The organism is Antarcticirhabdus aurantiaca, assembly GCF_009765365.1.
Lineage (GTDB): Bacteria > Pseudomonadota > Alphaproteobacteria > Rhizobiales > Rhizobiaceae > Antarcticirhabdus > Antarcticirhabdus aurantiaca.
In genome coordinates this window covers 1-101,956 of record NZ_VTOM01000024.1, presented here as the reverse complement: position 1 = coordinate 101,956, position 101,956 = coordinate 1, and the positions used below count along the sequence as shown (strand labels likewise).

Genomic DNA, 101,956 nt, shown 5'->3' with positions numbered 1-101,956 from the left:
CCTCGAGGCAGGGCGGGAACAGCGTCGCCTGATCGCGATCGGCGCCGACAACGAAGCGTCCCATGCCATCCTCCAGACCACCCTGAAGAAGATAGCATGAGCAGGGTTTTGACACAGCCAGGGTCGAAACCAGTCCGTCATCCGTCAGGGTCATGCGAGTCTAGCGGATCAGCGAATGCTCAAATCCGAGAGGCAATCGGCATCCAGCCTTTGATCGGCTTGAGTGAGGTGTTGAATGCGGCGAGACCGGGGTCGCTGACGTGCCCGAACCTGGCGCGATGCTCCGTGGCCGCGAAAGCGGGCGCGTGCTGATCGAGCGTGCGCTGCCCTATCAGCTCGGCGCCAAGACGACCTTCGAACTGGGATCTGACGGCGTTCGCTGCACGATCGACATACCGTTTCAATGACAGACTGAGGACAGGAAGCACTCTGGGCAACCTGGTGGCGTATGGATTGAATACAGAGCGGACGCACGGAGCCCGCCGTAGAATGTTCGGTCTCTGCGGCAAACCCGATGCATTCGATGCCCGGCAGGCGAACGGCGCCGCCAAGATCCATCTGCCTCGGAAGACAGGTATGGAATTGGGTCGCATGTTCTTGTATTGGCTCTACAACCTTTGTGCGATCGGCTTCCAAGTATCGCGGGCACAGTGACTTCAGAATAGGGTGCCAACCAATAGGTATTTGCGAACCACCGTAACGAAAACTTATCCCGGCCGTGTTGTGGTGGGCGACCTCAGAAAGTCGCATCCATGCATACCCATGCCGCCACCCGTTCCCGAGACCTCAAGCGCGTCGGAGCGCTGACAGCGTTGAGGGCCCTGGAGGAGCGTGCGCAACCCTCCCTCGACCGGCTCTGCGCCCTGGCGGGCAACATCTTCGGCGTCCCGATCTCCTTCGTGTCCCTGATCGACGCCGACACGCAGTGGGTGAAGGCCGCCAGCGGTATCGCCGCCGCACGGCCGATGCCGCGGGCGCAAACCTTCTGCGACCATACCATCGCAGCGGACGGGATCCTCGTCGTTCCCGACGCGCGAGAGGACGCGCGCTTCAAGCACCTGCCGGTCGTGACTGACGGGGTGGGGATCCGATTTTACGCGGGCGCGCCCGTCAGGGCCGAACCCGGCCTGCCGGTGGGGGCGATGTGCATCGTCGACCTCGTTCCGCGGGAACTCGCGCCGCACGAAGCGGCACTGCTCGAGCGCCTCGCCGAGGTCGCGGCCGAGGAGATCCGGTGCGGCAAGGAGGCGCTCGACGCGGCCGACGAGAGAAAGGCGCTCGAGGAGGCGAGGCTCGCGTCCGAACAGCGCGACCGGGATATTGAAGCCCAGCGCCAAAGGATGTCGCGTGCCGAGAGCTTCGGCATGTCGGGGAGCTGGGAAGCGGACCTGGCCACCGGCCGGCTGACGTGGTCCGAAGGGCTGTTCCGCCTCCTCGGCCTCGAACCCGACTGCGGCATCGACCCGGCGACGGCCTTCCGCGAGCGGGTCCATCCCGACGATATCCACCTCCTCGACCGCTCGATCGAGCTCGTCGCCGAGGGACAAGGCTTCTCGCACGAGATCCGCATCGTCACGTCCGACGGCGCCGTGCGCCATCTGGCCAGCCACGGCGACACGATGGACGGCCCGGATGGACGCCCCGCGAAGATGGTCGGGGTCCTTCTCGACGTCACCGACCAGCGACGCGCCCACGAGGAGGCGCGCGAGGCGCGTGCTCAGCTCGAAGCCGTTCTCGGGAGCACCACGGACTGCGTCCTCGTCGTCGACCGCGACTGGCGCGTCACGTACATGAACGAGCGCTGCCGCAGCTTCATCGAGGCGCAACGCTCGCTGGAGGTGGGCGACTACTTCTGGGACGCGTATCCCGAACATCGCGGCACGGAGTTCGAGATCCAGTACAACAAGGCCCTGCAAACGGGCGTTCCCTCGAAGTTCGAAGCCTACCTGCCCTCCCATTCCGCCTGGGTCGAGATCGGCGCGTTCCCGAGTCCCCGCGGCCTGTCGATCTTCTTTCGCGACATCACCGACCAGAGACTGGCCAGGGAGAAGCTCCTCCACCTCGCGCACCACGACCCGCTGACAGGTCTGCCCAACCGGACCAGGTTCAAGGCCGAGCTACGTCGAAGGCTGGCGACCGGGGGTGACGCGGCGGTGCTCCTCGTCGACCTCGACGGCTTCAAGGACGTCAACGACACCCTCGGCCACCACGTGGGCGACCAGCTCCTGCGGGAGGTCGCCGATCGCTTGCGGCTGGCGGTCGGGTCGGAGGGGTCGCTCGCTCGGCTCGGCGGCGACGAGTTCGCCCTCGCGACGAACGCCCACGCGGACGACGAGGGCGTGATCGCCTGCGGCGAGCGGATCGTCGACTGCCTGCGCGCGCCGTTCTCTTTGGAGGGGCAGGAGGTGCCGCTCGGCGCGAGCGTCGGGGCCGCCGCGGCTCGGACGGTCGGCACGGTCGCGGGAGAGCTCTTCAAGGCGGCCGACGTGGCGCTCTACCGGGCCAAGGCGGACGGCGGCGCGGCTGTTCGGTTGTTCGAGCCTGCTATGCTGGAGCGGGTGCGCGCCCGCCAGTCGCTTAAGGTCGACCTGGCCGGGGCGCTCGAGCACGGCGAGTTCGCACTTGCCTACCAGCCCATCCTCGACCTAGCATCCGGCCGCGCCTGCGCCGCCGAGGCCCTCCTACGCTGGAACCACCCGGTGCGCGGATCCGTGTCCCCCGCGGACTTCGTGCCGCTCGCCGAGGAGACGGGCAGCATCGTGGCCATCGGCGAGTGGGTGCTCAAGGAGGCGTGCAGGGAGGCACTTGAATGGCCTCCGCACACGAGCGTCGCCGTCAACGTCTCGCCCGTGCAGTTCAGGTCGGGAACGCTCCCGCTCGCTGTCGCCGCCATCCTCGTGCGGAGCGGCCTCGACCCGCGGCGCCTCGAGCTTGAGATCACGGAAAGCGTGCTCCTCCGCGACAGCGAGGCCAACCTCAAGGTCCTGCACGCGTTGAAGGAGATCGGTGTCCGGATCGCATTGGACGATTTCGGCACGGGCTTCTCGTCGCTCTCCTACCTGCGGTCCTTCCCCTTCGACAAGCTGAAGCTCGACCGCTCCTTCGTCAGCGAGATCGGATGCTCGCCTCAGTCTGAAGCGATCGTCCGCGCGGCGGGCGAGATGGGTCGCGCCATGTCGATGACCACCACCGCCGAGGGAGTCGAGACGTCCGAACAGCTCCGATGGCTTTTGGCCCACGGCTGGTCGCAGGCGCAGGGTTACTTCATCGGCAGGCCCAGCCCGGCGTTCGAGGTGCGCTCGCACCTGCGACGTCCAGCACAGCGCCCGATCCTGCAACGGGCGGGCTGAACCCGACGAACGGCCAACTTAGACCTTCGGCGCCGCGGCGCCGGCGGATCCTCGATGTCGTTCGGGTTGGCGAGCGGGGACTGCGCCTTGACCCGCTCGCCGCGAGCATGGAGCCGGCGCAGCGGACCGACAGGGGCTTGCCGCTGCCTGGATCTGCGATCGGCGGATCCGAAAGACGCGCGGCGGATCTTCCGCAACCTGGTTAGCGACCCTCCACGACATCGACGTCCTCCCACGCGGCGGCCGAATCGGGCGCGCTGCGCTCCGTACCCAAGCGTTCGCCCCCTACTTCACGGGCGAGTTCAAGCCTAGCGACGACGCGTGGGAATACTACATCCGCGGCGACGCCGGCTAGAACTAGTACATCTGTGAGGCGTGCAAGATGGGCATCGATTCGGCCGCGGTGTTAACGCTGGAGCTATCCGTGATAGGCGTCGACGGCCTCAGGGTGATCGACTACTCGATCATACCGCAGATCCCGAGCGGCAACACCAACGCCATCAGCTTGGCGACCGGTGACAGGGGCGCGCCTCGTCGCCCGCGGCACACCACGCGCGTCAGATGGCCTGGCCGAGCATCCGCATCCCGTCGCCCGGCTCCGTGCCTTGCGCCAGGCCTGTGACTCCCGACGATCCGGCTTTTGCCGGCAAAGGGAGAGCCCGAGGCTGAAGGCTCGCCTCGGCGCTTGGAACGCGTTCGCTGCCGGGGGTACGAACGGGCGCTCGGGTCTCGATGGGCCGCAGGCCGCCTGCCATCGCAGGAGATCGGTGATGGCCCAACGGTCCTCGTTGTCGTCGATCAGAACCGGCTTCTCAATAAACGATCCGTCGCGTGCATCGTCCCAGGTGGCTCCGCCCGCGAAGAAGCGCGGTGATGAAGCCGCTCGGCGTACATGCATGCCCGTGTCACCTGCATGACGATGGCTGGCTTTGTCGCCGAAGCGTCGGCGCGTCTCGCGCGGCGATCCGCTTCCAGAATCCTCCTCATGCAGGCTGCGCAATTGCTCTGATTGGGGAGGTGCGGGTTCCCGTCCCATGATCGGCGATGCCGGGTCGAAACTCGTCGGAACGCTTCCAGGCACCGGCTTCATCGGCGCAGATCGGCTCCGGCTGGGTGGAAAGAGGACCGTTCGACAGTTGGGCTTAGTCTCATAAAGCCACCTTCAGCCGGAGATGCAGTTGGCCGCGTCGGCTTCAGATCTTCGCGGCGAGATCCTCAAGCAATCGTTTGTCGTCGTTAAGCTGTAGGACGAGTTCCGCTCGCCTCATGGCTAGGCGTGAGTGGCGGCGTGCCGCCTCGGCAAAATCCGGATGGTCGAGCCGGGAAAGCGTATGCAATGCCTTCTGGAGGCGTGTGCCGACCTCAACGACGTTCGCGCCGTCCCGCCCAATCGCCAGAAAGGCGTCGTCGAAGAGATCATCCACGCGGAGCGGGGGAACGAACACGCCGGCAATTTCCGTTGCATCGGCATCTGCGGGCTCCGCCCAGGCGGCCAGGACGCGCACGAGGCGCCCAATCACGTCGACCGCTGTCCCCAAATCGTTGGTCGCCGGCGAGAGGGCGCGGCTGGCGACCTCGGTCAGGACGCAGATCCCGAAGCGCGGATCCTGGTCGAAGGAACGCCGGTCGCCGATCGTGAAGCAGCCGCCAAGGGCCGCGTCGTCGACCGGGCCGCCTTCAACCGCGATGATCGCCTCGGTGGTGTCGGCCATCTCGCCGGGTAGCCGCAGAACAAAGAGGCGCGCGCTTGCTTTGGCAGCTAGCAAGCCCAAAGCCTCGACGTCGATGTGCTGGACGTAGCCAAGGGCGGGCGCGGCGACGCGCCGGGCGCCGGCCGGAATGCCGTTGGCCCGGTCTCGAAGCGGCCGGCAGCCGAGATGCGGGCGGCGGCGTCTGTCGCGGATCGCCTTTATGGCTGCCTCTTCGACGCGCTGGGTGGTTTCCGTGACGCGGCCGAGCCGTGACAGGTGGTCGATCCAGCGCAGGAGCGTCACCAGGATGAAGCCGATCACCAGGATCGTCACGCCGAACAGCACCACGCGCCCTTGTGCCCCGTAGGTGCCGGTGGACAGCGCGATGATGCCGACCAGGCTGAACAGGAACGAGCCGATGAACGTCGACAGAACGTTCTGCGTGGTCGAATCCTCCATGATGAGGATGTTGGCGCGGGGCGTCACGTTGCTCGTCGCCGCCGAGTAGGCGGAGACCATGGTGGACAGTGAGAAGGTCGTCACCGTCAGCATGGAGGAGGCGAGGATGCCGAGGATGTTGTCCACGGCATCGGCGCCGATGGTCGCCGACAATTCGAGCGAGATGTAGGGGCTCGCCCATGCGCCCACCAAGGCTGTGGCGACGGCGAGCAAAGAGAAGAGCCCGGCGCGGAACCAGATCCGCCGGGTGACCTGCCGCAGGAGCCAACGCCAGCGTCCGCGCGTCACGCGCCCATCTCCATCCGGTCGGTGCGTGGGTGGCGCAGGATGTCTGCGACGTAGCTGCGCGACAGGCCATGGTCGAGCCTCTCCGACCAGAACACGAACTGGCGCTTCAACAGCCGCTTCGAGATCCAGACAGCGCGCGAGCGCCGCACCGTGAGCGTGCGTGCAAAGCGCCGCCGTGGCGACCAGGGGAGGGACTTCTTCATCAAGCGGAACCACGCTGCTGGGCAAAGCCCGTGATGAGGACGTGGAGTGGCCTTGTCGAGCCATATCTAAGGTGCCGGAACGATCGTGTGCGGCCTCCTCAGTAGCCGTAACGACGGAAACACCTCACGTTCCTCACAGCGGCTTACAGGGTCATTTGCGGGTGCTCTGGTCCGAAGCGTCCGCTTCTGCGGCTGCAATCGATGGGCAAGGGTGGTTTCCTGCCTGTCCGCTTCTGAACCGATGTTCAACGAAACAGACGTTCCTCAGCGCAGCGGCAGATCGATCGTGCAGCGCACCCCATCTCGCGCCAGTTCATAGGTCGTCGTGGCGTCTAGCTGGTAGGGCAACGCCCGCTCGATCAGCATGCGCCCGTAGCCGCCTCCACGCGGCGGATCACCTTCCTCAGGCATGCCGGAGACACCACTCTCAATCCACTCGACGTGAAGCCGATCAAGCCCGGTTTCGTCCTGGCCGACACGCCATGACACTCGAAGTCGGCCGTTCTCGTCGGATAAGGCCCCGTACTTGACCGCATTTGTCGCGAGCTCGTGGATCGCAAGCGCAAAGGTCTGAACCGTTGCTGAGCGCAGACGCACGCCCGCAGGCCCGTCCAGCACCACGCGTTCGTCTCCGTCGCTGTCGGGAAAGCCCCGGGCCGCAAGTTCCGTCCGGATCATCTCGTCGAAGACGACGCGCTCGCCGTGATCCAACTTCGACAAGAGGCTGTTGATGCGAGCCAAGGCATCCAGGCGACCGCGGAAGCTCGGCAGGAACGCCTCCATCGACGAGACGCCGTCGGCGGTCCGATCCGCGATCGAGCGCACCACAGCGACCAGATTGCGGGTGCGGTGCTGGAGTTCAGCAAACAGCAGTTCCTGGCGCTGTTCGGCTTCGCGACGAGCAGTGACATTCTGACCGATCTTGATGAAGCCAGATGCGCTGCCTTGCCCGTTTGCCTGCAAAGGTCGGGTCGATCCATCGATGAAGATGCGCTCGCCACCTTTGCGCACATGCCAGCGGATATTCAGAGCATGCCCCTCGTCGCGTGCAGTGGCGCGCTCTTGTTCTGGGATACCGTTCTCGCGATCCTCAGGGGTGAAAGTCACGTCGACGAGTTCGCCCATGACCTCCTCGGCGCTCCAGCCAAACACCGCCTCGGCTCCAGGTGGCCAATTGTCGATCCGCCCGTCCGCATCGGTCGTGAAGATCGCGTAGTCCAGCGCGCTCTCCAGGATCAAACGGTGCCGCTCCTCGCTTTCGCGCAGCCGCTCCTCGGCCTGCCGTCGCTCCGTGATGTCGCCGGCTGCTCCGAACCACTCGGTGATCTCGCCATCAGGTCCAAACAGCGGGACGGCGCGCGAAAGCGTCCAGCCCAAGCTGCCGTCGGAACGGCGAACGCGGTGCTCGTATTCGAAGGTGCTCTTTGCGCTGATCGCCCGCTCGACCGCGTCCAGAACATGAGCTTGATCGTCGGGATGGATGTAGTCCTCGAGCCAGTTCGGGTTTGGTCGAACGGTGTCGGCGAGGAATCCGCCGCCGGCAATTTCGCGCAGCTCGGACCAGTCCGGCCCCATGCTGTAGAGGACCTGGGAGGATGCGGTGACAAGGGCGCTCAAGCGCTCCTCGCTGCGGCGAAGCGCCTCCTCGGCTTCATGTCGAGCGGTCAGATCAACCGTGACAGCGAGAACGCCGGTTGAGCCATCGAACATCGACAAAGGCGTGAGGCTGCTGTTGGCGGCCACGAGCTCGCCATCCGGACGGCGGTAACGCTTGTCGAGCGAAACGGTCTCGCCCTCTTCAAGCGTCCGGCGCATGGCCGAGATGGACGGCTCCACATCAGGCGGATGCGTCACGTCGGCGACACTCGATGAAAGGAGCACGTCCCTGGGGCGGGCGAGGATGCGCTCCAACTCCTTGTTGACGCGCAGGAAGCGCCCGTCCGGACTGACCACCGACAAGCCCACGGGTGCGGTCTCGAAGATGCGCTGGAAGCGGATCTCGCGTTGGCGATGTCGCTCTTCGGCTTCCTGAAGGCGCTTTGTTTGCCGAAGGCGATCGATCACGGGCCCCAGGACGGCGGCATAGGTCCGCAGGAACTGGATGTCGTCCTGCGTGAACTGCCGGGGCTTGGTGTCGTCCACCTGGAGGACGCCGTAGGCATGGCGGCCGGGCAGGAAGATGGGCACGTTGGCGAGCGCGCGGACGCCCTCCTTCCGCATGAAGTCGGGAAAGCGAAAGCGCTCTTCCTCGGCGATGTCGCGACAGATCACCGGCTCCCCGACAACGATGGCGTATGTTTCGGAGGAGTGCTCGTTCATCGACAGGCGCAAGTGGCCGACGACGTTCGAGTTCCAGCCGACCCCGGCGCGTACCAACAGCTCCCGGGAGGCCTTCTTGATCTTCAGGATCTTGGCGCGCTCGGTGCCGAGCGCGTCGGCGACGAGCCGGCAGGCTTCTGCTAGAACCTCGTCCAGATCATCCGATCGGATTGCAAGGTCACCGAAGTCGGCCAGCACCTTCTGGCGCTCAAGAAGCTGCTGCTCGCGTTCGGTCATGCCATACTCCTTTGCCGCGCAACAGCTACGGCAGAGTTCAACACGTCCTGCAATCGCATCATCATTGGCCAGATGGATGTTCATCCTCAATGACCCTGCTGATCGCGGAAAGCAGACCGGATGGTACAGCGTCATTCAACGGCAGGCGCGTCAACAGTTGTCCGACACCACACACATCATGTTGGCTCTACGTCCACTTTCAGGAGATCGGTGCAGGTGGCGGATGGGCTGGAAGGGGTCGGAAGCGGATGCACCGCTTCCAGGCGTCCGTTCGCCCACAGATCGAGACCGTACGGGATGGTTAGCTGCCTGGCAGCTTTCGAGCAGAGTGGCTGGAGAAGCTGACATGTCTACGAGGTCCAGACGACGACGCCAACGATCAAGCGGTTCGCTAACCCAGCAGCTCTGCTCGGAACCGGTGGCCTCAGGATCGAACTCGCCGCGCTGCGCGCCATCGTGGAGCCCATGGCATGACCTCGCGTCCGGGCGGATACGGGATGTGCTGCGCCACCCCGGTCGACGGTGGGTCAGCCGCAGGTTCGGCCGGACGATGTCCCTGCCGTCGCGAGCGCCGCACAGTCCGTCTCCGATCGTGCGATCGAAACCGAACGCTTCGGCCAACCCGCAGAGCATGGGCTGGGGCAGCCCGTCATTCCCAGGACACCGCAACGCGATGACCAAGTTGAGACCAGGACGAACCATCCTCATTAACGTGCGCTGGATGGAGTTCTACGCCGGCCCGGAGAAGGACCTGCCGCCCTCGAACTTCCGCTTCCTGAAGGCAACGGGTGCCGAGGGCGGGGAGCGCCATAACATGCAGGAGTTGGAAGGCCGCTGCTATGCCTACGTCCCGTTCAACCGGCAGCTCAAGCTGACCCGGATCGACCCGGATGCGAGCGGGGCGGAACGGGTCGAGGGCGTGACGGCCGTGATGACGGCCGCGATGCCGGGCGGGGGGACGTGCATCGTCGGCTGGTACGAGAACGCGACTGTCCATGCCGACGGCATCTGCCGCCCGAACGGTGGGAAGACCCCGTGCAAGGTGGTGGCGGCGGCAGCAGACTCCTACATTGTCCCTATCGAGGATAGGGTGGTCGCGTACCGTAGGGGCGAGCGCGGAATGCCAGGCACGGCGGCGGTTGCCTATGTGTCCGACATCAACCCCGCGCTCGAACGATCCGTCCTCGCTCGCATCAACGCGTCCAAGAAACGCCGTCTCGAGCCCGTAACACGCTCTCGTCCCGCGGAGCGCCTGAAGGAACGGATCTTCCAGGCGGCCCCCGAGCTGCGCATGAAGGTCGAGCGCGCGGCCGTCCGCTTGGTCGGATCATACTACTCGGAGCCGGAGCGCTACGGCAGCGCCGCGGCGCCGGATCCGTGGACGTCTGTCGAGCGAGAGAACCGGGGATGGGACCTCGTGACGACCAGTGGGCTGCGGATCGAGGTGAAGGGCCGTCATGCGAGGTCGTTCACCGCCGAACTCACCCCAAACGAGTACAAGGCCTTCATCGCGGCGGAGACAGACCCCGCAGCCTCGGCCACATATCGCCTCGCGATCGTTGCGGGAGCGCTCGACGGGGATCCGGACCTTGCGGTGTTCGGGTACGCGGACGGCGCGTGGCGGTGCGAACGTAGCGGTCGGCTCCTAGGCTACGAGGAGCGTCCCGGCGCGCGCGTGGCGTTGGCGGAGTAGCGTTGACTCAGACGGTTGCGTCAGTCGGCGGCAGCGATCACGGAAGAGCATCGCCAAGGTTAGTCGCGAACGCTCCATCGCTGTGTACTCGCGCTAAGGTCGGAAGCGTTGGATGTTAAGGTAAGGTGACGTAGCCTCAGTCAGCCTGACCTGACCGGCTGGCTTTGGGCCGGGCTGATTGAGAGGATCAGCCAGGACCGAAGGAGTCGGACATGCGTCGAGGACAGAAGACGAGCGCGGAGCAGGTCGTGCTGAAGCTGCGCCAGATCGAGGTGCAGACGGCCCAGGGCAAGAGTTTGTCGCTGGCGTGCAAGGAGGCGGAGATCTCCGAGCAGAGCTATTACCGCTGGCGTAAGGAGTACGGCGGCCTCCAGGTCGATCAGGCCAGGAAGATGAAAGATCTGGAGCGCGAGAACGCGCGGCTGCGGCGGCTCGTGGCCGACCTGTCCCTGGAGAAGCAGGTGCTGGCGGACGTCGCCTCGGGAAACTTGTAGCCCCCGAGCGACGCCGGCAGGCGGTCGACGGCATTCGGGACAAGTACGGTCTCTCGGAACGTCACGCCTGCCGGATCGTCGGTCAGCACCGCGGCACGCAACGCTACGTGCCGGCCGTGCTGGCCGACGAGGATGAACTGACCCGCGCCGTTATTGCTCTGGCGTCCGAGTACGGGCGCTATGGCTACCGCCGCGTCACCGCGCTGCTGCGAGCAGACGGTTGGCAGGTGGGCAAGGACCGGGTTCAGCGCATCTGGCGTCGCGAGGGGCTGAAGGTCCCAAGCCGACATAGACCCCGCAGCCGCCTCTGGCTCAACGATGGCTCGTGCGTGCGGCTGCGTCCGCTCCACCGCAACCACGTTTGGAGCTTCGACTTCGTGCAGGCACAGACCCACGACGGGCGAAGCCTGCGCATCCTGACGCGGATCGACGAGCACAGCCGGGCGTGCCTTGCGCTGAAGGTGGCGCGGCGCATCAACAGCCTCGGCGTCATCGAGGCGCTGGCCGACGCCATGTGCCTGCATGGCATCCAGGAGCACATCCGTTGTGACAATGGCCCTGAGATGATCTCGAAGGCACTGCGCAAGTGGGTCGCCAAGATCGGCCCGCAGATCCAGTACATCGCGCCGGGTTCGCCGTGGGAGAACGGGTATTGTGTCAAGCGGCGCCATGCCATTACCTCTTCGATATCAGCACGCTCAACAGGTTGGTGCGCCGATCGGCATGGAAGCCGCGCGCTGATGCACACCCCAAGACCGCCGATCGTCTCAAACTGACGAAGATGCGACAGGGATCCCGGCAGCTTGGAACCAACGCGCTTGAAGATGCTCTTCCCGTCGTCCAGCGTCACCGCAACGAATTTGCCCTCCCATCGGTCGAGGTCGGCCGCGGACAGTTCGGCGCCGCCGAGGACCGTCTGGCCTGGCAGCACCAGCGGCACGGCGCTGTCTTCCTTCACGCGGTAGGCGATCTGCACGCGGTGGAGCTCGGGCACGTCATCGACAGGAGCCGCCTCGTTGCGCGCGCCCTCCGGCGGCGGCATGTCGGTGAACATCGCTCCGACGATGCGGTGCAGGCGGACCTTGCTCTCATCGAACGTCATTGTCGCGCGGCTTCGGCGCGGATCCGGCATCTGCGCGGACAGGGACACGCCGGTGCCGCCGGGCGCCCTCACCATGCGCCGCGCCATCAACTGGCCCTTGGTCTTCGCAACGACCAGGTTCTGGTCCCGGCCCGGATACGGCTCGGCCTCCACGATCACCACCGATCCGGACGGGACGGCAAAACCGAGCGAGTCGCCGCGTACGTAGAATAGGGCCTTGCCCTGGAACCAACTCCCGTCGACCGTCTCGGTCGGGACGTCCTGCGACCCCTCTGGGCCGAAGGATCCGGAGAAGGCCGCGAGGTCGGGGCACACGGACACGGAGAAGGCCGGCCGAGGCATGGCGGGAAACGGGACAACAGATCCGGTGCCGCCCTCGGCCGCATCCAGGGGTTCGCGCCACCTATGCAGCCGGAATTGCTCGTGCACCTTCTCCACCTCGGTTCGCAGGCGGTGGAAGTCGCCGCGCACCGAAAGTACATCGGCGTAGCCGATCGACGCCTTATCGTGATGGGACTGGTTGAGGATACGGCGCGGAGCCGCGCCTTCAGCGAGGGCCGGATCCTCCGCGAACCGCCGTATGACGGGATGGGTGAACAGCTCGCCGTCTCCTGACGCAACGAACGTGCGCAAACGGTCCGCGAGCGTGATCAGCGTCGGAGCCCTTGTCGATCCCGCGTGGGCCGGATGGACCGCGTTGTCGAACAAGTCGCCGAGCCGCGCCTCGATGAACACCCGCAGGTCGGAAGCGTAGTCCTGTGCGTCGCGTGCGGAGTCTGGGTTGGCATCAAAGGCCTGCCGCTTCCGGTCGACCTCCTCGATTGCGGGCGACAGGGCGATGGTGAGCCTGTTGGCGTTCACTGGATGGACGGACAGGTGCTGAACGTCGTCCTCGCTCCGGCACTCGGCGACCAGCGAGCGGGCGAACTTGCGGTCGTGTGTCGTCAACAGGACCTGCGCGCCGTCAGCGGCCAGCGAGGACAGGCCACGTGCCAGGCGTTCCTTGTTGTCGTTGTCGAGGAGCTCCTGCGGGTCGTCGAGGCACAGCAGCCTCAAACCGCCGCGAGTCGCTAGAACGTGCTCGCGGAAAGCCATGAAGAAGCCGAGGATGGCGACACGTAGGGAGGACGCGTTTGAGACGTGCTGGGCGGGCGCGGTGACGCCGAGGCGCCCCGCCTGCAACGCCAGTATCCCGCGCGCGTCCATCCGCGTGTCCGCGAGGGAGGGCGAGAAGGTCGTCGGGTCCATGAAGAACATGCGGCGCCAGTGGTCGGCGCGCCGATGCAACCGCTCGCGCAGATGATCGACTTGCGCCTGCGCGAGCGTGCCAAGCGGCACGAGTTCCCCAAGCGCGGCCGCCGTTCGTTCACAGAGTTCGATCCTGTTCCGCTTCGCCTCGTGGTTCGCCTGGATCCTGGCCAGCCGGCCGACCAGGTCGATTGCAGAGCTGAGCGGGACGGCATCCCGCACCATTTCTTGCAGAGCCGTCAGTCGCCGGCCAATAGCTCTCGACGGCTCATCCGCACCCTCGGTTCCATCCCGAATGGCGATGCAGGCCGATCGCACCGCGGCCGTGTTGGTCCCGAGCCAGTCCACGAAGGCCAATGCGCGCACGATCGCGTCGACAGACTTCTGCAACGTCGTGGCGCGGCCCGCCACCGCCGCCGGTAGTAAGCGTCGCGTCGGCTCGGCAAACGGCGGAAGCGCTTCTAGGCATTCCTCCACGAGGACGGCGGTGTCCGTCCGCAGCGGGGAAAGGACACCTCGGAAGCCCTCGGTCGCGAACAGCTCGTCGATGAACCCCTTGTGCAGGAGTTCCGCGGGCGAGGCGGGGAGGGACTTTTTCGCCTCGGACGAAAGTACTTCCGGCAGCCTGTCCGCCAGCGCACCCCGCCAGTGGTCGACCCAGTCTGCCACGGCATGAGCAAGGAATTCCCGTTCCGCCTCCGCGAGATGTGACCCCACCGCGGCGCCGCTCTCGGGATCGGTGACGCCGTCTAGCGATCGGATGCAGACGGGGCACGTGTCGCCGGCGTGCCCGTGCTCGCGCATCCACGATGAGACGCGGGCATAGAGCTGCGCCCTGCGTGCGCGATCGGGGCTCGCCGTCATCTCGTCGATGGCCGCCGCTTGGCTCTCCAGTTCCGAAAGCAGAGCCAGCGTCTCCTCGCGTGCGGACTCTTCGACCTTCAGAGACGACAGGCGCTTGATGGAGGGAAGGTCCGCGAACCTGGCGACTTGGTCGGCTGCCGGGCCCACGTCCTTCTCGAGCCCGTCCCGGTTTGCCTTGCTCTCGGGATCGAATCCCTCTCCGAGGATGCCGCGGGCGTTCCCGAAGGCGGCCGCCTTTAGAGAGCCGAAGAACCCGGCGGCCGCGGTGAGGCGATCTCGAGCGTCAACGTCGGCCGGCTGCGAGAGGCCTCCCCACCGTCGCATCGTGGGCGACCCTTCGACGATCCTGTCGAGGTCGCCAGCAGCCTCGGCATGGTGCCGCGCAGTCTCACCTAGCTCCTTGGACAGCTCCCTGACCATCCTCCTGCCTGTGCGTTCGGCAGCCTTCTCAGCATGCCTGGAGAGATCAACGAGCGCGGCGAGGCCAGTAAGGCGGGCGACAGCCTCGCCCAGTTCCGACGCGCCGCCGACGGCGAGGTGCGGTATGAGGGCGGGCATCACCGTCGGGATGCGCCAGGCTACGGGGTCGAGGCCGATCGCCTCGAGATCGGGCTCCTCCTCCACAAGCTTTCCGCGGGAGTTGCGCTTCTGCGTCCTCCGCAAGGGCGCGAGAAGCTCGCCGTCCCCGTCCTCGAACGTCACTTCGACCCAGGTGTCGGCGGGCAGGGGTGCCCCCTCGGCGGGCAGCGTGTCCACGGCCCTCGGCATCGGGGTGACCGACGAACACAGGTGGGTCGTGGTCGTCCCGCCGCGATCGACCTCGCAGGGGTATTCGGCCGTCCCCGGCCCCGGTTGTCGCTGGGACCGGATCAAGTGCCCTGTCAGGCACCACATCACGGCGTTGGCGATTGATGTCTTGCCCGATCCGTTGACGCCCTCGAGTAGGGTGACCGGCTTGCCGGGCTCGAACACGAACTGCGTGTCGTCGCCGGCACACCCGTACGAGTGAAGCCCCGCGAACCGATGCGCGCGGACCCTGACGAGCTTGAGTACCTTTGCGTTACGGGCAGACCCAGCGACACGTTCGGCCCGGGCCAGCGGCGGCGGCGCACCCACGGCGTCCACGATCGCCTCCGCGTCCTCGCCCCGCAGGTTGCCAGACCACCTGTCTCAGTTGCGGCGGTACCAGTCGAGCGCCGAGCGCGGATCGTCGCCGAGCGACAGCGTCAGACCGTCCGCCAGCGCCAAGGCCCGCCCGCCAGTCAAATCGTCCAGCACCGCCTCGATAGTGAGAAGGTGGAGGCTGCCTGCCGGCTCCTGGACGTCGTTCATGCGGATCACCCTTTCAAGGTGCATCTTCGACCTCGGGTCGCCTTCGTGTTCAACGTGCCAAGCGTGGTCCGCACGCGATCCGCACGTTACCACCGCGGCAGGGCGGCCGATCGTCCGCGGACCCTGCTCGTGGTCACCTCAAGTATCGAACCTGTGGCAGGAGTCTCTGTGGATCGCGTTCAGATTGCATTCTCTGGAGCAATGCGATCTAGTCGGAGAAACTTGCGCGCTGCGAAGATTTGATGTCCGACGCCGAGCCTGCCTCGATCTGCCGCCGCGATGACCACCTTCGTTTTCGCGTCTGCGTCGTAAGCTTTCACTCCCGAGCAGAGAGTCGGCGGAATAGTCAGGATCCTGAAACTAACGATCGGGAACTTCCGCGGCATCACCACGCTCGCATGCTCTCGGCGGCCCGCACCCGCTCTACGAAGGGGTTCACCCTGACGACCCACGTCCTGGCTGCCGACAGCGAATGGCCGCTGGACTGAAGTTAACGAGCGGGCTCGCCTAATTCATGATTCGTTCCCTGAAGTATTCCTGCGCGACCTTAGTCGCGCAGGGCATTGAAGTTGTCGGTATACGTCGCCGTGCAGCAGCCTGATGTAGTCATCGAGTGCAGGTTGCGCGCGCCTCAGGCCATCCTATGGGCGTGCCAACATCACTTGTAGCTCCGAGCAGCACCGAAATCTGGTCCAAGTTTGAACGACGATTGGCTCATCTTTCATGCCGCTGGTATAAGGGGCACCTAGGTTTGCCTCAGTTCGACCTGTAAGTAGTTGATTTAACTTGCTGCGGGCTACCTCACGGCATCAAGATCGACCGAGATGGCACCTTATCAGTGCCTCAGTTTCTTGCCGGCGAGCAGCTCCAGGCAACAAAAAACCCCGCCTTTCGGCGGGGTCTCGGCATCTCCAAGATCCGACAGGAGTCAGCCAGGTGGCATCTCGATCGATGCGACCGCGTCCCTCCGAAAGACCGTCGCGGGCACTTCCGAGAATCTCGGATCGGGCTCGACCCCGTTCGCAGACAAGTGCTTGTTCAGCCGACGGAAGTGGACTCCGCATTCGCGAGCAAGCGTCATGAGGGTCACGTAGGTCGCGTCGAATTTCTCGAGGTCGGCGGGCAGCACGATCCTCTGCGGACAGCGGTTCACCGGATTGACGCCGACCGACGAGGGCAGGTGACCTTGATCGACCAGCGCTTTCACCAGTCCGTCGGACCAGCATTGCCGCTTCTGCACCTCGACCAGTGAAAGACCGCCGTGATCTTCGCGACGCACGAGAGGTAGCACTTCCGCGACGTCAACGAGGACCGACAGGTACCCGCGAGAGTCGGGATCCACGCCGACCCGCGTCAGTCGACCGTCGATCAGCAGGGCGACGATCTCCATCGCTCCGCAGTTCGTCATCTTGGCCGCACGCTGGATCGAATGTCCTTCGACACGCCTCGGATCGGCGGCGGCCAGCAATTTCACAAGAAACGCGTCCAAGCTCGTCTTCGAGATCGCATGATCCTTGAAGACGTCGGTGCCGCCCTGTACGGCAGGACGAATATGGCCTGCTTTCAGGAGAAGTTGCTCGTGAGGCCGGGGGACGTTGAGATACCAGGCCGCATCCGCAAGCGACATCGTATCCGAAAGCATTCTCATGAATTCGTTGGCGCGATCGGCCTCGACGAGCACCCGATCGTCGGACTTTATCATGTCCGGCGCCGATATCAGGCCGGCGGTAGCGAGGAGCTTGCGCAGCCGCTTGGGATGGACGCCGTGATCCTGCGCGAGCGAATGCACGGAATGTACACGGCGGGACGCCACCTCCTCGCCGAAGACACTGAACCCAGCTCCGATCGGCATCGTCTCCGACACGTGACGCCGCACGATCTCGCGCACCGGATCGTAGGCCCGATCCTCGTTCTCGTAGGCGAGCCATTCGTAGAAGCGGCCGAAGAGGTCCTGCAGGCCCCAAGCCGTCCTGCGCGCTCCGAACCGCTCCTGCAGACGTTCGAGGGCGGTCCGGACGCCATGCTCGCCTTCGGCGACGAAGGAGAAGCCGACGGCGGCCGCCTCGTGACGACGGTCGTCGTCGAGATCCCCGAGGCGAACGTCGTCTCCGAAGCAGACGACCGCGCCAAAATTCTCGCAGAGCCTCGGGACGGCGTAGAACGGCAGGGTGTCGGCAAACGCCGAACCCTCGGCTCCCACCTGCAGCCTACGGCTCAGGTAGACCTCGAGGTCGGACGGCGGGCGCCGGAGCGCTTGCCCGGCGAGCGTCTGCAGATCGCCGAGACGTGGCACCACGAGCGCCGCGAAGTCGTGCATGACATGCGGGCTACCCGCATCCGCGATCCGCACCAGAGCGGCGCCATGACGGTCGCACGTGCGGATGCCGGGCACCTGCCATACGGCGCGACCAAAAGGACGCGCCTCAAGGTCGATGGCCTCGTTTCCGAGATCGTCATCGAGGCAGGCCGGACAGACCATGACGTGCGAGCGCGTCATGGCGCGACGACCGAGGTCCTGGCCGCGCATCGACGCCGAACCGGCTGCGTCGACGCGCGTCGACCAGGAGACCAGGCGATCCGGATCGCAGCCCCCGAGATGGACCAGATGGTCCAAGCTTTCCGGCCGGCCGGCGACGACGCCGTGGAAGTCGAGGCGGACGTCGAGGGCGAAGTGGCGCACGAGGTCGCGGCCATTGGCTCTGGCGAGGCGCGAGGCGTAGCTCGGCGGACTCTCGCCGTCGAAGAGCGGTGCGGTGATAGCGAGCTTCGCCATCGTCAAATCTCCCTCTCCCTGTTGCGACCGCGGCGACCGTCGTGCTTGGCGTGACGCTCCGCGATGGCTTTCATGACGCGCACGCGGGCGAGTTCCTCCTCCTGAAGCAGCGCATTCATCGGCTCGATCTCGCGCCACGCCCGGGCGGTGACGATGTTTTGGTCGGGACGGCAGCCGGAAAAGGCCGCGTAGGACGTCGCAAAGTGCCTTCGTCCCACCACATTCGCATCCACGTCCTCGACGAGGACCCGTTCGATAGCGCCCCTGACGATCTGCGTGACCGCCCCGAGCTGGCTGTCGGCGCACCGGCAAAGCCTGCCCAGGAAGTCGTCGTCGAGCGGGAACTCGAAGCTCATGCCGGCGTGATCTTCGACGATGGTCTTCGTCATCCACCTGAGCAGTTCGAGGTCACGCGGCATCGCGAGATTCTCCAGGTGGATCGTGTGGCTACGACGCCTGAGCTGCCCGTGCATCGCGAGGAAGTCCGCCAGCTCGGGCAGCCCCGTCAGGATGACGCTGACCGGCCACTCGTCGTCGTCGACCAGCATCTTCAGCGCGTCCGACACCCTCTCCATCGCGGCACGATCGGTCATGACGACGAGGTGCTGGGCCTCGTCGATGTGCATGAACCGGACCCGCCGCGCCTTGAGCTGGCGCCTCAGCATCTTCCAGGCCGGTCCTTCTTTGAGCGGCCGGTCGCAAGGGTACCCGAGTTTCTCCAGGGCTTCTTCCGCCAGGAGCTTGAGCGAACAGGGGGACGGAGCCTTGAGGCGGATGATCGGTGCCGTGACGGTCATACCGGTCTCCCGCGGCTGCAGCTCCGGCCGGCGGCGGATCGCCGTGTCGATGCTCGTGCTCTTTCCGGCACCGGTCGCACCGATGAGGCAGAGGCAGTTCCGCTCCGTCCGGCGGCCGTCGGCCGACACGGCGGCCGCCTCGACCAGGAGCTGCAGCTCGGCGTCGATCATCCGGTCGCGGCCGGTCTTCAGATAGCGCCCGTTGATCCGCGCCATCCGCTCGGCGCGCCGGATCGACGCCTCATCCATGAACGCCGCAAGATCGGCGTCGGTCTGCACGTCTCCCGGGAAGACGTCGCTCGCGTGTTCTTCCATATCGATCACCGTGCTCAGTTGGAGGACCAGTCTTCGGGCGACCCGAAGCTCGCGTCGTCGAAGACGCTCTCGTCGAGGCCGTCCGCGGGTTCGTCGTTGGTGGCGATCCGCTCCGGCGTCAGGTCGAGGATCGGCCCCGCCTCGACGAGCGGGGAGGGGAGCACGAGGTCGTCGCCGAATTCGCCGTCATCGGCGAAGGTCAGGCTGCGAAACACGTCCGCCTCGAGCTTCTCGAAGTACTTCGCCGTCAAGACCGGCGAGCGGATCTCCGCCCTCCGCACCGCTTCCTGGGCGACGTCGCTCAGGTGCGTCACCGCCGCCAGGACGGTGCCGCGGCTCAGCGCCGCCGAGTCGGCGTGACGCTGCCGAAGATCGCGAACGGCTTCGGCCCACTGCCAGATGCTGACACCTTCGAGGCCGCGGAAGCGGGCCGGAACGGTGATCCAGCCAGTCTTAGTCTTCACCGAAACGGCCCACAGGTCCAACGGATCGACACGCACTTCCGCGGGGCGCTGGCGGATCTCGCGGCGGTATCTCTGCAGTGCTTCGCTCTGGTAGCGGATCCCGGAGAAGCTGACGCCATGAACGCCGATGCGACGCTCGCAGGCGACGCCCATCACGTGCCTCAACACGTCGCGATGAGGCGGCGGCGGAAGACCCCGCTCGCGGCTCAGGCGACGCATGCAGTTCCACGGCGTCTCGCCCGTCAGCCCCTCATGTGGATGATTGTGATAGAGGTCGAGCACGCCCTTGAGGAAAACCGCGTTCAGTTCGTCGATATCCAGGCACGCGTTGCCTTCGGCGTCGTAATCACCGCGATCGACCACGTTCGCGAAGGTCTGACCCGGAAAATGCGACAGGATGCGCGTTCGCAGCGTGAGGAAGATCCTCTCGATGCGTCCGCGCATCTCCGCCAGACCAGCAGGCGGGTAGACCGCGGCGATACCCAGCGTCGAAAGGCGTTCGAGCACCGCGTCCGACGTCAGGTTCGTGCCGTTGTCCATCGCGACGGAGCGAGGCTTGGCGTGGATGTATGTCGGGCTCGTGCCCAGGTGCCGGGACAGGCGCGACTTGTCGACCATCGCCGTCTCGATCGTCGCGAGCGCGCTCTCGACGCAGGGAGCCGTGTCCAGGAGCCGCATCGCGACGATCATCCGCGTCCGTGCGTCGATCGCGGCCGACAGCCACACCCGAGACCGCTCGACCATCGCCTTCTGTTCCTTGGAAAGCTTTTCCCAAAGGCCGGCGTCGACGAGGATCTTCATGAGGCTGACGCGCCACTCGTCCAGCTCGATACGCTCGAAAGGACTCTCGACGTCGAGGCCGGTCGTGTGCATGCCCCATTTGCGCAGAGCCGCCTCTCGCCCTTCGCGCCCGGCGCAGACGAAAAACGGGTCGAGCGCGTCGATCATGCGCTCGAACGCCTTCCTCTTGAGCCTGCGCATCGGCGGCCGACCGGCCGCCGCACGAGCGGCGTCCTCGTCGTCGATCGCGCCTTGCAGCAGCAGGAACAAAGCAGCTTTGGTGGGGCGGGTGTTCGACGCGTACCGGACAGCATAGTCGTGGTGCATCGCGTACGTGTCGGCGTCGAGCGTCAGGCGCGAACCGGGGCCGAAGTACTGGTCGATCAGCGAGTCGCGCTCGTAGCCCGACCGTTCGTACCGCTTCAGCCAACGACGGAGCTGCGTGGGCGTCGGATCGCGCATTTCGGCCGTAAGCGCCTTGCCGCCGCGGGCCTTCCTCCACTCGGCACTCTTGCGCCTGTCGCGCATCATGTCGGCGGCGATGTCGGCGATGGCGAGTTCGATTTTCGCATCCGACCTGCGAACGCGCCGGTCTTGCGACTCCGCGGCGATGAAGCGCCTGCACCAGTCTTCCTTGAAGCGCACCTTCCGAGCTTGCGCTTCGGTGAGTTCCGCGAAGGTCCTGCGGCCATAGGTCAGCCGCAGCTCCGCCTTGGCCCGCGTGAAGAAGCCCTCATCGATCTTGATCCGTGCGTCGGCGATCAAGCTCGCCATCTGGCCGTGCGTGAAAATCTCGGTGACGGCGAGGTCGTCGACGCGGGCGAGGGAATGGCCGTCGGGGAGACGCCGATTGTACGAGTACTCGACCCCGTCGATCACGACGCGGCTCTCGCCGGGAATGTCATACACCGGCATGAAGCCGTGTGCCCGATCGTCGGTCTTGATGATGCTCATGATCTGATCCTCAGTGCGCGGTGGATGGACGGGAGGCGGGGCGCAGGAGCGTCGTGGCGCCGAGGCGCTCCCGGTGGACGAGTTCGAGAAGGCCGTCGTCGATCAGGCAGATCAGCGCGACCCGGCCGCGTGGGCCGAGGCCCATCGCCTCGACGAGGGCGCCGAGCATGACGGCGCCGCGCAGGCGCGAGACGAGCACGGCCGCCGCGGCGACGTCCGCGTCGTTGCGGGCGGCACGCGCTTCGAGGATCTCGACGGCGTTGCGCGTGCGGGCTTTCGTGACGAACCGTTCCGTCACGATCAGAGCTTCGTCCGCGAAGCCGGTCAGGCTCTGCCGGCGAATGCACTCGACGGCTGTCGTCAGCTTCTCGTCGACGTCGACCGACGGGCGTACGGCGAACGCGAGGCGAAGGCCGTCCGGCTCTTCCACGAGGAAGTCGAAGGTGTGCGTGGCGGACCGGCCGTCCGGCAGGACGTAGCTGCGGGCCGGCGGTTGGTCGTGAATCCGCCGACGGCGGTCTTCGGCGCGCTGGATGAGCCAAAAACCGTATTCGATCATCGACTCCGCGACGACGGCGCGCTGCTCTTCCGCGTCGACGTCCCGGATGCGGAAGCTCCGCTTGGTGCGCCGGGCGATCTGGCGCGAGGCCGTCGACGGGCCGGCGCCGACCCAGACGACCTCCTCCCGGTCCTGGCCGGTCGGAACGCCGCCCTCGAAGAGGCTGCCGTCCTGCCGCACGAAGCGGCCGGGGTACGGACGGTCCGGCGCGAGGTAGACCGGCGTTTCGGGAAGGGGATGAGCGTACGAGCTGACGCCCGCGAGCCGCTCCTGCATGTATTGGATGACGTGCTTCTCGTTCATCGACAACAAGTCTCCGGTCCTGCGGTCGCAAGGCGACGCAGGTTCGAGTGTGGTGGGCTGGTGATCGGCATGGCTCCGCCGGTGCCCTCGACGGCGAGAGCAAGACGACTTCCATGTCGGTGGGAGGCGGCGACGTCGGTCGTCGGCCGCGGCGGTCAGGTCAGGTGGACAAACGCATCATGGGAACTCCTCTGCGCAGTCACGCCGAATCGCTTGACCGCGGTGAAGCGATCGGCGATCGTCGCGCTACTCGGCTTTCGGGCGTCGTGCCCGAACTCACGGTGCGGGTTTTCGGGCGGCGTGCCCGAACTCGTGGTTCAAGCGATCCTGACCTTACGGTCTGGTCGCCAGTTCTCTGCTCTGCTCGAGCGAACTTGAATCGGCGCGTTCGACCTGGCCGTCGGACGCGCTTTTTCGTTTCTGGACCTTCGTCGGCGAATCACTCCTTGAAGAATCGTCTGAGCGACGACTCGCCGATTCGCCGTGCCCGATCCAGACGTCCAAGCGCAAATTTCCCTTTTGACTCCGGGCGGAAAATGGAGTCCGAACAAGGTGTTGCCGCAAGCCGTTGACTCAACTCGTTAAAAAAACGTGACCGATTCGTTCTGCCCGTATGGGGCGTCAATCGGATCGTCGATTTTTTGCGCGAGAGTTCTCGTCGGCCCGGTTTCAGGCATGCGATCCGAAGCCATGGACGACGTGCCGCGCCGGCCCGAGCCGCCAGAGCCGGTTGCTCGACCGCATCCAAGCATGAGCGCGGTCGATGGCGTGGACTGGCGACGTCGTGCCGGGACCGGGGCCGACGTGCGGGTGGCCGGTGACGATGCCGACCAAGCGCAACACGCCAGTGCCGGGCACGGCCGCCCAGTCCGACAGGAGTGGCGCCCCCGCGAGTTCGTCCGCCGTCGGGCCGCCCTCGACCTGGAAGCGGAGCAGGTCGCGCGTGAGAGCCTCGAGATTGTGGAGGGCCACGTGCTCGAAGCCGTGCCTCACGCCAGGCATATAGAAGCAGATCGTCATGGGTCTCCTCTTGGGTGAAGTCGAGCGGCGAGCGTCGCCGCCGAGATTGGAACAGGGGCTGCGGTGAGGACGCGGGGCGTCGTCGACCACCCCGCGCCGCGTTCCTCATGCCGGGCGGGCGGGGACGCCCTCGTTCTGCGTCGCGACGTGGAGGGCGGCGTAGGCGCGGAGGTCCGCCTCGTTCAGGGTGCGGCGCTCGAGCAGCATGGACGCGAGCGTCTCGACGGCGTCCTGCCGCCGGATCATCAAGGCGGTCGCGGCAGCGTAGGCGGTCTGGAGGATCGCCTCGACCTGCCGCCGCTCCGGCGTCGGATCGTAGACGAGGCTCTCCATGCCGAGGAGTCCGGCCATGATCGTCGCCGTTCTCGTGGCGACGGCGAGGTCCGAGTCCGTCGATCCGCCGCTTCCCGCCGACACGCGACCGAGGACCACCTCCTCCGCGGCGCGACCGGCCAGGGTGCGGACGACGTCCGCCTCGAAGGTCTCTCGCGTCTGCACGATCGTCGTCCGCGGCGGATAGAGGACGATTCCCTGCATCCCGGGCGACATCTGGATGCTGACCGACACGGGGACGACACCCTGCGAGAGCGCGGCGACGACGTGACCCGCTTCGTGGACCGCGATCGTCCGCCGATCCACTTCCGACCGCGTGTCCGCCGGCATGCCGGCGGCCTCGACGTCGGCCGCCGACACCTCGCGTGACTCCAGACGCGAGAGGCGTCTCGCGTTGCGGGCGATGGCCTCGGCGTCGGCACCCGTGACGCGGCCGGCCAAGGCGGACGAGACCGCCATCAGCTCGGCCGGCGCCACCGTCCCGTCGAGCTTGGCCGACAGGATCTGGGCGAGAGCCGCGGCGTCGGGCAGCCCGATATCGATCCGCCGATTCAGGCGGCCGGGTCTCGTCAGGGCCGGGTCAAGGCGGCCTGGGTGATTACACGCCGCGACGACGACAACGCCCCGCCGACCCTCCTGGCCGTCGAGGTGCTCGAGCAGGCTGTTGACGATGGGCCAGTACCAACTGCCATTACGGTCGTCGCCACCCCTGGCAGGCAGCGCGTCCAGTTCGTCGATGAACAGGATGCAAGGTCTCTTCACGGCGGCTTTGGCGAAAGCCGTCTGCAGGCCCTTCAAGACTTCTCCGAGGTGACCGTCTCCCGTGCGCTGCCACTCGCTGTACGAAGTCGGCACGAGGGGCACGCCGACCGCGGCCGCGAGCCGGCGGGCGAACGTCGTCTTGCCGGTGCCGGGCGGACCCGATAGGAGCACGGCCGAGTCGACGTCGCGCCACGCCAGCTTCCCGTCACGCCATGCCGGCAGCTCCTCGGCCAGGCGCCGCGCCCAGGCTCCGGCTTCACCGTAGCCGTGGAGATCCTCGACGGTCACGACCTCGGAAGCCTCGTCCTCGTCGCCCATCGAGGACAGCACGTCCAACGCTTCCGCCGCCGATGCCGCCCTGGCGCACGCGACGTCCAGCGCGGGCAAGGTCAAGCCGAAGGGCCACACGAAGCCGGGGGGCACGGCCGCGTCGTCGCCGAAGCGGCGCCGAAGAGCCGCCTCGACGTCGGGCCCGTCGAGGCGCGTCAGGTCGACGGTCCAGTCGACCATCCGCGCCGACGGCCCGACGAGCCGGTCGGTGCGCACGGTTACGAGGAGATCGAAGGAGCCGAAGCCCGTCGCCAGCGTCGCTGGCGCCATCCTGCCCGTCGACGCCTTGCCGAAACCTTCCAAAACGTCGAAGTCGATTTCGGCGCCGGTCTCCAGGGAACGGGCCTTCAGGGTCCGTGCCACGGTCATCTCGACCAGCCGTGTGTCGGCCTCCTGCACGACGACCTGGAGCAGGGCCTTGCGACCGCTCGGCAGGTCTCCGACGGTAGCCAGGATGCGGTGCCTGGCGGCGAAGCCCGCCGGTGTGAGGGCGCCGACCAGCTCGGCGGCACGTTGCGCGTTGGTCATCTCCGCCGGCAGCTCAGCCTCGTGCGACGGCGGCGGTTCGGAATAGGCGAGGACCTGCAGGGCGCCGAAGTCGCTCATCGCGTCGCCTCCCTGGAGCTGCGGTGGCGCTCGGCCCACGCCGCGGCGACACGCGAGGCCGGGTCGCCTTCGGCCGCTTTGGCGGAAAGGGCGAGGCACAATGCGTCGAAGAGGGCGCCGTCATGGTCCCCGCGACGCACGGCACGGATGGCGGCGCCGATCGTGACGGCAGGGTCCATGGCGAGGACCGTCGCAGGAGACGTCGCACGATGGGGCGGTGCCGGACGCTGCGCGTCCGACTTGGAGGGAATGGTCATGGGAACTGGCTCCGTCGGCGCGTGGCGCCCTGGATGAGGAGGGTCCTGATCGATTTCGCTCGAGCGACGGTCGATCAGACGCGGCGGATCACAACCTCGCGGTCGATCCAAGGAGCCTCGATGTAATCGGCCGCCAGGAGGCCGCGATTCATGCCCACGACGATCTGGAGGTAGGGCGCGGAATGGTGGCGCGAGACGATGGCGACCGCCTGGTCCAAATCCAGGACGTCGCCGCTCTCCGGCAAGGCGTCGAGGAGGGCCTGCAAGCCCGCCGAGGTGCAGTGGGGCGGCTCGGGGTTAACCACGTCGCCGAAAACATAGTTCTGGCGGTTGCCGGCGCCGACGGGCGCTGCATAAATCAAGTCGGACATGATGGTGCTCCAGAGGTGTCGTCGGTCTTCGGTCCGGCGAGCAGTTGCAACCTGCTCGCCGGCCATTCGTCGGAAGTCGGGAATCTCGGTTGCGGCGCCCTGAACGGACGGCTCGCCGATGGGGAAGCTGCAAGGCAGCGTTCCTGCACGCCGTCATCGACGGCGGCTCGTGACCCACGTCTGGATGGATCCCGACGTGGTGACGGTCGGGCCTGACGTGGACGTGGACGTTCAACCTGCTCCGGACCGGACCGGACCGCGCTCCATGAAGAGGCGTCCCGACGGCTGGGCGGACTGGGCTACGTCGCCGAACGGACGTAAGCGTCGCTCGACGAGATCAACATAAACGCGAATCCTCCATTGACTAGAGCCATTCGGATTCGTCGAGCGATCGTCGTTAATGTCGAAGTTGTGGACGTCCAGGGATTCGATTCGAGCTTGATCTGCAGAATCGGTGGGTCTCGAATCCGCACCTCGGGGTTGCGGTGTCGATCGCGTCGACCACCTCATAGGTGAACCTGAGCCCCTTCACCAGGATACCTTCCACCGGCCCCCAAGGTTCGCTCGCCACGTTCAGGACGATCTGGACGATCTCGACGTTCCTCGGCACGGGAGAGCCGTCCTTCTTGGCACGGTCCTCGAGTGCGCGTCTGACGCGGGCGTCGTACTCCAGCATCCAGGTCGCCATCGCGGGATGCGGGCCGGACCGGCTCTCGACGTGGAAGAGGCGGCTGTCGGCGGCTTCTCCGAGGAAAGTCGGCCCGCCATTCCCTCGCGGCGTTCATCTCGGTCGGCAGGGTACGTGTCGACGGCACGGCGAGTTGCTTCAGCACACCTCTGCCGCCCTCCTGCAGGACCGACTTGATCGTGATGTCTTACCGGCCCATCGCCCGTGCATCGCCTCGGAGACCAGGATGCTGCCGACGACCCTGGCAAGGCACGACGCAGGAGAGGGAACGGCGTCTCCGCCCAGGCCCCGGACACGCACGGGCACGGGTCCGACGCAGGTCCATCCGCCGACGGTATCCGTCGGCGGATGGACCTGCCGGCCGAACAGGCCCGACGATGGACGACGTGCCGGCCCGACCGAGTAGGATGGCCGAAGAGCCTCGGCCGGCAGGCGGTCGTCAGCCGTGATCGCCCAGGCACTGTCCGTGATCGCCGAGCACCTCGATCACCCGGCAGTCGGCGACGGACCCGTGCTCGCATTCCGTCATCCTGGCGACTTCCGTCCGAAGGGCGGAAAGGCGGGCGATCTTGTGGTCGATGTCGGCGAGGTGGGTGCGTGCGATGCGGTCGGCGTCGGCACAGGGTCGATCCGGCTCGCCGGCAAGGGCCAGCAGTTCGCGGATCGGCTCGATCTCGAACCCCAGCTCGCGGGCGTGTCGGATGAACCGCAGGCGGCGCATGTCCCCGTCGTCGTAGAGGCGGCGGTTCGTGTCGGTGCGGGGAGGAGCGGGCAGGAGGCCGATCTGCTCGTAGTATCGTATCGTCGGCACCTTGATGCCCGTGGCCTTCGACGCCACGCCGATCGGAACGCCGCCCTGGCCCATCATCCACCTCCTCGAACTGGTGTCCGCATCGTCATCGGCCACCGAAGTCGCTCCGGTCAAGGCGCGGCGCGGCGGAGGTCGAGCCGACGTCACCCGAAACCGGCCAACCATTGCCGGATTGCCAGGACCGTCGCCTGGATAGCACAACATCCGGGAAGGGACTCGGGCCCGGCTCCTCATGTGAGCCGAGAAGAGGATGATCATGATCGACCGGCGCCGGTTCCTCGTCGGGATGGCCGCCGCGGGCATGCTCGCGAGCGATGCGCAAGCCCATCCCAAGTTCCGGCTCGCTCGCCGCTTTCGACCGCAGAGCGTCCGCTTCGAGGGCTACCTTCCTGGTACGATCGTGGTCGATCCTGCCGAACGCTTCCTCTACCTGGTCACGGAGGAAGGCACGGCCCGGCGCTATGGGGTCGGTGTCGGCAAGGCAGGACTGGCGTTCCGCGGATCCGCCGTCGTCGGTCGCAAGGCCAAGTGGCCGCGCTGGATGCCGACCGCGAACATGATCGAGAGGAACCCCGGGAAGTACGGCCGCTACGTGGACGGGATGGAGGGAGGGCCGCGCAACCCGCTCGGCGCGAGGGCGCTCTACCTCTACCGGAACGACCGGGACACGCTCTACCGGATCCACGGCACCAACGAGCCGTCGACGATCGGCAGGGCCGTCTCCAACGGCTGCATCCGGATGATCAACGATCACGTCGTCGACCTCTACGACCGCGTCGACGTCGGCACGCGCGTCGTCGTGCTCTGATCGGTCACCAAGGATTTCCGGTGTGGCGCCTCTTGATCCTCCAGCCGCTCGAGGATGTAGGGACGTCTCCGATCGAGATTCGAGCGGAGACGTCCCATGCGCAAGACCCTGCACGCCTTGGCCATCGGCCTCGTCACCGTCGTGTACGCGTTCCTCGGGCTCCTTCTGGGTGTCTGCACGGGTTTCCTCGTCCTCAAGATCGTCCAGATCGGCTTCGCCCCGCCGGACCACGTCATGGTGGTGCTCCAGTGGTTGGTCCTCGGCTGGTCGGTATTCGTCGCCGTCGGGGGAGCCGTGGCCTACCTCCGCTCGTCCAGAGGCGAACGGTTCGTGACCTGAGGTCGCGGAAGACGGTCCGACGCGACGCCGGCGCGGTCGCAGCCTCGAGAACCGGCATCCGAGAACCGTGTGGGTATTAACCATCGTCCGAATCGGACCCTTCACCGAAGATCTTCGCCGACGTTAAGCTTTCGTTAACCAGCCGCCCGAGCGCGGCCGGTCGTGATCGCGGCGGGGCGAGGGGCGGATGATGCGGAACGTCGGGCGGGCCCTCGGTGCAATGGTGCTCACGGTCTGCGGCGTGATCTCCGCTCCACCGGCGCAGGCCGGCACGCCGATGCCGACGGCGGGGCCCACGTCACAGCCGGTGGGCCACCACGACTTCTGCGGCCGCGAGCCTGCGCGTTGCCGAGCCAACGACGTCCGAGCCGTGGTGAAGCTCACGCCGGCGGTCTGGCAGACCTTGCAGCGCGTGAACTACCTCGCCAACGTCCGCATCGAGCCGCGCACCGACGAGGAGATGCACGGGGTGCCGGAGCTGTGGTCGTATCCGACCATCGAAGGCGACTGCGAGGACTACGTCCTCTACAAGCAGCGGGAACTGGAGAACGGAGGCCTGCCCGCGTCCGCCCTGCTCGTCACCGTCGTCCGGCAGCCGAACGGCGACGGGCACGCCGTGCTGACGGTGCGCACGAACCAGGGCGACTTCATCCTCGACAATCTCGACGACCGGGTGCTGGCCTGGGACGTCACCCCCTACACCTACCTGAAGCGACAGTCTCAGGCCCATGCCGGGCGCTGGGTCACGGTCGAGGACGTCCGCGACCTGCTCGTCGGCAGCGTGAGGTGAGGCGGACCCTTCACGCGCCGCCTGACGAAGGCGTGATCGGCACGTGCTTGATCCTCTAGCCGGTCGAGGATGTACGAAGCCGGCCCCGCCTATGGGGCAGGAACGGGCGATCGAACGGAAAACGGGGGTTTCGGAGCCATCTTCGGACGCGGATCGCGATGGGACGAACTCCCTCGGCCGGCCGACGATGAACCGGACGTCCACCATGTTCGAATAACCCGGCTCCTGATCGTCGTCGCGTGTCAGGAGTCTCCATACCATGCCGTCGAAGAGCGCCCGGCGCGCCGCTTTCCTCTTGGCCCTGCCGTTTCTCGGAGCCTGCTCGACGATCTCCCGGGACGTCGACGTCCTGGCGGTCTCGGTGCAGCCCGCCCCGCAGCCGCCCGTCGATCCACGGATCCTCGCCTATTACGGTCAAGTCGACGACGGCGCCTTCGTCATCCCGGCCATCGATCCGAAGATCGTCTCGCAGCGAAACATCCGGCAGGTCGTCGACTTCCCGACCCCCGAGCCCGTCGGCACGGTCGTCGTCGATCCGTACAACCACCATCTCTACCTCGTCATGGAAGGCGGGCAGGCGATGCGCTACGGCATCGGCGTCGGCAAGGCCGGCTTCGCTTTCGCCGGCACGGCGACGGTCGCCCGCAAGGCCTCCTGGCCGCGCTGGACGCCGACGCAGAACATGCTGAAGCGCGAGCCGGAACGGTTCGGTCCGCATGCCGGCGGTGTCGAAGGCGGTCTCGGCAACCCGCTCGGAGCCCGCGCCCTCTACCTCTACCGCGACGGTCGCGACACGCTCTACCGCATCCACGGGACGAACGAGCCCTGGACCATCGGCACATCGGTCTCGTCGGGCTGCATCCGCATGTTCAACCAGGACGCCATCGACATCGAGCAGCGTGTGCCGGTCGGATCCCGCGTCGTGGTGCTCGACGCGCCTTACGGATCACGGGCCATCGCCGGCATCGGATCCGACGCTCGTCCGCCGGTCGCATCGGCGACCGACGTCTGACGGAGCGTCCACGTCGTCCGCGAAGGCGACGAGTGGGGGCTCCTTCGTTCGGGCGTGTCCGGAGGTGACCGGGCTCGTCCTCACCATCCGACAGGCAGCATCGCGGACGGCGACGACCCGCCGTCCGCGTGTCGCGCCGGCCCGGGTGTCGACACCCGCACCGACGACCGATCCGTCACCTCGTCCGCGTCTCGCCTGCCGCGAGGGCTTCGATGACCCGGCACTCGGACACTCTCCCCCGACCACATTCGGCCACCATGCGCGACAGTTCCCCCCGTAGGCGGAGAAGGCGTGCGATCCGGCTCTCGACCGCGTCGAGCTGGTCCTGGGCAATCCGGCTCGCGCTCTCGCAGGACGCCTCCGGTCGTTCCTGCAAGGCCAGGAGCGCTCGTATGCTCGACAGGTCGAAGCCAAGCTCGCGGGCATGGCGGACGAAGCCCAGACGACGTGCGTCCGCTTCGTCGTACCTGCGACGACCGTTGGCCTGACGGGCAGGCTGGGGAAGTATCCCGACCCGCTCGTAGTAGCGGATCGTCTCGACGTGGACGCCCGACCGCTTCGAAAGGTCCCCGATCTGCATTTCAGCCTTGCTCCTGTAGCCGCTACAGGTCGTACCATGTCCAGCATGACAGACCGAACATCCACCACATGACGGCCGCCGCCGACATCCGCTACCACGTCACCGGCATGGACTGCCCGTCGTGTGCGGCCAAGATCGAAGAGGCCACGCGAAGGGTCGAGGGCGTCGTCGACGTCAAGGTTTCGCTCGCCTCGCAGACCATGTCGCTCGCGGTCGACGATCCATCGGCGCGGCTCCCCGCCGTCGAACAGGCGGTCACGAGCCTCGGGTATCGGCTGGCTCGCGTCGAGGGGCGGCAAGGCGACGACGAGACCCCCGACCTTTCCCATGTCACGCCCGCCTACAGGCGTGCCCTCTGGATCGTGGTCTTCCTCAACGTGGGCTACGGCATGGTGGAGATCGCCGGCAGCCTCCTCGCCGGGTCGCAGGCGCTGCAAGCCGACGCGCTCGACTTCGTCGGCGACGGTGCGATCTCCTTCCTGGGGCTGATCGCCATCGGCTGGGGGCTCGCGGCTCGTGCCAGGGCGGCGTTGCTGCAAGGCGTGTTCCTCGGTCTCCTCGGCCTCGGAGTGATCGGCTCGACGTTCTACCGGGTCTTCGTGGACCACGAGCCGCAGACCCTCCTGATGGGCGGCTTCGCGCTCGCGGCTTGCGCCGTCAACGTCGCCGCCGCGTCGGTTCTGATCCCGCATCGCGAAGGCGACGCCAACATGCGTGCGGTCTGGCTGTTCTCGCGCAACGACGCCCTCGGAAATCTCGCCGTCGTCCTTGCCGCCGTCGCCGTCTGGTGGCTCCAAAGCCCCTGGCCGGATCTGGTCGTCGCCTTCGTGGTGGCGAGCCTGTTCCTGCATGGAGCCTGGTCGATCGTCCACGATGCGCGACAGGATCTCGCACGGGCGAGGCGCGCTTGAAGACCCTTTCGTGCACGATCGTCGTACTGGCCGGCGCGGCGCTCGACCTGGCCTTGAAGGCGTGGGCGCGAGCCGGTCTCGAACCTTACGGCCCCTCGACCGACTTCCTGCCGTTCCTTTCCCTGCGTCTGACCTTCAACGAGGGCATCTCGTTCAGCCTGTTCTCGGCCGACCATGGAACGGGCAGGCTGGCCCTGCTCGCGGTCACGGGACTGCTGACGACAGCGTTGGCGGCCTGGGCCTACCGGATGCCGCATGGGGGCGCCCGTGCCGCGCTCTCGCTTGCGATCGCCGGAGCTTCGGCCAATCTCGTCGACCGAGCCGCCAATGGCGCGGTGACCGACTACCTCGATCTCCACTTCGGGGATTGGCATCCGTTCGTCTTCAATCTGGCCGACGTATACATCACCGTCGGCGCCGTGCTTTTCCTGTTCTCGAGGCGGTCCGGCGGCCCCGGGGCTCCCAGGCCCGGCGACGCGATTTCGTGACCGCGTCCGGTCGACCGGCCGGTCCGCGTCGTCCGATCGGTCATGCCGGTCGGTGCGCGTCGGCGGATCGGGACGCGAACCACCATCTGTCCCCTTCGTCGGGACGCGCCGACCGACGAGAGGCCTGCCGGGGTCGGAGCTACGTCCGTCATGCGCCACATCGGGCGTCGTGACGGCGTCCGGGAGGCCGCTGGAACGATCGCGAACCCGTGATCGATTATTCGCTTGCTCCTCTAGCCGCTCGAGGATGTAGCGAGAACGGCGACACACGAGGATCCGTCCCATGAGCGCTACTCTCGATCGTTCCCGCTACAGCGTCGCCGACATGGATTGCGCGTCCTGCGCATCCAAGATCGACAAGGCCGTGCGCGGGCTACCAGGCGTCGAGGACGTGTCCGTCTCCGTTTCCACCGGATCGATGACGGTGATGCACGGGGCGGCGTTCGACGAAGAAGCTATGACCTCGCGGGTCCGCGCCCTCGGTCACGTCGTCCGACCGATCCCGCAGCCGACCCGGGCGACGCACGACGGCGACGGGGACGGGGACGGCTCCGCGCATGTCCATGGTTCCGGTCGCGACGCAGGTCACCACCACGGACACGAACACGACCACGCCGAGGGCGGACCCGACGGCGTCGGTGCGCCGACGGGACCGACGCGTTCCCGCTACCGCGTCGGCGGCATGGACTGCGCCTCCTGCGCGGCGAAGGTCGACACGGCCGTCCGCAGGCTGCCGGGTGTCGAGGACGTTTCGGTCTCGGCCTCGACCGAGACGATGACCGTCGTCCACGGACCCGATCTCGATCCCGTCGCCCTGGAACGACAGGTCAGGAACCTCGGCTACGGCTTCGCGCCGGCACCGCAGAGGCCGACCGGCGGCCGGGCTGCGACGGGGCCGAGGGGACCGACTTCCGAGACGCACGGGTACGCGGGGCACGATCGTCCGGGCGGCATCCAGGATGCCGCGTCCTCCGGACACCTGCATTCCCATGCGGAGGAGGCGGGCGGCGCCGCCTGGTGGAAGACCCGCAAGGCCCGCCTGACCGCCGCCTGCGGCGTCGCGCTCGTCGCCGCATACCTGGTCGGGCATCTCTTCCCGCAGGTCGAGGAGCTTGCATTCCTCCTCGCCCTCGCGGTCGGCCTCGTGCCGGTGGGATGGCGGGCGATCACGGCGGCGCGTTACGGCACGCCCTTCTCGATCGAGACGCTTATGACCATCGCCGCGGTCGGCGCCGTCGTCATCGGCGCGCAGGAGGAGGCGGCCGCCGTCGTCTTCCTGTTCCTCGTCGGCGAGATGCTGGAAGGTGTCGCCGCCGGCCGTGCGCGCCGGAGCATCCAGGGCCTCACCTCGCTCGTGCCGAAGACGGCCCTCGTCGAGGCGGACGGCGAGACACGCGAGGTCCCCGCCGAGAGCCTTGCCGTGGGAGTCACGATCCTCGTGCGTCCGGGCGACCGGATCGCCGCCGACGGCACGATCGTCGAGGGCTCCGGCGCCGTCGACGAGGCGCCGGTGACGGGCGAGAGCGTGCCGAAGCGCAAGGCGAGCGGCGACTCGGTCTTCGCCGGCACGATCAACACCGACGGCGTCCTGCGCGTGAAGGTGACGGCGGCCGCGGCCGACAACACCATCGCCCGGGTCGTGCGCCTCGTGGAGGAGGCGCAGGAGGCGAAGTCGCCGACGGAACGCTTCATCGACCGCTTCTCCAAGGTCTACACCCCCGCCGTCCTCGTGGTCGGCGCGCTCGTGGCCGTCGTGCCGCCGCTCCTGTTCGGCGGAGCCTGGGGCGAGTGGGTCTACAAAGGGCTGGCGATCCTTCTCATCGGCTGCCCCTGCGCACTCGTGATTTCGACGCCGGCCGCCATCGCGGCGGGTCTCTCGGCCGGCGCCCGGCGCGGGCTCCTGATGAAGGGCGGCGTCGTCCTCGAAGGCCTCAGCCGGATCACCGCCGTCGCGCTCGACAAGACCGGTACGATCACCGAGGGCAAGCCCAAGGTGACGGACGTCGTGGCCGCGGGCCGGTCCGAGCGCGACGTGCTCTCCATGGCCGCCGCCCTCGAACGTGGATCGAGCCACCCGCTCGCGCTCGCGATCCTCGACAGGGCCAAGGCGGATGGTGCGCCCGTGCCGCCTGCCTTCGACGCGCAGGCGATCGCGGGCGAGGGCGTGTCGGGCAGCGTCGGCGGGTTGAAGGCCTTCCTCGGATCGCCCCAGGCGGTGGCGCGTCGGACATCCATCGCCGATTTCGAGCCGCGGATCTCGATCTTGAACGACGAAGGCAAGACGGTGTCGATCCTTCTCGCCGGCGAAGGGGTGGCAGGGCTCCTCGCCATCCGCGACGAGCCGCGGGCCGACGCCGCCGCCGGGCTCTCCGCCCTCAAGGAGGACGGCATCCACGCCGTGATGCTGACCGGCGACAACCGCCGCACCGCGCAGGCCATCGCCGGCAGCCTCGGGATCGAGGCCCAGGCCGAACTCCTGCCGCAGGACAAGCAGCGGATCGTGAAGGAGCTGCAGGGTCGTGGCTTCGTCGTCGCGAAGGTCGGCGACGGCATCAACGACGCGCCGGCACTGGCTGCGGCCGACGTCGGCATCGCCATGGGCGGAGGTACGGACGTCGCGTTGGAAACGGCGGACGCGGCGGTGCTCCACGGCCGGATGCGCGACGTCCCCGACATGATCGCGCTCGCCAAGAGCACGATGGGCAACATCCGCCAGAACATCACCATCGCGCTCGGGCTGAAGGCCGTGTTCCTCGTGACGACCGTGATCGGCGTCACCGGCCTCTGGCCCGCGATCCTCGCCGACACCGGCGCGACGGTCCTCGTCACCGCCAACGCCATGCGGCTCCTCGGGTGGAAGCCGCGATGACCGGACCGATCGACCTCGTTCTCATCTACGCTCCCCTGGTCATCCTCGGGACGACGTGCCTCTGGCTCCTGGTCGCGACGCGCCGCACCTCCGCCGCCATCGGTCGGAACGCTTACGGTTTCGGTGGAACGCCCCGCCAGCGCCTCGCACAGATCCTGTTCCGGCTTGCGGTCGCCGGTGGCCTCGCGGCCGTCGCGTGCCACGCGGCAGGTTTGTCGTGGTTCGCGGTCCGGCCGCTCGACGGAGAGACGCTGGGGCTCCAGCTCGTCGGCGTCGTGGTGGCTCTCGCGGGGCAGGGGCTGACGATCTACGCGCAAGGCGACATGGGACGCCGCTGGCGCGTCGGCGTCCCGGACGTGGCGCCCGACCGGCTGGTGACGACGGGGCTCTTCGAGTTCTCGCGCAATCCCGTCTTCCTCGGGATGCTGGCGATGGCGGCGGGGCTCGCCGTCGCGGTGCCGTCGCCGCTGATGATCGCCTGCGCCCTGGCATTCTGGGTGGCCTGCGAACTTCAGGTACGCGACGAGGAGATCTTCCTCGAGAGCGCCTTCGGCCAGGACTACCGCGACTACAAGCACGCCGTGAGGCGCTGGATATGACATTTGGAAAGGACGCGACGATGATCGGCAAGCTCGGGGCCACGACGGTGGCCATCCTCCTGTCGGGCTCCGTCATGGCGGCCGCCGCCGAGCGGGTGGAGGTGTTCTCGACGTCCGGCTGCGGCTGCTGCATCGGCTGGATCCGACATCTCGAGGAGGCCGGCTTCGAGGTGACGAACGAGAACCTCGCCATGGCCGACCTCTACGCGAAGAAGACCGGCGCCGGTCTGAAGCCGGGTCAGACCTCGTGCCACACGGGCTTCGTCGGCGGCTACGTCGTCGAAGGTCATGTTCCCGCCACGCAGGTGAAACGCCTGCTCGCCGAGAAGCCGGACGCGGTCGGAATCACCGTGCCCGACATGCCGGCCGGCTCTCCCGGAATGGGAGAGAGCGACGAGCCCTACGAGGTGCTGCTCGTGGCCCGGGATGGCTCGACCTCGGTGTTCGCGCGTTATCCGCTCGCCGAGGATGCATCCCGATGAGGGTCGCCTTCGCCGTGACGGTGTCTCTCTGCCTGACGGCGGCGGCATCCGCGCACGACTTCAAGGTCGGCGACCTCGTCGTTGCCCATCCCTGGTTGCGGGCGACGCCGCCAGGGGCGAAGATCGGGGCCGGCTACGTCGCCGTCACGAACACCGGCACGGAGCCCGACCGGCTGATCGGCGGCTCGACCGCCGTGTCACAGGGTTTCGAGCTGCACGAGTCGCAGGTGACCGACGGCGTGGCGCGCATGCGGCCGCTCGAGGAGGGTCTCGAGATCGCGCCCGGCCAGACCGTCACGCTCGCACCCGGCGGTACCCACGCCATGCTGACCGGCTTGTCCGCGCCCATCCGCCAGGGGGAGCCGTTCAAGGGAACCCTGGTGTTCGAGAAGGCCGGCCCCGTCGAGGTCGAGTTCGCCGTGGAAGGCTTCGGTGCGGCTCCCGAGCCGGAGGGTGACCACGGAGGACATGGCGGATGACGCTGCGCACGATCCGCCGCGTCGCCTGGCTCGGCGTCGCGGTCCTCTGCCTGGTGGTCGGCGTCGTCGCCGGAACGAGCATCCTCCAGGCCACGAAGCCGGAGCCGGACCTTCTCGCGACGTCGACCCGGGCCATCGCGATCGGCAGCGAGTTCTCGCTCGTCGATCCGGAAGGGCGCATCCGGACGTGGAGCGAGTTCCGCGGCCGTCCGGTCGCGCTCTTCTTCGGCTTCACGAACTGTCCCGATATCTGCCCGACTACGCTCGGTGAGCTGTCCGTCCATCTGGCGGGCCTCGGATCGCGGGGGGACGAGCTGTCGGTGGTCCTGATCTCGGCCGATCCCGCCCGCGACACGCCCCAGGCGCTCGCCGCCTACCTGCAGTCCTTCGATCCCCGCATCGTGGGGCTGACCGGCAGCGAGGAGGCCGTCGCGAAGACGTTCTCGGACTTCAACGCCTTCCGCAAGGTCGTGCCGCTGGAAGGGGGCGACTACACCGTCGACCACACGGCGGGCGTCTTCCTCTTCGACCGCGAGGGCGGCTTCGCCGGAACGCTCGACCTTCACGAAAGCCAGGAGGTCCAGCGTGCCAAGCTCGAACGCCTGCTCGACGCCTGAACCCTGCGCACGACGCACGATCACCACCAGGATGCACCGCCCATGAAGCGCCTCTCTCTTCGCTCGTCCCTTGTCGTTCTGTCCCTGACGCTTCTCGCGGGCTGTGCGACATCCGGATCCGACGAAGCCGCCACGGCCTATGCGGAGGCGACGCGGCCCGTCTCCGCGTTGATGGGAGACCAGGCGTCGAGCGACCTCTACTACATCGAGTTCCGCGCCCGTTCGGCGGAAAGCTACGGCCACACCTTCGCGATGTTCGGAAAGCGCGACAGGGCCGGCAACATCCTGACCCGGGAAGTCGCGGGCCTGCACCCGGCGTCCACCAGCGACGTGCCGTACGTCCTCGGTCATCTCGTCCCCGTGCCCTCCGAAACCGGGCCGAGCGACGGCGACCTGGAGGACCAGTACATGACCGCGAACTGGCGGATCGACCTGGACAAGGCCCAGTACGACGACACGATCGCCTACATCCGTCAGCTCCAGGCCAACTCTCCGGTCTGGCACGCGGTCTGGGCGAACTGCTCGGGCTTCGTCGGCAAGATCGCCCGCCACATGGGGTACCGGGCGCCGAGCCCGATGCTGTTCCCCGAGAACTACATCAACACCCTCAAGGAGATGAACACCTGAGACCGGCGGGCGGGGAGGGTGCGGTGACGACGTCGCGACTCGTTTCGGTGGACGCCCTGCGCGGTCTCGCGATCCTCGGCGTCGTCGCCTATCACCTCGTGTGGAACCTCGCCTTCTTCGGCCTGGTGCCCGAAGAGTGGGCCATCGGTACGTCCGTGATCGTCGTCGCCCGCCTGGGCGCCGGGCTCTTCCTGTTCCTCGTCGGGGTCGGCCTCGTGCTGGCCCACGGCGAGCGTGTCCGACCTAAGGCGTTCGCCATCCGCCTCGTTGCCATCATCGCCGCCGCCGTCTCGATCTCCGTCGTGACATACGTCCTCTTCCCCGACAGGTTCATCTACTTCGGCATCCTGCACTGCATCGCTGCCGCCTCGCTCGTCGGCATCGTCTTCGTGCGCCTGCCCTCCGGGGCGGCCCTGCTCGGATCCCTCGTGCTGGGAGTAACGCCGTTCCTCGTTTCGACCGAAGCGTTCGACACGAGGACGCTCGCGTGGACCGGCTTCGCCGAGACGGCTCCGTCCTCGCACGACTTCTTCCCCTTGCTGCCTTGGGCCGGCGTGACGCTCGCCGGAGTGGGCATCGCCTCGTCACTCCGAGGACGAAGTGCCCGCGCCCGCTCTGCCAAGCCTCCCGGCCCGACGATCCGCGCTCTGGCTTGGGCCGGGCGTCGGACGCTGGCCATCTACCTCCTGCACCAGCCGATCCTCTTCGGCGCGGTCGCCGCCGCGGCCCGCCTGGCGCGCTGATCCTCACCTCAACCGTCGACGGAGCCACCCCATGCGCAACTTGCCATCCTTCCGCATCGCCCGGTCCTCGTTCGCGACCGGGGCGGTCCTCCTCGTCGTCGGCAGTCTCGGCGGATTTTCGGACTCCGACATCCGGGCGGCCGCCGAAGGGACGACCGCGCCCACCGTGGCCGGGGATGGCCGTCCTCCGGTCGTCGCGCCCGAGCCCGAAGGCTCGGTCGACGTCGCCAAGCTGATGCAGCCGCACGGCGTCGAGGATCGCGTCGTCGGCGACCCGGATGCTCCGGTCACCATCGTCGAGTACGCCTCGATGACCTGCGACCACTGCGCCCGGTTCCACAACGAGTCCCTTCCGACGATCAAGCGCGACTACATCGACACCGGCAAGGTGAAGATGATCATCCGCGAGTTCCCGTTCGATCCGGTCGCGCTCGCCGCCTTCATGCTCGCCCGGTGCGCGCCGAACGACAACCGCGAGAAGATGATCGAGGTGCTGTTCTCTCAGGGCGAGACCTGGGCACACGCGGACAATCCCTCCGAGAAGCTTCTCGGCATCTCCAAGCTCGCGGGCTTCACGGACGAGTCGTTCAAGGCGTGCCTGTCCGACAAGGAGATGCAGAAACGGATCGTGGAGACCAAGGAGCGCGGGCAGTTCACGTTCGGCGTCGACTCGACGCCCACCTTCTTCATCCAGGGCGACAAGTACCGCGGCGCACTGCCTGCCGGCGAGATGGCCGCGGTGCTCGACAAGTACGTCGCCGCGGCCGACTGAGGCGGCTGGAAGAGGGAAGGACGCAATCATGGCCGGTCATCGTCACGATCACGGAGCCGGAGCAGGCGACCGGCGCGTCCTCTGGGCCGTCGTCGTCAACGTTCTCCTCACCTTCGCCCAGATCGTCGGCGGCGTCGTCTCGGGTAGCCTGTCGCTGATCGCCGACGCGATCCACAACTTCAGCGACGCGGCCTCTCTGATCATCGCCTTCGGAGCACGCCGGATCGCCCGTCGACCGGCGGACGAGACGATGACCTTCGGCTACGTGCGTGCGGAGATCGTCGCGGCGCTCATCAACTACACGACGCTGATCGTCATCGGCCTCTACCTCGTCTACGAGGCCGTCATGCGGTTCTTCGAGCCCCAGGAGATCGCTGGCTGGACGGTCGTGGTGGTCGCGGGCATAGCCCTCGTCGTCGACGTCGTGACGGCCATCCTGACATACGCCTTGTCGAAGGAGAGCATGAACATCCGGGCTGCCTTCCTCCACAACGTGGCTGACGCGCTCGGGTCCGTCGGCGTGATCGTCGCCGGCTCGCTGATCCTTCTCTTCGGCTGGCAGTGGATCGATCCGGTCGTCACGCTGATGATCGCCGGATACATCCTGTGGCAGGCCTTCTCGGAGATCGGCGGTTCGATCCGGATGCTCATGCTCGGTACGCCTCATGGCGTCGACGTGACCCGCCTCGCCGAGCGGATGAGGACCATCGAAGGGGTCGAGAGCATCCACCACGTCCACGTCTTCGCCATCGACGAGGAGACGACGGCGGTGGAGGCACATGTCGTCTCGTCGGCCACGACCGGCCCCGCGGCTGCGGCGGTCCGGAGCGGGATCCGCGCTCTTGCGCGGGAGGAGTTCGGCATCGCGCACGCCACGCTGGAGCTGGAAGAACCGGATGACGCCTGTTCCGGACCTGCCGCCGGGATCCTCGCTCACGGCGCGCACGACCCATCCGACACGTCGCCGGAACGGTTTGTCACGCGGACGCCGTCCTCCCATGCTTAACGGCTTCTTGACGAGGTCGGACGTATCCTCGGGGGAAGGTGCGCGATCCGCGTGCGGCTCCGTTCCCGCCGCGATCCTCGACGCTCGCCATCGACAGCCTATGGAAGACCAGACGTGCTGCGAAGACTGAAGTCCGCCCTCTCGGCCGTCGCCCTGACCCTGGTGCTCGGCGGCTGCGTCAACGTCATGGACGATGTCCTCGATCCGGCGCCGCACCTCCAGCCGATCCCGGCGGCGCTCATGGCGCAGATGCGGGCCAAAGGCATGACGCCGTCGAGTCCGATCCTGGTGCGCGTCTTCAAGCAGGAAAGCGAGTTGGAGGTCTGGAAGCAGGCGGCCGGCGGCCGCTACGAGCTGCTGAAGACCTATCCGATGTGCCGCTGGTCGGGAAAGCTCGGACCCAAGGTCAAGGAGGGCGACCGGCAGGCGCCGGAAGGCTTCTACACGGTGACGGCCGGCCTCCTGAACCCGAAGTCCCAGTACTACCTGTCCTTCAACCTCGGCTATCCGAACCGCTTGGAGCGGGCACTCGGGCACACCGGCGATTCGCTGATGGTGCACGGCGCCTGCGCCTCCGTCGGCTGCTTCGCCATGACGGACGAGGCGATGGGCGAGATCTACGCCCTGGCGCGGGACGCGCTGGCGGGCGAGAAGAAGTCCTTCCAGGTGCAGGCCTTCCCGTTCCGGATGACACCGGAGAACATGGCGCGCTACCGCTCCGACCCGAACATCGCGTTCTGGCGGAACCTGAAGGAAGGCTACGACGCGTTCCGCATCCGGCGCCAGGAGCCGAAGATCTCCTCCTGCGGACGGCGCTACGTCTTCGACGTGCCCGACGAGATCGCCAAGACGCTCGACCCGCTGGCGGAATGCCCGCCCTCGGTGACGGGCGGGACACCCGATCTTCTCGCCGTCAGCGCGGCCGACGAGGAAGCCGTGAAGGCGATCCTGTCGACCCGCCAGCCCTCGAAACCCGTCGCCTACGTCGACGGCGGCATGCATCCGAGCTACCTCCAGACCCTGCGCAAGCTCGGTCCCGAAGGCCTCGCCCGGGCCTCCTCCATGAAACGCGTCCCGATCAGTCGCCCGGACGTGCTTCTCGGGGCCGCTTCGTCTGACGCTCGCTGAAGCGCCGAAGCGCGCCTTCAAGTCCGACCGTCGACGATCGGAATGGCTTCGAAGGGAGCATGGCGTCCCGATCGTCGTCCGCATCCCGAGGATCGGAACGCAGGACCGTCGCGCTTGACGTACGGAACAACTCGTTTGGACGAGACGGTCCACCTCGACAGCCGTAATCGGCTGGCCGATACCTGCGGGATGGCGGCGGTGTCCGGATAACCCCGGAGCACCACCCTGCAAGTTCAACGCTATTGGGCGGGAGTGTCCTGCCCGGTCTGCTGAGCGGGCTCCTCTTCGGCCGGAGAAGCGCCTGCCGTCTCGGCATCCGTTCCACTCGGCCCGGAGCCGGCGCCGGCCGCTCCAGTGCTCGCCTCGGCTCCGGCCGCTCGGGGCAGGCCGGCCGCGTGCGCCATGACGTGGTAGATGAGGTTCTGCTCCACGACGCCGTGGAAGGCGTGGGCCGACGGACCCCATGCGAAGACCGCCACGTCGTCGCCGCCGTGGGTCTCCGAGGACAAGGGTACCAGGGACTGCTGCTTGAAGTCGACCGCCTTCGTGTCGACGCCGGTCAGGTCGGGACGTGTCACGGCTTCCGCTTCCGTGCCTTCCTGAGCATCCTCGGGCAGGGCGGGCATGACGCTTCCCGGACCGTTCGAGTAGCTCAAGGTCGTGTACGGCTTGCCGTCCTTCGCCATCGAGGTCTCGCCCTCGACATCGACGACGAGCCCCAGCAGCTCGTTGCCGCGCCTCGGATAGCCGTTGATGTTCATGGTGTGGCTGTGGTCGGCCGTGACGACGATGAGCGTGTCCTCGCGCTCCGTCATCTCCAGCGCCTGCTTGATCGCCGCGTCGAAGGCGACCATGTCCTCCATGGCACGGGCGGCGTTGCCGTCGTGGTGCGCATGGTCCACCCGCCCTGCCTCGACGAGCAGGACGAAACCGTCCTCGTCCTGCTGCAGACGCGTGATGGCCTTCTGCGTCAGCTCCGCCAGCGAAGGCTCGCCGCCCTTGTCGGCTCCTCGATCCGCCTCGTACTTCATGTGGCTGCCCTCGAAGAGGCCGAGCACCTTGGCGCCGGAGGCGAGATCGACGGCGTTGAGGCCTTCGGTGTTCCACACGAAGCGATGGTTGTTGCTCTTGCGGGTCCAATCTTCGGTGAGGTTGCGACCGTCGCCGCGCCGGCCGGTCTTTCCCTCGTCCTCCGGATCGGCGACCGAGGCCGGCAGGAAGTAGCTGCGCCCGCCACCGAGCGCGATCTCGAAGCCGTCGCCGAAGGGCCAGCTCACGAGCTGGTCGGCGATGTCCTTGCAGGCGCCGCCGGGCGTGCCGCCGTTGTCGGCGAGCGACTTGTCGTCTTCCCAGTCGCGATTGGGAACATGCGCGTAGGTGGCGGCCGGGGTCGCATGGGTGATGCGGGCCGTCGACACGATCCCCGTGGCAAGTCCCGCGTCCTCGGCCATCTCGAAGATGGTCTTCACCTCGTGCCCCTGCGCGGCCGCGCAGTCGCCCACGGGAACGGTCTGGTCGACGCCGATGACGTCGTTGCGGGTCTTCACGCCTGTCGTCATCGCGACGGCGGTCGGCGCCGAGTCCGCGACCTGAGCGTCGTGGGTATAGGTCTTCACGAGCGCCGAGTAGGGGAAGGTGTCCATGGCGAGGTTGTTGGACTCGCCGTCGACGCCCCGCTTCTGGCCCTCGTAGATGCGTCCGGCCGTGATGGTCGGGATGCTCATGCCGTCGGCCACGAACAGGATGACGTTCTTGGCGGGGCCGGTGATCGGCTGCGTGTTCAGGCGGCTCTGCAGGTCGCCGGCCGCTGCCTGGAAGTAGCTGTCGTTCTGCTGGGGCGGGGCGGCATCCTGCCCGTTCGCGCCAGCCGTCATCGTCAAGGTCGAAGTACCCAGCAGAAGCAGTCCCGCCATGCGGTGCATGTCCAATCCTCCCAGAATGGATCGGGCCGGCCCCTCGGGACGACCCTAGGCCGGTCGTGCGGCTCTCGTGTCGACCTCCGATGACCTAGGATCGACACGACTCCTGGGAACGGCAACTGTCCCCTTGCGAGATGCGGCTACGGAAAGAACCTGACCGCCACTCGTCATCTGCATCGACGATTCCTCCGAGGCGTAGAGAACTCGCGATGGAGCAGCGACACCTGAAGGCCTGAGGTACTCGCTGATGCCCGCGGCCGGTTCGCAACGGTCGGTATCGTCACGCTCCACAGGATGACACGCGGATCGGCGTGCAAGTTCGCCGCGGATTCACCACCGGACCGGCAAGGCTCGGATCGACGCGCAGCGAAAGGCCTTCAGGCCGTCCGCGGTGCAAACAGGATGACCGCCATCCCCAAGAGACAGATGGCGGCGCCGGTCAGATCCCAGCGGTCGGGTCGGAAGCCCTCTACGCTCCACAGCCACATGATCGATGCCGCGATGTAGACTCCGCCGTAGGCTGCATAGGCACGGCCTGCCGCGTCCGACTCCACGAAGGTCAGCGCGTACGCGAAGACGATCAGCGCGACGATGCCCGGTGCCAACCACCAGACGCTCTTGTCCAGTCGTACATGTGCCCAGAACGCGAAGCAGCCGACGATCTCGGCGAGCGCTGCGACGACGTAGGCTGCGGCGGTCTGCAATGTCGTCTCCGGGGCTCCTGCCGATGGCTTCGCTTAGCCTGGCGGCTGCCGGATGCCCAGCCCTGACCGTGTCTGCCACGGGGAGCGTCGTGGAAGATGCCCGAAGTCCGCGGTGACACCCCGACCCGGCGCTACGGGTCGACCATCCGATCCGACGCCGTCCATCTCGGCGGACCGGCGGGTCAATCGAGAGGATACATGATCTCGTCCAGCCGGGAGATCGCCCGGCGCACGACGCTGCCGGCGGCGCCCTTCGGGTCGCTCTCGCAGATCGTCAGGCAGGTTGCCGCGAGCTTCAGGATCTCGGTCGCGCGTTCCGCCGGACCGTCCGGGTGAGCCTGGAGGCAACGACCCACGTCGAGGGCGTCCGCCAGGGAGGCGACCTCGAAAGTCGCGCCGGCGAGGATCGACGCCAGCAGCGTGTCGCACCAGGCGCCGTTGCGTTTGAACGCGCTGCGCTTCCCTTCGAGCGAGTCCAGGAACAGCTTCTTGCGACGGGGTGGCGCCGTGGTCGCCTCGATGAAGGACCTGGCGCCCGACAGATCCATTCCCGCCTTGGAGGCGAACATCCGGAAGGGCAGCCATTCCCCGGCGCAGCCGTCGACGACGAACCCGAAGTAGCCCTCGGGATTTCGGACGTCGTCCTGCCGCAGGAAGGCTTCCAACACGTCCTTTCGGGAGATCGCTCCCTTGAAGACGGCCGGCTGCGCCGCCCCGACCTGAACCTCTCCGACGAGACGCAGCGCGGGTGCGCCCGAAACTTCGTCGAACTCGCCTTCCTTGATCAGCGCGATGCCGGCGAGCACCTTCTCGTCGATGTGCAGCGACACGCGCCCGTCGGAAAGGATCCCCTCGGTCAGGTCCGCGATCATGGCCCGCTTCGGTCCCAGCGCCAGCAGGCGCTCGACCATCGGGAGGATCTGCTCGCGGGCGGCGGCGTCGCGACGGTCGAGGATGGCCCGAAGGTCGCTGTACTTGATGCGCTGCGAACGGCCCGGATAGCGGTAGAAGATGTCTCCTTCGCGGAGATCGCCGTCCAGGGTGGTGCGTGCGATCACGGGGCCGCCCGGGTGAGGGCGGACATGGATGACTCCGACGCGCTTGCCGCCGACGTCGAACGAGCGGTGGGTGAAGTCCGGCGTCGGGTCGAAGGCGCTTCGGACCGCCTCCGAGAACCTCGCCGCGTCGGCCTTGTCGAACTCGTCGTTGTCGAGGCCGACGATCTCGTGCGTCTCGTCGTCGACACCGAAGAGGATGTAGCCGCCGCGATTGTTGGCGAGGGCCGCCATGGCCCTCAGCCACTTGTGGGAGTGCCTGAAGCCGAAGCCCTTCTTGCACTCGTGCATGTCGGATTCTCCGGCATGGAGAAACCGGGACCCGGTGGCGCGCTCGCCGAACATCCGCAGGATGGTGCCGTCGGCGAGAGGACCGTCGTCGGCGGTCGCTTCCCGGGCTGGCCCAGCTCCGCCCGGCGTCGTGCTTCGGCTCGCCAGGAAGACGTCGAGAACCGCGTCCGCCGCCGCCGGGATGTCCGCCGAGTTGCTGTAGGTTCCCTTGGCGATCGTTGAGATGCGGCCGGTGTTCACCGCACGGTCGGGACGGTTGAACAGGAACTGGATGTCCTTGTTGCGCATCCCCCTGGCGTCGAGCGCCTTGATGAGCGCGATCTCGTAGTCGGTGATCGACCTCCTCGGCATGCGTCCCCCTTTCGCCGTCTCAGACGAGGGTCGCGGCCGGGGGCCGGAAGCGCAAGCGGGTCCGCGGACATGTCCGCAGGTTTCGGACGCAGCCGTCCGCGGGCGTCCGCGGCCCGCGAGGACCGGAGGGTCGCGCCTTCACGGGACGCGACCTCAGTGCGAGCGCGCTCCGAGGACGAAGTCGAACAACAGCTTGACGTTCAGGAGCGCGATCGTGACCGCGATCACCAGCGCGAGGGCCGACAACCAGCGCGGTGCGACGAGGGCGCCCATCTTCGAGCGGCTCATGGTGAACATGACCAGCGGGAAGACGGCGAAGGAAAGCTGCAGGCTGAGGACCACCTGCGTCAGCACCAGGAGCTGCGCGGTGCCGGAGTCGCCGAACCAGATCGTCACGGAAGCCGCCGGGACGATGGCGATGATCCGCGTGATCAGGCGCCGGAGCCACGGCGCGAGCCTGATCTCGAGGAAACCCTCCATGACGATCTGCCCGGCCATGGTGGCCGTGACGGTCGAATTGATGCCGCAGCAGAGCAGTGCCACGCCGAACAGGGTCGGGGCGATGGCCGCGCCCAAGATCGGCGCAAGGAGGCTGTGCGCCTCGCCGAGTTCGGCGATCTCCACACGTCCGGTGGTGTGGAAGGCTCCCGCCGCCAGGATCAGGATCGAGGCGTTGACGAGGAGAGCGAAGCAGAGCGCCACGGTCGAGTCGAGGGTCGCGAAGCGGAGCGCCTCTCGCTTCTCGGGGAGGGACGTCCCGTAGTTGCGGGTCTGCACGATGCCGGAGTGGAGGTAGAGGTTGTGGGGCATCACCGTCGCGCCGAGGATGCCGAGGGCCAGATACAGCATGTCGGGATTGGTGACGATCTGCGTGGTGGGAGCGAAGCCGGCGATCACGGCTCCCCACTCCGGATCGACCATGGCGATCTGCACCGCGAAGCACACCGCGATGACGCCGAGAAGGGTCACGATCAACGCTTCGACCCAGCGGAAGCCGAGCCTCTGCAGCCAGAGGATCAGGAAGACGTCGACCGCCGTCACGAGGACGCCGATCTCGAGGGGGATCCCGAACAGGAGGTTCAGGCCGATCGCCGTGCCGATGACCTCCGCGATGTCGGTGGCGATGATGGCGATCTCCGCCAGGAACCAGAGCGGTAGGGCGACGTACGAAGGATAGGCGTCGCGGCAGGCCTGGGCGAGGTCGCGCCCGCTGGCGATGGCGAGGCGCGCACAGAGCGATTGCAGGACGATCGCCATGATGTTCGAGAGCAGCGCGACGAAGAGCAGCGTGTAGCCGAACGCCGAGCCGCCGGCGATCGAGGTCGCCCAGTTGCCGGGATCCATGTAGCCGACGGCGACGAGGTAGCCCGGGCCGAGGAACGCCGCGGCCTTGCGCCATGGCGGCCCTGAGCGCCTCACGTCGACCGTACGGTGCACGTCCAGGAGAGAGCCGTCGCCCCGATCACGGCGCCAACCGCCTTCGTCAGATTGGAATCCCGCTTCCGCCGTCATGACGACCCCCGATGTGAGATGACGAAGGATTGCTCTCGGCCGCCAGTTTTGTCCAGAGACAAACTTTGACGTAGAGGGTGATCCGATACATCCTCGAACAGGTCGGTCAGGAGGTCGGATTGACGGGAAGACGGGACGGCGAAGCGTCGATCGAAGCCGCGGCGGAGCGTTTCGCCCGCGTACGTGAAGCCAACAGGTCGGAGGTTGCGGAGGATTACGTCGAGATGATCGACGACCTCTTGGCGCAGCACGGCGAGGCCAGGTCGGCGGACCTCGCCGAACGTTTCGGCGTCTCGCCGGCGACCGTTGCGCGCACGATTCAGCGTCTCGCACGTGCCGGCCTGGTGGAAAGCCGCCCCTACCGTTCGATCTTCCTGACGCCCGAGGGCAAGCGGCTGGCGACGACCATCCGCCAGCGTCATCAGGTGGTTCTCGACTTCCTGCTGGCCATCGGCGTCGATCCGGCGGCTGCGGAGGCCGACGCGGAGGGCATCGAGCATCATGTCGGCGAGGGGACGCTGGAGGCGTTCCGCCGATTTCTCGACGCGTCCGGAAGAAGTGGCGTCTGAACCACGACGGCCATTCCGCGTCGATCGGACCGAGGTCCGGCCGACCCTTCAGCCTCTCCGCCCGTGTCCATCTCCCGAAATCGTGACGCATGGAGAGCCGTCTCGGGGTGGATGATCCCGGTTTTCCCTTGCTCCTCCAGCCGCTCGAGCATGTATCGCTCCGTCAGTGACCGGCCGGAGGATTCGTCATGCAGGAAGCACCGTCGACGATACGCTCGACAGATGCGCAAGGGGCGCCGTGGCCGCTCTCCGCCGCTTGGATCGTCTCGCTGGTTTCGACGCTCGGCGCTCTCTTCGTCGGCGAGGTCATGGGGCAGGTGCCCTGCGAACTGTGCTGGTACCAGCGGATCCTGATATTCCCGCTGGCGGTCGTGCTCGGCATAGCGGCCTTCAAAGGCGACCGGGGCGTGCGGGTCTACGTCGTGCCGCTTTCGGTCCTAGGCGCCGCCGTCGCCGGGTTCCACAGCCTCCTCTACGCAGGCCTCGTGCCGGAAAGCATCGAGCCGTGCGGACGCGGACCGTCGTGCGCGAGCGCGGACATGACGATCCTGGGCGGCCTGCCGCTGCCCTTCCTCTCGCTCGCGGGCTTCGTCGTCGTCGCTCTTCTCCTGACCCTTCCCCGCAAAGGATCCTCCGCATGAACCGCCGGTTCTTCGTGGCCTCGACCGCCGCCGTAGCCTTGTCCGTCTTCGCTGGCGCCGCCTTCTGGTACCGGTCGAGCCGGATCGGGCCGGCGCCGCTCGCCGCCGACGGCGACAGGCTGGTGCGTCCTCATTCGCCCGTGGTCGGCAGGAGCGACGCGCCGGTGACGCTGGTCGAGTTCTTCGACCCGTCCTGCGAGGCGTGCCGGGCATTCCATCCGATCCTCGGCGACATCCTGGGGCGTCACCCGGAGGATCTGCGGCTCGTCCTGCGCTACACCCCGTTGCACGAAGGGTCGGACGAGGCCGTCCGCATCCTCGAGGCTGCGCGGCGTCAGGAGAAGTTCGAGGTCGTCCTCGACGCGCTCTTCGAGCGTCAGCCCGAATGGGCCGTGCATGGCGCTCCCGACCTCGAGAAGGCTTGGGCCGTCGCCGGCGCGGCCGGACTGGACCTCGAGCGGGGCCGCCGCGACGCCGCTCTGCCCGAAGTCGAGGCGGTTCTGAAGCAGGACGTCGCGGATCTGGAGACGGTCGGGATCGAGCGGACGCCGACCTTCTTCGTGGACGGGCGGGAACCGGCGGAGTTCGGACCGCGTCCCCTCTACGAGTCGATCGTCGCGGCCATCGGAAGGAGCAGGGCGGCTTCCTGAGGAGTTCTTCTCCTCGGCTTCCTTCCGCGGCTTCCCCGCTTCTCCTCGTTCTCGGCTGAAACGGAGCTTGCAGGTCCCGACGGACGAGCCCCCGAGTGCGCTGCGCGCCTCGGGTCGGGCATGCGGCGGGCCTGTCGATCGGAGGCGCTCGTGACAACCGCGACGTCGGCGCGTTCGACGGTCCGCCGGACGATTGGTGCCGAAGCCCGACCCGAGGCGTGCCGGCCCGTAGCGATGTCGGCCTGATCCGACAGGGCAAAACATCCGCCCCTGCTCGGCACGTCCGCTCTCGTCGGCGAGAGCTGTCCGGTCCTCCGAACCAACGGCTTCACGCGGTACTTCGACACCTGTGCCGCGTCCACGTGCCCCAGCCCTGGACGGTCCTGGAACACCACGGCGACGGCGACCTCCGCCAGCTCGTCCGGCAGATGCCGGCGCTGACGAAGATGAACGTCGACGACGCCTCCTTCTCCGAAGGGGAGCCGATCACCCTCGGCTTCTCGCAGAAGGTCGGCGAGATCCTGCGCCACATCGGATCCGAGGTTCCGGTCCGGCCCCAGTACCGATTCACCATGTAGGATCCGGCGCTCGGCCGACGGGATCGAGACAAGTCGACGCGACGTCGGACGGTCACGGAACGCTTCGCCGCGCCCGGTGGGGTGTCACCGCCGCCACCACGGATGCGACATCGGCGGCGCAAGACCTTTCACCTGTCGCTCGTTCCACCGCCACGCAGGTGGTTGTGGATGTCGGTGGCGGCTACGGCTGCCTGTCCCCAGGCCACGGCAACCTGGTTCAGGCTGCTCGCCACGTCTCCGGCGGCCCAGAGACCGGGAACGCTTGCCCTCTGGTGCTGGTCGACGACGATCGCGTCGCAGGCGCCGTCCAGCTCGGCGCCGAGCTGTGCCGCGAGAGCGGACCGTGCCCGCGAGCCGAGCGCCGCGTAGATCGTGTCGTAGCGCAGTCGGTCACCGCCGATTGTCCGAACGATCATGCGTTCGTCGTCTTCGCGCACGAGCGCCGCCACTCTTCCTTCCACGACGCCTATGCCGTGGTTCGCCAGCTTTGCCTGATCTTCCGGCGACGAACACCGGGCGCCCTCTGTCAGGAGGAGGGTGACCCGGTCGCTGTAGGTCCGCATGAAGATCGCCTCAGCGACGGCGCCGGCCCCGTCGCCGAGGACGGCGATGTCGTTATCCATCGCCTCGAAGGCGTCGCACACCGGGCAGATCCGGATCAGACCCGCGGAGATCGCCGCCGCAAGGTCCGGCATGTCCGGCTCGTTGTCCTGGACGCCCGTGGCGAGAAGGACGGTACGGGCTCGCATGGTGGCTCGTTCCCCGTTCTCCGCGGCCACCAGGCACGCGAAGCCTTCGCTCTCCGCTTGGAGTGTGTCGACGTCGCCGACCCTCGGGACGATGCCGTAGACCGCCGCCTGCTCGTTGTGCCGTCGCAGGATGTCCGGGCCCGTGATCCCGTCCGCGAAGCCGGGAATGTTGTGGCTCATCGGGATCCTGGAAGCCCTGCTCGTTCCCGTGTCCACGACGACGACGCTGCGTCGGAAGCGGGAGAGGTAGACGGCGGCGGTCAGGCCGGCGGGGCCGGCTCCGACGATCAGGCAGTCGTATGTTCCGTCCAGCGACAAATGCTTGAGTTCCAACAGGTTGACGTCATCCGCCAATGCTTGCCACCTCCTTTGGTTCTCCCCGGTTCCCATAGCCGCCTCGGCGCCGGATACCTGCTGCTCCTGCGATGGACGATCGGTGCAGGCTCGATGTCATCGGCCTGCGCCGAAGGACCTCGCCCTTCTCGCGCAGGATGCCGCGGCGGAGCACGGGCAGGGGTGGAGGAAGCCGGTCGGCATCCGGTGGGACAGAAGGCTCGCTGCACACCAGATGGTGCGAGGCACGCCGCCGGACCGGTAGATCGTTTCGTGGCAGGGTTCGGTGATCACGGAACAGGCCTTTCGCAGGCGTCGAAAATCGGCCCTTGACCTTCCAATGATTGGAAGCACCATCTTGCGTTCCGACACCAGATCGGAGGCGCCGCCATGAATCGGATGATCGCCAGCAAGGATCTCGAACCGGCGGAACGGGTCCGCTCCTTCGAGATCGAAGGGATGAGTTGCGCGTCCTGCGTCGGACGGGTCGAACGGGCGATCCGGAACGTTCCCGGCGTCGAGGCGGCAGCCGTCAACCTCGCCACGGAACGGGCGGAGGTCACGTTCGGGTGGGACGCGGACGAAGCGTCCGTCGTCGCCGCCATCGAAGGGGCGGGATACGAGGTCCGCACCGCCAGCATGGAGATCGGCATCGAGGGCATGACCTGCGCCTCGTGCGTGCGAAGGGTCGAGCAGGCCCTGGCGGCCGTGCCCGGCGTGCGCTCGGTCGCAGTGAACCTGGCGACCGAGCGCGCCACGATATCTTCCGGCGGCTATGTCGATCCCGTTGGCCTGGAGGCGGCTGTCCGCAATGCCGGTTACGAGCCGCGGCGGCTGGAGGCGGGCGGGTCGTCCGGCGAGGAGCGCGCACTCGCCAAGGAGCGGGAACTCGCCGCCCTGAAGCGGGATCTCGTCCTCGCCGCCGTCCTGACGCTGCCCGTCTTCGTGCTGGAGATGGGCTCCCACCTGATCCCGGCCGTCCACATGTTCGTCATGGACACCGTTGGGATGCAGGAGAGCCGTCTCCTCCAGTTCGTCCTGACCACGCTCGTCCTGTTCGGGCCGGGGCGACGCTTCTTCGCGAAGGGCATCCCCGCGCTCGCACGTCTCGCACCGGACATGAACTCCCTCGTCGTGGTCGGCACCACCGCCGCCTGGACGTATTCGGTCGTCGCCACCTTCGCACCCGGACTGCTACCCGTCGGGGGAGACGCGATCTACTTCGAGGCCGCGGCGGTCATCGTCACCCTGATCCTGCTCGGCCGCTTCCTGGAGGCGCGGGCCAAGGGGCGGACCGGCGCGGCCATCGCCCGGCTCGTGGGGCTGAGGGCGAAGACGGCTCGCGTGCGACGGGACGGCCGCTTCGTCGAGGTGCCGCTCGAGGACGTCGTCGTGGGAGACCTGATCCAGGTCCGCCCGGGCGAGAAGCTCCCGGTCGACGGCACGGTGGTCGAAGGATCGTCCTTCGTCGACGAGTCGATGATCACCGGCGAACCGGTGCCGGTCGAGAAGGGCGTCGGCGCCGGTGTCGTCGGGGCGACGATGAACACGACGGGCAGCCTGACCCTCCGGGCCGAGAAGGTCGGCGGCGACACGATGCTCGCGCAGATCATCCGGATGGTCGAGGCGGCGCAGGGCGGCAAGCTGCCGATCCAGGCGCTCGTCGACCGGGTGACGCAGTGGTTCGTGCCGGCCGTCATGGCCGTCGCGGCCGTCACGTTCGTCGCCTGGCTCGTGTTCGGACCCGAGCCGGCCTTGTCCGCCGCCCTGGTGCATGCGGTCGCCGTCCTCATCATCGCCTGTCCCTGCGCCATGGGCCTGGCGACGCCGACCTCGATCATGGTCGGCACGGGAAGGGCGGCCGAACTCGGCGTGCTCTTCCGGAAAGGCGAAGCGCTCCAGACGCTCCGCGACGCGGACGTCGTGGCGCTCGACAAGACCGGCACTCTGACGCTCGGCAAGCCGGTGCTGACCGACCTCGTCGTCACCGACGGGTTCGCCGAGACCGAGGTCCTTTCGCTGCTGGCCGCCGTCGAGGCGCGCTCGGAACACCCCGTGGCCGCCGCCGTCGTCGCCGAAGCCGAACGTCGGAACGTGCCGGTCGCGGACGCCACAGGCTTCGAGGCCGATCCCGGCTTCGGCGTGCGGGCGCGAGTCGGAGGCCGCGAGGTCGTCGTCGGCGCCGACAGGATGATGGCGAAGCTCGGCATCGACGTCGCACGCTTCTCCGACGTGGCCGGCCGTCTCGGCGGCGAGGGCAAGTCGCCCCTCTACGCGGCCGTGGACGGGCGGGCGGCGGCGGTCGTCGCGGTGTCGGATCCGGTCAAGCCGACGACCCTGGAAGCGATTCGTGCGCTCCACGACATGGGCCTCGGCGTGGCGATGATCACCGGCGACAACCGCAGGACCGCCGAGGCGGTGGCGGCGTCGCTCGGCATCGACGAAGTGATCGCGGAGGTGCTGCCCGCCGGCAAGGTAGAGGCCGTGAAGCGGCTTCGGGAGGGTGGCCGCAAGGTCGCCTTCGTCGGCGACGGGATCAACGACGCGCCGGCCCTGGCGGAAGCGGACGTCGGATTGGCCGTCGGCACGGGTACGGACGTCGCGGTCGAGAGCGCCGATGTCGTCCTGGTCGCGGGCGACCTGAGGGCCGTCGCGAACGCCGTCGCCTTGTCGAAGGCGACGATCCGGAACATCAGGCAGAACCTCTTCTGGGCCTTCGCCTACAACGCCGCGCTGATCCCGGTGGCGGCGGGCCTTCTTCAGCCGTTCGGAGGCCCGACGCTCTCGCCGGCACTCGCCGCCGGCGCGATGGCCCTGTCAAGCGTCTTCGTCCTCGGCAACGCCATGCGTCTGAAGCGCTTCGCGGCGCCCGCACGCGAGCAGGCCCAAGGGTCGGCCGCCCCCGACGTGCCGGCGGCTGCATGACGGACCGCGGCGGTCGACTTCACGATCCTTCGGACGGCGGCCTACGCGTGTCGCCGTCCGCAACCCCGAGGAGATCCACGATGAACATCGGGCAGGCCGCGGAGGCGTCCGGCGTCAACGCCAAGATGATCCGCTACTACGAGAGCATCGGCCTCATCGCGCCCGCCGGGCGGACCGCGGCCGGTTACCGGGTCTACTCCGAGAGCGACGTCGCCACGCTGCGCTTCATCCGCCGCTCGCGGGACCTGAACTTCTCGGTGGAGCAGATGCAGGAGCTGCTCGCGCTTTGGCGGGACCGCGACCGGTCGAGCGCGGACGTCAAGCGCCTCGCGCTCGAACACCTCGCCGTCCTCGAGAACCGCATGCGCGAACTGCAGGCGATGTCGGACACGCTCCGCCATCTGGCGGACCACTGCCATGGGGACGGTCGTCCCGACTGTCCGATCATCAGCGACCTGGCAGGCGCGCCCGGCTGCGCCTCGGACGGCCGGCGGCGGCGGACCGCCAAGGGCTTCGAGACCGTCAGGTAGTGCCGGACGAGGCGACCCGAGGAACGGCGACGCGGGTAGGGCGGTGGGTGGCGGAGCCGATGCCGCACGTCCGGGATCCGCGAAGCTCCGGATGGACGGTCGGGTCTTGACCTTCCAACGGTTGGAAGCCCCATCTTCTCGACACATGGCAACGGAAGGAGCTGTCCCATGCTGAAGCTGAAGGTCCAGGACATGAGCTGCGGCCATTGCAGCGCGACCGTCACGAAGGCGGTCAAGAGCGTCGACCCGGCGGCGGACGTCGCCGTCGACCTCTCGTCGGGCGTGGTCTCGATCGAGAGTGCGGGAGACGAGGCCCGCATCGCCGACGCGATCCGCTCGGCCGGCTACGCCAACGAGAAGCTGGCAGCCTGATGAAGGGCCTCCACGGCATTCCGGCGGTGGATCCGCCGTGGAGGCGTCCGCCCCGCCGAGCGGCCGTCCGGCCAGGGGTGTCGGCAGAGGCTCGGACGATACGTGTCGCTTGCGCGGCGTCGACGAGCCTGCATCGTCTCGTGATTCTGTTGGCGTTGCTTCTAGGCGTCGGCATGCAGCCGACGTTCGCGGCGGTGGGCTTCGTCGCCCACGGCCCGAGCATCCTCGACCACGCCGCGGAACACGGCTGCCCCGACTGCGAGCAGGAAACGGCGCCCGCGGCGTGTGCGGCCGCGTGCGCCGGTCTCGCCACGCATGCCACGCCGACCGCCGTGGATCGCGGCCGCCCTCGTACGATCCATCCGTCCGCCACCCACCCGCGGCTCGTCGGCGAGGATCCCGCACCCGACCCACAGCCTCCGAGATCGCCGGTCTGACGCCGGCCGGCGTGCCGCCGATGCGATGACGCATCCGACGCCGGACAATCGTGACCTGCCCCGCCGGAGCCGATCCCAGGCTCGGCGGGCGATCGATCCAGATCATCGGAAGGCATCATCCATGAAGAACCGGAACACCATCCTCGCCGCCACCGTAGCGGCCGCCGTGCTCGCCGCGACGTCGCTCTGGGCGGCACAAACCCGCACCGTGCCCTTGTCGGACCTCACCCACGTCCACGGCGTGGTCGTGGATCCCGAGGACGGCTCGCGCCTCCTCCTCGCCACCCACCACGGCGTCTGGCGCACGTTGCCCGACGGACGTGCGGAGCAGGTCTCCGACAACGCCGACGACTACATGGGCTTCACCGCCCATCCGAAGGATCCGGCCCTCTTCTACGGCAGCGGGCATCCGGCCACCGGCGGCAACGCCGGCTTCCTCGTCTCGCGGGACGGTGCTCGCACGTGGGAGCAGGTGTCGGCCGGCGCGGACGGCCCCGTCGACTTCCACGCGATGACCGTCAGCGCTGCCGACCCGAACGTGATCTACGGGCTCTACGGGGGTCTCCAGGCGAGCCGCGACGGCGGCCGGACGTGGGAGGTCGTCGGGAGCCCTTCCGGGGAGGTCTACGACGTCGCGGCGTCCGCGACCGACGTCGACACGGTCTACGCGGCGACCGAGGCCGGACCGTCGGTGAGTTCGGACGGAGGCAGGACCTGGGCCGATGCCGGCGCTCCCAGGCGGCCGACGAGCCTGGTGGAAGTCGGCAAGGACGGCACGGTCTACGCCTTCGTCGTGGGTAGCGGGCTCCTGAGGCTGACCGTCGCGGACGAGGAATGGCAGCGCGTGTCGGAGACTTCGCCCGACTGGATCCCGCTGCATCTCGCCCTCCATCCCGACGATCCCGCCCGCCTCTTCGCGATCACGACGGAGAGCCGGATCATGGCCAGCGAGGACGGCGGCGGGACCTGGCGCCAGCTCGGCTGATCGACGTCGCCCGCCCTTTCCGGCCGGCAAAGCCGGGTGGGGTGGGCGACCTGTTCCCGGCCCGAAGGCGCGTCCGGCCCTCGTCTCAGTCGGTCGTGGCGGTCACGGCCGAACCGTTCGCCGGGGGCAGGTCGGTCGCGCCGGACGCCGGCGGGTCGGCCTCGAGGTCGGCGATCAGCCGCTCCATCTCGCCGATCTCCCGCACCTGCGCCTCGATGATCTCGTCGGCGAGCTTGCGGACCCTCGGGTCGCGGATGTGGGCCCGCTCGCTCGTCATGATGGCGATCGAGTGGTGCGGGATCATCGCCTTCATGTAGGCGACGTCGTAGACCGTCTCCTGGCTCCGCACGAGCCAGAGCGCGCCCGCGAAGACCACGACGCTCGCCGCAAGGATGGCGGCGTTGAGGGTCCTGTTGCGATACATCGACCACATGAAGCCCATCATGATCAGGGCCATGACGGCCCCCATGACGACCGCCATCCAGGTCCGCGTCTGGCTGTAGAAGACGTGGTCCAGCGCGTAGGTGTTGAGATACATCAGGCCGAACATCACGACCGTGGAGGTCGCGATCATCGCGGCGAAGCGTGCGTAGGACATCTGTTCGACTCCGGGTTTCCCCCTCGCGGACCGCGAGGGGGATCGGGAAGCGGTCGAGGCCGCTCCCTCACGTCGTTGCGGGGATGGCGATCAGCCGGCGTGCTCGGAAACCCACGCCGTCATCTCCTCGATCTCCTTCTTCTGGTCGTCGATGATCTTCTGAGCCATCTTCTTGGACTCCTCGTCCTTGCCCATCTTCAGCTCGACCTCCGCCATGGCGATGGCGCCCTGATGGTGGGCGATCATCCCGCAGTTGAAGGCGAGGTCGGGATCCTCGATCATCATCGCCTGCATCATCGGCATGTGCATCTTCATCATGGCGTCCATGTTCGCCTTGACGACCTCGCTCTTGCCCTCGCCGGACATCATGCCACCCATGGCGCCCGACATGGACGACATGTCCATGGAGCCGGCCGCCTTGGTGCAGGCTTCGGGAAGCTGCACCTGCTCCTGCGACATGGACGAGCCGCCCGAATGGTTCTGCATCGACGAGCCGCTTTCCTGAGCGGTGGCGGCGCCGAAGGCGAGGGTGGTCAGGGCGGCCGAAAGGATGAGGGTCTTGCGCATTATCGTTCTCCTTGAAGAGTCGCGGATCCTTCGGGATCCCCGTCGCGTCCGGCATGGGAAGCCGCGGCCGGACTTCGCGGCTCTCTGGTCCGGGACGGCCTAGGCGGCCATCCTGTGGCAGCTTTCCGCACAGCGGCGGCAGGCCTCCACGCAGTCCTGCATGTCGCCGACCCTTTCGCAGTCGGCGGCGCACGCGTCGCAGATCTCGGCGCAGACGGCGCAGGTCCGCTTGTGGTGGGCGCCCCCGATCAGCATGAAATGGGCCGAGGTGCGGCAGATCTCCGCGCACTCCGCCATGAGCGTGAAGTGCGCCTTCTCGACGTGTGGCCCGCCTGCTTCGAGGCAGTGGTTCATCGCCATGGACAGGCAGGTCCGATAGCAGGCAAGGCACTCGTCGATGCAGGCCTGCATCTCGTTGGAGAGATGGTTCATCTCGTTCTCCTCGGTTGGACGTGTCCGCGGCGAGGTACGGAACCGCGACTGCGGCCCGACCCCGACACGGCGACGCCTCGTTGGTACGTGTGACGGAAGATGGCAGTGCGTCGGTCCGGCCGCGCCGGCCTGCGCCGGGCCCGAACTTTCACCGGAGATCGGAACAGGGCTCCGGTTCCGGCTCTCGGAACCCCGAACGCTTCAGGCGGCCCGTGGCGGCCGCCGCGGGCCGGCGGGCTCGATGCCTTCGCGTTCGACAACGGTCGGGAGGGGAGCGAGGCGGATGGTCGCCTCCGACCTCGCGTCCGGGCCGAGCGGGAACGGCAGTATGGAGGTACAAGACTTTCCGCAGCAGGACATGGATCCGTGCTTCGCGGCTTCGCCACCCGTGCCGTGGTGGTCGCCGCCCGTGTCTTGACGGTCGCCTACGTCGTGATGCGGAGAGGCGGCGCGGTCGTGGTGCCCCGCTGCCGGGTTGAAGGAGGCCGGCGAGCGGAGATCCATGCCCGCCATCGCCGTGCCGTGACCCGCGAAGGCGGCCACGGCAACGAACGACAGGATCATGACCATCTTTCGGATGAGCGTCGCCGACATATCCAATTCCGCATCCGGACGTTGGGAGAAGTAGTCAGGATTCGGGAAGTTCCACCCATGTCGCCACCGTTTTGTGGAACGGCGTACCATTGCGCCACCGAAGGACGACACCTTTCACAAGGCTTGGTCGAACCTGCCGAAACCGCGGGAGAAATCCGACAGTGGCGTGCTTGACCTTCCAACGGTTGGAAGCGGCAATCTGGGGGAAATCGGCGTCGGACGACGGGCCGACCGGGATCCGTTTGGCCGAGGCGCCACGACGCGACCCGAGTCCGGCAAGATCGGCCGACAAGCGGGGCAGGTGAACCATGACCGACCACACACCGCATAGCACCAGCAGCGACGGGGCGCGGGGCGCCCATCCGCATCACGATCATGGTGGACACGGGCACGGCGCTCATGCGCGTCACCGTCCCCCACACGGCGGTGGCGGCGAGGCAGATGCCGCCCGGCAGACCGGACCGGCGACAGCGAGCGTGCGCGATCCGGTCTGCGGGATGGAGATCGATCCGGCCATCACGAGTCACCGGGCCGAATTCCACGGCCAGACCTACCACTTCTGCTCCGACGGGTGCCGGACGAAGTTCAAGGCCGCTCCCGATCGCTACACGCAGCTCAAGGAGCCGGTGGCGACCGACGTTCCCGAGGGGACCATCTACACCTGCCCGATGCACCCGCAGATCCGGCAGGTCGGACCCGGAAGCTGCCCGATCTGCGGCATGGCGCTCGAGCCGGAGATCGCGACCGGCGACGAGGGGCCGAGCGAGGAGCTGCGCGACATGAGCCGACGCTTCGTCGTCGGCCTGGTCCTCGCCGTTCCGGTCGTCGCGCTGGAGATGGGCGGCCATCTCCTGGGATTGGACGCCGTGGTCGGCCCGGCGCTTTCCAACTGGCTCCAGCTCCTGTTCGCCACGCCCGTGGTCCTCTGGGCCGGATGGCCGTTCTTCGTGCGCGGCTGGAACTCGCTCGCGGCACGCTCCCTCAACATGTTCACCCTCATCGCGCTCGGCACGGGCGTCGCGTGGATCTATTCCGTCGTGGCGACCCTCGCTCCGGGGATCTTCCCGGCGGCGTTCAGGGGACATGGCGGCACCGTGGCGGTCTACTTCGAGGCCGCAGCCGTCATCACGGTCCTCGTCCTGCTCGGGCAGGTGCTGGAGCTGCGTGCGCGGGAGCGGACCTCCGGTGCCATCAAGGCGCTTCTCGACCTCGCGCCCGCGACCGCCCGGCGCATCTCCTCCGACGGATCGGAGGTCGAGGTGTCGCTCGATGAGGTGAAGGTCGGCGACCGTCTGCGCGTACGTCCCGGCGAGAAGGTGCCGCTGGACGGCGAGGTCGTGGAAGGGCGCTCGAACGTCGACGAGTCGATGGTCACCGGCGAACCGCTGGCGGTCGTGAAGTCGGCCGGGGCGAAGGTGGTCGGCGGGACGCTCAACGGGCAGGGTAGCTTCGTCATGCGCGCCGAACGGGTCGGCCGCGACACGATGCTCTCGCAGATCGTCCAGATGGTCGCGAAGGCCCAGAGGTCACGCGCACCCATCCAGCGCCTCGTCGACACGGTCTCGGCATGGTTCGTGCCCGCCGTGATGGCCGTGGCGTTCGTCGCGTTCCTGGCCTGGTCCGTCTGGGGGCCGGAGCCGGCGATGGCCTACGGGCTCATCGCCGCGGTGAGCGTCCTGATCATCGCCTGTCCCTGCGCGCTCGGCCTCGCGACCCCCATGTCGATCATGGTGGGCGTCGGACGCGGGGCGCAGGCCGGCGTGCTCATCAAGAACGCCGAGGCGCTGGAGCGCATGGAGAAGGTCGACCTCCTCGTGGTCGACAAGACGGGGACGCTGACGGAGGGCAAGCCCCGCGTCACGGTCGTCCGACCGTCCGGATCCCTCTCGGAGGAGGAGCTTCTCGGGCTCGCGGCCAGCCTCGAGCGGGCGAGCGAGCATCCCCTGGCGGCGGCCGTCGTCGCCGAGGCCGAAGCGCGGCGACTGCCGTTCCAGCCCGTCGAGGACTTCGACTCGCCGACGGGCAAGGGCGTGGTCGGCCGGGTCGCCGGACGGCGGATCGAGATCGGCAACGCGCGTTTCCTCACCGAACTCGGCGTAGACGCGGCGGCCCTCGAGGCGGACGCCGACACGCTGCGCGCCGACGGGGCGACGGCGATCCTGGTCGCCGTGGACGGTTCCCCGGCGGGCGTGCTCGCCATCGCGGATCCGGTCAAGGAAACGACGCCCGCGGCGATCAAGTCGCTCCATGAAGCGGGGATCAGGATCGTCATGCTGACCGGCGACAACCGTACCAGCGCCGAGGCCGTGGCCCGCAGGCTCGGCATCGACGAGGTCAGGGCGGAGGTGCTGCCCGAGGACAAGGGGGAGATCGTCGCCGCCTTCAGGAGCGAGGGCAGGGTCGTCGCCATGGCCGGAGACGGCGTCAACGACGCGCCCGCGCTCGCCGCGGCCGACGTCGGCATCGCCATGGGCACCGGAACCGACGTCGCCATGGAGAGCGCGGGCGTCACCCTCCTGCGCGGCGACCTGACGGGCATCGTGCACGCGCTCAAGCTCAGCCGGGCGACCATGGGAAACATCCGCCAGAACCTCTTCTTCGCCTTCGTCTACAACGCGCTGGGCGTGCCGGTGGCCGCCGGCCTCCTCTATCCGGTAGCGGGCATTCTCCTGTCGCCGATCATCGCCGCGGCCGCCATGGCCCTTTCGTCCTTCAGCGTCATCGTGAACTCGCTGCGCCTTCGGGCGGCGAGGTTTTGAGCGATGGCAAGGCAAGGCGCGGATCCGCGGGAATGGCGGCCACGGCAGAGCTGTCCAAGCGCGACGCGGCGCCGGACGCACGGTGACCTGGGATCCCGGCCTGGCATCGGCGCTTCTCGGCATGTTCTGGGCCGCGTTCCTGTCGGCGACCGTCCTGCCCGGGGCCTCGGAGGTCCTCTTCGCCGGCCTCCTCGTCTCGGGCGCGGTGGAACTGCCGACGCTTCTCGCGGTCGCGACGACCGGGAACACGCTGGGTTCCGTCGCGAACTGGTACTGCGGCCGGTTCCTCCTCCACCTGAGCGGACGCAGGTGGTTCCCCGTGTCCGCGAAGCAGCTCGACCGGGCGGGCCGCGCCTTCGCGAGGTTCGGGACGCCCTCGCTGCTGTTCGCCTGGGTGCCGGTCGTCGGCGACGCGATCACCGTCGTGGCGGGGATGTCGAGGGTCGATCTTCGGGTGTTCGTGCCTCTGGTCGCCGTCGGGAAGCTGGCGCGCTACCTCGCCATCGCCATCGCGGTTTCCCGCACGTGACAGCGGCCGGCCGACGACGCGTTCTCCCGTCGCCAGGGTGCGCTTCCCCTCCAAGTCGCGAACTGGCATGATGTCGTCGTGAGAAGAGCGTCCCGCCTCAGAGGTTTCCTCGCGAGCATGATCGTCGCCGCGCTGGCTTTCATGCCGGTCGCCGACGCCATGGCGTCGGCGGAGCCTGGCGCCGTGGCGACCGCTTCGTCTTCCGCGGACGTGCCGTCCATGGACATGGCGGCGATGGACATGCCCTCGACGGATGGGCAGGCCATGCAAGGCATGGCCGTGCCCGGCGCGATGCCGTGCTGTCCCGAAGCCGGGGATGAGGCTCCGGCTCCCACGTCGAAGCCGACGTGCCGGTGGACGACCGCCTGCACGACGCAGTGCATTCCCGCCGGTCCGGCGATCAACTCGGACCTGACCCGGCCGGACTGCGCCGCGACGTCCTTCCGCACCGGGAACGGTCCGGCCCTCGTTTCGCTCGACCGAAGGCCGCCGCCCCGTCCTCCGAGAACCTGACCGTCCCACGGCGGCCTCCCGCGCCGCCCGAATCGTCTCCTGGATCCCAGGACACATGGAACGTCACGGCATGCGCCGTGCGGCCGTGCGGCTCGTCGCCCCGGCCGAAGATCAGGATCTCGAACACATGAACGATCTCAAGAAGCGCGCCGCGGCCGCGGCGCTCGCGGCATGCCTGTGGACCGGTCTCGCGGGCGGTGCGTCCGCCGCGATGTCCGACTACGAGTTCCAGCTCGTGAACGACACGGTCGCGACCGGCCAGTCGGTTCCCTTCCGCGTCAGGCTCGTCGACAAGCGGACGGGCGGGACGGTTTCCGACGCGGTCATCTTCGAGACCCGCCTCGACATGGCGCCGGACGGCATGGAGACGATGACGGCGCCCGTCGAGGTCGTCCCGTCCGGCGAGCCGGGCGTCTACGAGCTGAAGGGCAACTTCGTCATGGCGGGCGGCTGGCGGATCTCGCTGGGCGCCAAGGTGCAGGGCGAGGAGGGAACCCTCCGCGACGAGCTGGTCCTGAAGGCCGCCGACTGATGAGATCCCTTCTCCTGGGCCTGTCCCTCGCCGCGGTCGCCGCGGCGGGGGGCGGAGGCTATTGGCTCGGCCTCGGTCGTCCGGATCTCGCGGTGCTCGCCGCGACGCTGCCCTTCCTGGCCGACGACATCGTCTCCTCGCCCGCCCCGACGACGGCCGCGGCAGCGGGAACCGACGCGTCGGCCGAACCGCCGGACGTCGCAGCGGCGGCAGGTCCGGTCGCGTACTATCGCGACCCGGACGGCAAGCCCTTCTATTCCGCGGGACCGACGAGGACCGCGGACGGTCGCGACTATGTCCCCGTCCCCGTCGGAAGCGACGGCACCGCGGCGGCGCCCGAGCCGGCGAACACCGCGACGGCGGCCGAAGCCGCCGCGAGGAAGGTCCTCTACTACCGCAACCCCATGGGACTGCCGGACACCTCCCCGGTGCCGAAGAAGGATTCGATGGGGATGGACTACATCCCGGTCTACAACGGCCCCGAGGAGGACGCGGGGATCGTCAGGATCTCGCCGGGACGGGTCCAGAGGACGGGAGTGCGTACCGAGGTCGTGGAACGGCGGAGCGTCTCCCGGCCGCTCCGCGTTCCGGGCGTCGTCGAACTGGACGAGCGCCGGATCTCGGTGGTGACGACCCGGGCGGACGCCTTCGTCGAGGAGGTCGCCGACGTCACCACGGGGGGCGCGGTGGGGAAGGGCGCGCCGCTGGCGAGGCTGTACTCGCCGGAGATGGCGGCGGCGGGCGCGCAGCTCGTCATCGAGCTGAAGAGCGGGGCCCCCAAGGCCGGCGGAGGAGCGAGGCTGCGCCTCGAGAACCTCGACGTTCCCGAAGCCGCGATCCGCGAGATCGAGCGGACGGGCAAGGTGCCGCGCTCGATGGTCTGGACCGCCCCGCAGGACGGTGTCGTCCTCGAGCGGTCGGCGGTGCGCGGGATGATGGCGAAGGCCGGCGACGTCCTGTTCCGCCTCGCGGACATCTCGACAGTCTGGGTCGTCGCCGACGTGCCCGAGAGCCAGGTCGCCGACGTGCGCTTGGGCTCGGCCGCCGCGATCATCCCGACGAGCCGGCCGGGCACGACCCTCGAGGGCGTCGTCGACCTCGTCTACCCGCAAGTCGCCGCGGCCACGCGCAGCGTCAGGGTGAGGATCGCGGTCGACAACCGTGACGGACTGCTGCTGCCCGGCATGTACGCGGACGTCGCCATCGACGGCGGGTCCGCCGCGCCCGTCGTCGCCGTGCCCAACGAGGCGATCCTCGACTCCGGCAGCCGCCGCGTCGTGATCTTCGACCGGGGCGAGGGCCGCTTCGAGCCGCGGGCCGTGGAGGTGGGCACGCGTGGGGAGCTTTTCACGGAGATCGCCGAAGGGGTCGCGGAGGGCGACCGCGTCGTCGTCGGCGCGAACTTCCTGATCGACGCCGAAAGCAACCTCAAGGCCGCCTTGGCCACGCTCGCGGCGCCCGCCGGCGAGGGGGAGGTCCGCCCATGATCCCCGGCGTCATCGCCTGGTCGGCGCGCAACGTCGTCCTCGTCCTCGTCGGGACGGTCTTCGCGATCCTCGCGGGCCTGCACGCCCTGAGGACTCTGCCCCTCGACGCGATCCCCGATCTCTCGGACGTGCAGGTCATCGTCTACACCGAATATCCGGGGCAAGCGCCCCAGGTGGTCGAGGACCAGGTGACGTTCCCGCTCACGACGGCCATGCTGACCGTGCCGAAGTCGAAGGTCGTGCGCGGCTTCTCGTTCTTCGGCGTGTCCTTCGTCTACGTCATCTTCGAGGACGGGACCGATCCCTACTTCGCCAGGAGCCGCGTCCTGGAGTTCCTGAACGGGGCCGCCCGCCGCCTTCCCGCGGGCGTCAGCCCGACCCTCGGACCGGACGCGACGGGCGTCGGCTGGGTCTACCAGTACGCCGTCGTCGCCAAGGAAAGGACGCTCGCCGAACTGCGCTCGCTCCAGGACTGGGTAGTGCGCTTCGCGATATCCGACGCCGACGGGGTCGCCGAGGTCGCCAGCGTCGGCGGGTTCGTGAAGCAGTACGCCGTGGTGGTCGACCCCAACCGCATGCGGGCGCAGGGCGTGACCCTCGACATGATCCGAAAGGCGGTCGCGGCGAGCAACAAGGACGTCGGCGGCCGCACGATCGAGCTGACCGAGACCGAGTACATGGTCCGCGGCCGCGGCTACCTGCGCGGCGTCGAGGACATCGGCGACGTCGTCCTCATGAGCGAGGCCGGCGTCCCGCTGCGCCTTCGCGACGTCGCCCGCGTCGAGACGACGTCGGACGAGCGCCGGGGCATCGCCGAACTCGACGGCGAGGGCGAGGTCGCGAGCGGCATCGTGCTCCAGCGCTACGGCGCCAACGCCCTCGACGTCATCGACGACGTGAAGGCGAGGATCGCAGAGGTGCTCCCGAGCCTCCCCGAGGGCACCTCGATCGTTCCCGTCTACGACCGCTCCCAGCTCATCGGCCGTGCCATCGAGACCCTGAAGGGGACGCTGCTCGAGGAGAGCCTCATCGTGGCGCTGGTCTGCGTCGTGTTCCTCCTGCACCTCAGGAGCGCGCTCGTCGCCATCCTCATGCTTCCCGTCGGCATCCTCATGGCCTTCGCCGCCATGAAGCTGACGGGGCTGGGCTCGAACATCATGAGCCTGGGGGGCATCGCCATCGCGGTCGGCGCGATGATCGACGCGGCCATCGTCATGATCGAGAACGCCCACAAGCACCTCGAGCGGGCACCGCCCGGGAAGCCCAGGCTGGAGATCCTCGTCGAGGCCGCGAGCGAGGTCGGCCCGGCGCTGTTCTTCAGCCTCCTCGTCATCACGGTGTCCTTCCTGCCGATCTTCACGCTGGAGTCGCAGGAAGGCCGGCTCTTCGGCCCGCTCGCCTTCACCAAGACCTTCGCGATGGCGGCGGCGGCGCTCCTGTCGATCACCCTCGTCCCGGCGCTGATGGTGCTGTTCGTGCGCGGCCGGATCGTGCCCGAGCACCGGAACCCGGTGAACCGAATCCTCATCGCCCTCTACCGTCCGGTCATCGCGCTGGTCCTGCGCGCCAAGGTCCCGACGATCCTCCTCGCGGTCGGCATCCTCGCCGTCTCGGTCTGGCCGGCACGCCAGCTCGGCTCGGAGTTCATGCCGGACCTCGACGAGGGGACGCTGATGTACATGCCGACGACCCTGCCTGGCCTGTCGGTCACCAAGGCGGCCGAACTCCTCCAGACGCAGGACCGCATCATCCGGTCCTTCCCCGAGGTCCAGTCGGTCTACGGCAAGGCGGGACGGGCGCTCACCGCCACCGACCCGGCGCCGACGGAGATGTTCGAGACGCTGATCGACCTGAAGCCCCGCGAGGAGTGGCGGCCGGGCACGACGCTCGAGAGCCTGAAGCGGGAGATGGACGCCGCGCTGCAGTTTCCCGGGGTCTCCAACGCGTGGACGATGCCGATCCGCGCCCGCATCGACATGTTGTCGACGGGCATCCGCACGCCCGTCGGCGTGAAGGTCTTCGGCACCGATCTGACCGAGATGGAGGCGGTCTCCCGCCGGATCGAGACGGTCCTCAAGACCGTGCCGGGCACGTCGAGCGCCTACGCCGAGCGGGTGATCGGGGGCTACTTCCTCGACATCGTGCCGGACAGGACCGCGCTCGGCCGCTACGGCCTGTCGGTCGGCGACGTCCAGGACACGATCGCCACCGCGCTCGGCGCGGAGACCGTCACGACGACGGTCGAGGGCAGGGAGCGGTACGCTGTCGTCGTCCGTTATCCCCGCGAGGCGCGCTCCGACCCGGTGTCCGTGGCGAGTAGCGTCCAGGTACCCTTGCCCGGCGGCGGGAGCGTCCCGGTCGGCGACGTGGCGAAGGTGGAGACGACGCGGGGCGCGACGTCGATCCGGACGGAGAACGGCCAGCTCGCCGTCTACGTCTTCGTCGACATCGCGGGGCGCGACCTCGGCGGCTACGTGCGCGAAGCGCAGGCTGCCGTCAGGGACCAGGTGCGGCTGCCGCCGGGCTACCGGGTCGCCTGGAGCGGCCAGTTCGAATACCTCGAGCGGGCCGAGGCGCGCCTCGCGGTCGTCGTTCCGCTCACGCTCGCGATCATCTTCCTCCTCCTGTACCTGAACTTCCGGGCCCTGACGGAGACGCTGATCGTCATGCTGTCGCTGCCCTTCGCCGTCGTCGGTGGCGTCTGGCTCATGTGGTGGCTCGGCTTCAACATGTCGGTCGCCGTCGCGGTCGGGTTCATCGCCCTGTCCGGCGTCGCCGCGGAAACGGGGGTGATCATGCTGGTCTACCTCCAGCACGCGGTGGCCGAGGTGAGGGCGGCCCGGCTGGCCTCGGGGCGGCCGTTCGACCGCGAGGCGCTGCGCGAGGCGATCATGGTCGGCGCGGTGGAGCGCGTGAGGCCGAAGATGATGACGGTGGTCGCCATCATGGCGGGGCTCCTGCCGATCCTCTGGAGCCACGGCGCCGGGTCCGAGATCATGCAGCGGATCGCCGTGCCGATGATCGGGGGCATGGTGTCCTCGACCGTTCTGACGCTGGTCGTGATTCCCGCGGTCTTCGGGCTCGTGAAGGGGTGGAACCTGGCTGCAAGCACGTCGGCGACCGAGGGATCGGGCGACCATGCGACCGGTCGGGAGGTGGAAGCCACGTGACCGCGCCGCACGTGTGTCGGTAGCGGATCACGGGCGGCCCCGCCGCTTCGTCCGGGGAGCTTGGAAGGATCTTCTCGGACCGCCCGCGGTGCGAGGGTTCGTCCGCCCGCGAGCTACAGGCCCCTCGCGGCACCCGTCGATGACTGCTCGAGCCCTTTCGGGCCGAGGACCTCGGTCCAGGCATCGCCGTGACGGCAAGCCGGACGGATTCCGCCGTCGTCGCGGAGGAGGAGGGAAAAGCGATGCCTGCGGACGTGGACGGCGCGTGCCGCGGAACGGGCTCTCCCGAGGCCGGATGCGTTTTCCGCCCGGCAGCGGGCTGGGGACGCGCCCCGCCGATTGGTTCGAAGGGAAGCTCCTGCCATGCCACGTCGCATGCAGCCCTCTCCGATGGCCATTCGAAGGTAGGCTACGGCGAGGCTCGGCATGACGGGCCTCTCGGACGGCCGATTCAGAATCCCGGGCGGATCGTTTCGACGGCGGGTCCGGCCGGTAGGGCGTCGTCAGGACCTTCGGCGGGCGGGGCCTCCGTGACACGCCGACGCCGGCGTTCCGGTCGCTTGGGAACGGGCCGCCGCACCAGCGTCCCCTCGATGGCCGACCTGACCTCGGCGACGAGGTCGACGAACCTCGACACGGTGCCGGCGGTCGCTCCCGCGGCGAGGATCTCGTCCGCGGCATGACGGGTCAGCTCGAAGGCGTCATCCACGATGGACCTCGCGGTCGGCGTCGGGAGGCGGAACGATTTGCCGAGTTCCAGGAGCGCCTCCGCGAACCCGTCCGGCAGCCGGGGGCCGTAGAACCTGAAGTTTCCGAACGTCACGGCGGTGTGCATGTCGACCCCGCCGAAGAGCCGCATGGGCGCGGGATCGTAGACGGGCGACAACCGCGCCGCGCCGCGTGGCCCGAGGATGGACAGGTTGCGAAGATGCAGGTCGCCGTTGGCCGTCAGGAAGGAGAGGACGATCCTGGTGTACAGGTCGCGGCAGTCCGCCGCGACGTCCACGGTCATCCCGGTCCTGGGGTTGGCGAACGCGGCCGCGACCATCTCGAAGTTCGGCTCCGTCCCGTACACGCGGGTGAAAGGGTCCGGGAACGCCTCGGGGGCGTAGGACTTCAAGACCGAATACACCGACTCCATCGGCACGCAGCGTCCGGCCATCCGATCGAACCGCTCGGTTGCCAGGACGTGGTTCCCCTTCGGGTCGCGGAACAGCGCACGCCTCGGCACCGTGAGCCCGATGCGCTCGTGGACGCCGTAGGCCCAGTCTTCCAGGAGCAGGAGGTCGGGACGCTTCCCGTCGACGCGCTCGAACTTCACGATCGCGTCGACGGCGGCCTCCGAGCCCGGCCACACGATGCGGTGCATGATCTTCGGCATCGCGCCTCCCGGGGAGGGGGCGCGTCCCACGGCCTCGATGACCCGGTCGAGCGCGATCGGATCGTGCCCGGCGGCCAACGCGTCGAGCGCGAGCGTGACGATCTCGCCGTCCGCGAGATCCGCCGGCTTCGGCATCTCTCCGCGGTACCAGCGTATCGCCTCCGCGTCCGTCTCGAAGACGTCCAAGTGCCCGAGGGAGCCGTGCCCGAGGAAAGGCAACATGAGCCATTCCTTGTGCAGGGTGTCGCGGGTGAAGCCGAGCGCCTTCGCGGCGATCCTGTATTGGAGATTGGTGGCGTCGCAGGGCGGGACGAGCGACATGAAGATCGGATGGAGGGGTTCGTCGTGCGTGGCGGTCCACGGGATCCTGTGGCCGACCAGCCTCTTCGGGTCGTAGGCCAGCCCGATGCCGGGCAGATCCGCGGCCTCGCGGTCGTACTCGAACACCGACCTCTCCCCGTCGAACTGGAGACGGCCCAGCCGACGCGGTTCATCCTCGGCGAGCGTCCAGACCGACAGCGTACCCAGCATCAGGCCCGGCTCCGGTCGTCGGACGGGAAGTCGAGGATCCTTCCGGAGAGGAGGTCCGCGGCGAAGTCGTCGTCCGGAACGAGGGCGAGGCGCATCCCGACCGCGGACGCGAGCCGCTCCACCGTTTCCAACCTCGCTCCGTTGGTGCCCGACAGAAGTCGCGACAGCGCGGGATGCGTCAGACCGGCCCGCCGCGCAAGCTCGCCTTTCGACAAGCCTTGTCGCTTTGCCCGATCCACGATTTCCAACACCAGTTCCGACACCATGGATTTGATGTTTTCAGCAAAAACTGGCGGGCGTCAAGCTGTTTTGACGAAAAGTGCAAATCTTCCTTGATTTCGGGCCGGCTCGCGTCGCCGCGGATCGGCTGGAACGGCGGATGTCGCGGTCGTCCGACGACCGCGGATGGGTTCGCGGACATGGTCAGGACATCATGCGCTCGTCGAGGATGCCGATGATCGTGACCATCTCCTCGTCGGAACTGCGATAGTCGTGCTCGATGATTTCATGACGGTCGGCACCTTCGGTGGCGAACCACGCGTCGGCTCCGATCCGACTGGCGTACCGACTTTCCGGTTCGTTCGGATCGGCGAGCGTCCGGCCCGCGGGACTCTCCGGATCGACGTCGGTGCGCAGGCGCCACCATCGCGACAGGTCGGCCGGAAGGTGGATCGGCATGGTATGTTTCGCAGAAGGCTCTTGACCTTCCAACACTTGGAAGCCGCAGAAACGTCACGAAGACTTGCTTGGTCTTGAGCGGGGCTGGAACGTGTGTCCGTCGCGCAATGGACGTCGGAAACCGGTTGGGGTAGGCATCGGGCATGCTGTTCGGGACGATCGGATCGACGGGATTGGGGAGGCTGCTGTCGGCGGTCCTCCTGTGCCTGTCCGTCGTCCTGTCGCAGATGGCGCATGCCGCGCCGGCGCCGGCGGCGCCGCACGACGCCACCACCGTACAGGCCGCCCACGTCGACGGCTCGGCGGAGGCATCGCACGACGCCCACTCGCATGCCGGCAAGGCCGAGCATCCGTCGGCGGACGACGACCATTCCGGCCCGTCCGACATGAAGTGCGCCAGCCACTGCCCTTCGCTCTTCGTGCCGGGAACGGTGCCGGGCGCGCTCCTCGGACGCGCCGGCTCCGACGTGGTGGCGCTCGCCCCGGGCAGTCTGAAGGGCCTGCCCGCCGGCACGACGGATCGGCCCCCCAGAACCTGACCTGACCGCGGCGCTTCCCTGCGCCGCCGGGATGCGGACGCGCCTCCGACGCGCGTGAGCCATCCCACGAGGCCCCGAGCGTCCCGTACCGCGCACCGTCGCGGACACGCTCCAGACTTCCTGCCCTGAATCCGCCGGCGGGCCGCGAGCCCGCACGGACAGGCGCGCCTCCTTCCAGGTCAAACGATGTTCCGCATGTTCCTTGCGGGTCTGTCCGGGCTGCTCCTCGCGGGCTGCACGGCGACCCGGCCGGTCGGCCTGTCCGACCTCGGCACCCACGCGCCCCAGGCCGACCCGGCCGTCGCGGTCACGACCGTCGCCTACGGATCCGTCATCGGGTCCTACACCCACCGCACCCCGACCGATCCGGCCGGATGGCGCGGCACGGGCGTCGAGATGGCGCCGGTCGCCGGCGCCGCTCCACCGAGCGAGGACGCCGCTCCCGCCGGCGCCGTCCCGGCGGACGAAGGCGAGTCGACCAAATGACCCGTCTCGCCCTCACGCTCCTCGCCATCGCCTCGCCCCTCGTCCTCGCCGGCTGTCTCGCCCGCGACGACGCCTTCCTTCCCACCGACGGCATCCAGCCGGTGGCGCTCCGGTCCGAGGCGATCCTCGGCAAGCGCACGGCCTGGGTCCAGAACCGCCAGCAGGCCGCCGCGGTCGACGCGCAGGTCCGCCAGCTCCTGAACGCGAAGTACGTCGGCGCGGACGCCGCCGTGCAGATCGCGCTCCTCAACAACAAGGGTCTCCAGGCCGCCTACGCGGACATCGGCATCTCGGTCGCCGACCTTTGGCAGGAGAGCCTGCCGCCGCTCAACCCGACGATCTCCTTGAGATACGGGACCGTCGACTTCACGCGCACCGTGGAGGGGCTCGTCGTCACCAACATCGTTGCCCTCCTGACCCGCGAGAGGCGCCTCGCGGTGGCGGAGAGGAACGTCAACGCCGCTCAGCTCCAGGCGGTCCTGGCGACTCTCGAGGTCGCCTCGCAGACCCGTCGTGCCTGGATCGAGGCGGTCGCGGCCTGGGAGCGGGTCTCGTACCTCGCCCGGGCAAAGGTGGCGGCCGACGCCGCGGCCGAACTCGCCACCGAGCTGAACCGGACGGGTTCGATGCCCAAGGCCGACCAGGCCCGCGAACAGGTCTTCTACGCCGAGCTGACCGCGGACGTGGCAGAAGCCCGGATGGAGGCGCGCCTCGCCAAGGAGCGGCTCGTGCGGGTCATGGGCCTCTACGGCCGGGGCATCGACTTCGAGGTGCCGAACGCGCTGCCGAGGTTGCCCCGCTCGGTGCAGAACCGCTCCGGCATCGAGGGCGAGGCACTGCGCAACCGCGTCGACCTCCAGATCGCCAGGCTCCAGCTCGAGACGCTGGCGCGCTCCTACGGCCTCACCAAGGCCACCCGCTTCGTCTCCGACCTCGAACTCGGCGCCGGCGTCGAGATCGAGGAGGAGATCGAGGAGGAGGAGGGCGAAGAAGGCGAGGAGCCCAAGGAGGTCAGGAAGACGAACCTCTCGCCGACCTTCGAGGTCGGCTTCACCATCCCGATCTTCGACAGCGGGCAGGCGCGCCTTCGCAAGGCCGAGTTCGAATACCTCAGGTCGGCGAACCTCCTCGCCGAACGTGCGGTCAACGTCCGCTCGGAGGCGCGGTCGGCCTACCAGGCCTACCGGTCGAGCTACGACATCGCCCGGCACTGGCAGAACAGCGTCCTGCCCCTCCAGCGCACGCTCGAGGAGCAGGCCGTGCTCACCTACAACGGGATGATCACGTCCACCTTCGAGCTGATCACCGACACGCGCGAGCGGATCGAGGCGAACGTCTCGGCCGTCGAGGCCCGGCGCGCCTTCTGGCTCGCCGACGAGGCCCTTTCCAGCACCGTCTTCGGCGGCGGCGAGGGCGGCGGCATCGAGGTCGAGACCGCCGAAGCCGGCGGCGACGAAGACTGATCGACAGGAGCGAGAACCATGGTTTCCAGAAGACAGTTCATCGGCGCGGGCGCCGCGCTGGCCGGGGCCGCGGCATGGTCGCGGACTTCCGCGATGTCGCTTCCCGAGGCGCCGGTCATGGAGGACGCGACGACGCAGCCGCCGCTGATGCCCTCAGCGGGTCCGGAATACAATCCGGTCGTCACCCTCAACGGCTGGTCGCTGCCCTTCCGCATGAACAACGGCGTGAAGGAGTTCCACCTCGTCGCCGAGCCGGTCGAACGGCAGATGGGCGAGGGCATGACCGCCTACCTGTGGGGCTACAACGGCCAGTCGCCGGGACCCACGATCGAGTGCGTCGAGGGCGACCGCGTGCGCATCTTCGTGTCGAACAAGCTGCCCGAGCACACCACCGTGCACTGGCACGGCATGCTGCTGCCCTGCGGCATGGACGGCGTCACCGGCCTGACCCAGCCGCCGATCCCGCCGGGCAAGACCTTCGTCTACGAATTCGACATGAAGAAGAGCGGGACCTTCATGTACCACCCGCACGGCGACGAGATGGTCCAGATGGCCATGGGCATGATGGGCTTCTTCGTCGTGCATCCGAAGGACCCGACCTTCATGCCCGTCGACCGGGACTTCGTGTTCCTCCTGTCGGCCTACGACATCGATCCCGGCACCTACATTCCTCGGGTCATGGAGATGACCGACTTCAACCTGTGGGCCATCAACAGCCGCGTCTTCCCGGACGTCGCCCCGCTGGTGGTGCGCAAGGACGACCGCGTGCGCGTGCGGGTCGGCAACCTCACCATGACCAACCACCCGATCCACATGCACGGCTACGACTTCGAGGTGACCTGCACGGACGGCGGCTGGGTGAGGCCCGAGGCACGCTGGCCCGAGGTCACGATCGACATCCCCGTCGGCGCGATGCGCGCCTACGAGTTCGACGCGGTCTACGAGGGCGACTGGGCGCTCCACTGCCACAAGTCGCACCACACCATGAACGCCATGGGTCACGAGATCCCGACCTTCATCGGCGCCGACAAGACGGCCGTCACGCGCAAGCTCAAGCAGGTGCAGCCGGAATACATGCCGATGGGCACGAAGGGCATGGCCGACATGGCCGAGATGTCCATGCCAATCCCGGACAACACCATCCCGATGATGACGGGCTGGGGGCAGTTCGGCTCCCTCGAGATGGGCGGCATGTTCACCGTCGTGAAGGTGCGCGAAGGGATCGAGCCCGGCAACTACGACGATCCCGGCGACTACCAGCATCCCCCGGGGACGGTCGCCTACGAATGGACGGGCTCCCTGCCGGAAGCCGCAGCAGCGCCCGCGTCCAGCGAACAGGGAAGCGCCCTTCCGGCGACGCCCGTACGAGATGTCACGCCGACCGGCGGACATTCCGGCCACTGACGGCCGGAACAACCTCACAGTCACGACCAACCATCCAGGAAGCATGAACCTATGCGGAAGAAACTGATGCTGTCGGTGGCCTTCGCCGCCGCCCTTCTCGCCGGCCCGGCCTTCGCCACCGGCAACCACGCCGGCGGGCACGACGAGATGGCCGTCGGCAAGCCCGGAGACGCCGGACACGTCGACCGCACCGTCCGGATCGGCATTAAGGAGACCGACGACGGCCGGATGCTGTTCGAGCCCTCGGAATTCTCCGCGAAGAAGGGCGAGACGATCCGCATCGTCGTCGTCAACTCGGGTCAGATCGACCACGAGTTCGTCATGGACGACGCGGCCAAGAACGCCGAGCACAAGGCGCTCATGGAGAAGTTCCCCGAGATGGAGCACGACGACCCGAACGCCGTGCGCCTCGCGCCGGGCGAGGAGGGCGAGATCGTCTGGACCTTCACCAAGGCCGGCGAGTTCGAGTTCGCCTGCCTCATCCCCGGTCACTACGAATCCGGCATGCACGGCCCGCTGACGGTCGCCGGCAAGTGAAACCTCATTCAAGGAGAACCGACATGAAGAAGTACGCCGCCGCCCTCGTCGCCGCCCTGAGCCTCGCAGCCGTCGCCGCACCCGCGGCCGCAGCCGAGTTCACGAAGGGAACGGTCACCAAGGTCGACACGAAGCAGAAGAAGGTCACCGTGGACCACGAGCCGCTCGCCAATCTCGACATGCCGGCCATGAAAATGGTCTTCAACGTCGCCGACGAGGCGATGCTCTCGGAGGTTTCGGCCGGCAAGTCGATCCAGTTCGTCGCCGAGCGCGTGAAAGGCAAGCTGACCATCGTCGACATCAAGTGACCCCGCGGCGGGGCTCCCCCCGCCGACTCATGGAGACCGGGCGCCTCATCGCGGCGTCCGTCCGACAGGCACCCGGAGCGCGACCGCTCCGGGTGCCGCACGAGCGACAGGAATGCCGGATGGTGGCGATCGATGCGGCGAGCGGGGATCCGGTCAGGATCATGTCCGACGTCGAGACGAGAAGCGAGCTGCGGACCGCTCTCTGGAGGTTCGTGACGCTCGCGGTCTTCGCGGCGGTGGTTTGGCTGGAACCCGACGGCGCAAGCCATCCGGTCCATCTCGCCCTGTTGGCCGCCTACGCCGCCACGTCGCTCGCCGCCGTCCTCCTCGTCGTGGCCGGCCTCTACCGCCCGGCGATGAGCTGGATCTACGTGAGCGTGGACGCGGCGCTCGTCGTCTACCTCGTCGCCGAGCACATGTTCGTGCCGGGCGTCGGCTTCGCCGAAGCGCTCGCGACGCCGAGTCTCGCCATCGCGTTCGTCCTGCTCGCCCATGCCGGGTTGCGGATGCGCGCCGGGATGGTCGCGGCCTTCGCCGTCCTGGTCGCGCTCGGAACGGCGACCGCAGGCGCCGCCGCATTGTCGGTCGGCCCGAACGCGGGGAGCCTCGCCGGCGAGGACGCGAGGGACGTCGGAGTGCGGGCACTGGCCTTCGCGGCGGTCGCAGCCTTCCAGACCATGCTCGCGGTGGACATCCGGCGGCTCGTCCGGACGGCCGTGTCGAGCACGTCGGAGAAGACGAACCTTTCGCGCTTCTTCTCGCCGGACACGGCCGAGAGGATAGCTGCTTCGGGCTTCCAGATGGGACTCGTCCGTCAGCGGGCCGCGATCCTCTTCGTCGACATCCGCGGGTTCACCGGGCTCGCCGAGGAGATGGAGCCCGAGGAGATCGGCAAGCTCCTCACGGACTACCGCAGGCGGGTGGTCGAGACGGTCGCCGAATGGGAGGGGTCGGTCGACAAGTTCATGGGCGACGGCGTCATGGCCGTGTTCGCGATCGAGGACGAAGGCGGTGATCTCGACCGTGCGTTCCGCTGCGCCCGGGATCTCGTCCATCGGCTGGAGACCTGGAGCGACATGTGGGCGAGCGAAGGCAGGCCCGCGTTGACCTTCGGCATGGGTCTGCACGTCGGCCCCGTCGTCGGCGGGGTCGTCGCCGGCGGAAGTCAGGGCGAGCACACGGTGCTCGGCGACACCGTCAACCTGGCTGCCCGTCTCCAGCAGATGAGCAAGTCCCTCGGGGCACGGCTCGTCGTGTCCTCGGCCGTGGTACGCGGTCTTCCCTCCTTCTCCGGAGATGGCTGGCGGCTGCGGCGGAACATGGCCGTCCCGGGCCGGAGCGAGCCGGTGGACGTCGCCTTCCTCCCGTATTCCAGCTTCGCCTGACGGCTCGGACCGACGATGCGGCAGCTCTTCCCCCACCAGGCATGGCCGACAGACCTCTCGCCATGGCGCCCGGCCCGCACGGGTGGCTCGGATGTATTCCGCGTCCCTGCGAGACGTCGCGGACGACACGGCGGGAACGGACACCTGTCCGCATGGACCATGACGCCGATCCGGATCCTTCTTGTCGTCCTGTTCGCCATTTCCGTCGTCGCGGGTGGCATGCCCTCCGCTTCGACGCCGCCGCACGGGCCGCCGGCGCGGTCCGTCGCGTCCGCCGCAAACCCTGCCGAGATCCGGGCCGCCGAGGTCGTGTCAGCCGCTTCCGAGCAGGCGTCCGTGTCGAGCGGTCGGTCTTCCGGTCACGAGGCCGTGCCGCGCTCGCACTGCGACATCCACTGCCCGCAGTTGCGGGTCGACGCCTCGGACGAAGCCCGGGAGCGCGACTGGCGGATCGTGGATCAGGCAGGTTCCGCGGCCTCTCCCATGGACGGCATCGAACCGCCGGTGCCGATCGGTCCTCCACGCTCCTTGTGATCGTCCCTTCCGAGGCCGGCTGCGACCGGTCCGAAGGGATCGAACCGCACGACCCGTGCGGGAAGCGCAGACCGACCGGGCGATCCTCGAGTCCGACGTCCTCCGACGCGACGCGTCGGCGGCCGGAGGCTGCGCGGAAGCCCGAACTCCACAGCGAAGATGCGCCGGCAGGTCCGTACGACCGGGCGCACTGGAGAATGAACATGAAGAACCGAATCGTCGCGACGGCCGTCCTCCTGGTCCTCGGAACGGCACCGGCCCTGGCCGGCGGAACCGCGCTCAGGTCCGAATACGGCATCCGCCAGCACGAGGAGGCCGAGCGTCGCGCCGTCGCGTCGGGCGGCCATCTCGCCTCCGACCGCGACCACAGCCTCGTCGTCCACCAGCCCCGAACCTTCGGCTACGCCGACCCTGCCGTCGAATCGCGGCCGACCTTCGGCCTCGTCGGCTCCGAGTCGAGCTTCCGGGCCGCCGAGGAGGCGAGCCGGGCCGCGGTCGCGTCCGGGACGTTCGCGGGCGCCGCCGAAGGCGCTCCGAGCGCAGGGACCGAGGTGGTCCGTCCGTTCGCCGTTCCGGGTTCGGAGACGAGCCGCCGCTACGGCGAGGAGGCGGCTCGCGCCGCCGTCGCGCAGGGCACCTTCGCCGGAGCCGGCGCCGCATCGATGCGCGACGCCTTCTGAGACGAAGCGCCGCGAGGATCGGCCGGACGCGCATCGCCGCGGCCCGGCCGACCTTCGTCCAAGCGAGCGGTGGCCGGGTCGGCCGCCGCCCATCGTCACGAGTGCCGGTCGATCGCCGGCGGACAACGGGATCAGCAACATGCTTCGCACCATCGGGACGACGTCCGTCCTCCTCGCGCTCGGCCTCCTCGCGGGATGCGTCTCGGCAGACGAAGGGAACCTCGAGGCGGCGTCTTCGCCGGCCGTGCGGACGACCGCCTTCGCCGAGTCGGAAGGGACCGTCGACGAGGGGCTCTACTACATCGAGTTCCGGGCCCGCTCCGCGGAGAGCTACGGCCACACCTTCGCGATGTTCGGCAGGCGCGACCGGTCGGGCAAGATCCTGACCCGCGAGGTGGCCGGCCTTCATCCGGCCTCGACCAGCGACGTGCCCTACGTGCTGGGTCATCTCGTGCCGGTTCCCTCGGAGACGGGGCCGAGCGACGGCGACCTCGAGGACCGGTACATGACGGCGCGCTACCGCATCGATCTGAACCGGCGGGAATACGAGGACGTCGTCGGCTACATCCGCCGCCTCCAGGCGAGTTCGCCCGTCTGGCACGCCGTCCTCTACAACTGCAGCACCTTCGTCGGGAAGATCGCGAACCACATGGGGCTGAGGGCGCCCAATTCGCTGCTTTTCCCCAAGACCTACATCGAGACGCTGCGGGCGATGAACACCTGACCCGCGGTGGCTTCGCCGGCTGAAGGAACCGGATCTGGACAGCCGGCGTGGATGCGCCATGATGGATGGGCAAGCGTTACATCCTTGCCTGAAAGCTCACGCTCAAGCTCCGCCCGGCCGGCGCCGGGCGGAGCTACCGGAGATCGTCTCTCCGCAAGGGGCTTCGGCTGTCCCGAGCGTGGGCGTGAGCTTGATCGCCTTCCAAGCCGGCCGCTCCGACAGGAGGTGCAAGCTGGGAATCCGTCGGCTCGCCCGCGTTCGCGAGGATGTTCCGACCGGTTGGCGACGCAGGTGTGGGCGCGGGGCCGCGTGCGAAGCGGGCGACGCCCGCCGCGTGGGCGCCGACCGGCACCTCGGTCAGGACATCATGCGTTCGTCGAGGATGCCGATGATCGTGACCACCTCGTCGTCGGAGCTTCGATAGCTCTGCTCGACGACCTCGTACCGGTCTGCACCCTCGGTCGTGAACCAGGCGTCCGCGCCGATCCTGCTGGCGTACCTGCTTTCGGGTTCGTTCGGATCGGCCAGCATGCGGCCCGCCAGGCTTTCCCTGTCGACGTCCGTGCGAAGGCGCCACCACCGCGACAGGCTTGGCGCTCTCGCCGCCCAATGCCGCCCGTCGGGACGACTGCAGACGACGGCCATGGGGAAGCGGTCCGACCGGGCGATGGCGATCGCGATCGACGTCAGGCTCGTCTGGAACCGGCCGCGTAGTTCCCTCAGCGTCCTCAGGTCGACCTTCTTGTAGTCCCGAAGCCCGGCCTTGAGCATGGAAGGCGGGATGAGGAGATCGGCGGCGTAGGCGTCCGCCTCCTGCTCGAGTTGCTTGCCCGAGCCCCTCGCGATCTCGTCGGCCCGGCAGATCAGATGGCGTCCGCGGTGGTGATGCCAGTGCCCCAGTTCATGACCGATCGAGAAGCGTCGGCGCTCCGGGCTCCGGGTCTCGTCGACGCAGATCACCGCGTGCCGTTCGTTTCCGACGATGCAGGCCTCGCAGGTCGTGAGGGCGACGGTCTTGATCGTGACGCCCAGGTGCCAGGCGACGAGTTCGAGGTCGATGTCCTCCGGCTCCGTCATGCCGAGGTCGCGCAGCACGCGCTCTCCGGGGGACGGAGCCGAGGTCCGGACCATCAGTCTTCGCGCGCCGCGAGTTCGGCGAGCGCCTGCGCGAGGACGTCGGCGTCGCCGGAGCCGTCGCTCGACTGCTTGCGCGCAGCCATCGTCAGCTTGCCGCCGTCGTCGTTCGCGATCGACAGCCGCGCCAGCTTGGCACGCGCGTCCGCCACCTGCGCCTCGCCGACCACGCCTCTGGCCTTGTGGGCGGCGAGACCTTCCCGCGCCCGACGACGTCGCTCCTGAGCCGCTCGCGCCTCGGCGGCGGCGAACGCGGCGCGGTACATCGCGCCCGGCTCACGGCCTTTCGGGTCGGCGGGGGCGTCGTCGTCGGCGGCGAGGATGTCGGCGATCAGCAGTTCGAAGTCCTTCTCGGTCCCGGTCATGGCAGGATGGTCTCTCGTGGTGGCATCTCGTCCGTCAATCGATCTGGTGTGGTAAGGCATCGGTCACACGACGGACGGCGCGTCTCAGGCGCGTGAGGATCGTTGGAAGACGGGTCTGGTCCACCTGCAGCTCCTCCGCCAGCGCGGCGCCCCTGAGACCTTTCTCCTTGGCCTGGTAGAGGCGCAGGCATTCTTCGTCTTCCGCCTCGAGAAGCGCGGTCTCCAGAGCGTCCTTCATCTCGAAGAGTCGTTCGCGACGGGCGGCGTCGACGAGTTCGCTCTCGTCACGTGGATCCGTCATGACTTCCTTCGGAACGAGCACCTCGCCGTTCTCCTCGGGAAGCGGCACGTTGCGACGATCCTTGCGCACCTCGTTCCAGAGGATGCTCCTCATGCTCCCTGCCAGGAACGCAACGGGATCCACTCCGCGCCTGCAAGTCCTGTCGCCGAGCATGATCGCGCAGAAGGCCTCCCCGATCAGTTCGTCCGGGTCACGCCCGCCGCCCAGGCAAAGGTTGCGGGCGTACCGCTCGACGCGCCGCATCTGCTCGCCGGTCAAGGAGCGCAGCGCCTCCGCCATCTCCTCGCAGGGGATCCGCTCCGGTTCGTCCGGCTCGGATCCCGCACTTCGCGCAGCTTCCTCCATCACGCTCCTCGCGTCGTCGTTGGCGCCTACCGGTAGTGCTCGGACGGTCGACGATTACGACACCGCGATCTTCCCACGTCGCGATTGAACCCGTCGTGAGCATTTCAGGCAAGGGCGCTCGGCGCGACGGTTCGGAGAAAGAAGATGAGCTTGGTTCCACGTCAATTCCCGAACGAAGGGCGAGATCCATTCGAGCACCGATTCGACGCGATCCTCGCGGAGATCGCGATCAACGTGCAGCTACCGCCGGGCCTGCACGCTCTGGCGGTGGCGCGCTACGAGGCCATCCGCAAGCACATCGAACGAGACGGCAGCCCCCTCCAGGACCTCGTGCGGATCTTCTACCCGCAGGGCTCGATGGCCATCGACGCGACCATCTCCTCACGTTGGACCGACGAGGACTACGACCTGGACGTCGTCGCCGACCTCCACGTGTCGACGGACTCGGATCCGGACGCCGTCCTAGACCTCCTCTACGAGGCGTCCAAGGGCTACAACGTGAAGAGGGTCGTCCGGCAGACCCGCTGCGTGACCTTCGAATACTCGGACGGCATGCACATCGACGTGACGCCGGCCGTCCGGCTCGCCGGGACGCCGGAGCGCGAGAGCGTCATCTTCCACGCGAAGGAGAATTCGCCCGCGGCGACGCACATGGTCGTCGACATGAACGCCTGGGGCTTCGCCCGCTGGTTCACGGGCCGCACGCCCTACGAACGCAAGTTCGCCGACGCCTACAGCCGCCGCCTGCGTGAGGAGCGCGGCTGGCTGGCGGAACGTGCGGACGCAGAGGTTGAGGACGTCCCGCCGCAGACGGCCTTCGAGATCAAGAACAGCGCGGTCGTCGCTCTGCAGCTCCTGAAGCGGATGCGCAACGTCGTCTACGGGGAGCGTCCCGGGCGCATCCCGCCGTCGGTGATGCTGTCCTGCTTCGCCGGGCACGCGGCCTCGCCCGACCAGAAGCTCTCGGACATGCTCATCCGCCTCTGCCGCTTCGTGAAGCGCGACCTCGACGCCGCCACGGCCGAGGGCAGGCTGGTCCACGTCTGCAATCCAGCCCATCCCGACGACGTCTTCACGGACAGGTGGCCGGAGACCCTGACGCAGCAGCGTGAGTTCTCCGGGATCCTCGGGCGCTTCGTCGCCGATCTCGAAGCCATCCGCGACCGCGACATGCCGTTGGTCGAGGTGACGGACCGGCTCCGGACCTGGTTCGGCAAGGGAGTGGTCGGGCGGGTGATCGAGGATCAGATGCGCCGTACCGGCAAGGTCGTCGCGGACGGAGGCCACTCGTACTTCAGGCACGGAGGGCTTCGGCTCCACAAGGCGCCCGGCTTGCTGACCGGCGTCGCCGCCGTGACGCCGGTCGCGGCCCGTCCGCACACCTTCTACGGGGATCGAGTGGGATGACGTTCCTTTCCATCGAGGACCAGTTGTCGGGCATGAGGGCGCGGTGGCCTCAGCTCCGCGGCCGCAAGCTCGATCCGAGGTCGGCCGTTTGGAGGGGCTTGCTGCGACCGTCGTTCCAGGACTTCCTGGTCCGCGTCGCCTACCAGGTGCCTCTGACGCCGGAGACGTTCGATCCTCTGAGGGATCAGCCGGTGGTCACGGTGATCAGGCCGCGGCTCCTCAGACGGGAGGGGAACGAGGAAGGACCTCTTCCCCACGTCTACGGGGCTCTCCGCCCTCGGCCGGAGCTTTGCCTCTTCGATCCGGAGACGGACGAGTGGACACCCGCCATGCCGCTCGCCGAGACCACCGTCCCTTGGACGGTCGACTGGCTGACCTTCTACGAGTTCTGGACGGTCACGGGGATCTGGTCGGGCGGTGGTCGTCACCCGACAGGCGACGAGGACACCCGGAGGGCGATGCGATGACGCCGGCGCCTCCCAGAAGATCCGACGGGACCATCCATCGGACGCGCCAGCGCCAGCCGTGGCTCGAAGGCCGCCCCTTCAGGATCCTGAGCATCGACGGCGGGGGCATCCGCGGCATCCTGCCGGCCGCCATCCTCGCGCAGTGCGAGGACCGCTTTCTGGAGGGCAGATCGGTCGCGCCGTGCTTCGACATGATCGCGGGCACGTCGACGGGCGGGATCATCGCGCTCGGCCTGGGAAAGGGCATGACGGCGAACGAGATCCTGAAGTTCTATCTCGATCGGGGCGACCACGTGTTCCCGCCGCCCGCAGGGCCGGTCGACCGCATTCTCGGCAAGGTCCGCCGGTTCGTCCGCTCCAAGCACGACAGGCGGAACCTCGAGGGCGAGCTACGTCGGGTCTTCGACGACACCCTCTTCGGCGAGGCGACAGCTCGACTAGTCGTTCCGGCCTTCGAGGGCGTGCACGGCGAGCCCTACATCTTCAAGACGCCGCATCATCCGGACTACAAGCGCGACGGCAAGGAGAAGATGGTCGCCGTCGCCTGCGCGACGTCCGCGGCCCCGACCTTCCTGGGAACGTTCGACCTCAACGGCCACGTCATGGTCGACGGAGGCATCTGGACGAACAATCCCGTCATGAACGCCCTCGTCGACGCCCTTGCATGTTTCGAGATCGACAGGAGCGACGTCCAGATCCTCAGCATCGGATGCGGGCAGGCGCGCTACTCGATCAGCGGGCGTCAGAAGCACGGTGGGCTGTTCGACTGGCGCGGTGCACTCGAGGTCGCTTCGCGGGCGCAGTCGATGGATGCCTTGGGGCAGGCGGGTCTCCTGATCGGCCGACAGAACCTCGTGCGTCTCGACGCTCCGGAGAGCGACGACCTCATCCCGATGGACGACTTCGCACGGGCGAGCGTGGAGCTGCCGGGCATGGCGCGCACGATCATGGACGGAGCCGGAGACGGCGTGCGTCGGATGTTCCTGTCCAAATGACCTGGACCTGCGAACGACGGCTCGTCGTAGCCGGCTCGCGCAGCCTGTGCCGAGCGCCGGCGAGGGGCGTGTCGTCGAGCCGGCGAGTCTGGGCCGGGGCATGCCCCAGGTGGCGCTCCGACGCGGCGTCAGTGGATTTGGTCACGACAGCCTGGGGCTCGGCGACACTTCCGATGTCGTGTCCGGTTCCGGCACCCGAGCGTCGGCGACGGGCGTTCGAGGTTCCCATTCCGGTTCCGACCCGAACGGACGATTCATCACTGTCAGGATCTCGTCGGCCGCGAAGATCCTGTTCCTGGCGAAGCCGGTGCGTTCGCGAAGGATCCCCACTTCTTCCAACTGGCGCACCGCTATCGCCGCCTGCGCGAAGGTGACCTCAAGAAGGGCGGCCAGACGGTTGATGGTGACGACCGGGTATTTTAACAGGATATCGAGTGTGCGTGCCGAGGCGGAGTTCCTCCTGAAGCGACGTCTGGTCTCCCAGTCGGCCCTGATCGCCGCGACGCACTCCTGGGTGACACGCAACTCCGCGACGGTCTCGACGACGGCCGTCGACATGAAGCCGATCATGGACGCCCAACGACCTCGTTGCTGGGCGTCCTTCAACGCGTTCGCGTAGTCCGTCTTCCGGTCCTCGATGAAGGACGAGAGGTAAAGTGGGACATGTCCTTCGGCCGCCATCATGAGGGGCAGCAAGAGGCGGCCCACGCGTCCGTTTCCGTCGCGGAACGGATGTACCGCTTCGAAGTGGGCGTGGGCGACCGCCATTCGCCCGACGATGCTCTGATGCATCATGTGCATGTCCTCGCCCCGCATGTAGGAGAGGGTTCCCTCGAGGCTCGGCACGACGTCCTCGGCCGGTGGCGGGTTCCAGATGGACCTCGAGATGTCGCCGGTGCCGCCGATCCAGACCACCCGGTCGCGGAACTCGCCGGGCGCGTCCCCGTAGTCGGGATCGTGCCGCATGACGTCCCGATGAAGCCTGCGGATGAGATCCAGGTCGAAGATCGACTGACCTCGGTCTCGAGCCTCCGGGATCAGGCTCTCCAAGGCGATGGCGTACTCGCGGACCTGCCTGGCGGCGGAGGTGACCGTTTCATCCTCGGGATCGTCCGCCCGCAACAGTTCGTCGAGCGTGCTGTGGGTTCCCTCGATCGCGGATGAGCCGAGCGCCTCCTGACGTTGGAGCAGGCGGTTGAAGATGAAGCTGTCGGGAATCGTCGTCGCGGTCGTGTCGATCTCCGCCATGGCCGCCAACGCGGCCGCGTGGGTCGCGGTCAGTTCGGCGAGAGGGATGCCGTCTACCGGCGGCGGGGCCACGACTACGCCGTAGTGGTTGTCGTAAGGCGGCGGATACCGCTTCAGCCTCTGCTTCACGGCTTCCGACAGGTCGTCCCGGCGCATCTGAAACCCATCACATGATCGTACACGGCCGCGTATATTATGGTTTATTCGAAAAAGCCATAACATGAATGGCTCTGCTTGCGCTTGTCATGGTTTTGCGACGTTGGAGAACGTTGACTGCTCGTCTGTACGACCGCTTCCGCCATCGTCCGGACGAGAGCTTCCTCGTCGTTGGGCTGATCGATGGCGACCCCCTGCATGACAGCGCTCATCTGGACCGGCCGTGGCGACCTGAACCGGGACAAGGTCCCGGACCGATCGAGATCCTCTTTCGTCGTTTCAGGACCAGAACCCGGTTCTCTCGCAACGAGGTCACGAGCCGCCGCTGCCGGACCGTCCAATGGCCCTCCAAGACCTATGGAGGCTGCGATCGGTCTCGTCCGCCTTCCGGCGGCTGGTGGCCGGCGGCTTGCAGCGACACGTTCTACCACCTCTGCGAAGGGGAGCTGAGACGCGGTAGGTCGTCGACGACCCTCGTCGTGGTGAAGTCGGGACGGTGTCCTGACGTGTTCAGGACATTGCCCCGGAATCAGCCAACTCGGCGCCGGTCGCACGAGACAACATCTCGACCTGACTGGGACGAAGTCTCGACCGGCTCGAACTCGAGGTCGGTGGAACCGGGACGATGTCCCGACGTGATCGGGACGAAGTCTCGACCGGCTCGAACTCGAGGTCGGTGGAACCGGGACGACGTCCCGACGTGATCGGGACGATGTCTCAACCGGCTCGAACTCGAGGTCGATGGAACCGGGACGACGTCCCGACGTGATCGGGACGATGTCTCGACCGGCTCGAACTCGAGGTCGGTGGAACCGGGACGACGTCCCGACGTGATCGGGACGATGTCTCGACCGGCTCGAACTCGAGGTCGGTGGAACCGGGACGACGTCCCGACGTGATCGGGACATCGTCCCGAAGAAGCCGAAGTCGAACCTGCACAGGCCGTGACGCCGTCCCGGTCGCGTTGGAACGGCGTCATGAAGAGCTTGGTACAAAGTCTCAGATGTGCACGACCTCGGATCCCCTCGTTCCCACGTGCCGGTCGGGAATGCGCGGCGTGCGTTCGGCGCCGATGCTGAACGCGGTCGAAGGTCGGCTGATCGGCGCCACGATGAGGCTCTGCAAAGGGCGCCGGGCCGAGGCGTCGGCCACGCGCGATCCGAGGCTCGGCTTCTTCCGCTCACGATGAGACGCTGTCACGATGGTCGGAGGACGTTGGCTCCAGATGAACCCGGTACGATGTTCCGGCTTCCCGAGGGGCGATATCTCGATGTGACACCCTGCCGACGATCGACCCACGGAAGGGGGGCGCCCTCCGCCCGCGGCGGCGACGCGGGCGCTGTCAGCACGTCACGGTTCGGAGGAGCACTGGACCTTGGATCAGGGATGTCGGCTGATCTCGCCGGGTGCGAGGGTGAAGTCCCCTTAGGTGGAGGTTGGCGGGTTCGTTAAGCGGATCGTGGTTCCATGATCGTCGGAACGGCGACGAGGTGATGCGCCGCCGACGTGGAACATCACATGCCGCAGAATTCAGCCTCCGAAAAAACGACACGCCACAAGCTGGTCCGCATCGCCACCAAGCTCTACGAGGAGCATGGTGCCGACCTGCCATTGCGAACGGTCTGGGAGAGAGCCGGCATCGGCCATGGCAAGTTCAAGCGCATGTTTCCTTCGCGAGAGAGCCTGATCGCGCAGGTCGTCGACGAGGAGTTCGCAAGCCTTCTGGAATGGTCTCGGAACCCTCTGCCTGAGGACGTCGGGAACGGCATGTTCGTCGGATGGATCAAGGTGCTGACGCAAACGCTCCTGAATTGTCCGGATCTGGCTGGGCTACTGCTGACGGCCCATCGACGTCCGGGATCCTCCCTGCATCCGATGTCCGTCGCCATCGCGAGCATCACGGACCAGTTCCTGAAGGAGCACCTGGGCACGTCAGCTCAGACGGTGGAGATCGAGAGCGATCAGCTCCATGTCGCCGTGCTGGCAGCGACGTCGGCGGCCGAGAAGCTGTTTCCGGGACGATGGGACGAGATGATCGACGACCGGTTCGCCGCCGTCGACGATCAATTGTGGTCCATCAGGTTCGCTCTGGAGCGAAGCGCGTGACAACATGTAGCTCGGGGCGGCCTGGGCCAGACATTCGGTTCGTTGTGCGACCGGTCACCGAAGCTCGCGAGGTTCACTTCACCGAGCGGACCTGATTGCGATGGCCAAACCTCCGAGAGGCACCTGCCGCGGCCCATGCTGCACGCTTACTGCCGCCCCTAAGACAGGTTCGCCATGTCAATTCGGATGGTTGCCAGGCTTCCTTCGAAGTGCCGACGCTCCTAATCGATATTGACGATGAAGGGACCGCTTCTTGCGGCCAGATATCCTCCCTTGACGATGAAGCATTCGATGGAATGCGTTCCCGAATAGAGCGTGCTCTCGACCTTCGTGAGATTTCCGTTCTCAAGGGTCTCGAAGCGCCCTCGCAGGCAATTGGCCCGCTCGGCATCGAAGCCGGTGTTCACGATTTGCCAGTAGATCTTGTACGGAGTGGAGACGTTCGTCCGCGCTTCGAAGCGAAGACTACCCGACTTGGGCAGAGCGGGGCCGTCACTTCCGATCGGCGTGGGACGGAAACCCGCCCTTGAGAACGTGGCGGATGAGATCGAGACTTGACCCAGCGGGCGAGGCGGCCACGTCGGCCGCCGTCTGTGATTTGCGTGCTCGACAACGGAGCGCCCGAATTGTCGGACCCGAGCCAGCACGCCATGTCCGGCGACGGCAGGGTGCCGATCGAGGATCGCTTGGATCGGGACGTTGCCGACGGCTCTTGCCATCACCTCCGCCATGGCGGCTCGGTCCGTCGACGACGCCAACGCGAGGAAGTCTCGTCGCGCAGCCTCCAGCCAATCTTTGAAGGCTTCGTGCTTCTTGGGAGCCGGATTGCTTTCAGAGGGATTCCAGCGGTCGGCGAAGTTCTCACCTGGATCGGTCGGGTTGGGTATCGACCATCGGCCGTTCGAGTACCCGATTCCTTCCTCCATCCTCGTGAGGATGCCTGCGAGCGCGCGTCCCGTGGTTTCTTCTTGGCGATAGGCATGCGCCGAGAGGGTCGTGATGACGATCGAGATCGGCGCGTCTTCGGGGTCACCGCTGAACATCACGTCCCGATGTCGCTTCAGCAGCTTGATGGCCGATTGCAACGGGGTTCTGACGCGATGGACCGGAATCTCGTCCACCTGGGCGCGGGTGGACTTGGCCACCTCGGCTCGACGCCGGAGGAAAACCTGACCCATCCGATGCGTGAACCAGTCGGCGTATGCGCGTGGATTGCTACGTGGCCAGTCCGCCGACACGGTCGCGTAGTTCGGATGGCCCTTGTCGGTGATCGACACGGCGGTGTCCGTCCAGTCCGACGGTACTCCGATTGCCCGCAAGAGTGCCCGTTGCTCAAGGTTGGGCACGCACGGCGTCACGTCGAGGTGGAACTTGGCGTCGTCCGCATAGTGAAGCGTCCAGCATCTGGTTCGCTCGGTCGGCTCCTTCGACATCTGCCGCGCCACCGCGTAGGCTTCGATCTCGCGCCCCAGCATGGCCTTCAGGTCTCGCTGGCTGCGATCCGCCTTTGACATGGCTCGAAGTTCGCAGACGGCGTCGACGTCGTATTCGCCGTCACCTATGGGCTTGATGGCTGTGCCGAGACGGAACGATCCTTGCGCGTAGACCCATGGCAGGTACGGTCGCAACTCCGAGGCCGGACGATCGAGCCACTCGCCGACAGACTTGTAGCTCTTCCGGGCTGCCGCATCCTGGCTTTCGCTTACCTCGACCTCGCGTTCGACCTCGTCGAGGAAGCGTTCGAAGGTAGGCGAAGGCTGCATCGGGGCTAGGATGTTCATAGATCAAACTTCCTGCTTGATCGCGTGGGCCTGAACGAAGCCGCCAAGCGTGCGATTCTGGTCGTAGATGACGAGGGGGGGATGCGCTTTCGGCTGCCAGGAGCGGCCGGCCTCGATCGCGGCGGAAACCGGAGCGGCCGGGAAGATATGCACTTCGACGTCCTCGCCGTGCTTGCTCTTGATCGCGTCCAGCGTCCCTCGAAACACCTTGGCGAATTCAGCCAAGTCCTCACGCCGTCGCATGATGTCGTTGTGCGCTCCGACGGCCGTTATCGACCAGACCGGAACGGCGCCCAGGAAGGCGAGCCGGTCGTCGTGAATCGAGGCGCTGATCTCCAACTTGAGCGCGACCAGACGGCCGGATCCGGCGGGTTCGCTTACCGTGTACCGCACCGGCCTGGAGTTTTCCGCCCACGACCATCCCTTCGGATCACGCAGGAGCTGACGGACTTCGGCGTTCGAGATGTCCGAGATGAGGCGACCAAGTTCGAACAGGAGAGGGATCGGAGCGAGCCCGAAGACGGCGAGGCGCTCGATTTCGCTGCGTTCCATCCGACCGCGGACCTTCTCGGTGAAACCTCGCCTGAGATTGCGCAGATGGATGGCCCAAAACGCAGGATCGTGGTCCGGGAGGTCGAGATTCACGACATCGAGATCGATCCAGCCGCCGGCGACGACGTACCGGTCTGGCGAAAGTGACGATTGGATCATGCCTTTTCCGACCGGGGACTCGTTGTCGCCGATCCTGGCCGCGAAGCGGACGGCGTGACAGCCGTGATCCTCGGCCACCCCCGTGACGATCTCGACCCGTTCCTCGTGGAGCCGCTTCATCTCCATCAATCGGCTCGCGGGATGATCGGCTACGCGATCGTGGCTGTCGATGATCCTGTGATGGACGTCGCACACCAACATCAGGTTCTCGACGGCGACGGCGAGCTTGGGTGACAAGACCGCGTCGCCGCGAGGGCCTCTTTCGGAGTCGGCGACGATATGGGCAATCGCGGCCAAGTTCGCGTTCGGCGACCCGGACAGGAGGTCGCCGATCAACGACCTGTTGCATCCCGTGTACTGGCAGCGGCCGGCCGCACGAGCCCACAGAAGCGCCCGCGTATTGTAGGGGATCGGCTTGCGGCCGCCTGCTCGTTTGGTCGCGCCGAGGCTCGTGACGCTCTGCGCTGCTTTCTTCGCCATGGGAGGTGTCTCCTGTTTGCGGATCTGCTCGCGGAAGCGCCGGCTCGAGATGCATCGGCTTTTTGCCGGGATCCGGAGGCTCCGTCCTAGACGGCCGAAGTGACAGCGCGGTGCCTGTCGTGACGATCAGTCAGCCACTTGAGCGAACCGCAAGCACGTAACGTGAGAGGCGGTTGTTAAGACTTTGATCCTGATATGTTCTTCTTAAAACTCCTGCGCACCGACGGTGCGCAGGACTGAAGAGGTGGCGAGCGGTCTATAGGCGTCGGATCAGGTCTCGCCGGTTCCGGAGATCAACCGGTTTGGAGGACGACCCGAGCCCCGCGAAATCGGGCTCGGATCGCTATTTTACGACTGAGGCAGACCTAACGTGCCAAGTGGCCTGTCAGAAGTGCCGCTGAGGCAAACCAAGGTGCCGTTTTTAGCTGGACCAGAATGAGTGACGCATCAGGGTCACCATCAAGCTCGGCATACTACGAGCACCCTGAAGTACTCCCGCACGTGTCGCATTTGAGGCAGGTGCCGTTGCGGACCATGGAGTAGTTGCCGCATTCGGTGCAGCTGTCACCGGTGTACCCCTTCATCATGGCTTGTGCCCGGCGCTCGCTTGCGCTGGCGGCCTTCGGCTTGGCCGCGGCGTCGCTCTCGGCGCCGGTGGTTTCGAAGAGCGCCTGCGCGGGAGACGTCTCGGTCGACGGGGCCGCTTCGTAGTCGCGGCGAAAGCCCTTGATGGGGTCCACGGCGATGTCGAGGCTGGCGGCGACGGCGAGGGCTGCCGAGCCGGAGGCGGCGCTCGCCGCAACGCTCCCGCGCGACGCCGGCCCCCCGACGCGAGCGACGGCGGCGGCAGCGACGCTGCCCGGCTTCGGCGCGGCGGCCGTCGCAGGCGATGCGGCGGGCTTGGCGGCGCCGGGTGCCGGCTGGCCGGCGGCCGAGCCGACCGGGTCGTTGGTCGACACGAGCCGGAAGCGGCTGGTCTGGCCGCGGACCATGCCGGAGGAAATCGGCAGCGGCGCCGGCTTGTCGCCCGCCACGCCTCGGCCGATCGTCGAGGCGCTGAGCTCCTCGGGCTGGACGTGGGCGAGATCGTGGCGGCCGAGATAGGACACGGCGAGCTCGCGGAACACGTAGTCGAGGATCGAAGTCGCGTTCTTGATCGCTTCGTTGCCCTGTACCATGCCGGCCGGCTCGAAGCGCGTGAAGGTGAAGGCCTCCACGTACTCCTCCAACGGCACGCCGAACTGCAGGCCGAGCGAGATGGCGATGGCGAAGTTGTTCATCATCGCGCGGAAGGCGGCGCCTTCCTTGTGCATGTCGATGAAGATCTCGCCGATGCGCCCGTCGTCGAACTCGCCGGTGCGCAGGTACACCTTGTGGCCGCCGACGATGGCCTTCTGGGTGTAGCCCTTGCGGCGGTTCGGCAGCTTCTCGCGTTCGCGGGTGACGCGCTCGATCACGCGCTCGACGATCCGCTCGGCGACTTCCGCCGCGCGCGCCGGGGCGGGGGCGGCGATGAGCGCCTCGGTCAGCTCGGCGACGACCTCCTCGTCCTCCTCATCGTCGGCGATCAGCGAGGCGTTGAGCGGCTGGGAGAGCTTGGAGCCGTCGCGGTAGAGGGCGTTGGCCTTCAGCGCCAGCTTCCAGGACAGCATGTAGGCGTTCTGGCAGTCCTCGACGCTCGCCTCGTTCGGCATGTTGATCGTCTTGGAGATCGCGCCCGAGATGAAGGGCTGCGAGGCCGCCATCATGCGGATGTGGCTCTCGACCGAGAGGAAGCGCTTGCCGATGCGCCCGCACGGATTGGCGCAGTCGAAGACCGGCAGGTGCTGGTCCTTCAGGTGCGGCGCGCCTTCCAGGGTCATCGCGCCGCAGACGTGGATGTTGGCGGCCTCGATGTCCTTCTTGGCGAAGCCCAGGAAGGGCAGCATCTCGAAGGTGACGTCGTTCAGCTGCTCGTCCGTCATCTTCAGGACGTCGCGGCAGAAGGCTTCGCCGAGGCTCCACTTGTTGAAGGCGAACTTGATGTCGAAGGCGCTCTTCAACCCGTCCTTGAGGGCGGCCAGCTGCTCGTCGCCGAAACCCTTGGCGCGAAGCGTCGAGGGGTTGATCGCGGGCGCCTGGTCGAGGTTGCCGTGGCCGACGGCATAAGCCTCGATCTCGGCGATCTGCGCCTCGGTGTAGCCGAGCGTGCGCAGCGCCTCGGGAACGGCGCGGTTGATGATCTTGAAGTAGCCGCCGCCGGCGAGCTTCTTGAACTTCACCAGAGCGAAGTCCGGCTCGATTCCCGTGGTATCGCAATCCATGACGAGGCCGATCGTGCCGGTCGGCGCGATCACCGAGACCTGCGCGTTGCGGTAGCCGTGGCGCGAGCCCATCTCGACGGCTTCCGTCCAGGCCGCCTTGGCGCGGCCCGACAGGCGCTTGTCCTTGAGCGAGGCGTGGTCGAGCGGCACGGGGTCGACGGAGAGACCCTCATAGCCGTTCGCGATGCCGGCGGCCGCGCGGGAATGGTTGCGCATGACGCGCAGCATGCCTTCCGCGTTGCGCTCGTAGTCGGGGAAGGAGCCGAGCACCCCGGCCATCTCGGCCGAGGTCTTGTAGGCGATGCCGGTCATCAGCGCGGAGATCGCGCCGCAGATCGCGCGGCCTTCCTTGGAGTCGTAGGGGATGCCGGCCGTCATCAGGAGGCCGCCGATATTGGCAAAGCCGAGGCCGAGGGTCCGATAGTCGTAGGAAAGGCGCGCGATCTCCTTCGAGGGGAACTGCGCCATCATGACGGAGATCTCGAGGACGATCGTCCAGATGCGCGTCGCGTGCTCGAAAGCCTCGGTGTCGAAGCGCCCACCGGTCTCCCGGAACTGAAGGAGGTTCAGCGAGGCGAGGTTGCAGGCCGTGTCGTCGAGGAACATGTACTCGGAGCACGGGTTCGACGCGATGATCGGGCCGGCCGCCGCGCAGGTGTGCCAGTCGTTGATCGTCGTGTGGAACTGGATGCCGGGATCGGCCGAAGCCCAGGCAGCGTAGCCGATGCGCTCCCACAGCTCACGAGCCGGCAGCGTCTTGACGACGCGCCCGTCCTTGCGGGCGGTGAGGTCCCAGGTGCGGTCCTCCTCGACGGCCTGGAGGAACTCGTCGGTGACGCGCACCGAGTTGTTCGAGTTCTGGCCGGAGACCGTGAGATAGGCTTCCGAATCCCAGTCGGTGTCGAAGACCGGGAATTCGATCTGGGTGTAGCCCTGGCGCGCGAACTGGATGACGCGCTTGGCGTAGTTCTCCGGCACCTGCGCCTTCTTGGCGTCGCGGATGGCGCGCTTGAGGGCCGGGTTCTTGTTCGGGTCGAAGCAGTCGTCGCCCGAGCCTTCGCAGTTCACGCAGGCCGAGAGGATGGCCTTCATGTGCTTGGAGACGGTCTTGGAGCCCGTGACGAGAGCGGCGACCTTCTCCTCCTCCTGGACCTTCCAGGAGATGTACTTCTCGATATCGGGGTGGTCGATGTCGACCACCACCATCTTAGCCGCGCGGCGCGTGGTGCCGCCGGACTTGATGGCGCCGGCCGCGCGATCACCGATCTTGAGGAAGCTCATCAGGCCGGAGGACTTGCCGCCGCCCGACAGCTTCTCGCCCTCGCCGCGCAGGCGGGAGAAGTTCGAGCCGGTGCCCGAGCCGTACTTGAACAGGCGCGCCTCGCGCACCCAGAGGTCCATGATGCCGCCCTCGTTGACGAGGTCGTCCTGGACGGACTGGATGAAGCAGGCATGCGGCTGCGGATGCTCGTAGGCGGACTCGGAGCGCGTCAGCTCGCCCGTGAACGGGTCGACGTAGAAGTGGCCCTGGCTCGGCCCGTCGATGCCGTAGGCCCAATGCAGGCCCGTGTTGAACCATTGCGGGGAGTTCGGCGCGACCTTCTGGGTGGCGAGCATGAAGCAGAGCTCGTCGCGGAAGGCGCGCGCATCGTCCTCGTTCTCGAAGTAGCCCCCCTTCCATCCCCAATAGGTCCAGGTGCCGGCGAGCCGGCTGAACACCTGCCGCGCGTCCATCTCCGAGCCCGTGCGCTCATCCTCGGGCAGGGCGGCAAGGGCCTCCTCGTCCGCGACCGAACGCCACAGGAAGGAGGGAACGTCGTTCTCCTCGACCTTCTTCAGGACCTTCGGCACGCCGGCCTTGCGGAAGTACTTCTGAGCGAGGATGTCGCTCGCCACCTGGCTGAACTGGGCGGGTACGTCGATGTCCGCGAGGCGGAAGACGATCGAGCCGTCGGGGTTGCGGATCTCGCTGGTCGCCTTGCGGAACGGGATGTCCGCGTAGGGGCTGGTGCCGGCTTTGGTGTAGCGGCGCGCGATGGTCAGGCCCATGAGACAACTCCTCGAAGAGGCGCGGACAAATGGCGATGAAACGCCCCGCGACGATGCGTATGATGATTCAACGATTCGGCCCTGCCGCACAATAGGCTGTGGTGCCGGCGTTCATTGCGTCTATATATTGTGTTGCGGCTCGGTGGGCGAGTCGGGAAGCTGGTCCGTCCACAACAAGTTCGGCGTCGCTGTCCGACGTTTCGCATTCGACTCGAAAGCCCCGCATTCCGGGGGCGGCAATGCCGCAACTCTGGAGTCGAGTCTGGAAGCGGGGCGTGGCACGGCGAGAGGCAGGCAGACTTATCAACAGATTTCGCCCATCGCCGCCTGGGGAGGATCGGCGCGGGGCACGTGCCCGGTATCCTGACGGGTCTTGGTTACCGGCCGCTGAAGACGAGGCCGAAATTTCGATCCGCTCCGGTTCTGATAGCCAGAACCGGAAGTTCGCTCGCCCTCCAACTAATCGCCCTTGCCGCTTGGAAAGAATTGGGTTCATCGTCGTTCAGGGCGGAGATCGAAGACCAGTCAGCGGTTGGACATCTGCGGGGAAGGGCGGCAATCGGATGAGCGGCAACGCATGCAGCGACGCGGCTTCGTTGCCGCTGATGGCGGCGGAAGCCGGCTTCGAGCGCGTCACGCGCCTTGCCGTTCGCCTTCTCGACGTGCCCACCGCCTATGTCTCGCTCGTCGACGAGACGCATGTGCACGTCAAGAGCCACATCGGACTGCCGCCGGACATGGTCGCCGTCGGCCAGTTCCCGCTGGCCGCCTCGATCTGCCGGCACGTCGTGGCGGAGCAGCAGCCGGTGGCGATCCGGGACATCCTCGCCGATCCGCGCACGAGCGGCGTCGAGACGCTGCGCGATAGCGGCATTCGCGCCTATCTCGGCGTCCCGGTCTTCGATGCTATGAGCGGCGAGGCCTGCGTTCTTTGCGCGGTCGACTACGCGCCCCGGGACTGGTCGCCGCAGCAGCGCGCGATCCTGTCCGATCTCGCCGACATGCTGCGCACGGAACTCGACCTACGGGCGGAGATCGTCGCCAACGCCGCCGTGCGCGAGCGCAACATCCTGATGATCCGCGAGATGGAGCATCGGGTGAAGAACAGCCTGTCGACGGTGCAGGCGATCGTCGCCATGTCGCTCAAGGGACACGACGTGCCGGAGGATCTGCGCCGCGCGCTGCTGGACCGCGTCGCCTCGCTCGCCCAGACCCATAACCTGTTGCTGGCGGGCGAGGGCGCGACGACGACCTTCGATGCGCTGCTGGACGCGGAACTGCGCCACTACCGGGCGGACGAGATGATCCGCGTCAAGGGACCCAGCGTGCGGATCATCGCCAGCGAGGCGGTGACCGTCGGCATGGTGCTGCACGAACTCGCGACGAACGCCGCCAAGTACGGCGCGCTGGCCCAATCGGGCGAGGGGCGGCTCGACGTCGCCTGGAACGAAGTGCCGACCTCGCTGGGCGATCGGAGGCTGCGGATCGAGTGGCAGGAAACCGTGCCGCGCCCGCTCGTCGATCCGGCGCGGCGCAACGGCTTCGGAACGACGCTCCTCGAAACGCTGATCGTCCACCAGCAGGGCGGGACCATCGACCGGCGCTGGGAGCCGGCCGGCCTTTCGCTCACGGCCGAGTTCGACCTCGCCCGCGCCTGACGCCTGCTCGCTTCAGCCCGCCGAGCCGCGGGCGATCGGAGCCTGAAAGGTCAGCCCGAGATCCCAGGGGAAGAAGATCCAGGTATCCTGGCTGACTTCGGTGATGAAGGTGTCGACCAGCGGGCGACCCTTCGGCTTGGCGTAAACGGTCGCGAAGTGCGCCTTGGGCAGCATGGCGCGCACCAGGGCGGCCGTCTTTCCGGTATCGGTGAGGTCGTCGACGATCAGGATGCCGTCGCCCTCGTTCTCCAGAAGCGCCGGGGAGATTTCCTTGAGGACCTTGAGATCGCCCTGCTCGTTGTAGTCGTGATAGGACGCGATGCAGACGGTCTCGATCAGCCGCGTGCCGAGCTCGCGGGCGATGATGGCGGCCGGAACGAGCCCGCCGCGCGTGATGCAGACGATCGCCTTCCATTCGGCGCGCGCGCCGGCGAGCCGCCAGGCAAGGGCCCGCGCGTCGCGGTGGAACTGCTCCCATGACACGGGAAAGGACTTTTCCGTCGCCGACATCTTCCTTGCATCTCCATCCGTCGTGGGGCTGCGATAGCGGCTCGGCCGGCCCCCGGCAAGCTCAGCCTGCTTGGTCGAGCGCCGCGACCATGGCGCGGACCTCGTCGGCCGCGGCGTCCAGCGCAACCTCGTCCCGCGAGCGCAGCACGAGTTCCGTGGACGGCTTGCCCTCGCCGAACTTCGGATAGGAGCCGATGGCGACGCCCGGATAGCGCTTCTGGATGGCGGCGAGCGGATCGCCGATCACGCCTTCGCCGTGGGCGCAGGGAATGGCGCGCGACAACATGAGGCGCCCGGCGGGCAGCGTCGGCAGAACCGCGTCGACCATCGCCCGGAACACGGCCGGCACGCCCGCCATGACGAAGACGTTGCCGATCCGGAAGCCAGGCGCGACGGAGACCGGGTTGTCGATCAGCGTCGCGCCTTCCGGCGTGCGGGTCATGCGCCGCCGCGCGGGCGTGAACGGCAGGTCGCGCGCGGCGTAGTGCTCCGACAAGCGCTGCACCGCTTCCGGATGCTCGTCCACGGGCAGGCCGAAGGCGAGACCGACGGCGTCCGCCGTGACGTCGTCGTGGGTCGGCCCGATGCCGCCGGACGTGAAGACGTAGGTGTAGCCGGTTCGCAGGTCGTTGAGCGCCGCGGCGATCCGCTCCGGCTCGTCGGAGACGATCCGCACCTCCTTGAGGTCGATGCCGGCGGCCGTGAGGATGTCGGCGAGGTGGCCGATGTTCTTGTCCTTGGTCCGGCCGGACAGGATTTCGTCGCCGATGGCGAGCATGGCGGCGGTCGAGAGCGGCGGATCGAGATCGGACATGGCGGTACTTTCGAGAAGGGGCGCTCTACTTGTCTCCCGGCGAAGCGGCTTGCAAGCCCGGCTTGGGCCGTGGTGCGTCCCGGTGAAACAGTGCGTCGCGCCGATCGTGGCTCTCGCGTTTGGCCGCATCCCTCTATGTTCGCCTCCAGCAGGCGGCGCGGCGTCGCCTCACGGTTGTCAATGCAGAGGAGATCGACCCGATGGCGAAGGTTCTCGTTCTTTACTATTCGAGCTACGGCCACATCGAAGCGATGGCCGGCGCCGTCGCCGAGGGCGCGCGGGAGGCGGGTGCCACCGTCGACATCAAGCGCATGCCCGAGACGGCACCCGCCGAGGTGGTCTCGGCCGCCGGCTTCCGCGAGAACAAGGGCCATCCCGAGGCGCAGCCCGAGGATCTCGCCGGCTACGACGCGATCATCGTCGGCGCGCCGACGCGCTACGGCAACGTGTCCTCGCAGGTCCAGTCCTTCTTCGACCGCACCGGCGGCCTCTGGTTCCGCGGCGCGCTGGTCGGCAAGGTGGGCGGCGGCTTTGCTTCTTCGGCCACCCAGCACGGCGGCAACGAGGCGACTTTGTTCTCGATCCACAAGATCCTTCTCCATCACGGCCTCACGATCGTCGGCCTGCCTTATGCCTTCCAGGGCCAGATGGGCATGTCCGAGATTGTCGGCGGCTCGCCCTACGGCGCGACGACGGTCGCCGGCGGCGACGGCTCGCGCATGCCGTCCGAGACGGACCTGGCCGGCGCCCGCTTCCAGGGCAAGCACATCGCGGAGATCGCGGCCAAGCTCTTCGGCTGATCCCGGCGCGCGGCGCCTCGAAGGGGCGCCGTCCGCACCCAAGCAGAAGCCCGGTGCAGCATTCTGCGCCGGGCTTTTTGCCGTATCGGGAATCAGGGATCAGAAGATGAGGCCGGCCTCGGCCTGCTCGCGCGCCATCGAGGACGTCTCGTCGATCTCGTCCTCGCTGTCGAGCGCGCGACGAAGATGGTCGAGGGCGAGGTTCTGCTTCTTGAGGCTTCGCAGCATCTCGGATTCTCGCAGCCGCTCGGCGGCTTCCGAGCCCGCGACCTCGAAAGACAGGATCTTCATGATGTCGTGCGTGCCGTCGCGTTCCATCGTTCAGCTCCCTCGAAGAGAAACGATCCTCATGCCTGCGCGAAGCGTCTAGGAAGAGACTATCGGGTTCGCCGGGCCGTGTCATGAGGTAAAGTCTTCGCCAGCCTTTTTATTGTTGCCGGATTATTTCGTCGCCGCCGCTTTCTAGAAGAATGATAAGCCGGCACAGTCATCGCGCCTTCCAACGTCTGCCGGAGCGGGGCGCCGGATCCCGCGAAACCCCTTGACAGCGCGGCGTCGCACCGCGATCAGGCGGCACGTGCGGACGTGGCGGAACTGGTATACGCAGCAGACTTAAAATCTGCCGCCCGTGAGGGATTACGGGTTCGACCCCCGTCGTCCGCACCATCCGTCCGCGGCCTGCGCCGAAACGACGCGGCTTGCCCGCCCGCCCGCCGGCTCTGTAGGTTGCAGCGCAACGAAGCCAATCTCGAGACGCCCGATCATGCAGCCGATCCAGCCCTTCCACGCCGTCGCTCCGCGCCTCGTCGACGTCGCGACGGGGCGGGCGCCCGCCAACCTCGTGGTGCGCGGCGCGCGGTGGGTGAACGTCCATTCGGGCGAGATCATCCCCGACACCGACTTCGCGATCGTCGCGGGACGCTTCGCTTACTGCGGGCCGGACGCGTCCCACGCGATCGGGCCGGACACGACCGTCGTCGAGGCGGAGGGGCGCTACCTCGTGCCGGGACTGTGCGACGCGCACATGCACGTCGAGAGCGGCATGGTGACGGTGACGGAGTTCTGCCGTGCCGTGATCCCGCACGGCACGACCTCGATGTTCATCGACCCGCACGAGATCGCCAACGTTCTGGGTCTTTCCGGCGTGCGGCTGATGCACGACGAGGCGATGGCGCAGCCGGTCAACGTCTGGGTCCAGATGCCGTCCTGCGTCCCCTCCGCGCCGGGACTGGAGGAGGCGGGGGCGAGCGTTTCGCCGGCGGACGTCGCCGAGGCGATGGGCTGGCCGGGCATCATCGGGCTCGGCGAGGTGATGAACTTTCCTGGCGTCGCGTCGAACGACCCGATGATGGTCGGCGGCATCGCCGAGACGCTGAAGGCCGGCAAGGTGGTCGGCGGGCACTACGCCTCGCCCGACCTCGGCCTGCCGTTTCACGGCTACGTCGCGGGCGGGCCGCAGGACGACCACGAGGGCACGCGCGCCGAGGACGCCGCGGCCCGCGTGCGCCAGGGCATGACGGCCATGCTGCGCCTCGGCTCGGCCTGGTACGACGTGGCGGAGCAGGTGAGGGCGGTGACCGAGATGGGGGTCGATTCCCGCTCCTTCGTTCTGTGCACCGACGATTGCCATTCCGGCACCCTGGTTCAGGAGGGCCACATGGACCGCGTGGTGCGGCACGCCATCGCGCAGGGGCTGAAGCCCGTGACGGCGATCCAGATGGCGACGCTGAACACGGCCCGGCATTTCGGCCTGGAGCGCGAGGTGGGCTCGGCGACGCCGGGGCGGCGGGCGGATTTCCTGCTCGTTTCCAACTTGGCGGAGCTCACCATCGACGCGGTCTACGCCCGCGGCGTCGAGGCGGCGGCAGCAGGGCAACTCCTTCTCGACATGCCGGCCTACAGCTATCCGCCCGAGGCGAAGAACACGGTGCGGCTCGGCAAGTCGTTGGCCGCCGACGACTTCGCGGTGGCGGCACCGGCAGGCGCCAACAGCGCGGAGGTGCGCGTCATCGGCGTCGTCGAGAACCAGGCGCCCACGAAGGCGCTGACGGCCCGCCTGCCGGTGGTCGACGGCCACGTCGAGGGCGACGAGGGGCAGGGCGTCTGCCGGATCGCGCTGGTCGAGCGCCACCGCGCCACGGGCGACGTCGTCAACGCCTTCGTCAAGGGGTTCAACTATCGCGGCCGGATGGCGATGGCCTCGACGGTCGCCCACGACAGCCACCACATGATCGTGGTCGGCACCGACCGCGAGGAGATGGCCCGCGCCGCCAACCGCCTCGGCGAGGTCGGCGGCGGCGTCGTGTTCTTCCGCGACGGCGAGGAGCGGGCGATGGTCGAGATGCCCATCGCCGGCCTCATGTCCGACGAGCGGGCGGAGATCGTCGCCGAGAAGGCCGAGCGCCTGCTGGCCGCCATGCGCGAGGCCGGCTGCACCCTCAACAACGCCTACATGCAGCACTCGCTGCTGGCCCTGGTGGTCATCCCGTCGCTGCGCATCTCCGACAAGGGGCTGGTGGACGTCGACCGGTTCGAGGTGGTGGACCTGTTCGTGTAGGGCGGGGATCAAGGGGGCTCCGGCGGTCGTAAGCGGTGGTCTACCCTCTCCGGAAAGGGCGCTGTTCCCCTCGCCCGCTTGCGGGAGATGGGTCCGCAAGGACGGGCGAGACGAGCGGCTCGACCAGGGGACGGCGAAGCCGGCCGGGTGAGGGTGTCGGCCGCCAAGCGGCCAAGCAAAGACCAGCGTCGCGAAGCGTCCTTCGCCTTCTGCACCCCTGGGCGAGCCACGCGTCTCGCCCGCCCTTCGGACCCCTCATCCCGCTGCCGCGACCTTCTCCCGCCAGCGGGAGAAGGGAGCAGCGTCGAGGCGCGCGGGCGCGATCCCGCGCCGCATGGGGAGCGGCCGGAGCGTTGAAGCATGCGGTGCCTCCCTTGCGGGGAGGGCTGGGGGCGCCGCAGGCTGAACCTGCGACGTATGCTGTTCGTCAAAAAGGGTCCGCCTGCGGCGCCCACCGCGAGGGACTGCGGCGCTTTTCCAGTGCGGGGCCATCCCGCACCGCGCGCGTCGGAGCCAGAAACGGGCGGCTTCACCCATGCCTGGCGGCGTCCTCCCGAGTTCGGGTCTGTCCCAACCGGGTCCCGGGTCTGCTTCGGGGATACTCCACGGCCCGGGCGCTTACCGCCCGAACCGCTCCTCGCGCGTCGCGTCGCCCGGCCGCCCGCTTCTCCGGAAGAAGCACGCCGCATCGGACCTCGCCCGCCGGCCCCCTCGAACGATCCCGGTGATCATTCGCGCCCATCCGAATGGGCCGGCGGTGAGGGCAAGGTAGGGGCGGGGCGAGAGGGCGTGGATAAGTTGCAGGAAGTTGGCTCCTGAAGCGGCGGTATCGCGGCTCATTTGTTTGTCACGATCGGGGTTCTCGGACCGTCCGCTTTCGGCGACAATCAGGGAGGAGCAGCCGATCAAGGAGCAAGCGGCGTACGCATGATCCGGTACTTGGGTTCTACGACGAGCATGCGGCCGCCTATGCGGCGGACAGCGCCACCAATCCGCAACTTCTAGGCTTCCTGCAAAAGTGTAGGCCACAAGGACGTATTCTCGAATTGGGTACGGGTGCCGGATTGGATGCCAAGGCCATGCTCGCCGCCGGGTTCAGCGTCGATGCGTCTGATGGATCGGCAGAACTGGCCAAAATCGCCTCAACCCGTCTCGGGCAGCCCGTCAGAACGATGAAATTCAACGAGCTGAACGCGGTCGAAGCCTACGATGGGATATACGCCTGTGCATCGTTGACCCATGCGCACCGCAGCGAGTTGCCGGGGATTTGCGCGAAGATCCGCACCGCGCTTGTGGATGGCGGCGTGGATTGGGCGAGCTTCAAAACGGGAGTGCATGAGGGCAAGGACAGTCTCGGTCGGTACTACAACTACCTATCACCCAACGAACTCGTCACATGCTGGCAAGACAATGGACCCTGGACGTGCGTTGAGATCGAGAGCTGGGTCGGAAGCGGCTACGACCAGCAGGTCACGAACTGGTCCGCAGTCATGGCCTACCGTTGACCGACGCCGTCCGCTTTCGAGCGAAAATCGTGACTAGAACAGCGTCTCTGATGGGTCCAGGCCGTGTCAAAACGTCGAGCTTGGTTGTTGTTTGAGGTTTCGGGGCTGATCGCACGGTTGGGCGCAGAGATACGGCGCTCTACTGCTGCTTTTTGCGATGGTCGAGGGACAGAGCGATG

The 101,956-nt window shown here is 67.7% G+C and carries 85 protein-coding genes, 1 tRNA gene and 3 pseudogenes; 52 read left to right on the top strand and 37 right to left on the bottom strand.

The window, feature by feature from the left end; genetic code table 11:
* Nucleotides 1-752 precede the first annotated feature (752 nt).
* Both FZN60_RS23480 and FZN60_RS23475 read left to right on the top strand, forming a co-directional pair.
* Complete coding sequence (locus tag FZN60_RS23480) at nucleotides 753-3,350, top strand: sensor domain-containing phosphodiesterase (protein WP_158875944.1); 2,598 nt, start codon at nucleotides 753-755, stop codon at nucleotides 3,348-3,350.
* A 382-nt stretch (nucleotides 3,351-3,732) separates the two neighbouring features.
* The gene (locus FZN60_RS23475; RefSeq protein ID WP_158875943.1) at nucleotides 3,733-3,972 is read left to right on the top strand and encodes a GMC oxidoreductase; all 240 of its coding nucleotides are present in this window, start codon (nucleotides 3,733-3,735) and stop codon (nucleotides 3,970-3,972) included.
* Between the two features lie 571 nt (nucleotides 3,973-4,543).
* Here the strand turns inward: FZN60_RS23475 and FZN60_RS23470 are convergent.
* The 3 genes from FZN60_RS23470 to FZN60_RS23465 form a co-directional block, all read right to left on the bottom strand.
* Nucleotides 4,544-5,788, bottom strand: coding sequence for a DUF2254 domain-containing protein (locus FZN60_RS23470; protein ID WP_246727106.1), 1,245 nt, complete (start codon nucleotides 5,786-5,788; stop codon nucleotides 4,544-4,546).
* Nucleotides 5,785-5,991 carry a hypothetical protein gene (locus tag FZN60_RS29050; RefSeq protein ID WP_246727104.1) on the bottom strand — a complete coding sequence of 69 codons (207 nt, stop codon included), beginning with the start codon at nucleotides 5,989-5,991 and terminating at the stop codon, nucleotides 5,785-5,787. Before FZN60_RS29050 ends, FZN60_RS23470 begins: the two co-directional genes overlap by 4 nt.
* Before the next feature lie 264 nt (nucleotides 5,992-6,255).
* Entirely contained in the window at nucleotides 6,256-8,547 is a 2,292-nt protein-coding gene (locus FZN60_RS23465) for a PAS domain S-box protein (RefSeq protein WP_158875941.1), read from the bottom strand.
* 721 nt (nucleotides 8,548-9,268) lie between these two features.
* On the opposite strand from FZN60_RS23465, the gene FZN60_RS23460 reads away from it, so the two are divergent.
* Entirely contained in the window at nucleotides 9,269-10,240 is a 972-nt protein-coding gene (locus FZN60_RS23460) for a protein NO VEIN domain-containing protein (RefSeq protein WP_158875940.1), read from the top strand.
* A 212-nt stretch (nucleotides 10,241-10,452) separates the two neighbouring features.
* Nucleotides 10,453-11,390, top strand: a pseudogene (locus tag FZN60_RS23455) (IS3 family transposase); the annotation flags it as partial.
* Nucleotides 11,391-14,698: 3,308 nt separating this feature from the next.
* Here FZN60_RS23455 and FZN60_RS29210 read toward each other — a convergent pair.
* From FZN60_RS29210 to FZN60_RS23400, 11 genes and pseudogenes are all read right to left on the bottom strand, one after another.
* Nucleotides 14,699-15,064: pseudogene (locus FZN60_RS29210) on the bottom strand (ATP-binding protein); the annotation flags it as partial.
* A gap of 54 nt (nucleotides 15,065-15,118) precedes the next feature.
* Entirely contained in the window at nucleotides 15,119-15,304 is a 186-nt protein-coding gene (locus tag FZN60_RS23445; RefSeq protein WP_158875938.1) for a hypothetical protein, read from the bottom strand.
* A gap of 904 nt (nucleotides 15,305-16,208) precedes the next feature.
* Complete coding sequence (locus FZN60_RS23440; protein WP_158875937.1) at nucleotides 16,209-18,053, bottom strand: TniQ family protein; 1,845 nt, start codon at nucleotides 18,051-18,053, stop codon at nucleotides 16,209-16,211.
* Between the two features lie 2 nt (nucleotides 18,054-18,055).
* The gene (locus FZN60_RS23435) at nucleotides 18,056-19,165 is read right to left on the bottom strand and encodes an ATP-binding protein (RefSeq protein ID WP_158875936.1); all 1,110 of its coding nucleotides are present in this window, start codon (nucleotides 19,163-19,165) and stop codon (nucleotides 18,056-18,058) included.
* A gap of 14 nt (nucleotides 19,166-19,179) precedes the next feature.
* Nucleotides 19,180-21,363: an integrase catalytic domain-containing protein gene (locus FZN60_RS23430; RefSeq protein WP_158875935.1), complete on the bottom strand. Its 2,184-nt coding sequence runs from the start codon at nucleotides 21,361-21,363 to the stop codon at nucleotides 19,180-19,182.
* A 10-nt stretch (nucleotides 21,364-21,373) separates the two neighbouring features.
* Nucleotides 21,374-22,225 carry a hypothetical protein gene (locus FZN60_RS23425; protein WP_158875934.1) on the bottom strand — a complete coding sequence of 284 codons (852 nt, stop codon included), beginning with the start codon at nucleotides 22,223-22,225 and terminating at the stop codon, nucleotides 21,374-21,376.
* A 669-nt stretch (nucleotides 22,226-22,894) separates the two neighbouring features.
* Nucleotides 22,895-23,245 (bottom strand): DUF6634 family protein, encoded by a 351-nt coding sequence (locus tag FZN60_RS23420; RefSeq protein WP_158875933.1) that lies wholly within the window; start codon nucleotides 23,243-23,245, stop codon nucleotides 22,895-22,897.
* Nucleotides 23,246-23,350: 105 nt separating this feature from the next.
* The gene (locus FZN60_RS23415) at nucleotides 23,351-25,276 is read right to left on the bottom strand and encodes an AAA family ATPase (protein WP_158875932.1); all 1,926 of its coding nucleotides are present in this window, start codon (nucleotides 25,274-25,276) and stop codon (nucleotides 23,351-23,353) included.
* Entirely contained in the window at nucleotides 25,273-25,533 is a 261-nt protein-coding gene (locus FZN60_RS23410; protein ID WP_158875931.1) for a hypothetical protein, read from the bottom strand. The genes FZN60_RS23415 and FZN60_RS23410 overlap by 4 nt, the downstream gene beginning before the upstream one ends.
* Nucleotides 25,534-25,607: 74 nt before the next feature.
* The gene (locus FZN60_RS23405; RefSeq protein WP_158875930.1) at nucleotides 25,608-25,904 is read right to left on the bottom strand and encodes a hypothetical protein; all 297 of its coding nucleotides are present in this window, start codon (nucleotides 25,902-25,904) and stop codon (nucleotides 25,608-25,610) included.
* 1,127 nt (nucleotides 25,905-27,031) lie between these two features.
* Entirely contained in the window at nucleotides 27,032-27,460 is a 429-nt protein-coding gene (locus FZN60_RS23400) for a MerR family transcriptional regulator (protein ID WP_246727103.1), read from the bottom strand.
* A gap of 199 nt (nucleotides 27,461-27,659) precedes the next feature.
* Here FZN60_RS23400 and FZN60_RS23395 point away from each other — a divergent pair, with 199 nt between their 5' ends.
* The 4 genes from FZN60_RS23395 to FZN60_RS23380 all read left to right on the top strand — a co-directional run bounded on the left by FZN60_RS23395 (nucleotide 27,660) and on the right by FZN60_RS23380 (nucleotide 30,352).
* The gene (locus FZN60_RS23395; RefSeq protein ID WP_158875929.1) at nucleotides 27,660-28,211 is read left to right on the top strand and encodes a L,D-transpeptidase; all 552 of its coding nucleotides are present in this window, start codon (nucleotides 27,660-27,662) and stop codon (nucleotides 28,209-28,211) included.
* A 96-nt stretch (nucleotides 28,212-28,307) separates the two neighbouring features.
* Nucleotides 28,308-28,550 (top strand): hypothetical protein, encoded by a 243-nt coding sequence (locus tag FZN60_RS23390; RefSeq protein WP_158875928.1) that lies wholly within the window; start codon nucleotides 28,308-28,310, stop codon nucleotides 28,548-28,550.
* Nucleotides 28,551-28,737: 187 nt separating this feature from the next.
* Complete coding sequence (locus tag FZN60_RS23385) at nucleotides 28,738-29,340, top strand: transglutaminase-like cysteine peptidase (RefSeq protein ID WP_158875927.1); 603 nt, start codon at nucleotides 28,738-28,740, stop codon at nucleotides 29,338-29,340.
* 259 nt (nucleotides 29,341-29,599) lie between these two features.
* Nucleotides 29,600-30,352 carry a L,D-transpeptidase gene (locus FZN60_RS23380; RefSeq protein ID WP_158875926.1) on the top strand — a complete coding sequence of 251 codons (753 nt, stop codon included), beginning with the start codon at nucleotides 29,600-29,602 and terminating at the stop codon, nucleotides 30,350-30,352.
* A gap of 175 nt (nucleotides 30,353-30,527) precedes the next feature.
* Here FZN60_RS23380 and FZN60_RS23375 read toward each other — a convergent pair whose 3' ends face one another.
* Nucleotides 30,528-30,932, bottom strand: a complete 405-nt coding sequence (locus FZN60_RS23375; protein WP_158875925.1) for a MerR family transcriptional regulator — start codon at nucleotides 30,930-30,932, stop codon at nucleotides 30,528-30,530.
* A gap of 68 nt (nucleotides 30,933-31,000) precedes the next feature.
* Between FZN60_RS23375 and FZN60_RS23370 the strand changes: the two genes are divergently transcribed.
* The 12 genes from FZN60_RS23370 (at nucleotide 31,001) to FZN60_RS23315 (ending at nucleotide 41,653) form a co-directional block, all read left to right on the top strand.
* Complete coding sequence (locus FZN60_RS23370) at nucleotides 31,001-31,843, top strand: heavy-metal-associated domain-containing protein (RefSeq protein WP_246727102.1); 843 nt, start codon at nucleotides 31,001-31,003, stop codon at nucleotides 31,841-31,843.
* The gene (gene lspA / locus FZN60_RS23365) at nucleotides 31,840-32,331 is read left to right on the top strand and encodes a signal peptidase II (RefSeq protein WP_158875924.1); all 492 of its coding nucleotides are present in this window, start codon (nucleotides 31,840-31,842) and stop codon (nucleotides 32,329-32,331) included. The genes FZN60_RS23370 and lspA overlap by 4 nt, the downstream gene beginning before the upstream one ends.
* 283 nt (nucleotides 32,332-32,614) lie before the next feature.
* On the top strand, nucleotides 32,615-35,200 hold the full coding sequence (locus FZN60_RS23360) for a heavy metal translocating P-type ATPase (protein WP_158875923.1): 2,586 nt from the start codon (nucleotides 32,615-32,617) through the stop codon (nucleotides 35,198-35,200).
* On the top strand, nucleotides 35,197-35,799 hold the full coding sequence (locus FZN60_RS23355; protein WP_158875922.1) for a methyltransferase family protein: 603 nt from the start codon (nucleotides 35,197-35,199) through the stop codon (nucleotides 35,797-35,799). The genes FZN60_RS23360 and FZN60_RS23355 overlap by 4 nt, the downstream gene beginning before the upstream one ends.
* A complete protein-coding gene (locus tag FZN60_RS23350) occupies nucleotides 35,796-36,281 on the top strand; it encodes a DUF411 domain-containing protein (protein ID WP_246727100.1) in 486 nt (161 codons plus the stop codon). The genes FZN60_RS23355 and FZN60_RS23350 overlap by 4 nt, the downstream gene beginning before the upstream one ends.
* Nucleotides 36,278-36,760 carry a copper chaperone PCu(A)C gene (locus FZN60_RS23345; RefSeq protein ID WP_158875921.1) on the top strand — a complete coding sequence of 161 codons (483 nt, stop codon included), beginning with the start codon at nucleotides 36,278-36,280 and terminating at the stop codon, nucleotides 36,758-36,760. The genes FZN60_RS23350 and FZN60_RS23345 overlap by 4 nt, the downstream gene beginning before the upstream one ends.
* Nucleotides 36,757-37,377: an SCO family protein gene (locus tag FZN60_RS23340; RefSeq protein ID WP_158875920.1), complete on the top strand. Its 621-nt coding sequence runs from the start codon at nucleotides 36,757-36,759 to the stop codon at nucleotides 37,375-37,377. The genes FZN60_RS23345 and FZN60_RS23340 overlap by 4 nt, the downstream gene beginning before the upstream one ends.
* A gap of 42 nt (nucleotides 37,378-37,419) precedes the next feature.
* Complete coding sequence (locus tag FZN60_RS23335) at nucleotides 37,420-38,004, top strand: hypothetical protein (protein ID WP_158875919.1); 585 nt, start codon at nucleotides 37,420-37,422, stop codon at nucleotides 38,002-38,004.
* Between the two features lie 23 nt (nucleotides 38,005-38,027).
* Entirely contained in the window at nucleotides 38,028-38,747 is a 720-nt protein-coding gene (locus tag FZN60_RS23330) for a heparan-alpha-glucosaminide N-acetyltransferase (protein ID WP_158875918.1), read from the top strand.
* Nucleotides 38,748-38,778: 31 nt separating this feature from the next.
* Nucleotides 38,779-39,519, top strand: coding sequence for a DsbA family protein (locus FZN60_RS23325; RefSeq protein WP_158875917.1), 741 nt, complete (start codon nucleotides 38,779-38,781; stop codon nucleotides 39,517-39,519).
* Nucleotides 39,520-39,547: 28 nt separating this feature from the next.
* Nucleotides 39,548-40,525 (top strand): cation diffusion facilitator family transporter, encoded by a 978-nt coding sequence (locus FZN60_RS23320; RefSeq protein WP_158875916.1) that lies wholly within the window; start codon nucleotides 39,548-39,550, stop codon nucleotides 40,523-40,525.
* 114 nt (nucleotides 40,526-40,639) lie between these two features.
* Nucleotides 40,640-41,653 (top strand): L,D-transpeptidase family protein, encoded by a 1,014-nt coding sequence (locus tag FZN60_RS23315; protein WP_369413070.1) that lies wholly within the window; start codon nucleotides 40,640-40,642, stop codon nucleotides 41,651-41,653.
* Nucleotides 41,654-41,892: 239 nt separating this feature from the next.
* Here the strand turns inward: FZN60_RS23315 and FZN60_RS23310 are convergent, their stop codons facing one another.
* From FZN60_RS23310 to FZN60_RS23295, 4 genes are all read right to left on the bottom strand, one after another.
* Nucleotides 41,893-43,575 carry an alkaline phosphatase family protein gene (locus FZN60_RS23310; protein ID WP_158875915.1) on the bottom strand — a complete coding sequence of 561 codons (1,683 nt, stop codon included), beginning with the start codon at nucleotides 43,573-43,575 and terminating at the stop codon, nucleotides 41,893-41,895.
* Between the two features lie 374 nt (nucleotides 43,576-43,949).
* The gene (locus FZN60_RS23305) at nucleotides 43,950-44,276 is read right to left on the bottom strand and encodes a YnfA family protein (protein ID WP_158875914.1); all 327 of its coding nucleotides are present in this window, start codon (nucleotides 44,274-44,276) and stop codon (nucleotides 43,950-43,952) included.
* 182 nt (nucleotides 44,277-44,458) lie between these two features.
* Nucleotides 44,459-45,973 carry an ATP-binding protein gene (locus tag FZN60_RS23300; RefSeq protein ID WP_158875913.1) on the bottom strand — a complete coding sequence of 505 codons (1,515 nt, stop codon included), beginning with the start codon at nucleotides 45,971-45,973 and terminating at the stop codon, nucleotides 44,459-44,461.
* Between the two features lie 153 nt (nucleotides 45,974-46,126).
* The gene (locus tag FZN60_RS23295; RefSeq protein ID WP_158875912.1) at nucleotides 46,127-47,485 is read right to left on the bottom strand and encodes an Nramp family divalent metal transporter; all 1,359 of its coding nucleotides are present in this window, start codon (nucleotides 47,483-47,485) and stop codon (nucleotides 46,127-46,129) included.
* A 77-nt stretch (nucleotides 47,486-47,562) separates the two neighbouring features.
* On the opposite strand from FZN60_RS23295, the gene mntR reads away from it, so the two are divergent.
* The 4 genes from mntR to FZN60_RS23275 all read left to right on the top strand — a co-directional run bounded on the left by mntR (nucleotide 47,563) and on the right by FZN60_RS23275 (nucleotide 49,923).
* Nucleotides 47,563-48,054, top strand: coding sequence for a manganese-binding transcriptional regulator MntR (gene mntR / locus FZN60_RS23290; RefSeq protein ID WP_246727098.1), 492 nt, complete (start codon nucleotides 47,563-47,565; stop codon nucleotides 48,052-48,054).
* A gap of 188 nt (nucleotides 48,055-48,242) precedes the next feature.
* Complete coding sequence (locus FZN60_RS23285) at nucleotides 48,243-48,695, top strand: disulfide bond formation protein B (protein ID WP_158875910.1); 453 nt, start codon at nucleotides 48,243-48,245, stop codon at nucleotides 48,693-48,695.
* Nucleotides 48,692-49,345 carry a DsbA family protein gene (locus tag FZN60_RS23280; protein ID WP_158875909.1) on the top strand — a complete coding sequence of 218 codons (654 nt, stop codon included), beginning with the start codon at nucleotides 48,692-48,694 and terminating at the stop codon, nucleotides 49,343-49,345. Before FZN60_RS23285 ends, FZN60_RS23280 begins: the two co-directional genes overlap by 4 nt.
* Nucleotides 49,346-49,707: 362 nt before the next feature.
* Nucleotides 49,708-49,923 (top strand): hypothetical protein, encoded by a 216-nt coding sequence (locus FZN60_RS23275; RefSeq protein WP_158875908.1) that lies wholly within the window; start codon nucleotides 49,708-49,710, stop codon nucleotides 49,921-49,923.
* A gap of 128 nt (nucleotides 49,924-50,051) precedes the next feature.
* Here FZN60_RS23275 and FZN60_RS23270 read toward each other — a convergent pair whose 3' ends face one another.
* On the bottom strand, nucleotides 50,052-51,062 hold the full coding sequence (locus tag FZN60_RS23270; RefSeq protein WP_158875907.1) for an NAD(P)/FAD-dependent oxidoreductase: 1,011 nt from the start codon (nucleotides 51,060-51,062) through the stop codon (nucleotides 50,052-50,054).
* Nucleotides 51,063-51,395: 333 nt separating this feature from the next.
* Here FZN60_RS23270 and FZN60_RS23265 point away from each other — a divergent pair, with 333 nt between their 5' ends.
* The 4 genes from FZN60_RS23265 to FZN60_RS23250 all read left to right on the top strand — a co-directional run bounded on the left by FZN60_RS23265 (nucleotide 51,396) and on the right by FZN60_RS23250 (nucleotide 56,254).
* Nucleotides 51,396-53,930 (top strand): heavy metal translocating P-type ATPase, encoded by a 2,535-nt coding sequence (locus FZN60_RS23265; protein WP_158875906.1) that lies wholly within the window; start codon nucleotides 51,396-51,398, stop codon nucleotides 53,928-53,930.
* Nucleotides 53,931-54,010: 80 nt separating this feature from the next.
* The gene (gene cueR / locus FZN60_RS23260) at nucleotides 54,011-54,460 is read left to right on the top strand and encodes a Cu(I)-responsive transcriptional regulator (RefSeq protein WP_158875905.1); all 450 of its coding nucleotides are present in this window, start codon (nucleotides 54,011-54,013) and stop codon (nucleotides 54,458-54,460) included.
* A gap of 168 nt (nucleotides 54,461-54,628) precedes the next feature.
* A complete protein-coding gene (locus FZN60_RS23255) occupies nucleotides 54,629-54,832 on the top strand; it encodes a heavy-metal-associated domain-containing protein (RefSeq protein WP_158875904.1) in 204 nt (67 codons plus the stop codon).
* A 558-nt stretch (nucleotides 54,833-55,390) separates the two neighbouring features.
* The gene (locus FZN60_RS23250) at nucleotides 55,391-56,254 is read left to right on the top strand and encodes a WD40/YVTN/BNR-like repeat-containing protein (protein ID WP_158875903.1); all 864 of its coding nucleotides are present in this window, start codon (nucleotides 55,391-55,393) and stop codon (nucleotides 56,252-56,254) included.
* Between the two features lie 85 nt (nucleotides 56,255-56,339).
* Here the strand turns inward: FZN60_RS23250 and FZN60_RS23245 are convergent, their stop codons facing one another.
* The 4 genes from FZN60_RS23245 to FZN60_RS23230 all read right to left on the bottom strand — a co-directional run bounded on the left by FZN60_RS23245 (nucleotide 56,340) and on the right by FZN60_RS23230 (nucleotide 58,445).
* Entirely contained in the window at nucleotides 56,340-56,852 is a 513-nt protein-coding gene (locus FZN60_RS23245; RefSeq protein WP_158875902.1) for a DUF305 domain-containing protein, read from the bottom strand.
* Nucleotides 56,853-56,942: 90 nt separating this feature from the next.
* The gene (copM, locus tag FZN60_RS23240; RefSeq protein ID WP_158875901.1) at nucleotides 56,943-57,419 is read right to left on the bottom strand and encodes a CopM family metallochaperone; all 477 of its coding nucleotides are present in this window, start codon (nucleotides 57,417-57,419) and stop codon (nucleotides 56,943-56,945) included.
* A gap of 99 nt (nucleotides 57,420-57,518) precedes the next feature.
* Nucleotides 57,519-57,851, bottom strand: a complete 333-nt coding sequence (locus FZN60_RS23235) for a four-helix bundle copper-binding protein (RefSeq protein ID WP_158875900.1) — start codon at nucleotides 57,849-57,851, stop codon at nucleotides 57,519-57,521.
* Between the two features lie 201 nt (nucleotides 57,852-58,052).
* Nucleotides 58,053-58,445, bottom strand: a complete 393-nt coding sequence (locus tag FZN60_RS23230) for a hypothetical protein (RefSeq protein WP_158875899.1) — start codon at nucleotides 58,443-58,445, stop codon at nucleotides 58,053-58,055.
* Nucleotides 58,446-58,753: 308 nt separating this feature from the next.
* Here FZN60_RS23230 and FZN60_RS23225 point away from each other — a divergent pair, with 308 nt between their 5' ends.
* The 6 genes from FZN60_RS23225 (at nucleotide 58,754) to FZN60_RS23200 (ending at nucleotide 67,435) form a co-directional block, all read left to right on the top strand.
* Nucleotides 58,754-61,204 carry a heavy metal translocating P-type ATPase gene (locus FZN60_RS23225; RefSeq protein ID WP_158875898.1) on the top strand — a complete coding sequence of 817 codons (2,451 nt, stop codon included), beginning with the start codon at nucleotides 58,754-58,756 and terminating at the stop codon, nucleotides 61,202-61,204.
* 82 nt (nucleotides 61,205-61,286) lie between these two features.
* Nucleotides 61,287-61,733 (top strand): YqaA family protein, encoded by a 447-nt coding sequence (locus tag FZN60_RS23220; RefSeq protein WP_246727096.1) that lies wholly within the window; start codon nucleotides 61,287-61,289, stop codon nucleotides 61,731-61,733.
* 117 nt (nucleotides 61,734-61,850) lie between these two features.
* The gene (locus tag FZN60_RS23215; protein WP_158875897.1) at nucleotides 61,851-62,246 is read left to right on the top strand and encodes a hypothetical protein; all 396 of its coding nucleotides are present in this window, start codon (nucleotides 61,851-61,853) and stop codon (nucleotides 62,244-62,246) included.
* Nucleotides 62,247-62,373: 127 nt separating this feature from the next.
* Complete coding sequence (locus FZN60_RS23210; protein ID WP_158875949.1) at nucleotides 62,374-62,778, top strand: FixH family protein; 405 nt, start codon at nucleotides 62,374-62,376, stop codon at nucleotides 62,776-62,778.
* Entirely contained in the window at nucleotides 62,778-64,265 is a 1,488-nt protein-coding gene (locus FZN60_RS23205) for an efflux RND transporter periplasmic adaptor subunit (RefSeq protein ID WP_199266637.1), read from the top strand. Before FZN60_RS23210 ends, FZN60_RS23205 begins: the two co-directional genes overlap by 1 nt.
* On the top strand, nucleotides 64,262-67,435 hold the full coding sequence (locus tag FZN60_RS23200) for an efflux RND transporter permease subunit (protein ID WP_158875896.1): 3,174 nt from the start codon (nucleotides 64,262-64,264) through the stop codon (nucleotides 67,433-67,435). The genes FZN60_RS23205 and FZN60_RS23200 overlap by 4 nt, the downstream gene beginning before the upstream one ends.
* 451 nt (nucleotides 67,436-67,886) lie before the next feature.
* Here the strand turns inward: FZN60_RS23200 and FZN60_RS23195 are convergent, their stop codons facing one another.
* The 3 genes from FZN60_RS23195 to FZN60_RS23185 form a co-directional block, all read right to left on the bottom strand.
* Nucleotides 67,887-69,347, bottom strand: coding sequence for a type II toxin-antitoxin system HipA family toxin (locus tag FZN60_RS23195; RefSeq protein WP_158875895.1), 1,461 nt, complete (start codon nucleotides 69,345-69,347; stop codon nucleotides 67,887-67,889).
* Nucleotides 69,347-69,562: a helix-turn-helix domain-containing protein gene (locus tag FZN60_RS23190; RefSeq protein WP_246727093.1), complete on the bottom strand. Its 216-nt coding sequence runs from the start codon at nucleotides 69,560-69,562 to the stop codon at nucleotides 69,347-69,349. Before FZN60_RS23190 ends, FZN60_RS23195 begins: the two co-directional genes overlap by 1 nt.
* A gap of 208 nt (nucleotides 69,563-69,770) precedes the next feature.
* Nucleotides 69,771-70,025, bottom strand: coding sequence for a hypothetical protein (locus FZN60_RS23185; RefSeq protein ID WP_158875893.1), 255 nt, complete (start codon nucleotides 70,023-70,025; stop codon nucleotides 69,771-69,773).
* Nucleotides 70,026-70,198: 173 nt separating this feature from the next.
* Between FZN60_RS23185 and FZN60_RS23180 the strand changes: the two genes are divergently transcribed.
* The 9 genes from FZN60_RS23180 (at nucleotide 70,199) to FZN60_RS23135 (ending at nucleotide 78,085) form a co-directional block, all read left to right on the top strand.
* Nucleotides 70,199-70,564 (top strand): hypothetical protein, encoded by a 366-nt coding sequence (locus FZN60_RS23180; RefSeq protein ID WP_158875892.1) that lies wholly within the window; start codon nucleotides 70,199-70,201, stop codon nucleotides 70,562-70,564.
* A 195-nt stretch (nucleotides 70,565-70,759) separates the two neighbouring features.
* Nucleotides 70,760-71,050 (top strand): hypothetical protein, encoded by a 291-nt coding sequence (locus FZN60_RS23175; protein ID WP_158875891.1) that lies wholly within the window; start codon nucleotides 70,760-70,762, stop codon nucleotides 71,048-71,050.
* Nucleotides 71,047-72,513: a TolC family protein gene (locus FZN60_RS23170; protein ID WP_158875890.1), complete on the top strand. Its 1,467-nt coding sequence runs from the start codon at nucleotides 71,047-71,049 to the stop codon at nucleotides 72,511-72,513. The genes FZN60_RS23175 and FZN60_RS23170 overlap by 4 nt, the downstream gene beginning before the upstream one ends.
* 18 nt (nucleotides 72,514-72,531) lie before the next feature.
* Nucleotides 72,532-73,917 (top strand): multicopper oxidase family protein, encoded by a 1,386-nt coding sequence (locus tag FZN60_RS23165; RefSeq protein WP_158875889.1) that lies wholly within the window; start codon nucleotides 72,532-72,534, stop codon nucleotides 73,915-73,917.
* Between the two features lie 51 nt (nucleotides 73,918-73,968).
* Nucleotides 73,969-74,454 carry a cupredoxin domain-containing protein gene (locus tag FZN60_RS23160; protein ID WP_158875888.1) on the top strand — a complete coding sequence of 162 codons (486 nt, stop codon included), beginning with the start codon at nucleotides 73,969-73,971 and terminating at the stop codon, nucleotides 74,452-74,454.
* A 23-nt stretch (nucleotides 74,455-74,477) separates the two neighbouring features.
* Nucleotides 74,478-74,762, top strand: coding sequence for a copper-binding protein (locus FZN60_RS23155; RefSeq protein ID WP_158875887.1), 285 nt, complete (start codon nucleotides 74,478-74,480; stop codon nucleotides 74,760-74,762).
* A gap of 119 nt (nucleotides 74,763-74,881) precedes the next feature.
* Nucleotides 74,882-76,147, top strand: coding sequence for an adenylate/guanylate cyclase domain-containing protein (locus FZN60_RS23150; RefSeq protein ID WP_158875886.1), 1,266 nt, complete (start codon nucleotides 74,882-74,884; stop codon nucleotides 76,145-76,147).
* Between the two features lie 737 nt (nucleotides 76,148-76,884).
* The gene (locus tag FZN60_RS23140; protein WP_158875884.1) at nucleotides 76,885-77,361 is read left to right on the top strand and encodes a hypothetical protein; all 477 of its coding nucleotides are present in this window, start codon (nucleotides 76,885-76,887) and stop codon (nucleotides 77,359-77,361) included.
* Between the two features lie 139 nt (nucleotides 77,362-77,500).
* Nucleotides 77,501-78,085 (top strand): hypothetical protein, encoded by a 585-nt coding sequence (locus tag FZN60_RS23135; protein WP_199266636.1) that lies wholly within the window; start codon nucleotides 77,501-77,503, stop codon nucleotides 78,083-78,085.
* Between the two features lie 357 nt (nucleotides 78,086-78,442).
* Here the strand turns inward: FZN60_RS23135 and FZN60_RS23130 are convergent, their stop codons facing one another.
* From FZN60_RS23130 to FZN60_RS23120, 3 genes are read right to left on the bottom strand one after another with little or no spacing between them, the layout of a single operon-like run.
* Nucleotides 78,443-79,180, bottom strand: coding sequence for an ImmA/IrrE family metallo-endopeptidase (locus FZN60_RS23130; RefSeq protein ID WP_158875883.1), 738 nt, complete (start codon nucleotides 79,178-79,180; stop codon nucleotides 78,443-78,445).
* A gap of 35 nt (nucleotides 79,181-79,215) precedes the next feature.
* Nucleotides 79,216-79,644, bottom strand: a complete 429-nt coding sequence (locus FZN60_RS23125; RefSeq protein WP_158875882.1) for a hypothetical protein — start codon at nucleotides 79,642-79,644, stop codon at nucleotides 79,216-79,218.
* On the bottom strand, nucleotides 79,619-80,164 hold the full coding sequence (locus FZN60_RS23120) for a sigma-70 RNA polymerase sigma factor region 4 domain-containing protein (RefSeq protein ID WP_158875881.1): 546 nt from the start codon (nucleotides 80,162-80,164) through the stop codon (nucleotides 79,619-79,621). Before FZN60_RS23120 ends, FZN60_RS23125 begins: the two co-directional genes overlap by 26 nt.
* A gap of 210 nt (nucleotides 80,165-80,374) precedes the next feature.
* Here FZN60_RS23120 and FZN60_RS23115 point away from each other — a divergent pair, with 210 nt between their 5' ends.
* Genes FZN60_RS23115 through FZN60_RS23105 form a run of 3 tightly spaced genes read left to right on the top strand, consistent with a single transcriptional unit; the run spans nucleotide 80,375 to nucleotide 83,099 of the window.
* Nucleotides 80,375-81,637: a nucleotidyltransferase domain-containing protein gene (locus FZN60_RS23115; RefSeq protein WP_158875880.1), complete on the top strand. Its 1,263-nt coding sequence runs from the start codon at nucleotides 80,375-80,377 to the stop codon at nucleotides 81,635-81,637.
* Entirely contained in the window at nucleotides 81,634-82,104 is a 471-nt protein-coding gene (locus FZN60_RS23110; protein ID WP_246727091.1) for a type II CBASS E2 protein, read from the top strand. The genes FZN60_RS23115 and FZN60_RS23110 overlap by 4 nt, the downstream gene beginning before the upstream one ends.
* Nucleotides 82,101-83,099, top strand: coding sequence for a CBASS cGAMP-activated phospholipase (locus FZN60_RS23105; protein WP_158875879.1), 999 nt, complete (start codon nucleotides 82,101-82,103; stop codon nucleotides 83,097-83,099). The genes FZN60_RS23110 and FZN60_RS23105 overlap by 4 nt, the downstream gene beginning before the upstream one ends.
* A gap of 141 nt (nucleotides 83,100-83,240) precedes the next feature.
* On the opposite strand, the gene FZN60_RS23100 is transcribed toward FZN60_RS23105, so the two are convergent.
* Nucleotides 83,241-84,503: a Fic family protein gene (locus FZN60_RS23100; protein WP_158875878.1), complete on the bottom strand. Its 1,263-nt coding sequence runs from the start codon at nucleotides 84,501-84,503 to the stop codon at nucleotides 83,241-83,243.
* 1,518 nt (nucleotides 84,504-86,021) lie between these two features.
* Here FZN60_RS23100 and FZN60_RS23095 point away from each other — a divergent pair.
* Entirely contained in the window at nucleotides 86,022-86,609 is a 588-nt protein-coding gene (locus FZN60_RS23095; RefSeq protein ID WP_158875877.1) for a TetR/AcrR family transcriptional regulator, read from the top strand.
* A gap of 221 nt (nucleotides 86,610-86,830) precedes the next feature.
* On the opposite strand, the gene FZN60_RS23090 is transcribed toward FZN60_RS23095, so the two are convergent.
* The 3 genes from FZN60_RS23090 to FZN60_RS23080 all read right to left on the bottom strand — a co-directional run bounded on the left by FZN60_RS23090 (nucleotide 86,831) and on the right by FZN60_RS23080 (nucleotide 93,933).
* Nucleotides 86,831-88,390 (bottom strand): nucleotidyltransferase, encoded by a 1,560-nt coding sequence (locus FZN60_RS23090; RefSeq protein WP_158875876.1) that lies wholly within the window; start codon nucleotides 88,388-88,390, stop codon nucleotides 86,831-86,833.
* A gap of 3 nt (nucleotides 88,391-88,393) precedes the next feature.
* Nucleotides 88,394-89,581, bottom strand: coding sequence for an SAVED domain-containing protein (locus tag FZN60_RS23085; protein ID WP_158875875.1), 1,188 nt, complete (start codon nucleotides 89,579-89,581; stop codon nucleotides 88,394-88,396).
* Between the two features lie 473 nt (nucleotides 89,582-90,054).
* Nucleotides 90,055-93,933, bottom strand: a complete 3,879-nt coding sequence (locus FZN60_RS23080; RefSeq protein WP_158875874.1) for a vitamin B12-dependent ribonucleotide reductase — start codon at nucleotides 93,931-93,933, stop codon at nucleotides 90,055-90,057.
* 563 nt (nucleotides 93,934-94,496) lie between these two features.
* On the opposite strand from FZN60_RS23080, the gene FZN60_RS23075 reads away from it, so the two are divergent.
* Nucleotides 94,497-95,591, top strand: coding sequence for a sensor histidine kinase (locus FZN60_RS23075; RefSeq protein WP_158875873.1), 1,095 nt, complete (start codon nucleotides 94,497-94,499; stop codon nucleotides 95,589-95,591).
* 12 nt (nucleotides 95,592-95,603) lie between these two features.
* On the opposite strand, the gene gpt is transcribed toward FZN60_RS23075, so the two are convergent.
* A complete protein-coding gene (gpt, locus tag FZN60_RS23070; RefSeq protein WP_158875872.1) occupies nucleotides 95,604-96,101 on the bottom strand; it encodes a xanthine phosphoribosyltransferase in 498 nt (165 codons plus the stop codon).
* Between the two features lie 61 nt (nucleotides 96,102-96,162).
* On the bottom strand, nucleotides 96,163-96,915 hold the full coding sequence (locus FZN60_RS23065; RefSeq protein WP_246727090.1) for a competence/damage-inducible protein A: 753 nt from the start codon (nucleotides 96,913-96,915) through the stop codon (nucleotides 96,163-96,165).
* A 200-nt stretch (nucleotides 96,916-97,115) separates the two neighbouring features.
* Between FZN60_RS23065 and wrbA the strand changes: the two genes are divergently transcribed.
* Nucleotides 97,116-97,715 carry an NAD(P)H:quinone oxidoreductase gene (wrbA, locus tag FZN60_RS23060; protein ID WP_158875871.1) on the top strand — a complete coding sequence of 200 codons (600 nt, stop codon included), beginning with the start codon at nucleotides 97,116-97,118 and terminating at the stop codon, nucleotides 97,713-97,715.
* Nucleotides 97,716-97,814: 99 nt separating this feature from the next.
* Here wrbA and FZN60_RS23055 read toward each other — a convergent pair whose 3' ends face one another.
* A complete protein-coding gene (locus FZN60_RS23055; RefSeq protein ID WP_158875870.1) occupies nucleotides 97,815-98,033 on the bottom strand; it encodes a hypothetical protein in 219 nt (72 codons plus the stop codon).
* A gap of 261 nt (nucleotides 98,034-98,294) precedes the next feature.
* On the opposite strand from FZN60_RS23055, the gene FZN60_RS23050 reads away from it, so the two are divergent.
* From FZN60_RS23050 to FZN60_RS23040, 3 genes and pseudogenes are all read left to right on the top strand, one after another.
* Nucleotides 98,295-98,381 (top strand) — tRNA-Leu (locus FZN60_RS23050).
* 97 nt (nucleotides 98,382-98,478) lie between these two features.
* A complete protein-coding gene (locus FZN60_RS23045) occupies nucleotides 98,479-100,272 on the top strand; it encodes an adenine deaminase (protein ID WP_158875869.1) in 1,794 nt (597 codons plus the stop codon).
* A 929-nt stretch (nucleotides 100,273-101,201) separates the two neighbouring features.
* Nucleotides 101,202-101,777: pseudogene (locus FZN60_RS23040) on the top strand (methyltransferase domain-containing protein); the annotation flags it as partial.
* Nucleotides 101,778-101,956 lie beyond the last annotated feature (179 nt).

Bases quoted from the DNA above. Each gene is read 5' to 3' on its own strand.
- FZN60_RS23480 (WP_158875944.1), top strand. From the start codon at position 753: ATGCATACCCATGCCGCCACCCGTTCCCGAGACCTCAAGCGCGTCGGA.
- FZN60_RS23475 (WP_158875943.1), top strand. From the start codon at position 3,733: ATGGGCATCGATTCGGCCGCGGTGTTAACGCTGGAGCTATCCGTGATA.
- FZN60_RS29050 (WP_246727104.1), bottom strand. From the start codon at position 5,991: ATGAAGAAGTCCCTCCCCTGGTCGCCACGGCGGCGCTTTGCACGCACG.
- FZN60_RS23465 (WP_158875941.1), bottom strand. From the start codon at position 8,547: ATGACCGAACGCGAGCAGCAGCTTCTTGAGCGCCAGAAGGTGCTGGCC.
- FZN60_RS23460 (WP_158875940.1), top strand. From the start codon at position 9,269: ATGGAGTTCTACGCCGGCCCGGAGAAGGACCTGCCGCCCTCGAACTTC.
- FZN60_RS23445 (WP_158875938.1), bottom strand. From the start codon at position 15,304: ATGCACCTTGAAAGGGTGATCCGCATGAACGACGTCCAGGAGCCGGCA.
- FZN60_RS23440 (WP_158875937.1), bottom strand. From the start codon at position 18,053: ATGGCGAAGCTCGCTATCACCGCACCGCTCTTCGACGGCGAGAGTCCG.
- FZN60_RS23435 (WP_158875936.1), bottom strand. From the start codon at position 19,165: ATGGAAGAACACGCGAGCGACGTCTTCCCGGGAGACGTGCAGACCGAC.
- FZN60_RS23430 (WP_158875935.1), bottom strand. From the start codon at position 21,363: ATGAGCATCATCAAGACCGACGATCGGGCACACGGCTTCATGCCGGTG.
- FZN60_RS23425 (WP_158875934.1), bottom strand. From the start codon at position 22,225: ATGAACGAGAAGCACGTCATCCAATACATGCAGGAGCGGCTCGCGGGC.
- FZN60_RS23420 (WP_158875933.1), bottom strand. From the start codon at position 23,245: ATGACGATCTGCTTCTATATGCCTGGCGTGAGGCACGGCTTCGAGCAC.
- FZN60_RS23415 (WP_158875932.1), bottom strand. From the start codon at position 25,276: ATGAGCGACTTCGGCGCCCTGCAGGTCCTCGCCTATTCCGAACCGCCG.
- FZN60_RS23410 (WP_158875931.1), bottom strand. From the start codon at position 25,533: ATGACCATTCCCTCCAAGTCGGACGCGCAGCGTCCGGCACCGCCCCAT.
- FZN60_RS23405 (WP_158875930.1), bottom strand. From the start codon at position 25,904: ATGTCCGACTTGATTTATGCAGCGCCCGTCGGCGCCGGCAACCGCCAG.
- FZN60_RS23400 (WP_246727103.1), bottom strand. From the start codon at position 27,460: ATGATGGGCCAGGGCGGCGTTCCGATCGGCGTGGCGTCGAAGGCCACG.
- FZN60_RS23395 (WP_158875929.1), top strand. From the start codon at position 27,660: ATGATCGACCGGCGCCGGTTCCTCGTCGGGATGGCCGCCGCGGGCATG.
- FZN60_RS23390 (WP_158875928.1), top strand. From the start codon at position 28,308: ATGCGCAAGACCCTGCACGCCTTGGCCATCGGCCTCGTCACCGTCGTG.
- FZN60_RS23385 (WP_158875927.1), top strand. From the start codon at position 28,738: ATGATGCGGAACGTCGGGCGGGCCCTCGGTGCAATGGTGCTCACGGTC.
- FZN60_RS23380 (WP_158875926.1), top strand. From the start codon at position 29,600: ATGCCGTCGAAGAGCGCCCGGCGCGCCGCTTTCCTCTTGGCCCTGCCG.
- FZN60_RS23375 (WP_158875925.1), bottom strand. From the start codon at position 30,932: ATGCAGATCGGGGACCTTTCGAAGCGGTCGGGCGTCCACGTCGAGACG.
- FZN60_RS23370 (WP_246727102.1), top strand. From the start codon at position 31,001: ATGACGGCCGCCGCCGACATCCGCTACCACGTCACCGGCATGGACTGC.
- FZN60_RS23360 (WP_158875923.1), top strand. From the start codon at position 32,615: ATGAGCGCTACTCTCGATCGTTCCCGCTACAGCGTCGCCGACATGGAT.
- FZN60_RS23355 (WP_158875922.1), top strand. From the start codon at position 35,197: ATGACCGGACCGATCGACCTCGTTCTCATCTACGCTCCCCTGGTCATC.
- FZN60_RS23350 (WP_246727100.1), top strand. From the start codon at position 35,796: ATGACATTTGGAAAGGACGCGACGATGATCGGCAAGCTCGGGGCCACG.
- FZN60_RS23345 (WP_158875921.1), top strand. From the start codon at position 36,278: ATGAGGGTCGCCTTCGCCGTGACGGTGTCTCTCTGCCTGACGGCGGCG.
- FZN60_RS23340 (WP_158875920.1), top strand. From the start codon at position 36,757: ATGACGCTGCGCACGATCCGCCGCGTCGCCTGGCTCGGCGTCGCGGTC.
- FZN60_RS23335 (WP_158875919.1), top strand. From the start codon at position 37,420: ATGAAGCGCCTCTCTCTTCGCTCGTCCCTTGTCGTTCTGTCCCTGACG.
- FZN60_RS23325 (WP_158875917.1), top strand. From the start codon at position 38,779: ATGCGCAACTTGCCATCCTTCCGCATCGCCCGGTCCTCGTTCGCGACC.
- FZN60_RS23320 (WP_158875916.1), top strand. From the start codon at position 39,548: ATGGCCGGTCATCGTCACGATCACGGAGCCGGAGCAGGCGACCGGCGC.
- FZN60_RS23310 (WP_158875915.1), bottom strand. From the start codon at position 43,575: ATGCACCGCATGGCGGGACTGCTTCTGCTGGGTACTTCGACCTTGACG.
- FZN60_RS23300 (WP_158875913.1), bottom strand. From the start codon at position 45,973: ATGCCGAGGAGGTCGATCACCGACTACGAGATCGCGCTCATCAAGGCG.
- FZN60_RS23295 (WP_158875912.1), bottom strand. From the start codon at position 47,485: ATGACGGCGGAAGCGGGATTCCAATCTGACGAAGGCGGTTGGCGCCGT.
- FZN60_RS23285 (WP_158875910.1), top strand. From the start codon at position 48,243: ATGCAGGAAGCACCGTCGACGATACGCTCGACAGATGCGCAAGGGGCG.
- FZN60_RS23280 (WP_158875909.1), top strand. From the start codon at position 48,692: ATGAACCGCCGGTTCTTCGTGGCCTCGACCGCCGCCGTAGCCTTGTCC.
- FZN60_RS23270 (WP_158875907.1), bottom strand. From the start codon at position 51,062: ATGGGAACCGGGGAGAACCAAAGGAGGTGGCAAGCATTGGCGGATGAC.
- FZN60_RS23265 (WP_158875906.1), top strand. From the start codon at position 51,396: ATGAATCGGATGATCGCCAGCAAGGATCTCGAACCGGCGGAACGGGTC.
- cueR (WP_158875905.1), top strand. From the start codon at position 54,011: ATGAACATCGGGCAGGCCGCGGAGGCGTCCGGCGTCAACGCCAAGATG.
- FZN60_RS23255 (WP_158875904.1), top strand. From the start codon at position 54,629: ATGCTGAAGCTGAAGGTCCAGGACATGAGCTGCGGCCATTGCAGCGCG.
- FZN60_RS23250 (WP_158875903.1), top strand. From the start codon at position 55,391: ATGAAGAACCGGAACACCATCCTCGCCGCCACCGTAGCGGCCGCCGTG.
- FZN60_RS23245 (WP_158875902.1), bottom strand. From the start codon at position 56,852: ATGTCCTACGCACGCTTCGCCGCGATGATCGCGACCTCCACGGTCGTG.
- copM (WP_158875901.1), bottom strand. From the start codon at position 57,419: ATGCGCAAGACCCTCATCCTTTCGGCCGCCCTGACCACCCTCGCCTTC.
- FZN60_RS23235 (WP_158875900.1), bottom strand. From the start codon at position 57,851: ATGAACCATCTCTCCAACGAGATGCAGGCCTGCATCGACGAGTGCCTT.
- FZN60_RS23230 (WP_158875899.1), bottom strand. From the start codon at position 58,445: ATGTCGGCGACGCTCATCCGAAAGATGGTCATGATCCTGTCGTTCGTT.
- FZN60_RS23225 (WP_158875898.1), top strand. From the start codon at position 58,754: ATGACCGACCACACACCGCATAGCACCAGCAGCGACGGGGCGCGGGGC.
- FZN60_RS23215 (WP_158875897.1), top strand. From the start codon at position 61,851: ATGATCGTCGCCGCGCTGGCTTTCATGCCGGTCGCCGACGCCATGGCG.
- FZN60_RS23210 (WP_158875949.1), top strand. From the start codon at position 62,374: ATGAACGATCTCAAGAAGCGCGCCGCGGCCGCGGCGCTCGCGGCATGC.
- FZN60_RS23205 (WP_199266637.1), top strand. From the start codon at position 62,778: ATGAGATCCCTTCTCCTGGGCCTGTCCCTCGCCGCGGTCGCCGCGGCG.
- FZN60_RS23200 (WP_158875896.1), top strand. From the start codon at position 64,262: ATGATCCCCGGCGTCATCGCCTGGTCGGCGCGCAACGTCGTCCTCGTC.
- FZN60_RS23195 (WP_158875895.1), bottom strand. From the start codon at position 69,347: ATGCTGGGTACGCTGTCGGTCTGGACGCTCGCCGAGGATGAACCGCGT.
- FZN60_RS23185 (WP_158875893.1), bottom strand. From the start codon at position 70,025: ATGCCGATCCACCTTCCGGCCGACCTGTCGCGATGGTGGCGCCTGCGC.
- FZN60_RS23175 (WP_158875891.1), top strand. From the start codon at position 70,760: ATGTTCCTTGCGGGTCTGTCCGGGCTGCTCCTCGCGGGCTGCACGGCG.
- FZN60_RS23170 (WP_158875890.1), top strand. From the start codon at position 71,047: ATGACCCGTCTCGCCCTCACGCTCCTCGCCATCGCCTCGCCCCTCGTC.
- FZN60_RS23165 (WP_158875889.1), top strand. From the start codon at position 72,532: ATGGTTTCCAGAAGACAGTTCATCGGCGCGGGCGCCGCGCTGGCCGGG.
- FZN60_RS23160 (WP_158875888.1), top strand. From the start codon at position 73,969: ATGCGGAAGAAACTGATGCTGTCGGTGGCCTTCGCCGCCGCCCTTCTC.
- FZN60_RS23155 (WP_158875887.1), top strand. From the start codon at position 74,478: ATGAAGAAGTACGCCGCCGCCCTCGTCGCCGCCCTGAGCCTCGCAGCC.
- FZN60_RS23150 (WP_158875886.1), top strand. From the start codon at position 74,882: ATGGTGGCGATCGATGCGGCGAGCGGGGATCCGGTCAGGATCATGTCC.
- FZN60_RS23140 (WP_158875884.1), top strand. From the start codon at position 76,885: ATGAAGAACCGAATCGTCGCGACGGCCGTCCTCCTGGTCCTCGGAACG.
- FZN60_RS23135 (WP_199266636.1), top strand. From the start codon at position 77,501: ATGCTTCGCACCATCGGGACGACGTCCGTCCTCCTCGCGCTCGGCCTC.
- FZN60_RS23125 (WP_158875882.1), bottom strand. From the start codon at position 79,644: ATGCCTTACCACACCAGATCGATTGACGGACGAGATGCCACCACGAGA.
- FZN60_RS23120 (WP_158875881.1), bottom strand. From the start codon at position 80,164: ATGGCGGAGGCGCTGCGCTCCTTGACCGGCGAGCAGATGCGGCGCGTC.
- FZN60_RS23115 (WP_158875880.1), top strand. From the start codon at position 80,375: ATGAGCTTGGTTCCACGTCAATTCCCGAACGAAGGGCGAGATCCATTC.
- FZN60_RS23110 (WP_246727091.1), top strand. From the start codon at position 81,634: ATGACGTTCCTTTCCATCGAGGACCAGTTGTCGGGCATGAGGGCGCGG.
- FZN60_RS23105 (WP_158875879.1), top strand. From the start codon at position 82,101: ATGACGCCGGCGCCTCCCAGAAGATCCGACGGGACCATCCATCGGACG.
- FZN60_RS23100 (WP_158875878.1), bottom strand. From the start codon at position 84,503: ATGCGCCGGGACGACCTGTCGGAAGCCGTGAAGCAGAGGCTGAAGCGG.
- FZN60_RS23095 (WP_158875877.1), top strand. From the start codon at position 86,022: ATGCCGCAGAATTCAGCCTCCGAAAAAACGACACGCCACAAGCTGGTC.
- FZN60_RS23090 (WP_158875876.1), bottom strand. From the start codon at position 88,390: ATGAACATCCTAGCCCCGATGCAGCCTTCGCCTACCTTCGAACGCTTC.
- FZN60_RS23085 (WP_158875875.1), bottom strand. From the start codon at position 89,581: ATGGCGAAGAAAGCAGCGCAGAGCGTCACGAGCCTCGGCGCGACCAAA.
- FZN60_RS23080 (WP_158875874.1), bottom strand. From the start codon at position 93,933: ATGGGCCTGACCATCGCGCGCCGCTACACCAAAGCCGGCACCAGCCCC.
- FZN60_RS23075 (WP_158875873.1), top strand. From the start codon at position 94,497: ATGAGCGGCAACGCATGCAGCGACGCGGCTTCGTTGCCGCTGATGGCG.
- gpt (WP_158875872.1), bottom strand. From the start codon at position 96,101: ATGTCGGCGACGGAAAAGTCCTTTCCCGTGTCATGGGAGCAGTTCCAC.
- FZN60_RS23065 (WP_246727090.1), bottom strand. From the start codon at position 96,915: ATGTCCGATCTCGATCCGCCGCTCTCGACCGCCGCCATGCTCGCCATC.
- wrbA (WP_158875871.1), top strand. From the start codon at position 97,116: ATGGCGAAGGTTCTCGTTCTTTACTATTCGAGCTACGGCCACATCGAA.
- FZN60_RS23055 (WP_158875870.1), bottom strand. From the start codon at position 98,033: ATGGAACGCGACGGCACGCACGACATCATGAAGATCCTGTCTTTCGAG.
- FZN60_RS23045 (WP_158875869.1), top strand. From the start codon at position 98,479: ATGCAGCCGATCCAGCCCTTCCACGCCGTCGCTCCGCGCCTCGTCGAC.